This is a genomic window from Planococcus sp. RAB007_Raresut (genome assembly GCF_057369535.1).
Genome location: NZ_JBXYIF010000002.1, coordinates 1 through 115,343, shown reverse-complemented (window position 1 = coordinate 115,343; position 115,343 = coordinate 1). Strand labels below are relative to the sequence as shown.

Here is a 115,343-nt window from a genome sequence, read left to right as displayed (position 1 = left end):
TTCTTCCTGTGAACGATGGCGCATCATCAATGACATGGTAATGACCGGTGCAGGCACTTTCAAGTCGAGTGCCGTTTCAACCGTCCACTGGCCTTCGCCGGAAGAGTTCATGACGCCTTTGATGCCGTCGAGGTTGGCGTCTTTTGAAAACGCGTTTTGTGTGAGGCCCATCAAATAAGAGCTGATGATGGAACCGTTGTCCCAAACGCCGGCCACTTCTTCGTAATTGTAGTCGAACTGGCTTTTGCTGAGGATATCGAAACCTTCCGCAATCGCCTGCATCATGCCATATTCGATGCCGTTATGGATCATTTTCAGGAAATGGCCGCTTCCAGCTTTGCCTGTGTAAAGATAGCCGTTTTCAACTGAGACGTCCTTGAATAAGGGTTCGATATCCTTGAATTTCTTTTCGTCTCCGCCAATCATCGAACAGATGCCGTGGCGCGCGCCTTCTGTGCCGCCGCTCGTACCGCAATCGAAGAAATAAAGACCCTGCTCCTGCAGCATTGCCGCACGGCGCAACGTATCTTTGTAATTCGAGTTGCCGCCGTCGATCAAGGTATCGCCTTTTTGCAGCAAGGGCAGTAATTCGCCGATCACTGTTTCTGTGATTTCACCCGCTGGCACCATCAGCCAGATCGTGCGCGGTGCTTTTAAGCTGCTTACCATCTCTTCTATAGAAGAAACCCGCTTAAAGCTATCCTCTTCAAATGTTGCAAAATTATCGTATCCGACCACTTGATGTCCGTGATCCGCTAAATTCAAGGCCAGGTTCAAGCCCATTTTTCCTAATCCAATCAAACCAATTTCCATTTTAATTGCCCCTCGCAGAAAATTTTTCCGTAGTGGTTTTATTATATCAAATTTTTTTCCTTACACAAGGGAAGTGTAGTATAATGTCAGTATGAAACGTGTCAGAAATGAGGAATTGACTTATGAAAGAACAAAAATTTGCGCAGGCAGCCATCCGCGGCAATTATTCACAGTTCAGCGACAAAGAAAAGAAAATCGCTGATTTCGTATTGAATGATCCGCGCAATATCATCCATTTGACGATCAACCAAATAGCAGACGAATTAAACATCGCGGAGTCCACCATCTTCCGCTTCTGCCAGCGCCTCGGCTTTAAAGGTTTTCAAGCTTTTAAAATCTCCCTGGCTTCCGAAGTGGTGACGCCGCTGAAAGATATCCACGAACAGATCGAAGAAGGCGACGAAGTCAAAACGGTCGCCGAGAAAGTTTTCCGTTCCAATATCAAAACATTGGAAGCGACATTGCAGATCATGGACGGCGAAACAATCGAGCAGGCCGTCACGACGATCATGAACGCCCGTAAAGTTGAGTTTTTCGGAAACGGCGGATCGGCAAGCGTTGCGATGGACGGCTACCATAAATTCATCCGGCTCGGCTTGCCGGTGGCCATGAATCTCGACGCGCACGTCCAGGTGATGTCCGCATCCCAAATGAATGAACAGGATGCCGCCATTGTCATTTCCCACTCCGGCTCGACGACCGATATTTTGGATGTATTGCGTGTCCTGAAAAGTAAAGGGGTCACCATCATTTGCCTGACGAATTTCGCGAAGTCGCCGTTGACGAAGGAATCGGATATCTGCCTTTATACGGTTTCCGAAGAAACCGATTTCCGGTCGGAAGCGTTGTCTTCCCGTATCGCCCAGCTGAGTTTGATCGATGCGCTTTATACCAACCTGATGATTGCACGAAGTGATGCCGGCAAACAATCGCTGCAGGATATGCGCGAAGCGATGTCACATAAACGTTTATAAGAGAAGAGACCTGCCGTTGTGGCAGGTCTCTTTTTAATTTTGCGATCATACGGCGGTTTCACTCCGTGTTTTATTCGCAGCAAGCTGCTCTTTGCTGATACAGACGGATAGACCGATGCTGACACCGAGTATCATCAAAGAACCGGTGATAATTACCGGGCGGATGGCCAGCAGTTCGGCAGCCACGGCAAAGCAGAGCGTAAGGAGGATGACGAAAATCGCTTCAGCCATTCCGTAGATGCTGCCGATCCGGCCCATCATGGCGACGGGAATGTTGTCCTGATAAAAAGTCTGAAATCCGGTATTGGCAAATGCGAGCGCAAACGCCAGGACAAAGAAGCCGATTGCGGCGCCTGTGAAATCCCCTGAAAAAGCATAGATCAGATAGCCGGCGGATACGATTATCGCACCTCCTCCCATCAAAAATGGAACTGTCAGCCGGTTTCCGAGTCCAGCGGCGACGAGCGATCCGGCCGCGATTCCGGCACCGGCGACACTGACAAGAAAGCCGTATTGCTGTTCGCTCAACCCGAGCACCAGAATCGAAAAAGAAGCTTCAAGTGAATCGAGCGCTGTCGCCAGCACTGTCACCGCACTGAACGTCAGATAGATTACTGCAATATAACGGTTCCTGCGGCTGAAAGCGAGCACCGCGGCCAAATCGCTGCGAATCAATTTCAGATTCAATGGCTCTTCGGCGTTGCCGGTTTTATTGCCATCGAGATTTGGCAGAATGACGGTCAGCATAGCCGCAAAAAATAAAGCTGCGGCGTTGGTATAGAGAGCGAAATCGGCACTTGCGACAGCGAGCAAAGTGCCGGCTACAGCGGGACCCAGCAGAAAAGCGCCGGAACCGACAAGGCTCCGAAAAGCGTTAAAGCGCTGACGCTGCGAAGGTTTCAGCAGCAAAGTCACATAAGCCATCGACGTCGGCGCGAACATCGAGCTGGCAATGCCGAGCACAAAAACTGCGGCGTAGATGAAGGCCAATGAATCGAACAGCGGCAGCAGCAGAATGAGCGCTGCGCGTGCCAGGTCGAGCAGGATCAGCAGCTTGCGCTTATTCAGCCGGTCGATCAGGCTGCCGGCCCACATATTCGTGAAAACCGCGGCGAGCGGAACCGTCATATAGAGGCCGGCTACCGCCAAAGCCGAGTTATCCGCCAGCGCCAGCACTTTGAGATTCAGGGCGATCAGGTAAATCCATGCCCCGATATTCGAAATGCCGACTGCCGCCAATAAAATCAGCGGATCTTTCCAATCAGATAGTTTCGCCATAAAAAAACCGCCTCCAAGACAATTTGTCTTGGAGGCGGTTCGGGTTCGCGGTGCCACTCCAGTTCACCGGCATGTCGCCATGCCAGTCTCATTAAGTACGGCAGGACGCGCCTGCTTATACTTTTGCCCGGTAACAGGAGCTCCTGTCACGCCACCCCCATTCGCTGGTTCCGGCGCGCTGCTCAGAGTTTTGTTTCAGCCGTCCGCCCTTCCCCTTTTCCAGCTGCCAGGGGTCTCTTGTGAAAGGTTGGGATCTGCCTACTCTTCTCTTCTTCGCATTTGGTTTTCAATAGGATAACATTGGGCACTAATAGTGTATAGGGTAAATTTTTGATAAAAAAATACACACTTATCTACAGTTTTTGTTTTGAGTGAAGTTTCTATAGATATGGAGCAAAACAGCGGAAGTAAAGCGTGCTCCTGCATCGCTGCGCTGCTTCGTCGCAAAGACTTAGCCTTGCAAGCTTCGGCTAATGTCTTCGGAGCTGTTTTGTGGAATATCGTTTAGTAAAACCATCCTTTTGAGCAACGGCTTTGACAGCTGCCGACCCTTCATCTACTGTAATGGTTAATTCCAAGTAATTTTGTACGGATTAAACTATATTTCAATAATTTTTTTTGAAGGAGGCAGCATATGAAAGCCGTTTGGAGAAAATATACAGATACATCTTTAATAGTTAAAATCACCATCGCCCTGATCCTTGGAGTGATTGTCGGACTGCTGTTCGGCGAAGACGCTGCGGTGCTGGCGCCGCTCGGCGATCTGCTGCTGAATTTATTGACGTTCCTGATCATCCCGCTGATCTTGTTCACCTTGATGGTCGGCGTCAATCAGAGCCGTCTCGGTGACCTCGGCCGCATGGGCGGAAAGGTATTCCTCTATTATGTTTTAAGTTCGGCGTTCGCCATCATCGTCGGGTTGACCGTCGCAACCCTGTTCCAGCCCGGCACCGGCATGACGCTTCCAGCCGATGAAACTTTTGAAACTCCTGAAAATCCCGGTGTCATCAATGTACTGTTGAATATCGTGCCATCGAATATCTTTACTGCGTTCACTGAAATGAATCTGCTCGGCATCATCTTCACGGCATTCGCGTTCGGGTTGGCGATCGCCTATATGCGCAGCTCAGCGGAATTCGGGGAGCTCGGGGAGCATCTTTATAAAACCGTCAACGGTTTAAATGAGGCGACGATCGTCGTCCTGAAAGTGATTCTGCAATATGTGCCGATCGGCGTTTTCGCCATCATGGCGGAAGTGGTCGGCAGCCAGGGGCTTGATACGCTGCTGTCACTCGGTGAAATGGTGCTCGTGCTGTATGTCGCCATCGCCGTGCAGATTGTGCTCTATACCCTTCTGTTGATTTTGATGAAAATAAAACCGGGCATCTTCTTCCGCCATGCGCGGACGCCGATTCTGACGGCGTTCGTCACGCAAAGCAGCTCCGGCACTTTGCCGCTGACATTGGAAGCGGCACGGGGACTCGGCTTATCGAAAAGTTTGTACGGCTTCAGCCTGCCGCTCGGCGCTACCATCAACATGGATGGAGCCGCCATCCGAATCGCCGTATCCGCCGCTTTTGCCGCCAATTTGACGGGCAATCCCTTATCCTTGCCGGATATGCTGATGGTTGTGCTCGTCGGTACGCTCGCTTCTGTCGGTACAGCCGGTGTGCCAGGCGCTGGAATCGTCATGATCGCCACCGTCTTCGCGCAGCTCGGACTGCCGATGGAAGCTGTCGCATTGCTGACAGCGATTGACGCACTTGTCGGCATGGGCGCAACGATGCTGAACGTAACCGGTGACCTTGTCGGCACGACTGTCATCGATAAAACCGAAAAGAAACGGCAGGCTGCCAAAGCGTAACGCAGCTGCCGTTTTTTTATTGGAACAGCGGGTATATTAAAAGACAAGTTATTTACGATTGGGAGGTGTTGATCCGATGAAAAATCTGGCATCCGCCAGCACACTGCATAACGCTGTGGAAATGCCCTGGTTCGGCCTCGGCGTGTCCGGGCTGAAGGACGGCGACGAGACCGCTAATTGCGTTCGGACAGCAATTGTCAACGGTTACCGCAGCATAGATACTGCCGCAATGTATGGCAATGAAGCCGGTGTCGGCCGGGGAATTCGCGAAGCGCTTGAAGAAACGGGACTGTCCCGTGACGATGTCTTTGTCACATCTAAGGTGTGGAATTCAGATCTTGGCTACGATTCTGCGCTTGCGGCATACGAAGCGAGTTTGGAAAAGCTCGGGCTCGATTACCTCGATTTGTATTTGATCCATTGGCCGGTGGAAGGAAAATACAAAGACGCATGGCGCGCGCTTGAAAAATTGTATAAAGACGGGCGCGTCAGAGCGATCGGTGTCTGTAATTTCCAGATTCATCATTTAGAGAATGTTTTGAAAGACGTGGATATCGTGCCGATGGTCAATCAAGTCGAGTACCATCCGCTTTTGACGCAGGAAGAACTTCATAAATTCTGCAAAGCCCGCAATATCCAACTGGAAGCCTGGTCACCGCTGATGCAAGGCAAGCTGCTCGACCATCCTGTCCTCGAAGAAATTGCGATGAAAAACGAAAAAACGCCAGCTCAAGTCATCCTGCGCTGGGACCTTCAAAACGGCGTCATCACCATTCCGAAATCTTCAAAAGAACCGCGCATCATCCAGAACTCTCAAATATTCGATTTCGAATTGACCGACGAAGACATGGACCGCATTTCCGCGCTGAATGAAAACCAGCGTGTCGGCCCGGATCCGGATGATTTTGATTTTTGATTTTTGATGTTGCATACGAAAAGCCATCTTTCTTGCACCGTTTGCCGGTGAGAAAGATGGCTTTTTTGTGTTGGGGTGCGGCTTGACTCGGTTGGGGTGCGGGTTGGCTTGCTTGGGGTGCGGCTTGAACCGTTTAGGGTGCGGCTTGATCGATTTGGGGTGCGGGTCGCCCCTTTTGAGGTGCGGTTATCTTCATTTGAGGTGCGCTCGGCATTTTTTTAAGAATTATATATAATAAAACGAATAATAATCTGCAATATTTTCCAAAATTTTATTTTTAGCTGCGCGATTTCGCACTTTAGTTGCGGTTAAACTTGATTTAGTTGCGGTTGTCGCCAATTTAGTTGCGGTTAGAAAATATCCAAAGACATTTTCGTTTTTATTCCATCAATCACCCCAAATTATCAAACAGCAAATACAAACCCGTAAACAGCAGAATCGCATAAGTGACATAGCGGAAAGTGCGCTGGTCGATCCGGTGGAACAGCCGCTGCCCGAGATACAGGCCGAGCAGCACAATCGGGATGGCCATCGCGCTGGAGATCCAGACGGTTTTATCGGTGCCGGTAAAAATAATTTGGAGCACCAGGCTGACCGAATAAATGAACAGGTAAAACGCAAGTGTCGTTCCACGGAGCTTTTCCTTTAGCGTATCGGTTCCCGAAAAATACAGCAGCAGCGGTGGCCCCGGCATGCCGATGCTTGTCGTCAGGCTTCCCGATAAGCCGCCGAACAGGAAATCGCGGCCCGCCGTACGCCGAATGCGAAGGGATAATATCAGCAAAACCGTCAGCAGCAGAATGACCAAGCTGATGCCGAGTTTCAGCTTCTGCATATCGGCCATGACAAAAATAACGATGCCAATCGGCATGCCTACGACACTGCCGATGATCAGCCTTTTCAAAATATCAAAATCAATGTCGTTGCGGATTTTCGTGATCAGCGCTGACGAAATGATGAGCGACAGCACAAGATTTATTTGGATGGCGTCACTGACGCCAAAAAGAAGCAGCAAAAAAGGTGTCGCCAGAATCGAAAATCCGAAACCGGTGCTGGTCTGAAGCACGGACGCTGTCAGGATAATCGCAATGAACAAAAGGACTTCCACAAAAGCACCCGCCTTAGAAATAGATTGATAGCGATTTTACCACACGCCTACCGCGAATAAAATTCTTCCTTCAGCACCGCGTACATCGCCAGATCGACGAACTCTCCTTTTATGATCATGTGCTTGCGCAAAACACCCTCCCGGATCATGCCGAGTTTTTCAGCGACGCGCTGTGATTGTTTATTGTCCAGCATAATCGGCGCTTCGACTTTGATGAGATCCATTTCCTTGAACCCAAAATCAATCAGCGTCTCTGCCGCTTCAAGCATCAGCCCCTGCCCCCAATAATGATGGGATAGCGTATAGCCCACTTCCGCACGCTGCCGTTTCTGCAGCCAGCTGACGAAATCGATGGTGCCGATCATCTTATTTTCACTCTTCAATTCGATGGCCCAGGTCAGTTTTTTATTGTCTTCATAGCCTTTACGGATAAAATCGATAAACTCTCTCGTATCGTCAGTCGTTTGATGCGCCTGCCAGGGCATGAATCGAGATACCGCCGGCTCGGAGGCGTACTCGAACATATTCTCGGCATCCGTCAGCTCGAGTTTCCGCAATATCAAGCGTTCACTTTCGATGGTCGGCAATTGGCTGTAGATTGTTGGTGTTCCATTCATATGTATTCCTCCCTGTTCGATTTTGGTGCGTGCGTCAGTGTCAAAATTGGTTTATTCTATATAGTAGAAAGATCGTCAAAGGAGTTGGATCGGATGACCACAATCGGCATTGTGAGACATGGCATTACAGAATGGAATGAGCTCGGGATTGCGCAGGGCAACAGCAATATCCCGCTGAATAAAACCGGCCGGGAGCAGGCAATCGCCTTATCCGAACGGCTGGCAGCTGAAGAGGATTGGGACCTGATCATCGCCAGTGATTTGGAGCGCGCCAAGGAAACCGCTGAAATTATCGGTGCTAAACTCGCTCTCCCCATCAGCCATTTTGATACGCGCCTGCGCGAAATGAACGGCGGCGAAATCGAAGGCACCACGGAAGAGCAACGCGTGGCAAAATGGGGCGCTGACTGGCGCTCGCTCGACCTGGGGATGGAAACACGTGAAGCGGTGGCAGAGCGCGCAACCGCCGCCTTGCAGGATATCGTTAAAGATTATCCCGGCAAACGCGTCCTTGTCGTCAGCCACGGCGGCTTGATCGGGTTGACGCTTAGATCATTATTGCCCGAGCAATTCAAGAAGACCCTGCTCGACAATACCTCGATCACCATCCTGAAAAATCTTGAAGGCGCATGGCAATGTCCGCTTTATAATTGCACGCGCCATTTGGAAGGCAAAGTCTTCGCACAATAAAATCGTTCTCGGCCTGGGTATTTTTCGCCCAGGCTTTTTATATGGAATCCGTTTTTCCGGTAGAAACCGACTGCATCCACATCTGTTTCCGCAAAGATTTCCTGAATACCATGAAGCTTGATGACCTCTTCAATCATCCGCGATCCGGTCCCGTTGCCGCGAAGTTCGCCGGCAACTGCAATATGGCAGATCTCCCAGCGCGAAGCGTCTTTCATTTCGATGCCGATAAACGCTGCTTCTTCCACAAAATACAAATGGCGGTTCGGATTTTTGAGATACTGAGCATGTTCCGCTTCCACTCGCTCATTCGACATCGCAAAAGCCATCAATTCCTTGAGCTGCGGCGTCGGTTTTGCTGCCGACGCTTTACTCAGCATCCCAACTATCCTCTTTCGTAAAAGTTTGCTGATTGCTGGCGTAAAGCGGTTTTTCTGCAGCATCCACTGTCCAGGTGATGAGGGTGACACTATCCCTCACCCCTTGTTGCTGCACAGTTTCAAGCAGCGTCTGGATGCCAGCTTCTTCATTAATTCCATCAAATTGTCCGTAGATATTTACCGGCTCCGCATAAGGTTCGCCCGGGCATTCCGTCAGGCCGTCCGTTGCCAGGAGAATCCGGTTGCGCCCTTGCCGCAGTTCACGCAAGCCGCTGCTGAAACTCGGCACCGCTTGGGCAAAACTGTTATTGCGCCCGATCCATTCGTAAAAATGCCGCTGATTCAATTGGTATTGTCCCATTGCCGCAAGTTCAGTGTGAAACAGATAGAGCAGGCAATCGCCGACCGAAAACCAATACAGGTGCTTGCCTTTGCGAATGGCGATCAAACACGCGGTTTCACCTTGTATCTCGCGGCACGTTGCCAGGAAATCCTTTTGCCGAAAAATCCGCAGCAGCAACGCTTCAAGGCTCTGAAAAAATTCAAAGCTGACGTCCATGGACAAGAACGACCTGATCTCTTCCTGATGCGCGAGAAACTGTTCCATGACCACTTCCGCACTCTCCGCCGTGTCATGCGCATCCATGATCATCGCCAATTCCCAGTCCTCTTCCGGGTTCGCCCAAGCCAGACAAGCATCCTCGTTCTTCGTCTGCCCCGCCGCCGAATTGCCGCCGAACCGGCCGACTGTCATCTTCTGCATCTTCCAAATATCCGGCTGATCCACAAAATGCTCCTCGCTGCCTACCCAGTCAAACTCCTCCATCAACCCCACATCCTCTTTATAATATTCTTACAATTATAGAACATCTGTAAGCTACTGGAAAACTTTTTCGGGATTTATTTGAATAAAATCGGCGGGGATGGGACGGATTTGGGATTGGGGTGCGGGTTGGACCGTTTGGGGTGCGGCTTGATCGACTTGGGGTGCGGGTTGACCGATTTGGGGTGCGGTTTTCTCCATCTGAGGTGCGGTCGGCAATTATTATTTTAGTTGCGCGATTTCGCAATTTAGTTGCGCTTAAACCCATTTTAGTTGCGCTCACCAAAAATCCAACCCCCAATTTGAAAAAGCCGCCACTTTCGCGGCGGCTTCCTGAAAGAATGGAGTTTTTCGCACAGCGAAAAACATCCGCTCCACACTTTTGAACTCGGCTCCATCTGCATAGATAAAGAGACGACCCCACCGGCCGCCTCTCTTAGCTCATCATCTGTTTAACCAATTCTTTATTGCGCTTCTTGAAGATTTCATTGTGCGAAGAGACCATGGCGATTTTATTTGCATCGGGTTGGATGTAGCTTTTCGCTTGGTTGACGGCGTTGGCCGCGTCCTGGAAAGTGCCGGCGATCAGATTGAGTTTGCCGGGATGCTGGAGGATATCGCCGGCGGCAAAGAGGCCGTCGACCGATGATTCGCTTTTCGGCGTTCCCGCAATATAGTAATCGTCCGCAATCTCGATGTCCAAAGGACTGTTGCCGAGCAAACTGATATCGCGCTCGTAGCCGTGATTGATGATGACTTCATCTATAGGAAGCAATGTTTTCTCTCCATTAATCTGATTGGTCAATTCGACGAGTTCGATGGCATCCCGGTTATCAGAGGCAATCAGACGGCTGATGGATGTATTCAGATAACAGACAGCCGAACTCCCCAGCAATTGGCTGACCTGGGCTTCGTGTCCCGCAAGCGCATCTTTCCGGTAGCTGACGAACACTCTATCGGCAATGGGTTCGAGCTCATTGGCCCAGTCGATTGCTGAGTTGCCGCCTCCTGAAATGAGGACGGTCTTTCCTATGAAACGTTCGAGCGATTTAACAGTGTAATTCAGATTGGATACTTCAAAACGCTCGGCTCCTTCAATCTCCAGTTTTTGTGGATTGAGAATGCCCCCGCCGACTGCCACGATAACCGTCTTCGACAAATGGATCTGACCGGATGAACCTTCCAGTTTGAACAAGCCGTCTTCCTGCTTCTCAATACTTTCGACTTTCTCATTCAGCACCACTTCCGGATTGAATGTCAGTCCCTGCGCCACCAATTGGTCGATTAGCTTAGCGCCCGGCATCGGCGGCTGGCCTCCCACGTCCCAGATCATTTTCTCGGGATAGACATGAATTTTTCCGCCAAGGCGCGGCTGAAATTCGATTATTTTCGTTTTCATTTCCCGCAAACCGCTGTAAAAAGCCGAATACAGTCCCGCAGGACCTCCACCGATTATCGTTACGTCGAATATGTCGCTATGTGCCATTCAGCTCTCATCCTTTTCTTTTCAATTTTTAATTGACAATGATTCTCAACAACTTTATAGTATTGATTGTACTGAAAATGATAATCATTATCAATCTATTTCTCACACAGTTTCACAAGGAGGTTGAAAGTTATGGTTCGCCTGTTCGCTGAGCATCTGGATATCAGCTACGGAGACCGTGCGATTGTAAAAGATTTATCGCTGTCCATCCCCGACAAGAAGATAACGACCATCATCGGATCAAATGGCTGCGGCAAATCCACTTTACTGAAAGCCCTGACTCGCGTTATTCCCCATCAGTCAGGCAGCATCGTACTCGACGGCGCTGATATCGCCAAAGAAAATACAAAGAAGCTCGCCCGGAAAATCGCTATTCTTCCGCAGACTCCGGAAAATGCGCCAGGTTTAACCGTCGGCGAATTGGTGTCCTATGGCCGCTTCCCTTATCAAAAAGGGTTTGGACGCCTGTCCGCCGAGGACCATGACATCATCAACTGGGCACTCGATGTGACCGGCACACAGTTTTTCAAATATCATCCGGTGGACGCATTATCGGGTGGCCAGCGCCAGCGCGTCTGGATCGCCATGGCGCTCGCCCAGGAAACCGAAATGATTTTCCTCGATGAACCGACTACATATCTTGATATGGCACATCAGCTGGAAATTCTCGAACTGCTGCAGAAGCTGAATGAAGAGCAGGAGCGCACCATCGTCATGGTATTGCATGATTTAAATCAGGCCGCACGTTTTGCCGACCACCTGATTGCCATGAAAAATGGTGAAATCATCAAGGCGGGCGCCTGCCACGAAGTCATCACTGCAGATGTATTGAAAACCGTATTTCGGATTGACGCAGAGATTGGAATGGACCCAAGAACGCAGAAGCCGATTTGCATTACCTATAACTTAATCAAAGGAGCATGACCATAATGAAAAAATTAACATTCCTGCTGGTTTTATTGGCTGCTTTATTCCTTGCAGCGTGCAATTCAGAGTCAACGGAAGAAAAAGATGGAGCTTCGGCTGAATCGAAGCCAGAAACGATTACATATGAATCAGAAACAGGACCGATGGAAGTCCCTGCAGACCCGCAGCGTGTCATCGTATTGTCGACTTATGCTGGAAATGCCATGGCGCTTGATGTGCCACTGGTCGGCGTGGATTCCTGGTCGAAAATGAACCCTCGGTTTGAAGAAGAATTGGCGGACGTGGAAGAAGTCGCGGAAGATGACCTCGAAAAGATCATCGAGTTGGATCCGGACTTGATCATCGGTTCGTCCACCATGAAAAATATTGATAAGCTGAACGACATTGCACCGACAGTTACATTCACTTACAATAATGTGGATTACCTGACGCAGCATCTTGAAATCGGTAAAGCAGTAAATAAAGAAGAAGAAGCTCAAGCCTGGATTGACGACTTCAAAGAGCGCGCACAAACTGCGGGCGAAGAAATCCGTGCTGAAATCGGTGAAGACGCAACTGTGTCGGTCATCGAGAACTTCGATAAGCAAATTTACGTATTCGGCGACAGCTGGGGCCGCGGAACGGAAATCCTTTATCAGGAAATGAAATTGAAAATGCCTGAAAAAGTGAAAGAAATGGCATTGAAAGACGGTTACTACGCTTTGTCACAGGAAGTTTTGCCTGAATACATGGGCGACTACGTGATCTTCAGCAAAGACTCTGAACAGGACAATTCGTTCCAGGAAACAGATGTCTATAAAAATACAGAAGCTGTGAAAAGCGGCCATGTGTTTGAAGCCAACGCCAAGGAATTCTATTTCAACGATCCGCTTTCACTGGATCATCAATTGGAATTCTTTAAAGAAAATTTCTTGAAATAAAAAAGAAAAGGAATTCCTGAATCCTCGGGAATTCCTTTTTATCCTTAACAGAAATGATGATGCCTTATGCCGACAAAATTTAATTTCTTCGCCAAGCTGCTTGCGGCGGTTGCCGTTTTCGTGCTGACATTTACAGCAGCCATCGCTTTTGGTGCAGCGGATATCAGCTTGAACGATATCCGCCTTGCCCTTTTTTCAAACGTTTCGAATGATGCCATTTCAGTGATCCGTGAAATTCGTCTGCCTCGGGAACTGGCGGCTGTTCTGGTTGGCGCGGCGCTTGCAGTGTCCGGCGCCATTATGCAGGGGATGACGCGCAACCCACTGGCGGACCCGGGACTACTGGGATTGACTGCCGGTGCCAATGCAGCGCTTGCAGTAACGCTCGCCATGATTCCGGCCGCCAATTATTTCGGCATCATGGTCGCCTGTTTTATTGGCGCAGCTGTCGGCGGTGCTTTGGTATTCGGCCTTGGCTCAATGAAAAAAGGCGGCTTTTCGCCTTTTCGGATTGTTCTGGCAGGTGCAGCCATTTCCGCTTTCCTGACGGCCGTGGCAGAAGGCATCGGCTTATATTTTAAGATTTCAAAAGACATTTCCATGTGGACGGCCGGCGGATTGATCGGCACGTCATGGGGCCAGCTGCAGACGATCACCCCGTTCATCCTCCTTGCAATGGTGGTCGCGCTGCTGCTGTCGCGGCAATTATCGATCCTCAGTCTCAGTGAGGAAGCGGCAATCGGCCTTGGCCAAAACACCAACCGCACAAAAGTGTTTCTGTTTGTCGTCATCACTGCTTTAGCGGGCGCCGCTGTAGCGCTTGCCGGAAACATGGCGTTTGTCGGCTTGCTCGTCCCTCATATCGTGCGCGCCATTGTCGGCGTCGATTACCGGCACATCATCCCGATGTCCGCTGTAGCGGGCGCGATTTTTATGTTATTTGCCGATTTGCTCGGCCGAACGATCAACGCGCCTTTTGAAACGCCGGTGGCTGCAATCGTCGCCATGCTCGGCTTGCCGTTCTTCCTGATTATCGTCCGTAAAGGAGGCCGTGCGTTCACATGATCCAGTCAGCTTTGATTAAAAAACAGCGTGTCTTCTTTTTCACACTGCTCGGGTTGATTTTGGCGACAGCCATCATCAGCGTCGGCGCAGGTTATTCTTCCATGGGTTACGACCGTATTTTTGCCTCGCTCATCGGCCAGGGAACGTTCAAGGAGAATTTCGTCTTGTTCTCCATCCGTATGCCGCGCATCCTGATCACGGTGCTTGCTGGTATGGCGCTGGCCTTGTCCGGTGCGATTCTGCAAAGCATTACGCGCAATGACCTGGCAGACCCAGGCATCATCGGAATCAATTCGGGTGCCGGCGCCGCAATCGCTTTGTTCTTCCTGTTCGTGCCTGTTGAGGCCGGTTCGTTCGTTTACCTATTGCCATTGGTCGCTTTTGGCGGCGCTTTGCTGACGGCGATTTTGATCTACCTGTTCTCTTATCAAAGAGAGACAGGGCTTCAGCCGATCCGGCTGATTCTGACAGGCATCGGCTTTTCGATGGCGCTGTCCGGTGTCATGATTGTGCTGATTTCATCCGCTGAACGCGAAAAAGTGGATTTCATTGCCAATTGGCTGGCTGGCAATATCTGGGGCACCGACTGGCCATTCATCCTGGCATTGCTGCCATGGTTATTGGTGCTCATTCCCTTTGTCCTTTATAAAGCCAATCGCTTGAATATGCTTGGGCTCAGTGAACCAGTATCGGTCGGCTTGGGTGTCTCTGTCGAAAAAGAACGCATCACGCTGCTGCTGGCTGCGGTCGCTTTGGCTGCTTCCGCTGTTTCCGTTACGGGAGGCATCGCGTTCATCGGCCTGATGGCGCCGCATATTGCGAAAGCGCTGGTCGGTCCACGCCATCAATTATTCCTGCCGCTCGCCATTTTGATCGGCGGCTGGCTGTTATTGCTAGCGGACACCATCGGCCGCAATCTGCTGGAGCCATCCGGCATCCCGGCGGGCGTCATGGCAGCCTTGATCGGCGCGCCTTATTTTATTTATTTATTGATGAAGAAATAAAATATGCGAGGAACGCAGCCAGCTTGGTGAGCTGGCTGCGTTTTTGATTTGGGGTGCGGGTTGATTGGTTTGGGGTGCGGGTTGATTGGCTTGAGGTGCGGTCTTCTCGATCTGAGGTGCGGAAATTGGCTTGCGAGGTGCGGTTTTCTCCATCTGAGGTGCGGTCAGCAATTATTCAACGCTAGAATATAGAAAAGCGAACAAAATATGAAATATTTTCCACATTCTTTATTCTAGTTGCGCGATTTCGCAATTTAGTTGCGGTTAACTCTAATTTAGTTGCGCTTAAAGCCATTTTAGTTGCGCTCACCCAAAACCGAACCCCTCAATCTGAAAAAGCCGCCACTTTCGCGGCGACTTCCTTAAAGACTGGAGTTTTTCGCGCAGCGAAAAACATCCGCTCCCGCTTTTGAATTTTGCATAACCCGGCATAAAAAAGAAGAGACCAAGAAGAAAAGCAACGCTTGCCTTCTTGGCCTCCACGCACATAATTTCTAAGTTAATCCGGCCGCTTCAACGAAAACATCTCGCCCAATTTAGCGTAATTCGTTCCTGCCAGGCGGCTGACCGGTTTCAGAATTTGCGCATTGATGCGGCCGTTTTCATAAATCGCTTCGTCCACGTGAATCCGGACGATCCTGCCGATGAGCAGGTCTGTATTCGGCAAATCGACTGCCTGGTCAAGAACGCATTCAAAACGGACTTTCGACTGCGCGACAGCCGGCACACCGATTTCCTCGCTGTCGATTAACGTAAGTTTGGTCACATCGATTTCACTTTCATTGGGCGGCAGCGATGCCGCGGTTTCATTGACTTCGAAGACATTTTCTTCATCGACAATGTGAACGACGAATTCTTTGCCGGACAGCACATTGCGTGCGGTGTCTTTTTTGTCGTCGCCCTTGCGCTGAACGGAAACGGACAGCATCGGCGGATTCGACGACACGATATTGAAATAACTGAAAGGTGCAGCGTTCACAATTCCATCCTCGGATTTGCTTGTGACAAAAGCAATCGGCCTCGGGATGATCGTGCCCACAAGCAATTTATAGTTTTCGCGTTCTGTCTGTTGATAAGGATCAAAGCTCAGCACAGCCACCACTCCTTTTCGTTCAGTTTACCCGAAACGTTTTTCATTGCCGCAGGAAATGCTCATGTTAAGCTGGCACTGTCACGATTCCCTGAGGATCTTTTGCCGGCTTGCCGAAATAATAACCCTGGAACAGATGGTAGCCCTGCTGCTTCAGCCAGTCGAAATCCTCTTTCGTTTCGACGCCTTCCGCCAGCGGAACCGACCCGACTTCGAGTGCTTTCTCCAGGAAGCGCAAAGCTGTCTTCTGTTTGGCCGCATCTTCTGCCACACCCTGCACATACTGCATATCAAGTTTCATGTAATGCGGCTTCAAATCCGCCAGCAATTCGATGGTGCTATAGCCTTCACCCACGTCATCCAGCGCATATTGGAAACCTTTCTTCTTATAGAAAGCGAGAATTCCCCGCAAATGATCGATATCATCCACTTTTTCCGTCTCCACCACTTCAAACACCAACTGCCGTGGATCGACGCCAAGCTCATTGGCCAAATTCGTCGTTGACCGCAGGCAGAATTCAGGCGAATAAATCGATGTTGGGATGAAATTAATAAAAGCTTTCACGTCTTTTAAAACAGCGGCATGGCGTACAGCGGCCATCCGGCAAACCCGGTCGAGCGCGTAAAGTCTGCTGCGTGATTTGGCAGCCGGGAAGATTTCATTCGGGTAAATGACTGTACCGTCCTCATGGTGGAAACGCGCCAGCATTTCGTACGCGAAAATTTCTCCATCCGCCGTGACGATCGGCTGGTAATGGCAGACCAGCAATTCCTTGCGGATCACGCCATCAATCCATTCCGTATTGAAAACCTGCTCCATCTCTTCAATCCTGTTCCATTCGCCTTTATCGATCCGGAATACCACTTTTGCCGGTTCCATGTGATGCAAGCAGAAATCGAGGAATTCTTTCGCACCACGCTCGTTCATAAGCAATCTATTTTCTTTCCTTGTAGTTTCCATATCACGACGCGCAAGATGGCTGACGACCTTTTCCATCAGGGAGAGGTTCGTTTCGCCTTCGAGTTTGATATCAAATTTCAGTTCAGCGACTGAACAGTTATTGCATTCCATTGGTCACACTCCTTTTGTACTATCCTTTTCAGATTACCTTAAAATGGTAAATAAATCTTTATTAATTTTCAAATTTATAATGTCTTTTCAAATTAAATAAATTGGGAGGATAAATTATGAATTAGGGTCCAGTGGTATTTAGCTGCAAGTCGATAAAAGGTTCTATAAATTAGATTTGATCCTAACTTGATGGCCCTGTATACTGCATTCAGAAATTCCGTTATTTAGGAAATAGTATTCCATATGTTACGATAAGTTCATAATAAGGATGAAATAGTATTATGAATTTTCTATCGGAGGAGTTTTAAAAATGCCAACTTGCGGTAATTGCCACAATGAGTGGAGCTGGAAGCAGACGCTTAAAAAAACAACAACATTAGATCCGGCAATGAGTTGTCCTTATTGTGGGGAAAAACAATATCAAACACAGAAGTCCAAAACTAAAATCAGTTTTTTAACTCTTATTGTTTTATTGCCACTGCTTCTTCAAATTTTCTTTGATTTACCAAGAGCTATTTTATTTAGCTTGTTTCCCATCCTTTCTATTATTGTTATTGTTTTATTACCTTCTTTCATTGAAGTAAGCAGCAGAGAAGAGCAGAGAAACTTTTTTGAAGACAAAAAAAATAAATAAAAAGGACGTTCGCAAACGTGTGCACACACGTTACGAACGTCCTTTTTATTTCAGAAAAATTTACAAACATAAACAACTCATGTTTTCGAAAACTTATTCTTCGCATACACATACGTAACCGCGAGCGCCGCAACCAATACCGCCCCTTTGATGATATCGAACGCGTAATACGGCAGGTTCTGGATCGTCAGCCCGTTCAGCAGGATGCCGATGACCGCTGCACCGAAAAACGTGCCGAGCGCATTCGGCTTGCCGGCGCCGAGCACCGAATAGCCGACAAATACTGCCGCGACCGCTTCCATCAGGAGTGGTGCGCCGGCGTCGATTTGTCCTGAACCCACGCGTGCCGTAAACAGGATGCCCGCCATCGAAGCGAAGACGCCGGAAATGATGTACGCCGAAGTCTTCACTCGTTTCACGTTGACGCCTGACAGCGTCGCCGCTTCCGCATTGCCGCCAGTCATGTAAAGAATGCGGCCCCAGCGCGTATGGTTCAAAATTACATACGCCGCCAGCACCATGACGACCATGATCCACACCGGCACCGGAAGGCCAAGCATCTGGCCCTGGCCAATCCATAGGAATGCTTCGGACAACTGGCCGGGAGCCGTGCCGCCGGAAGTCAGCGGCATATTATTGTAGATCGAATACCCTTCCGTATACGTGCGGTGAAGGCCCGCCACGATATACATCATGCTGAGTGTCGCGAGGAGATCGGGGATACCGATGACCGTGATGAGGAAACTGTTGACGAGCCCGACCGCCACACCGATCAGCAGCGGCAATAACAGTACGAGCCACAGCGGCATGTCATACCACACCATCAGTGACGCCGTCACGACGGTCGACAGGGACATCGTCGAACCGACGGACAAGTCGAAGCCGTCGACGACAAGCGTAAATGTGACGCCGAGCGCCAATAGCGTGACGATTGAAATCGACCGGAGGATATCCGAGAAGTTGCCGTAGCTGAAGAATGCGTCGCTGATGCTGCTGAAATACACGATGATCGCAATCAATAGGATGATCGCGCCGTATTTAAACAGAAACTGGACTGCGTTCTCTTTCGCTGAGTTTTTCCGTTTGGTTAAGCTCTTCTTTTCCACCGCTTGCATAAAGTAATATCCTTTCCTGGGTCGCTTCTTGACGTGATAATTCTTTCACGATCTGACCATCGCACATTACCAGAATCCGATCGGAGATGCCGATCGCTTCATGGATTTCACTGGAGAAATAAAGGCAGCCTTTGCCGCTTCCGGCGAGTTCCCGGATCAATTTGAAGATATCCACTTTCGCGCCGATATCGACGCCTTTTGTCGGTTCATCGAATAAATACAGCAGCGAGTCGAGGCTCATCCATTTTCCTATAGCCACTTTCTGCTGGTTGCCGCCGCTCAGATGGATAAGCGGTGTCTCCGTATCGCCGGTTTTAATCTTCAATTTATCGATGATGTCTTCGGCAAATCTGTTTTCCGCTGTTTTATTCATGAATAATCTTGTCGAGAATTTCCGGAGATTCGGAAACGAGGCATTGGCCCGCAGCGTTTCGTGGACAAACAGCCCTTCTTTCCGGCGTTCCTCGGGAATCAATGCCATCCCTGCCCGGATCGCATCTTCCGGATGCTTGATACGGACCTGTTTTCCCGCGACTTCCACAGAGCCGCTGACTGAACTCGACGCCCCGAACAGCGCTTTGGCCAGCTCTGTCTTGCCTGCCCCAACGAGTCCGACAATCCCGACGATTTCACCGGCTTTCACGGATAATGAAATATCCTTCAGCTTGCCGCTGTCCGATAACCCCCGAACTTCCAGCAGATTCTCGCCAGTCGCATGCGTCTGGTACTCCAGTTCATGACTGAGCGTTTCACCCAGCATCGCTTCGATAATTTGCTCGGAATCAGACTCTGCCGTAACGAAAGTGTTTACCCATTTCCCTTCGCGCATCACAGTGATGCGGTCGCTGATTTCGAATACTTCCGGCAGCCGGTGGGAAATGAATACACAGCCGACGCCTTCGCTGCTCAATTTTCGGATGACTGAAAACAGTTTGTCCGATTCCGTCAATGATAAGGGCGCTGTCGGTTCATCGAAGATGATGAGCTTTGCCGAATGCACGAGCGCCCGGGCGATCAGCACCAGCTGTTTCTCCGCCAAAGTGAGCGTGCCCGCTTTTCGAGTTACGGCGATTTCCTCCGACTGCAATTGGGTCAGCGCTTCTTTCGCCTGCTTGTTGATCTTCTGTTTCGACAACAGGAAATTGCTGCCTGAAGCAAAACTGTCCATCAGGATATTTTCAGCGACCGTCAGATCCGCAACAATGGCCGTATCGACTTCCTGGTAAACGCAATAAATGCCGTGTTCTTTGGCCTGTTTCGGTGAACGCAGGGAAATGACTTCTCCGTCCAGCCTGATTTCGCCGCTGTCTTGGCCATAAACTCCTGAAAGTATTTTAATCATCGTGCTTTTTCCCGCTCCGTTTACACCGAGCAAAGCGTGAACTTCACCTTTTTCGAGTTCCAGCTGGCCGTTTTCCAGCGCCGTTACATGGCCAAATCGTTTGCCGATTGCCTGCATGTCCAGTAATTGTGCCACTTCTGCACCCTCCTTTCGCCGAAAGGAGCCGCCCAATTCCGAGGACGGCTCCAATCCTTTATTCCCCTTCCAATTCACGAAGATCGTCGGTATAGCCTTGCTCGCTCGCTCCCCATCCTTCGATGTGCTCGCTCAACGTTTCAGTTGTCACCGTTTCGTCCGGAAGCTCAGCGGCATCAATGAAGACCGGCTCCAGCACCACTTTCTCCTCCGGCTGTTCACCGTTGATCAATTGGTACGCGTAACGCACCTGGATGCGTCCGATATCTGTCGGGTCGACTGCGGCCGAAGCCACCCACGGGCTGCCGTCTTTTTGGATCATCTGCAAATCTTCATCGCTCATGTCGATGCTGTAGACTTTGATGTCTGTGCGCCCTGCCTGCTCGATGGCACGGACAGCGCCCTTCGCGAATTCATCCCAAGCCGCCCAAACAGCTGTGATGTCGCCTTCGTTCGGGTATTGCTTCAGGATTGCTTCCATCTGCGCTTGTGTATCAAGCGCTGTATTTTGAGTGGCAGCACCGAATGCCGCTACTTCTTTGATGCCTGGGTTGTCTTTCAAGAATTGCTCATAAGCGATTTGGCGGCGTTCCATCGGGGCAAATCCTGCTGTCCAGATTTTTACGATATTCGCTTCGCCATTGTGATCTTCAGCCAATTTCGTTAACGTCTGTTCTGCCATCAGCTGATCTCCCTGTTCAAGCGAAACCACGCCTTCCACATCAACTCCTGCGTCAAATGCTACAACCGGAATCCCTTTTTCCACCGCTTTTTCGACGCCTTGGTTCAACGCCTCTTTCGTTCCGTGGTCAATCAGGATCGCGTCTGCTCCCTGGTTGATGGCGGCATCCAGATTGGATGCCATCTTCGCCAGATCTCCTTCAGAGTTAAAAACTGTAACTTTACCGCCGAAGCTCTCAACCTGTTCTTCCACTCCGGCTATGTATTGCGCCGAAAACGTTCCGAGATTCTGCTGCAAAATCAATGCCACTTCTTTGCCCGACAGCGGATGTTCCGAGGCTTCCGATTTTTTGTCAGAATCCGTTTCCGCTTCCGTCACTGTTTCGCCTTTCGGCTGGCACGCCGCCAATAAAATACTGATGAACAATAAAGCCGCGATAATTAAAAATGATTGTTTTTTCATGAATTTTCCCCTTTTCCTGAAACTGCTGCAAACAATTCCGGTATATTTCTTTCATAATTCGGATGGATGATGCCATTTTCCGTGATGATCGCCGTAATGTACTGCGCCGGCGTCACGTCAAATGCCGGGTTGTAGACTTTTGTGCCGTTCGGTGAGATGGGTTGGCCTGCAATATGAGTGATTTCCTTCGCCGACCGTTCTTCGATTGGAATATTCTTGCCGTTGGGAATCTGCAGATCGAAAGTTGATGCCGGTGCTGCCACATAAAATGGGATTTTATAAGCAGCGGCCAGAATCGCCAAGTTGAAGGTGCCGATTTTATTGGCTGTATCGCCGTTTGCCGCAATGCGGTCAGCACCGACGATGATCGCTTCAACGCCTTTTGCACCGATCGTGTGCGCCGCCATGCTGTCGGTGATCAGCGTTACATCAACACCCGATTGCTGCAGCTCCCACACCGTCAGGCGCGAGCCTTGAAATACCGGACGCGTTTCGCAGGCAAAGACTTCGAACTCACGCCCCAATTCCTTCCCGAGATGAAACGGCGCGAGCGCGGTGCCGTATTTTGCTGTCGCAATGGAGCCCGCGTTGCAGATTGTCATGACTCTCGAACGGCCTTCCAATAATTCAAGTGCATAACCGCCAATTGTCCGGCACGCTTCCTCGTCTTCCTGATGGATGCGTTTCGCTTCTGCTAAAATTTCCGCTTTTGCCGCTGCAACCGTTTTTACCGATTGGACCGCTTGCTGAAGACGGCCGATCGCCCACGCCAGATTGACTGCCGTCGGGCGTGAAGACGCCAGGTAAACCGCGTCTTTTTTCAGGTAATGGTGAAAGACTTCCAGCGTTTCCGTGTCGTGCTTTTGAGCGGCCAATGCCAAACCGTAAGCCGCCGTTATGCCGATCGCCGGTGCGCCGCGGACTTTCATCGTAATAATCGCATCATAGACATCTTCAATTGTGTTCAGCGCAATATATTCCGTTTCATGCGGTAGTTTTTGTTGATCGAGAATGATCAATTGGTTGTTGATCCATTGGATCGATAATGGGATTGCCATTCTTTACAGCTCCTTCAAAAGCGCTGTCACATCCTGAATCGATGTGAGTTCGCTGCGTTTTAAGATCAATGTCTCCCCGATGTGGAGAGCCTGTTTTTTGGATTCGATGCGCTGTTCTGCATCCTCAATGCCGTCCAGGTCTTTGACATGCGCCAGACCAATTGTGCGGCGGATCAATTCACAGCCGGCAAAACCGAGTGTGTCGTTGAAAATCTTTTCGAGAACGGATTCGCGGTAACCCGGAACGCCTTTAAAATCTTCAATGCCTTCATTTTCCCAAAGCTCCGTGAAGCGCGTTTCGAACACCTGCCACGTATTCTCGATATTGCCGATGATTGTGCCGCGGCCTTCGCCGTCCCGCGTAATGCCTTGTGCAATCAGATTGGCAATAAACAAGCCAACATCAAAGCCGATCGGTCCATAAAAAGCGAACTCCGGATCGATGACCTTGGTTTCATTGTCATCAGCGAAAATGCTGCCGGTGTGCAGATCGCCATGAAGCAATGCCTCCGCTTCCGTCAAAAAGCTGCGTTTCAATTTTGCCGCTTCGAGCTTCAAACGGTCATTTTGCCAGATGGCTTCCACCGTCTGCCGCAGTTCCGGTTCGAAATCATTTGTCTCATAATCGAAAAACGGATCCGTGAAAATCAAGTCTTCCGTGATTTTGCAAAGTTCCGGGTTGGAAAATTCGGCAACCAACTTTTTCTTTTCAAACGGATGCAACGCGAAATCGGAAGTATGGAATAAAGTCTGTGCCAGATATTCACCGATATCGGTTGATAGTTTCGGATAGTTTTTCCCTTGGATTAAACCTTCACGGGCGATCGTCAAATGGGAAAGATCCTCCATGATCGTATACGCCAATTCTTCATCGGTGCCGTACACTTCCGGCACGAGGCCAGTCGCATATTCACCGTGCTTGCGTAACGCCGCAGCTTCGATCGCCGCACGCTTTAATGTCAGCGGCCAGCTTTCGCCAACCACTTTGGCATAAGGCAGCGCCTGCTTGATGATGACGCCTTTGCCGCTTGCCCGGTCGCTTACCCGGTACACGTAATTCAAATTGCCATCGCCGATTTCCCGGCATTCCAGATCTGTTCCTGCCGGAAAAAGTCCCGCCGCCAAAGCGATGGCTTCTGCTTCCGTCAATGCGTGATATGTTGATACTGCTGTAGTTGTCATGGTCATCTTCCTCCTAAATTACAATATAAAAGCGCCTCTTTCCCGAAAGAAAGAGGCGCAGAATTAAGAGGTTCCATGCCTCTTATCTTCCAGAAAGTAAATATCTGGTGGAATTAGCACCGTGCCTTGCGGGATGTTCATCCCGGCGCATAAAGCGCCCCTTCTCACGAAGGTATTACGGTCGGTTGCTGGGCGTCATAGGGCCAATTTCCCTCTGCCTGCTCTTGATAAGAGTACTAAGTTTTATATGCGGTTTTTGTTATGAGATGAATCCTATCACGGTTCAGAATAGACTGTCAACAGGAAGTTTTGAATTATTTTTCAATTTGCAAAATGGCTGCTCGTTCCGTTTTGCATGCTCTTATGAAAGAACTGCTATGTGGACGGACTGCTTTTGCACCTCCCCCTTTACTTCAAATAAAAACTAAGTCCCTTTTAGCGGAAGTTTTCCGCTCGGCGGAAACTTCCTGGGTTTGTGGGTTTGAAAGGAGCCTTCGCTGGCGGCGAAGGCTTTTCCATTTCTGATCTTTGGTTTTGGAGGCGGTTTTGATCTGGCTTGTTGAAGTGACAGCAAATTTCGGCAGTGATTTCGTCTGTTTTTTGGTGAAAATGGTCGTCGATTGAAGGTGTCGCTGTTTTATGCCGGTGGATTTGAGCCGAATCAGCTATTTCGGGTGAAATTTGCCTCGCTGGACTGCTGATTTTTCATTTCCAAACAAGTTGAATTTCCAAATTTAGGATTTACTGTCCATTACAACTGAAATACTGTCCATTATCGTCTAAATACTGTCCATTAGGAAGCGAATACTGTCCATTATCGACTTGTTACTGTCCAAACTTATTTCCCGATCTTTATTTCCAAATTAAGGCTTTACGGTCTGCATTCTCAAAATACTATCCGCAAAACGAAAATACTGTCCGGAGCCCTTTCCGCCTCCAAAACCCAATCCAAACCTCTAATCGCCTACAGTTTGCTGCGCAAACTGCTGGGTCCGTGAGCGTCGAGCCGCTCACTTCCATCTATGCAGTTTTACCACAGGCATCTCTCCCCAAAAACTTTCTCACAATTCCCTGTTGACAGAATTCTTCGCACATGGAATAATCAGAATTACTTTATTGCAACAACCAACCGAATATCCAATTCTTATTTAGAGCAGGTGGAGGGACAAGCCCTACGAAGCCCGGCAACCGGTCCAGCGATGGACACGGTGCTAATTCTTGCAGCCAGAACGTTTGGCTGAGAAATAAGAAGTCGTTAACGCCCTTAACCTCTTCTTATTTGAAGAGGTTTTTTATTTTTCAGGAAAAGAACTTAAGGAGTGTCACATATGAGCAGACTGACAGCGAGCTACCAGGTATACGGCAAAGCGGGGTCATTTGAGAAGAAAGCGGAAGGCATCGCGCTCGGACTCACAATCGGGTCGTGGACCGACTTGCCGCTCCTCGAGCAGGAGCAATTGAAAAAGCATAAAGGCCATGTGGTGTCGGTGGAGGAATTTCCACAAAGCCCTCACCCCCTCAAGCCCGATGCAATCAAAGCGCATATCAAAGTTTCCTACCCAAGCGCGAATTTCTCGGCGGATCTGCCGGCTATCCTGACCACCGTGTTCGGCAAATTGTCGCTCGACGGTGAAGTGAGATTATTGGACCTCGAGTTTGAAGAAGGTCTATTGAAACAATTTCCGGGACCGCGCTTCGGTATCGACGGCATCCGCGGGTTGCTCGACGTCCACGGCCGCCCGCTCGTCATGAGCATCTTCAAAGGCGTGATTGGCCGAGACATCAATTATTTAACGGCGCAGCTCAGACAGCAGGCGCTCGGCGGCGTCGATCTGGTCAAAGACGACGAAATCCTGTTCGACAATCAGCTGACTCCTTTTGAACAGCGCATCACCGCTGCAAAACAAGTTCTGCACGAAGTTTATGCCGAAACCGGCCACCGTACACTTTACGCGGTGAACCTCTCGGGCCGCACATCACAATTACGCGACAAGGCACGAAAAGCCCGTGAACTCGGTGCCGATGCATTGCTGTTCAATGTTCATGCCTACGGACTTGATGTGCTGCAGGAATTGGCGGAAGACGATGACATCGCTCTGCCGCTCATGGCGCATCCGGCATTCAGCGGTGCGTTCACTTCTTCTCCGTTCTACGGCGTCGCGGCACCGCTCGCGCTCGGCAAATTGACGCGCTACGCCGGCGCTGACTTTTCACTGTTTCCCTCTCCTTACGGCAGTGTTGCTATGGAGAAGACAGCGGCACTGGCGCTCGGCGAACAGTTAACAAATGACAGCCTGTTAAAGCCAACGTTCCCGGTTCCTTCCGCAGGCATTCATCCGGGACTCGTGCCGCTGCTCATCAACGATTTCGGAATCGACAGCATCATCAATGCAGGCGGCGGGGTCCATGGACATCCGGACGGCGCAGCAGGCGGCGGGAAAGCATTCCGCCAGGCGGTCGATGCCGTCCTGCAACAGCAAAGCTTGGAAAACGCCAGTGAACAGCAGCCAGAATTAAAAACAGCTTTGGAATTATGGGGGTAATTATGAAACAGCCAATCATCTTTTGTGATTTTGATGGCACAATCACAACCAACGATAATTTAATCGCCATCATGAAGCATTTCAATCCACCGGGCTGGGAACCGATCAAAGACGAGATTCTCGCTCAAACCATCTCGATACGTGAAGGTGTCAAAAAGATGTTTTCTTTATTGCCATCGTCCAAAAAGGACGAAGTCATCGCTTACGTGCTCGAGCAGGCGGAGATCCGCGAAGGCTTTGCGGATTTCGTCGCTTATACAAGAGAGCACAACATCCCGCTTTATATCGTCAGCGGCGGCATCGACTTTTTCGTCTACCCGCTGCTCGAACCGTTTGGACCATTCGAAGGCATTTATTGCAACGAAGCGGATTTCTCGGGCGACACGATCCGCATCGATTTCCCGCACGGCTGCGACGACGAGTGCGCGAGCCAAGGCTGCGGCTGCTGTAAGCCGTCAATCATTCGCAAATTACTTGCGGACGGCGGCACAAGCATCGTCATCGGCGATTCGATCACCGACCTGCAGGCGGCAAAATATGCCGACTTGGTCATCGCCCGCGATTTTCTCATTGAAAAATGTGAAGAACTGAACATCCCTTACGAGCCTTTTGAGAATTTCGGGGATGTTACAGAAATCATCGATGCGAAATTGGGTGTGCGGTCATGACGACAGAACAGACGTTGACAGAGTTACAGGAAAAATGGAATGAGCTGGCGGACGTCAAGGACGTGCTGGCCGGACGCGACTGGTTCATGGGCACTAGCGGCAATCTCGCCATCAAAGTAAGCGATACGCCGCTCCAGTTTCTGGTCACAGCAAGCGGCAAGGATAAATACAAACGGACCGATGAGGATTTCCTTCTCGTCGATGCGGCAGGCGAGCCGGTCGAAGCCACTCACCTCAAGCCTTCCGCCGAAACGTTGCTGCACAGCGCCATCTACAATAAAACCGGTGCCGGCTGCAGTCTCCATGTCCATACCGTTGCCAATAATGTCCTGTCCGAACATTATGGACGCGACGGCAAAATCGATTTCAAAGGCCAGGAACTCATCAAAGCATTCGGCTTATGGGATGAAGATGCCGTCTTATCCATTCCGATCATCGCCAATCACGCCCACATCCCGCGGCTGGCGGAAGATTTCGAAGAACACCTGACTGCCGATAAAGGCGCAGTCCTGATCCGCAACCACGGCATCACCGTGTGGGGCAAAGATGCTTTTGAAGCGAAGAAATTATTGGAGGCCAGCGAGTTTTTATTTCAATACCAATTAGCATTACTTCACATAAAATAAACCCAATCAGAGAGGAAGATTTATAATGGCAATCATCAAAATTCAAGGTACAGACGAAACGATCGAAGCGCAAAACGAAGTCGCAGCATTTTTGGAGCAGCAGGAAGTCGTTTATGAGCACTGGGATATCAATAAATTGCCGGAACCGCTCCGCGAAAAATTCGATTTGAGCGATGACGAGAAAGAACAGATCCTGCAAGCGTTCAAAGCGGAAATCGACGACATCTCCGAGCGCCGCGGCTACAAAGCGGCTGACGTCATTTCCCTTTCCGACTCGAATCCGAAACTGGACGAATTATTGAAGAACTTCCAGCGCAAACACATCCATACTGACGACGAAGTGCGCTATATCGTCAGCGGCCACGGCGTTTTCATCATCCAGGGCAAAGACGAGCGCTTTTTCGAAGTCCACTTGACGCCTGGCGATTTGATTTCGGTACCGGAAAACATTACGCATTATTTCACCCTTTCCGATGACCGTAAAGTGGTCGCTGTGCGCATCTTCGTTACGACTGAAGGATGGGTCCCGGTTTATCAGGAAGAAAGCGTACAGAGCTGAAAGCAGTCCAACTAAACGAAACAGAATCCCGGAGAAGAAGCGCATCGCTTCGGCTCGCCGGGATTTTTTTGCATAAAAAAAGTTTTTCATCACCGGCGTTTTGGGGGATAGTGTAACAAATGAACACGCCGCGCATCCGCTTTTCGGAACGCAGGCGTTCTGTTGATTCAAGGAGAGATTCTGATGGCATTATTAATGACCGATAACGAAATTACACTGGCGATTGTCCAGTCGCTGAAAGAAGGGCGGATCCTGGAGTTCCAGGAAGTCATGGATGAGCTGCAGCCTTATGATATGGCGCAGCATTACCTCCGCATACCGGACAAGCACCGCACTAAATTTCTACTATACTTAACGACGGAACAATTGACGGAATTGATGGATGAGCTCGACAGCGAAGAACAGCTGGAAATCCTTCAGAAATTGGGCATCGAAAAGTCCAAGGAAGTTCTCGACCGGATGGATAATGATGATCTCGCGTCGCTGCTTGCCGATATCGAGCCACATCGTGCCGAAGAATTATTGGCAAATATGAACACTGACGAATCGTCTATCGTCCAAAACCTGATGAATTATCCGCCGGAAACCGCCGGCCGGATCATGAATGACCGCTACGTCTGGATTCCGAGCCATTACACCATCCGTGAAGCTATCGACAAGATTAAGCATTTCGTCCATTACGCCGAATTTCTGAACTACCTGTACGTGGTCGATGAGGATAGACGCCTTGAAGGGGTTGTATCCTATAAGGACCTGCTTCTCGGTGAGCTGGATGAAGAAATCAAAAATGTCATGTACAGCCGGGTTGTAAAAGCGGATGTGCTGACGGACCAGGAAGAAGTCGCCAATCTCATCAGCCGCTACGATTTCGTCTCGCTGCCGATTGTGGAAGACGATAACCGGCTCGTCGGTGTTGTGACCGTCGATGATGTAATCGATGTCGTGATGCAGGAAGCCAATGAGGATATCGAGAAACTATCCGCTTCCGGTAAATCGATTGATTTCAAAACCAAGCCGATCGTCGCCGCTTACCGTCGCCTGCCGTGGCTCGTCCTTTTACTGTTTATCGGATTGCTGTCAGGCGGCATCATCAGCCGGTTCGAGGCGACGCTTGAAACGGTTGTCGCGCTGACTTTCTTCATGCCAATGATTGCTGGCATGACCGGCAACACCGGCACACAGTCGCTGGCAGTGGTCGTGCGCGGCCTCGTATCGCAAAAACCGAATTTCCGCCAAAGCATCAAATTGATTGTCCGGGAATTATGGGTCGGCATCATCATCGGCGTGATTTGCGCCGTGCTGATCACGGGCATCGCTTATTTTTGGCAAGACAGCCTCGTGCTCGGCTTTGTCGTCGGCAGTTCACTGCTCCTGACGCTGATTATCGGAACCATGGCCGGCACCATTATCCCTTTGATCTTATTCAAATTAAACATCGACCCCGCCATCGCATCGGGACCGCTGATCACGACAATAAACGATATTTTGTCGCTGCTGATTTATTTCGGCATCGCCACTGTTTTCATCTCCCAATTGATGTAGAAAGTTGCGCCAGTACTATTCCCTTTATTCCTATTAAGTTACTTGGTATAATATCCAAAAGAGTAAAGGGGCTGCATTATGACGATTCCAAAACCGCTTGTCCAAATAAATCAGAGTTTTATCGTATTGTCCGTTATCGCCGGACTGATCTTTTCACCAGCCATTCTCCTGCTGCCGTTTGCAGTGGGTGTCTATACATTGATCACGAAAAAGAATCCGGTCATCATGGCCGCCAGACCGCTTTTGAAGAAGCCGGCCAATGAATATATCCAGGAAGACCGCGACCAGCAATTGTTCAATCAATGGATTGCGACTGTCTGCCTCGGGTTATCGCTGGTATTCTTCTCCGCTGGAATCACGGCAGCCGCTTATTTCTTCAGCATCATGGTCATGGCGGCAGCCGGCATTGCGCTGATGGGCTATTGCATCGGCTGCACCGTCCGCTACCGATTGATGATGATGAAGCACAACCGCACACGGACGAATTAAAACTGGACGCCTCATTGAAAGTATTTCACTTTCAATGAGGCGTTCGCTTGTTGAGAAAGAAAGCTAGGAACCGATATTCCGCAAAACAGCTCCGCTTTCCTGGTGGCTCGCGCTGAGCTAACTCGAGCTCGTTCCACTTTGCTCGAGTGGATCTCAGCACTTCGCTTAGTCACCTGGGAGTCTTCGCTGTTTTGCTTCATATCTCTGTTTGCCTTCTCTAAATGGAGTTGCATAGTAAATTTATAATAAGTATTAATGAGGCGTTTTTTTATGCCTTTATTTCAATTTGCAGTTTCACAATTCCGAAATTTCGCTATACTGGAAATAATAGGGGGAGTTGCTGGTGAAATTAGTAAAAGGATCTGCTGAAGGTTATAAAGGTTACGGAGTCCCTTATCTGATGATTAGGCAGGAAGAAGCTTCGGACCGCCTTGCTGTAATGCTGCCGGGCGCCGGGTATACGAGCCAGGCACCGCTGTTCCATTACGCGACGGATATCTATCTGCAAAAAGGCTACGATGTTTTAAATGTGAATTACCGTTACAACGATGAATTTTACGATGACTTCAGTATGGAAGAATTGAGCGAAGCCGTTCGCTTTGATGTGGCAAAAATCATCGAAGGAGTGATGGCTGAATCCTCCTACGCAAAATTCTGCCTGATCGGCAAATCCTTCGGCACCATCGCGCTGGCTTCCGAATTGCAGCGTCCGCTGTTCCGGGACGCAGCCGCCATCTGGCTGACGCCGCTCATCAAACGGCCGGATGTTTTTGACGCGATGCAGACTCTCCCGAACCGGGCACTCGGTTTTATTGGCGATGAAGATCCGGGTTACGATGATGATCGCTGGAATCAAATAAAAACGAATCCGCAGATGATGCTGCGATTGGTGCCCGGCACCGAGCACAGTCTGGAGATTCCCGGAAAGACCCTAGCTTCCATCGACATTATGAAAGACATCATGAACGAAATCGAGAAATTCTAAAAGGAGGACAATATTAATGATTACAACCGCTGTGCAGAAAATCAGTCAAATCGGCGTGCCTGTGAAAGATATTGCACGGGCGATCGACTTTTATAAAGAACAACTGGGCCTGTCCCTCCTGTTCAACACAGATACGATGGCGTTCTTCGACTGCGACGGCTTGCGCCTGATGCTGAGCCTGCCGGAAAGGGAGCAATTCGCCCATGCCAGTTCGGTGCTCTATTTTGATGTGACAGATATTGACCTCAGCTACGCCGACTTTCAAGCGCGCGGTGTCGAGTTCAGCGGCCCTCCCCATTGTGTCGTCAAAAACGGTCCCGCTGAAACGTGGATGGCGTTCTTTGAAGACACCGAGGGAAATACGCATGCTTTGACGAGTGATAAGATTGCTTCATAGCGATGAAAAAAGTCCGGACAGCGACAGCCGTCCGGACTTTCTTATGGATTGGAAAAACATTCGCCAGGGCGAATGTTCCAGTGGATGGTTGCCGCTGTGCGGCGAAACCATCCGATGAATTCAATGTTTTTTTTTGAAGTATGCCAGATAAAAGCTTGAGAAATGATATTTCTACTTTCAAGGATATACTGTCTGTTATGAGTCGAATACTGTCCATTACATATTGAGAGCGGGATTTACCGTATCAAAGAATGAAAAATCAGCAATTCATTTTCCAATATTTGGACTTACTTTCCAAATCACCTTAAATACTTTCCAGTTTGACTCAAATACTTTCCAAAATGACTGGAATACTTTCCAATTCGTCACAAATACTTTCTAGTTCTTCATTTCAATTTAACAGAGATTTTATTGTATAATATTACCAGAAACGAATTTTCACTCTCCATAAAAACACCCCACAGAAGCACTCGCTCCAGTGAGGTGTCTCCCTACATCTCCACTTCCGCTTTGGAAGTTTCTTTCACATCCTCCGCTTTCCAGTTCTCCGGAAACGTTTTGCGCCACCCGACGACCACTGCCACAATCAGCAGTACCAAATAGACGTAAATGCCGTAGTCGATCGACCTCGCGATGAAATGGACGCCGAGGAATGCGCCGAGGATGAACGTCAACAAGATCATCCGGGCAGAGCCGGGATCTTGTGCGAATTCGAATGACCTGGTGTACGGAAAGTCTTCGTCTTTCATTATTCGATAGGTGATCAGTGAGTGCAGAATCGCACTCAGCAGCACCACGCCAAGGTCCGGCAGGATGCGTGCCGAGAAGATGAAGATATACGCAATGCCGACCACCAAAAATATTGGAAGATACAGTTTGGCGAGAAACGCTTTGATGGCCGCGCTGAAAGCTGCTGACTCACGCTCAATCGGCGCTGCCCTGAAAATCCAGCCGCCTTTGTAGCTGCCGGAGAATTTCAGCATGAAAATCGTCCCTGGAATCATGATATTGCAGAAATAGATGAACAAAAACATATTGCCTTCCGAAATATCGGCTAAGCTGCGGATCCGCAATTCATTGAATATGAATAAAAACGGGAAAATCACAGACATCGCAAGATTCGGAAAAGCTTTCAGCTTGAACTCTCTTTCTTTTTTCATCATCAACGCTGAAAAGCGGAAGAAAACACGTTCTTCCTTGCTGCGGCACAATAGCTTCGCCCAAAATTTGTCGAGTAAATGACTGCCAGGCTTGCGGCTTTTCGTATCGCTCAGCATTTTTTCGAGATTACGTTCAAATGAAGGCATCAATCGGCTGTATATCAAAATCGCAACAATCGGCACAAGAATCGCAAGTACCGTAAACGCAATCATATAGCCGGACGCATTGCCGTTCAGGACCATCTCAAACGGCGCACCGTACCAAATCGGCGGAATCAGGAAATGCCACCAGCTGAACGCATAAGTGATATTGAGATCAGAGAATTCGAATGCGTGGATGAGCACCTGGTAACCGACTATGAGACCCACGGAAAGCAGGATTTGGACGTAATTGATGATGTCTTTCAAGCGCTCCCCGTCGAAATAACGAAGCACGAACAGGTAAAGCAGCGACGTCAACACGACAACCAATAACATCGCCAATAGGATTTCTCCCAGGAAAATCAAAGAGAATAGAGGTCCGTGCCGGTATAAACCCACGAACAACGGCAAGGCTACAAATGCGCCGGTAACAAAGCTCATATAAATCAGAATATGAATCGTTTTGGCAACCGTAATCGTCTTTTTATCGACCGGTTTCGTCTGCAGCACGTTCTTATCGCGGACATCCAGCAGGACCGATGTGAAATCGGCGATCATTGAAGTCATCAGAATAAACAAGATCATGCCGAACATGATACTCATCTGGAAAATGTAATTCTCGCCGATAAACAGGAACGGCAGCAACAGTAGACTGTAGATGCCGTAGATCCACAATGACTTCAGGAATTGATTGCCTTCTTTTTTCTTGCCCATTTCATTGAACACCGTCGGCACCCGCCGCTCGTCCATTGTCAGTTTGATCCGCAAAATCAGCATCATGACTTCGTAATCGACGCCGAAACGACGGAACAGCCCCTTGAACAACGCGATGAATTTGAGTGATTTAAACTCCCGCATCGTCATGGTCTCCTCTTACGACGGAAACGAAATGCGCCGCTTTTTCACGATGCTCGGTAAAGCCCGTCAATTGGTTGAAGATTCCCGATAACGACCCTTCCTCGCTCTGTTCCTGCAATTCCTCGAAACTGCCATCCGCCACGACTTTGCCGTTCACCAGCAGGACAATGCGATTGCTGATCTTTTCGACCAGATCCATGATATGCGACGAATAAAAGATGGTCTTTCCTTCTTTCGCCAGCTGCGACAGGATTTCCTGGATGACCATCATGCTGTTGGCATCAAGACCGCTGAGCGGTTCATCCCAAAACAGCAGGTCCGGATTATGCAGGAGACTCGAAATGATCAGCACCTTCTGCTTCATTCCTTTTGAAAAAGAAGACAGGCGCGCATGGCGGACATCGATCAAATCAAACTGCTGCAGCAAGCTTTCCGCTTTCCCTTGTGCAAACGCCTGCTCCAAACCGTAAAGTTCTCCGATGAAGACGAGATACTCCATTGCTGTCAGGTTGTCGTAAGCTTCCGCATTTTCGGGCACATAACCGATTCGGCGTTTATAGGACGGGTCGCCTTTTGATATGTCCTGGCCGAAAATCACGACTTTCCCTTTATAATCCTCGATAAGGCCGAGCATGATTTTTACCGTCGTACTTTTGCCGGCGCCGTTCGGACCGATATAGCCGATAATCTGCCCTTTTTGCACTTCCAGGTTGATGCCGTTCAGCACCTGTTTTCCTCCGTAGCTCATTGTCAGATCCTGAATGGATAGAATTGATTCATTTGCTGAATCCATCTGAACACCTCATTAATTTTATGTAATACATTAATTTTAACATTCAAATGGTTGAAATTGGGAGTCGATTTAGGATAAATAAAAACAGCTGTCGAATAGGTTCCGACAGCTGCAAGGTTATATTTTCCATTTTTATTTATTTCGCATCAACTTTATGATCCAGACGTTTTACAAGGAATAAATAGGCAAGAAGTGCCAGCAGACACATGGTGAATATGATCAAACCTAATGGTACAGCGGTATCTTCTCCAGCCGCCCCTACTAAAGGCGCGGCGATTGCACCAAGAACGAATGGCAGAAGTCCGAGCAACGCAGAGGCACTGCCTGCCACGCGGCTTTGTTCTTCCATTGCCAGCGTGAAGGAAGCGGTGCCGACGACGCCGATTGCTGTGACAAAGAAGAAGATCGGAATGACGACAGCCCAAAGCGGTCCATCAACCAACACGACAGTAAGCAGGACAGCACCAGCAGCAGTTGCCGTATACAACGCGACTTCAAGGAATTTCTTCTCCGACCAGACATGGCTGAAACGGCCAACGGCATAACTGCCGAAAATCAGGCCGATGCCGTTCATTCCGAACAGGATGCTGAAGACCTGCGGCGAAACGCCGTAGATGTTCTGGTAGATGAACGGCGTTCCGGCCACGTAGGCAAAGACGCCGCCGATCAACAGTCCCTGTGCCAACGCATAACCGGTAAACTTCCGGTCTTTGATGATGATGCTGAAATTGCTGAACGTTTCCGTCAGATTGCCCGGCACCCTTCTTTCCGGCGGCAGGGTTTCTTCAAGGCGCCAAGCGCTCACGAATAAAAGAATGAGCCCCAGCAAACTGAGAATCAGGAATATCCCTTTCCAATCGGCAAACAAGAGGACCGTACTTCCTACTGATGGAGCAAGCAGCGGCACGAGGTTATTGACGACCATCAGCAACGCAAACAGGCGGGTCAATTCCGATCCGCTGCTGACATCCCGCACTATTGCCCGGGAAATAACGAGCCCGGCAGAAGCTGCAAAGCCTTGCACGAAGCGCAATCCGATGAATATGTATATGTTCGGAGCAAAGATACAAGCGACTGAAGCGATGGCATAAGCTATCAAAAAAATGATCAACGGCTTTTTACGGCCGAGTGAATCACTGAGCGGCCCCGTCACCAATTGCCCAAATGCGAGCCCCAGCAAACAGGCGGTCAAGCTGAGCTGCACTGCCGACGCATTGGTATGGTATACCTCTGCCAAAGTCGGAAACGCCGGAAGATACATATCGATGGTAAAAGGAATCATAGCTGTTAACGCGCCTAAAAGTATGATGAAACGTGATCGTTTCATCCCGGCTATATTTTTCATTCGGTTGGTACCTTCTTTCATTTATATTTCTTCTTAACAAGTTTTTGAAAAGAAAATAGCTGTTTTTTAGCCTAACACAGAACAAGACAGACTTCCCTTTTTTTAACTTCTTGAATTATTGAATCTCGTTCTCTTAAATAAAATAAGTAATTATTTCCAATTCACTCCGGTTTTTTGGCTGAACGCCGATATAATTTTTTTATCGCCCGCAAGTTATTTTTATCGCCCGTAAACTAATTTAATCGCCCGCAAATTCCGAAACGCAGGATAATTGAGCATCGAATAAAAAATCAAGCAATTATTCCCAGTAGATTTACCTCTTACAACCCCTGTAACCCAACCAAAAAAGCCTCTGCATACGCAAAGGCTTCATTTATTATCCTGTAGTCCATCAAAATACTCGCGTAAAAAGAATCTGCGCAATTAACAACACGGTGACCGCACGCAGCAGCGGCTTCACAAATTTCGGATTGAGCTTTTCGGCAATTCTCACGCCTGCCTGTGCCCCGGTAACCGATCCGGCCATCAGCGCAAGCGTCAACTGCCAGATGATATGGCCCGCCAGCGTATAGGTGACCGCAGCTCCGAGACAGCTGGAAAATGTAGCAAGCCGCACAAAGCCAACTGCGCGGATATAGGCGATATTGAGATAGCTGAACAGGAACAGCATCAGCGTTCCCTGCCCCGGACCGAAAAGGCCGTCATATATTCCGATACCGAATAACCCGCCCGCACTTTTCGGCTCCAATTTCAGCCGGCTTTCACCCGTAAATCCTTTTTTACCAATAAACGAAGTGAAAAATGCAGCGATTAAAAGAAAACTCACCAGTATATACATCTGTTCTTCCGGTATCGATGAAGCGATAAAGCCGCCTGCCACACCGCCCAATAAGCTGACCGGCACAATCCAATAAGACTCTTTCAACGATATCTTCTTTTTGCGGATTAAGTAATAAAAGCTGGAGAACGAGCTAACTGTATTCGAGACTTTATTGGCGCCGATTGCTGAATGGACGGGCAACCCGAGCAGCAGCATCGCTGGCAGGCTGATCAGCCCGCCGCCACCAGCCAAGGTCCCCAAAGTCGTGGCAACCACACCGAGAAAGAACATAAATATGAAATCCATCCCCGTCACCTCTTTTCACCCTAACTATAATCCTTCCATCCACTTAAATAAATTCAATAGTTATTATGAAAAACGATAAGTTTTACTTATGTAAAGAAAAGCGGAAACGGCCGCTCAGCTCCGACAAGCGTAAGACACGCTGGCGTAGTGGCATGTTTTCAGCCGCCTAGCCAGTGAGGCTTACGACTCGAGGAGTTGGCCGTTGGAGTCTAGACAGAAATTCGCTCTCTTTAAAGCCTCTTCACGTATCGAAAAGCATACTTTTTATCCTGCAAAAAAAGCCACCCACAAAAGCCGCTCAAACGACTTTCGGGATAGCTTTCCACTGCTCATTATTTCGTTTGTCCATTGCCTCTGATAATATATTTCGTTGATGTCAAAGCCGGCAAGCCCATTGGTCCGCGGGCATGAAGTTTTTGTGTGCTGATGCCGATTTCGGCGCCGAAGCCGAATTCGAAGCCATCCGTAAAGCGGGTCGAAGCATTGTGATAAACCGCAGCTGCATCGATTTCATTGAAGAATTGTTCAACGTTCGCCGCTTCCGCTGAAATGATGGATTCCGAATGCTTCGTGCCGTATTGATTGATGTGCTGAACGGCCGCATCGACCGTGTCAACGACTTTTATGGCCACTTCAAAGCCCAGATATTCCGTCGCCCAATCTTCGTCAGTTGCAGGCGCAACAGATGAAGATAGCTGCTGTACAGCTTCATCTCCGTGAATCTTCACGTTCTCTCCCTGTAAAGCATCCACAAGTTCAGCCAGATGGGCGTCTGCCCAATCTTTCTGCACAAGAATCGTTTCGCACGAATTGCAGACAGAAGGCCGCTGTGTTTTCGCGTTGATCGCAATATCAATTGCCATCTTCACGTCAGCTGTTTGGTCGATAAAGATGTGGCAGTTCCCCGCTCCTGTTTCCAAAACGGGTACTGTGGCATTTTGCACGACCGTTTGGATCAGCTTCGCTCCGCCGCGCGGAATCAAAACATCCAGATAATCGTTCAATTTGAACATTTGCGACGCCGTTTCCCGGCGCGTATCTTCCAGCAATTGAACCGATTCAACCGGCAAATTGGTTTTTTCCAGCGCACGGCGAATTACCTGGACAATCGCTTTATTGGAGTTGATAGCGGTTGAACTGCCGCGCAGTACAATCGCATTTCCTGTTTTCAGGCACAGGCTCGAGGCATCAACTGTTACGTTAGGGCGCGCTTCATAGATCATGCCGACAACCCCGATTGGAACACGGATTTTCGTCATTGCCAGTCCATTAGGCTGCTCCCATTTTTCGAGGGTTTCTCCGATGGGGTCGTTTAACTGGGTTAATTGGATGAGTGCATCAGCCATATCTTTCAAACGGGCTGCATCCAGTTTCAGGCGATCCACCAGTGAATCGTTCATCCCTGCCTGCTGCCCGGCCGTTATGTCTTTTGCATTTTCAGTTAAAATGAAGTCCTGTTCCTCCAGCAATTGCGCTGAAATAGATTGCAAAGCCTCATTTTTATCTGCTGTCGTCGCTTTCGCCAATTGGAAAGCGGCCTCTTTTGCTTTTTGTGCTTTTAGGATCAATTCAGTTTCTGTAACTTTTTCTTCTTGTAGAAGTTCAGTCATCCTTTGTCTCCTTTCGATTTATGCATTCACTAATACTTTAGGTTCCACCAGTGTGCCGATATAAGTTCCGTCGCCTTTTCCTTCAAAAATGTCGACCAGCTTTTCACTGCCTTCACCAGAGCCGATAAAGACCTGTACGTCTGAAGACAATGCTGTTTTAGCAGCTATCACTTTTGATTTCATTCCGCCGGTGCCAACGTTTGAAGAGCCTTCTGAAGAAGCGGCATTTTCCATTTCTTCATGGACTTCTGTAAGGAATGTATATTTTTCAGCTGTTGGGTCGGTATTCGGGTTGCCGCTGTAGATGCCGTTGATATCCGTCAAAATTATCAGGAAGTCCGCGTGCACCAATTTGCTGACTAACGCCGACAGCATATCATTGTCTCCGAACGTCAATTCTTTTACAGACACCGAATCATTTTCATTGATGATCGGCAATACGTCGCGCTCCAATAAATTCGAGATTGTATCGTTCGCGTTTTTATATAAGTCTTTGGTCAACAGCAACTGTGCGGCGACAATGCCGTGCTTCTTGCATTCATCTGCATATGCCTGCAGCAACAGTCCCTGTCCGACAGCCGCAGCTGATTGTTTATCGACAACTGCATCCGGGCGCGATAAATAGCCGATGCTCTTAAATCCTGCGGCTACCGCTCCTGATGAGATTAAAATCACTTCGTGGCCGTGGTCTTTCAAACGGGCCAATGCTTCCACGTGTTCACGCAGCTTGCTGATCGACAATTTACCGCTTGCGTCCGTCAATGAGCTGCTGCCTATTTTTACGACTATTCTTTTCTTCTCCACTTACTATCATCTCCTATTATAAATAAAACATTTTTCCTTCTTCTTAAAGACGGAAAAACCTCGGCTCCATGGCATGTTTTCCAATTGAAGATTGTGCTCAATCAAACGATTAGACTATACGCTGTTACGATGTTTTTATTTAACTTAATAGACCGAATTAACACTGTGAAAAAGAGTTTATGAATTTAAAATAAAATGATGAGCGTATAATCCTGCATAGATTCTAAAACCGCCAACTGGGTTTTCTCTCTGAATCTGCGCACCTTCTCACCAGCGCTCCGCTTCGTTCGGTATTGTTTAAATAATCGCTTGTGAAAATTTAAACAAAACAATTAAGTAGCAATGGTAACACACATTATTTTCATTTCCAAATTACCCCCAGTTTTTCGCCGGTGTGCCGTGGCGCTTGAAGCCTATGATGTGTAGGGGTCACGCCAATCTCAAAAAAAATTTAAAAAACCTTATCTCGCGGCCTTTTTCAGCTGTTAAAACACATGTCTCAACTTCTCGGAAAAAGTATAAAAAAAAGACCATTCAGCGAATGATCTCCATGAAATGCGTCAATATTTTAGCGGTCAGGCCCCATATTACTTTGTCTTCGTAGATATAGAAATATTCATCGACCTGGCGGGTGCGCCAATTATAATTTTCCCCTCCTGCGATGAGATCGTAGGGGAAACTTTCTTCCGGCTGGATATCAAAATTCACCCGGTAAACCTTTGGGTCTTTTTCGAGGAAAAACGACAAAGGCACCGTAAACAGACTGTCCACTTCCGGCGGATTCGGCCGAAATTCAACATCCGGATCGATGATTCCCGCGAAGCTGTATACAATCATGCCGAACGGCGAAACGATATAGTCCAACGGGAAAATATCGGAAATCTGCTTGCTTCCGATGCCCAGCTCTTCCATCGTTTCACGGACAGCCGCGTCCTTCTCGGACTCATCCTGTTTATCGATTCTTCCGCCTGGGAAGCAAATGTCGCCGGGCTGGTTTCTGAGCAGATGGGAACGGACTTCAAAGAGGATATGGATTTCGCCGTTTTTTTCGATCAACGGCAGTAAAATCGCAAATTTCGCAAACTCCTTATTGCCCAAAACTTCCGGAATGCGGTCTTTCACTCGGGCCACTAAACTTTTCGGATCCATATCTTCACCTCCGTTTCCTTTCCTTCTATTTTAGCAAACCCTCCGGTTAAATGCTTTCCTGGCAATGGAATAGATATGTTAACCGATATTCCGCAAAACAGCTTTGCTTTCCAAAACCCGTGCTCCTGCATCGCTGCGCTAGCTTCGTCGCAAAGCGCTCGAACCGGAGTTGGCAAGCCAACTCCGGTTCTACTCCCTTGGGAGTCTGCGCTGTTTTGCTCCATATCTTCAAAAATCCTTCTCAAAGTTGAAGAGATGCCAAAAATAAATTTTTTCTTCATAAATAACTACCCATCAAATCATCAACAATTCCCGAATATCGTCTTCCGTCATCGCCGCCAGTGGTTCCTGGCCGGATTGGATGACTTCGTCGATGAGATTCTTCTTTTTCTCCTGCAATTCGGTGATTTTTTCTTCTATTGTTCCTTTAGCGACCATCCGGATCACCTGCACGGTGTGCTGCTGCCCCATACGGTGCGCCCGGCTTGCTGCCTGCTGTTCGACTGCGGGATTCCACCACAGGTCGTAGAGGATGACTGTATCGGCTCCTGTCAGGTTCAGCCCGGTGCCGCCCGCTTTCAATGAAATAAGGAACAAGTCGCCTTCGCCCCCGTTAAAGCGGCTGCACATTTCAACGCGGTCCTGCGGCGGGGTCTTGCCATCGAGATAGAAATACTGCCGCCCTTCCCGCGTCAGCCGGTTGCCGATCAATTGCAGCATTTGCGTAAACTGGGAAAACACCAATACACGGCGTCCCGCCATCCGGCTGCTTTCGACGATTTCCATCAATTGATCGAATTTCGCTGAACCGCCTTCATAGCCTTCAACGAACAGCGACGGATGGCAGCATAACTGGCGAAGCCGCGTCAGCCCGGCCAGTATTTTAATGCGGTTTTTCTGCAGGCTGTCTTTATTGAGATGCTTGAGCGCTTCCTGTTTCAGTTCAGCGAGGTACGCCGCATAATATTTTTTCTGCGCCGGATACAGTTCGGAAAATTGCAGGGTTTCGACTTTGTCCGGCAATTCCTTCAGCACATCCTGTTTGACGCGCCGCAGGATGAACGGACGGACGCGTTTGGCGATGCTCGTGCGCCGCATTTCAGCAAAACGCATGCGGTTCGGCAGCAATTCCGGGAATACGACATGGAAAATCGACCATAATTCGTCCAGCGAATTTTCAATCGGCGTCCCGGTCAGGGCAAAACGGTAATCCGCTTCAATCGCTTTGACCGCTTTCGCCGTTTGGGTCACCGGATTTTTGAAAGCCTGTGCTTCATCCAAAAACAATGTATGGAACGTCTTGCCCTTGTACAAAGCGCCGTCCATGCGCAGCGACGGATAAGACGTTATGAGGACATCCGCTTCTGCATTGTCGGCAAACCGTTTCGTTCTCCGGGTTTTATTGCCATCAATGATTACGGCTTTGATATCCGGTGTGAACTTCGTGAATTCTTCAAGCCAATTATAAGTCAGCGAAGAAGGCGCGACGATCAGCACCGGAGCTTTTCGCCGGCGGATTTCCGGCAATTCCGACTGGATGAACGCGATGCTCTGCAAAGTCTTGCCAAGCCCCATGTCGTCCGCGAGAATACCGCCAAACCGGTATTTCGCCAAAGCCTTCAGCCAGTTGAATCCGGCTTTCTGGTAATCACGCAACACTTCTGACAGCGGTTCCGGGATGTCAAAACCGATTTCTTCGGGGTTGCTGAGATTCTGCAGCAGCTTCGCAAAATCCGCGCCCGGATCGAGCAATTCGCCTTCCTCAAGCGACGCCACCAGCTGCAGTCCCTGAATCAGCGGCAGCCGGATTTCGTCGCCGAACCACTGCTCTTCATTGCCAAGTTCAAGCATCAAATCATTCAGCGCAATAAATTCGGGCGTCTCCAAAGACAATAACGCACCGCTCGGGATGCGGTAATATTTTCGCTTCTCCTTCAACGCAGCGAGCACTAGCCGGATTTCCGCCTCTGGAATCTCACCCGGCTCCAGTTTGAACGCCAGCCAATCCGTGCGCTCTTTTACTTCCACTTTCACTTTCGGTCCCAGGTAATTTTTCTGCACGCGCATTTTCACTGCTGTCGTTGCGTAGACCTGCATCAATTCTTCCAGCTGCGGAATGGTGTGGAACAGAAAATCGTATTCCGCTTCTTCGTCCTGCATGTAAAAGCCGCCGTCCGTTTGGGTGAAGAGGCTGTTCTTCATAAGCTCCATGATCCGCTCTTCTTTGGCGCGCTGGCGGCGGATGCCTGGCAGATGGCGGATCTCATCTTCCGCTTCTTCACAAGGATTGATGACCAGTTGGCCGTAATGGAATTCAACTCCGGCAAGCAGCCGGTTGCGGATCCGGTCGAGAAATAATTTCGCCGACAGCGGTGTTTCTTCCAGCCGCCCGGTGACAGCGGCCGCCATATGTACTTCTCCGAGACGTTCCAGTCCCGGAATGACGCTTTCCATGAAATAGTCAGCCTGAGCCGGCGCAATCTCCAGCTCAGCCGAACCTTCCATCAGCTCTTTCAGTTCTTCCAACCGCCCGCAGTCGTCCTGCGGCAATTTCACGAATGCCCCGTCGCTGATGGCCAGTCCGTAAGATTTCATGACCGTGATCTGTTCGAGCCTTTCCACTTTCAGCAGATAACCCGCGTCGCCGGCCGCTTCAAAACGGAATATCAACGGTAAATCGGTATCAAAACGCAACCCTCTGTAAATCCGCCCTTTATGCCCGATATTGACTGACGGAATTTCCGCGATCAATTTCACAAACGTATCCCAGGCAGAGGCGGGAATAATGATGCGGCCCCGGCCAGTCACCGCACCATTGATCTTCATCAATTCACGCAGCAGCGCGTCCGTTTCCTCCGTAAAACTGAATGCCTCCCGTGAATAGGTTAAATCCGAAGAAACCGGATAGTTGGAGCCTTGATCGACAGCCTGCAGGAACGCCCCCGCATCGCGGATCGGCTTAACTGCATCCATCCCGGCGCTGAGTTTCGCTGAGAAGAAACGCTCGCCGTCTTCCGCTTCGACCGAATGGAGCAGAAAACTGATCTCCAATACCGGCCGGTCGTCAAAATGCAGCTGTTTCTTGCTTGGACGCATATTGTTGTCGCCGAACAACGCCATCAAACGCTGGGTTTTTTGCAGTTCCTGCTGCTGCACTTCATTGATTGCCAGAAGCGTTGCGGCAATATGCTGGCAATAGGTGCTGACGAATCCGACCGGCGGGCAGCTGCACGAAGCGAGAATCGTCCCATCCTGTTCCTCCTTGACCGATACCTCAAAAATACCGTTTGCCCGGACCTCCGCTTTGATGACGGCAGCCTGTTCACTGAGCGGCTCCAATGCCACTTTGCCCGCATCAAAATAAGCCTTGCCTTTTCGGTAAGCAGCCATGCCGCATAATTTTTTTATCCGATAGTCGTTCAATAATGTATTCATGGAATGACCCTTTCCCGCACATGCTTGCATTTACCTTCCATTATCGCTAATAAAACCGGTTTGGTACAATCGAACTGATGGCCCATTATAGAAAAGCGGAAACGGCCGTCCTGCTCCGACAAGCGTAAGACACGCTGTCGTAGCGGCGTTCTCTCAGCCGCCTAGCCAGTGGGGCTTACGACTCGAGGAGTTGGCCGTTGGAGTCTGGACACTAGAAAAGCGTCGGCACCCGTTAAGCTCTGAAAGGCCTAAGCCGGTCCCGACAAGAAAAACCGCTCCCGCCCAAAGGCGTAGCGGCAAGTAATCATCAGACAATATAGTTATAACTCCTGTTATGCTGAATTCGATTTTTACCATTCCGCTTCGCATCATACAGCAGTGCATCCGCCTTTTTGAAAAAATCGCTTTTTGACAGACCCGGATAGTAATTCTGCAAACCGGCGCTGATCGTGACGCTTCCTTCAGCGATTTCCGGATGTTTTAATTCGGCTATTGCTTTGCGCATCTCCTCCAGAAGTTCCAATGTGTCTTCGAAAGACTTTTCTGTAAAAATTACGGCAAATTCTTCTCCGCCGTAACGCGCAACGATATCGTGCGCACCCGCTTTTTCCGACAGGACTTCCGCTACATGCTTCAGCACCAAATCACCGCTGCTGTGGCCGAAGTTATCATTAATGCCTTTGAAATTGTCGATATCCAAAACCGCCAATTGCAGCTGCCTCCCTGACTCTTCCGCCTGCTGAACCAGCGTATCCAAATAGTTTTGAAATGTTTTATGATTAAAAAGCCCAGTCAACGCATCTGTCTTCGATAATCGATCCATGATGCGGTTCTGGATAAGCAGTTCTTCTTCTTTTTCCGCCGCATGCCGCAATGTTGTGAGCATTTCCGTCCCTCGTTCAATCACTGCCAGGTAAACGATGTAACCGGCCACGAGAATGAACAAATACGCAAAGTATTCATATGGCGTCATAACAGCCCGACTGTCTTCACTTATGAAATAAATGATGATCAGAGCGATAAAGTTAGTTAAAAAACTGATGGTCAGCTTTAATTTCTTCAAGTAGATTAAGGAAATCGCCATCGGCAACAGCAAAGTCATTTGAAGCCCCGGGAGCCCCGGATTGGCCAAAATCATGACAACGGCAAGTAACGTCCCCGAAAAAAAGAGGATATAGGGATTAAAGATCCTTAAGATCCGCACCATGACCCAGGATATAAAAATTATCATTATGATAAAACTTGTCGGCCAAATCATACGCATTGAAATATACTCTTCTATATCAGAAGCATAATAAATGAACGTGACAATCAGACCGACTAATTGGCCGCCAATGGCAACAATGGCCAGCAATCCATAAAAATAAAGAATTTTATTCGCCCAAAATTCATAATCCAAACCGCTTTGGTTCGACTTTTTCATGTGGTTCCCACTTCCGCATTTTTTTCTTACCTTTGTTCTCATTCTATCAGTAACTAACAGGAATAATATACTACTATTAAGATATTATTTTTAATGGTTTTCAGCTGTATTCAGTATTGTCCCTCCAGATATTTACTATCTGTCACAAAAAAAGAAGTCTTCTCGCAATTCCCCAACTTAACCCCTATACTTATGAAAACGATTAACTTTAAAAACTTCGGATATTTATGTTTCCGACGCAAGGAGGAATCACCATGGCTGTAGAAAAGACAGTGCAATCTACAATTGGCGGCTATATTTCGACACTGCTGAGAGATCATTTCGGCAAAGGACCCACATCCGTATATGTAACCATCCGAAAGCCCTTTATCATCATCCATTTCCGCGGATTCGTTGCTCCGATGGAAGCCGTTCTGCTTAAACAAAATCAATGGAAGCGGGTCTTAGAAACCCGGGACCTATTAATCAATGAATTAAAAGACGACATAAAGAAAAACCTGCGGCGCATAGCGAAGATGGATATCCATGAATTTCATGCAGACTGGAATCTGGAGCAGGAAACCGGTTTATTGATTGGTGTAGTCAATGAAAAAGTGCAGGAAAATGATTTTGAATGGCCCGAAGAGGTTGATAGACAAGCTTTCGAACAAAAGATTGAAACAGCCAGTGAAAGAGCTGAAAAAACACCAAGTTCCATCCAAAGCTATTGGCTCAATGAACGGACTATACTTGTTAAAAGAATCGACATTCTGGTGGGGATTGAAAACGCGTTAATCGCTGAAGGCTACACCGAAATCCTTAAACTCGCCAAAAGACCGCTGGAACGGCGGCTAATACTGGAATCGCATCCCGAAAAAGTATTGGGACGAAATATTACTGAAGTCTTTCTCGACTGGAACTTCCAAGACGACATCGGCTATATCGTTTTGCTTTTGGAACCCATGAAGAAAAGCATTAATTGATTCCACCCGCCTCACAAGGGGCGGGATTTTTATTGCCTCTTTTTTCTATACAATAAAATCCTCCTCTTATATAGTAGAGTCAGGTGATGATATGAAAACAAAACTATATGTCAATTCGGCAAATCTGACAGCCGGCCTCACGATGAAAGATGCTGACGAATTCGAACTTAATAATATGGCGCTCCATACCTGTGACGATCCTTTGCTGATTGTGGAAAATCGCCGGAAACTGGCGGACTTCCTCGGTCTCACTTTGACCGATTTCGTGTGCGCCAACCAGACGCACAGCGCTAATTTCCACCGCGTCGAAGCTGCAGACAAAGGACGCGGCTCCACTGACACCGGGCATGCAGTGGAAAATACCGATGCGCTTTACACTTACGAAACCGATGTTCTTCTATGCACGTTCGCAGCCGATTGCGTGCCGGTCCTTTTGTATAATGAAACCAAAGGTCTCATCGGCGCCGTACATTCCGGCTGGCAGGGCACCGTCAAAGAAGTCACCAGAAAGCTTGTTGAACATTTGAAGGAAGAGGAAGATTGCAGCCCGGAAGATTTCCATGTCCAGATCGGCGCTGCGTTGAGCCAGGAAAAATTCGAAGTGGACGAAGATGTTTATTTGAAATTCAAAGCACTCGGCTATGCGGATGATTTTATGTACCATAACGCGGAAACCGGCAAATACCATATCGATAACCAGCTGACCGTCAAAAAGCAATGTGAACTGGCGGGAATTCCTACGGGCCATATTTCAATCGACCAGACATGCACGTTTATGAATCCCGAAGGATTTTCCTATCGCGAAGACAGAAAAAGCGGTCGGCATATGGGCTTTATCGTCAGAAGAGCTTGAGCATAATATCGCTCAAGCTCTTTTTTTTGCACTATTATAGCAGACCTTGCTATTTTAAAAGGCCTCTATTTAAAGTCCTTCAATACAATAATTCCTTCGCTTTCGTTTTTTCCAATCTGTATACCAGCACTACCCCCAATATCGCGCCGCTGATACTCGATACAAGAAACGGCGGCATGAAGAATAGCGCAGCAGTTTCAGTGCCCATCAATAGTTTGGCATATGGCACTGCGATAAGTGATGCGATGATGCCGGTGCCGATGATTTCGCCCACTGCCGCCAATCCAATGCGGCCAGACATCTTATATAGTACACCCGCAAACAATGCTCCGATCATGCCGCCAGGAAACGCCAATAGCGATCCGGTGCCTGTCAGCACCCGCACGACCCCTGTCACAAAGGCTATCGTTACGGCAGGGATTGGTCCGAAAAGCACAGCCGCGATGACATTGATGGCGTGCTGAATCGGATAGGCGCGTGCGATTCCTGCCGGGAACGATACAAACGCCGAACCTGCGACTGCCAGTGCTACGAACATTGACATTACGACAAGCTTTTTTGTGTTCATATCAACACCCCTTTAGATGAATCTTTGAAATGCGCGATTTGCAAAGCGATATCGTCAGCCCCCGACAGTGCCGAAATGACGGCAACACCGCATGCGCCCGCCTGCCAAACTGCCGGCGCATTTTGCGGCGTGATGCCACCGATTCCAAAAACAGGCGTCAGCGGAAAATGCCTGGTGACTTCTTTGATGCCTGCAGTGCCTGCCGGCCGTTTCGCATCCGATTTCGACTGCGTGCCGTAAACCGGACCCATGCCGAGGTAATCCGCACCGGCATCGATAGCAATTTTTGCTTCTTCGAGTGAATGTACAGAAACACCGAGCATCTTTTCCTTCCCGATCAACGCCCGCGCCTGTCCACAATCCATATCTTCCTGTCCGATATGAATTCCGTCAGCACCGACTGCTAACGCCAATTCAACGTCATCATTGATTAAAAAAGGAACTTGGTAAATGACGCATAAATCCCGGCACTTTTCCGCGAACTCCAGCAAATCCTGCCCCTGCAAAGCTCCCATTCCTTTTTCACGAAGCTGGAAATGGGTGATGCCTCCCTTTAAAGCTCCTTCCAACACTTTTAAAGGGTCTTTTCCTGAAGCATTCTGCGTGCCCATGATGAAATAAACAGAGGGTTTATTGAACAAATTGCACATCCCCTTCCGTTGCAAATTGGCGGAAAGCGGCGTGGTTTGTCGGACCGTGCCCCGCACCGATATGCAATTGATGTGTAAGAGCCGACTGGATAAACCGTTTCGCCGTCACCAAAGCTTCCGGCAAAGTTTGCCCTTTAGCCAGTTCAGCTGTTAAAGCGGCTGAGAATGTACAGCCCGTGCCGTGTGTCTGCTGCGTATGGATGCGCGCAGAGCGCAATACAAATGATTCACCGGTTTGATCGAGACAATAATCTTCCGCAATCAACGGATTATCAGCATGTCCCCCTTTGATGACGACTGCTTTCGCGCCAAAAGCGAGAATCTGTTCAGCCGCTCTTTTCCGGTCTGCTGCACCATGGATTTCCATGCCGCTCAGCATTTCCGCTTCCGGGATATTCGGTGTGATGACCGCTGCCAATGGCAATAATAATGTCCGCATCGCCTCGAGCGCTTCTCCCTGCAGCAACGTTGCCCCGCCTTTTGCGATCATCACCGGATCCACGACGAGGTTATGCCAGCCGTGCCGTTCGATTCCCGCCGCCGTTTCAGCGATGATTTCAGCGTCGAAGAGCATCCCCGTTTTCACGGCCGCAATGGCAAAATCCGCTCCGATTGCATCAAGCTGTGCTTTTACTGCGCCAGCAGGCATGGGATAGACCCCATACACGCCGCATGTATTCTGCGCCGTTACCGCTGTAATAGCCGATGTCCCGAAAACACCGAGTTCCTGAAATGTCTTGATATCCGCCTGGATACCCGCTCCACCGCCGGAATCCGAACCTGCAATCGTCAATACCTGCTTGATCGCTGCCACAGCACATCCACTCCTTCCTCTTTTTCAAAGCCGAAGCTGTTTTCTTCAATTTCCATGCCGAATAAAACATCCAGGAATGTGTCGCGGAAACTGCCGGGTCCTTCCGAAGTGGCTGCTGCCTTTTCACCGGCCGCACCGTAAAACTTGAGAGCTTCAATCGCAGCAGCTGTTGGATCATCAGATGACACTGCCGTGAAAGCGGCAGTGACAGCACTGAGCAGGCACCCCATGCCGGTTACAGAACTCATCATCCGGTCGCCGCCTGCAATTTTTTCCACCCGCGAACCGTTGGCCACGATATCGGTCTCGCCTGTCACTGCCACAACCAAACTATATTCTTTAGCTACTCGGGTCGCCAGTTCCTCCAGATCGATATTGCCCGAACCGGCATCGACGCCTTTAGACGACCATTCCACACCGCCGATTGCAGCCAGTTCACCCGCATTGCAGCGCAGCACCTGGACATCGATTTCCGTTAAAATCTTCTGGACGGCTTCTCTCCGAAAAGTGGTCGCTCCTGCTCCCACCGGATCTAGAATAACCGGGATTTTTTCCTTATTCGCTCTTTTCCCGGCAAGCATCATGCTTTCCAGTGTGTCTTTATTCAAGGTTCCAATATTCAATGACAATGCGCGGGAAATGGCGACCAGTTCCTCCACTTCTTCTTGTGCTTCGCCCATGATCGGCGAAGCGCCGATTGCCAGCAGCCCGTTCGCCTGGAAATTCGATACGACGTGATTCGTGATGCAATGGATGATCGGATTTTCGCTGCGGATTTTATTGATCATATCCTACACCTTCCTTTACTTGCGCCGGCAATTCCCACGTCTCCATCGTCCAGGCCTGCTGCCAGAAATTCCATTCGTAATAGCTGCTGCGACGGAAGCGGTCCTTCAGTTCCTGCCGCCGCTCGGCCGACAGCCCTTCCGCCAAACGGTCCATGCGCTCAATCTGCTCCTGCACCAATTCCCCGAACCACTCCGAACCATAAGTCTCGATCCACCGGTCGTAAATCGGATGATCAGGCTCGGCATTTTTCAAGCGCTCCCCGATTTCATAATAAAGCCAGTAGCAAGGCAGAATCGTCGAGACCACATCCGCCAGATCCCCTTCCATCGCGCGGTACATATGCGACACATAAGCATAGGCACTCGGAGACGGTTCAAATTTTTTCCAATCTTCCTCTGTTACCCCGAGCATGCCCATGAATGATTCATGAAGCGCCATTTCCGCCGCGCACGTCTGCTCTGAATGATGCGCAAAGCTTTTCGTCGTGGCGAGGTCCGGCGCTTTGAGTGCACCGACCGCCTGCATCTTCGCAAAATTCGTCAGATAATAAGCGTCCTGCATAACGTAATAGCGGAATATCTCCACCGGCAAACTGCCGTCCGCAATCCCTCTCACAAACGGATGATCAAAACTCGCCTGCCATAACCCCTCGCACTCTTGCCGCACTTCCTGTGTAAATTTCATCTTCTCCAGCCCCTTTCAGGCAAAATAAAATACCGCTTTCCAGTAAAGGAAAGCGGCAATCATATACGCAAAGGAATAGAGAAATCCGGCATACGCTCGCCCACTTCCCTCCGCTGGTATGATCCAGATCAGGTTCAAAGGGTCCGAGCATTGCTCGTCTCAGCCGGTAACCGGCTCCCCCAGTGGTGCATGTATTCAGTTGTTCTTCAGTTGTTCTTCAGTTGTTCCCTCAAAGATTATCACATAGTCAGAAAAATCACAAATATATTTTTGAATGGAATAAAAATGATAAATTAACGAAACTGATTAATTTCCAAATCGTAAATAATAGAAAAAGAATATTTATTCTCTTATCAATATGTGAAAGGAAGTGAATAAAATGTATTTTCCTTCGAAAAAAGATGTGTGGATGTCGATTATACTTTGGGTGGGTTCAATACTCTTTATTGTTCCTCCAGTTTTTTTCCCGGACTTTGGAGTTTGGATGACTCCAGATTTTCTGGATAAGCAATGGATTAAAATTATTATTTTATTTCCAATTGGTTTTTGTCTCATGTGGATATGGTTTAGGACGGGATATACAATTCAAGATAAATTTCTTAAAATTCAATACGGTCCTTTTAAGCGGGAAATCGAAATAGATGGTCTCCATAGTGTAAGAGAGACTAAAAACCCCTTTACAGATCCTGCTTTGTCTATGGATAAAATAGAAATTAATTATGGAAGATTTAACACCATAGGGGTTTCACCCAAAAATAAAATTGAATTTATATCACAATTAAGAAAGCAAAATCCGAATATAAAAATTGATAGCAATTTTAAAGGTAGTAAGAAGAAATAATTTAACTTATTATAAATTAATTTAAAAATCCTTTAACAAGCCTGCTAATCGACTGTTCGAAAGAATGCACTTTCTATTTGTGCGGTTTCCGATACCGTATTGATATGTAAACTGATTCAATGAAGAATAGTAAGTCCTTTGTTTCTATTTGTAAAATTTGGCTACGTTAAAGTTTATTGTTGTTATAAAATAAAAAATTTGAACTTCCATTTAGCAATAATGTTTTATTCCGCTAAAACACTCGAAGCAAAATATGGCTTATAGCATATCCATAAAAGATAATACATGTTCTTTTACTTTTTCTTTCTCTTCCTTCGTCATATCATATAATTTAAATTTTTCCATACTTTCATTGGGAATTAGGATTGTTGATGGTTCCTTAATTTCTTCCTTACGTTCTTCACTGTCTTCGGCTTTGGTAATATGAGATTTATCAAATCTTGAATGGATGATTTCCGTTCGTATATAATTTCCTTCTGTATCATAAAAGTCTTCAATCGCTTTAATATCTGTTTCCACATGATTTTCACTTGCTTCTGTATTGGTAATTGCATTTACTTTCTTGTAACCCGTCATTTCGGAAAAACCTTCAGCGTTTTCTTCCAATATTTCAATAACGTATACCTCAATATGTTGAGCTTTCTCCACATTACCGCACGCACCTAAGATAAAAACGGATGCCAGCGATAAACCAAATACTAAAATAATCCTCTTCAATTTTGCGCCCCCTTTATTATGAAACTTTACCGCAAAGATGAATATCCTTATTAAAGATTTCCGCCACGTTAGTTGAATAAGCCACAGATAGATTCTTAACTCCTAATTTAAATATACTTAAAATTAGAATTAATAGAAAGACAATTCTGGAAATAAAACCGTTCGCAAAAGTACACGTTTACGAACGCTTCTAAAACAACGAAAAAATAGAAAAAGAACGTTCGTAAACATATCAAATAACTTTACGAACGTTCACTGATTTGCAGACACTTTTAAGAAAGTGTTAAGGGAAAAACCCCAACATTTTCGCCCATGAAAAAACACCCCGCCAAAAGGCAGGGTGCATCGATATTTGCGGCGTCCAAGCCACGCTCCACAACGTGTTCCTCTAGGGAATGCTTGTCCGTCTTACGCAAATGAGCTCATCGCGTCTCTAACAATAAGCCCTAAACAGTAATAAGTCAATGCATTTCGCTCATAGCGAGGCGTATTGGGCAGCCGTGATCCGATACAGCACATGTCTTTTCAACGGGCTGTCTTCTTCCAGTTTCGGGTGGTCGAATTCGCCCGCTTTTTTCATGCCAATCCGCTGCATGACCGTTTCGGATGGATGGTTGAGGGTCGCTGTAAATGATACAATTTCGTTCAAGCCCAAAACACCAAATGCGTAATTCAGACAGGCTTTCGCCCCTTCTGACGCATAGCCCTGTTTCCAGAATTTATTGTCCAGCCGCCAGCCGATTTCAACGGCACCTTGGAAGCCGGCGTCAAAGCCGACTTCAAGCAATCCGATAAAGCCGATGAACGCACCGTCTTCCTTGCGTTCGACTGCCCAGATTCCAAAGCCTTTTTCCTCGGTATGCTGCTCGAAGCGCTCGATCAGACCATCGGATTCAGCTTGCGTCAGCATGTTCGGAAAATACTCCATCACCTGCGGATCCGCATTCATGTGGGCAAACGCTCCCCTATCGTCATCCTTCCATCTCCGGAAACCGAGCCGTTCTGATTCGAAAATATATCGGCCGTCCATCATGTCGCCGCAGCCGCAGCCGCTTCATCCGCCTTCACACAATCGATTGCCACGACAAGCGCAATAAGCAGATGCTCCATCTCTTCGTCCAGCACCTTGACCTCATAAGTATCGCCCCAGGTGAGCCATTGCTTGCTGACTGAGCCGACGACTTTGCCGTGCTGCAATACCTCAAAATTCATATCCCACCAATTGCCGCGCACTTCGACGCCTTCAGCATCAATCGTGTATTTCGCTTTGAAAAAAGTGAATTCCTTTTTGATCGTCAATACATCACGGCCGTCCACTTCTACGAAAAACTTCGGCAGCAGACTGAATGTTTTTTTAGTGATCAACGCTATTTCCTTACGCGCAGGATCCATGATTGTAAACGTCTTCGGAATTTGCAGGAAGCTGCCCTCAACGTAATAGACATCCTGCTGTTCCTTGTCCTTCACCGTGAATTTGCCGCTTAGACTAAACACTTTCTGTTTCATATAAAGCTGTCTCACTGCCATTCCCCCTTATTCTTTTTCAATCGGCTTATCAATAGGAAATCGTGTGAAGAAAATCGTGCCTTCAGGACCGGTTTCAATTTCAATCGTAGCTTTGTGCCGCGCTGCCACTGCGTAACAGATGCCGAGGCCGAGACCCGTTCCTTCATCTTTTGTCGTATAGAAAGGCGTGCCGATTTTCTCGATGATTTCAGAATCTATGCCACAGCCGTGGTCCTGAACCGCCAGTACGACACAATTATCATTTTCCACATAGGTCCCGATTGTCAGCGTCCGTCCTTCTTCCATCGCTTCCAGGCCGTTTCGGTATAGATTAATGATCAATTGACGGATTTCGTTATGGTTCAACAATAAATCCGGGATTTCCCGTGTGTAGATCTCAAGATGTTTATTTTGATTGAACGTATCGACTTTTATCAATGGCGAGATGTCATTGATGATAGTGTTCAGATTCATCATCTTCATGTCCGAAGTGCGCGTGTTGCCGACCGACAGGAACTCGGTGATGATGGCATTGGCCCGGTCCAGTTCATCGATCATCAGATTGAAATGCCCAGCGTGCGGCGCCAATAATTCATCCGTTTTCAATAATTGCAGGAAACCTCTCACTGTCGTCATAGGATTGCGGATTTCATGGCTGATTCCCGCTGCCATCTGGCCGATCAAATCGAGATTCGCCAACCTCTTCAGCTCTTTTTCGTACTTTCTCTTTTCCTTGACGTTTTTGAGCATGCAGCAAATACCGTCATCAAAAGGGTAAGCCGTAACTTCATACCAATAATCTTCCTCGTCGGATTGCGTCTCAAAACGCACGGTCACCCGTTCGTTCATCGCGCGATGGAATTCAGTATAAATCATCGTATTTACGGTTTCCGGGAAAACTTCCCAGATGCTTTTGCCCATCACATCTTCCGCTTTTTTTCCTCCAGGCAAAAAATGATGCTGATTCATGAAGACATATTCCCAATTTTTATTCAACGCGAAAAATCCGTCGGTAATACTCTCGACGACACTGTTGACCCGCTTGTTTGCCGCGTACAGCGCACTCGTCCGTTCTTCGACCATCACTTCCAATTGGTCCATATAGAGTAAATTCGAGAACACCGGTGCCGTGGCGTCTACTATCGACTGAGCCAGCAGAATCTGCGGATCTTCAATATAATTCTTCCGTTCGAGCGAGCTTATCGCTGATATGACCCCCTGCACTTTCCCCATCGAAATCAACGGGAACAACAGTAAATCCTTATCGCCTTTCAATACTAAACGCATTCGCTTCCGCAATAAAACCGCGTCATTCAGCAATTCCGTGTAGCTGGCCAGCGAACCGAGCTGTTTCAGGTTTTCATTCCATTCTGTTTCCGTCTTTTCGCCTGCCTTATAGAATTCCAACTGCTTGTCTTCTTTGGCCAAAGAAGGTTTCATAATATGCGCGGCAAGGTCACAGCCGGGAGCCGTTTTATCCAGATAAGCAAAACAGGTTTTCAAGCTTTCCCGTATCGTCGAACAAAGCGACAGCTCCTGTGCAAGATCCAGCAGCAATTGCTTTTCTTCGAGCAGTTTTTCTTTCTGGGAAATGGATTTCGCGTTTTGAATCGCGACGGCCGCCATATTGACGTAAGCTTCGACGCTTTCAATCTCCGACTGCGTTAAGTTCATCGGCGTGCCCGAATCGAACAGGAAGACAAGCCCGAACAATTCCCCATTGAAGGATATCGGCAGCGCCAGAAGCGATTTGATCTGGAAAGCTTCAACCGATCTCGGGTCTGGCCGGCTGTCAGTCGCCGTGTCCCGTATATAAATGGTTTGCCGGGTTTCGATCACTTCCGCTGCGAGAGGGTCCATTGCCGGATCAATCACCTGCGATTGCAGAGTCATTCCGCCCATCAGCTCCGGTTTCCCTGCAAACCCGCGATAAGTGCCGTCTTTTTGGGGCAGATAGATTCCAACCGAATTGCACCGGACGATTTCCTCTGAAATGGCCGTGGTCACTTGCTGCAGCACTTCCTGCAATTCCAGTTTCGTATTGATGATTTGTGTGATATTGGCAAGCCTCGAATATCGCGACTGTTCGTTCTCCATACAAGTATTCTCCAATCTATACCGTGCAAATTAAAATGATGCATCCCCCAAATCAATTCCACATTGACATTGATTCGATTGCTCCCTACATTTTACCAAAAAGAACTCGCAGATACGCGAGTCAAGCTGTTTTATTAAACTGACCCCTAAGAATTTGTCGGAATTGGCACTTTTAACTGGGTCAACCCTTTGCTATTCTTAGCAGGAAAGTAAGACGATTAAAAGAGCCGAAGAAAGAAGGTATTATTTATGCAAAAAGCAACTGCCCCAACAACTGTTTCCAACAAAAAAACATTCGACCTGATCTTGACGTCGATGGCTATTGCGTTGGTATTCGTAGCTACACTTCTGCTGAACATCCGTTTGCCTATTGCCGCAAACGGCGGACTCGTCCACCTCGGAACAGCCATGCTGTTCATCATCGCAATGTTGTTCGGCCCTAAAAAAGCGGCGCTTGCCGGCGCTTTCGGAATGGGATTATTCGATTTGGTATCCGGCTGGACACTCTGGGCGCCGATTTCATTTGTCGCGCGTGGCCTGCAGGGCTACATCGTCGGCCAGATCGCCTGGTCCGCAAGCCGCATGGGCGGCAGCAAAACATTCAACATCATCGGAGCCATTGCATCGGTGCCGGTCATGCTGGCTGTCTATTACATCGGTGAAGCCATCATTTACAGCAATTTGATCATTCCGGCCGCCTCAATCCCGGGCAACCTCGTACAAAACGCTGTCGGCATCATCGTCGCCATTCCGGTGGTTATCGCATTGAAGAAAGTGCCGTTCTTCAAGAGAGGTTTCTAAGAATAAATCAATAAAGGAGAGAGCTTCCGTGACGGCAGCTTTCTCCTTTTTATGTACAGAAAAATTCTTACTCATTCTATCCTATGTAATGGCGAATGATCTGGTAGAATGCAATGCCAAGCCCTAGGATACAGGCTTTCATCTTAGCTGTATGATACCTTTCACTGCGGAATAAATAAAAGAAGGCGACGGCAAACCCTGCGGGAAACCAAAGCTGGAACTCACCGTCTTGTTCGGAATAGCGGGAGTAGATCGGCATGATGTAAGCACTGATCAAGAAATAAAAATAAACCGTAAACTGGCGTGTCTCCAGTTCCTTGCTCCACTTTACCAATAGATAAATAATAATTGCTGCCATAATCATGACATGCAAAGAAGGCAGCATAAGCGTCCCGCTCCCAAGTTTGAACTCCATTCAGTCTCGCTCCCTTATATGATCTGCTCTTTAATGGCTGTTAATTGCTTGTACCGAAATAATGAATATCAACCTAAAGCCTCGCTTGCATAGTAAGTTTTAACTCCTTTTTCCCGTTAACAAATAAAATATAAAGGCACTAACAACAAATAGAATTGTCCCACCTAATACCTTTATGAAAGAGACACCTATCTGCACGGAATCTGCAGTTGTCTGTTTTACTTCATTGACTGACCACCAATGCACTATTGAAGATTCATATATTGCTAAGTACAGCCATATCAAGTAAAAGACAAAAACAATCAAAGCAATGCCCATTTTTCTATTCATAACATTCTCCTTTAACAAAATCCTGATCTGAGATATTTATTCCTATTATGCTGATTTGTTTCGCTAGTTGAATAATGAAATAGCCAACCACTTAGATTACCATTTTATAGTAATTCTACGTATTTTACGTGAATCCCTTTATTGGTGAATTAAAAGCTTTAAAATGAAAAGCTTTCGCGTTCGCGAAAGCTCCCTTTAAGACATTGGAGTTTTTCGCGTGGCGAAAAACATCCGCTCCAGGCTTTTGACCTTTGGTGTGGGGATTTGAAAGCTCGACTACCCTTTACAGACTGCGTAAATTTACTAAACCCAACACATAATTGTTACTGCGCACATAAATCTCATTCTCCGCACATAAATCTCACCCACCGCACATAAATCCCGCTCACCGCACACAAACCAAAAAAAGAAGAAAGCCCCATCCGGGACTTTCTCCTTCATTCGTCTATTTACGCTTTTTCTTTAACAGACTTCGCTCCTGCTCCGACTGTTTCGTTCGTATCAACTTCAGTGTTGTTTAAACCAAGCGCTTTGTCGGTCATTTCATGGATTTCCTTGAACAATTCAGGGTTGTCCACTAATGAAACGCCGTAAGACGGCACCATTTCACGGATTTTCGGCTCCCATGCTTCTTTTTGTTCCGGGAAGCATTTATTGAAGATCTCGAGCATTGCATGCACAGCTGTAGAAGCACCCGGAGATGCGCCAAGGAGTGCGGCAATCGAACCGTCTTCAGCTGTTACGATTTCCGTACCGAACTGAAGTGTTCCTTTACCTTTTTCGTCTGTGTCTTTGATGACCTGGACGCGCTGGCCGGCTACGACTACGTCCCAGTCCTCAAGTTTTGCGTTCGGGATGAATTCGCGCAATTCTTCGACGCGTTTTTCATCTGACAGCATAACCTGCTGAACGAGGTATTTCGTCAAGCCCATTTCTTTTGCTCCAGCTGCAAGCATCGTCAAGACGTTGTTCGGTTTAACCGATCCGATCAAGTCCATGTTCGAGCCTGTTTTCAGGAACTTCGGTGAGAAGCCTGCAAATGGTCCGAACAGCAATGATTTTTTATTGTCGATATAGCGCGTGTCCAAATGCGGCACGGACATCGGCGGTGCGCCGACTTTCGCTTTACCGTAGACTTTACCGTGGTGCTGGTTGACAAGCTCCGGTTTGTTGCAGACAAGGAACAAGCCGCTTACCGGGAATCCGCCGATTTGCTTGGATTCTGGAATGCCTGTTTTCTGCAATAAAGGCAAGCTTCCGCCGCCGCCGCCGATAAAGACGAATTTTGATGTATGGTATTCGATTTTGTCGTTTTTCACATCGTGGACTTTGACTTCCCACGTGCCGTCGCTCAAACGTTTGATGTTTTTGACGGTATGCTCGTAATTCACTTCGACGTTTTCCTGCTCCAGATATTCGAACAGCATTTCAGTCAATGCGCCGAAGTTAACATCTGTTCCAGTGTCGATTTTTGTTGCCGCGATCGGCTCTGGTGTCGTACGGCCTTCCATGATTAACGGGAACCATTCTTTCAATTTTTCAGGAGAATCCGTGAATTCCATACCGTTGAACAATGGAACCTGCGTCAACGCTTCAAAACGATTTTTCAGGAATCGCACATTGTTTTCACCTTGCACCATACTCATATGAGGAATCGGCATGATGAAGTCCTGTGGATTGCTGATGCGTTTGTTATTTACAAGGAACGACCAGAACTGTCTGGAAAGGTGGAACTGTTCATTGATTTTGATCGCTTTATCGATCTCGATCGAGCCGTCCGCTTTCTCAGGCGTGTAGTTCAATTCGCATAACGCCGCATGTCCTGTACCTGCATTATTCCACTCATTGGAGCTTTCCGCTCCGGCTTTTTCGAGCTTCTCAAATACTTTGATTTCCCAGTCCGGTGACAGCTCTTTCAACATTGAGCCCAATGTCGCGCTCATCACGCCGGCTCCGATTAAGATAACGTCTGTTTTCTTTGGTACACTGCTCATTATACCCTTCCTTATCCCATATATTTGCAAAAAAATGCCGGCCATCCTGCCTCATTCGTGCTCAAGCCAGTACTTCCGGAAGTCATCTCTTTGCCTCAGTTTTTCGTAAAATCTATCGCAACTTGCCATAAAGTAAATAGTTCTACTTCTAAATGATAATTATATACCATTTCCAGGCTGCAATAAAGAAAAGCTACCTATTTTATAGGGTTTGGAGGTGAAATTTCCAAGCTGCGCCAATAAAACCCGCAATTCCAATTTCATCCCGCGGGAATTTACCGGTGTACGAATTCATTCGATTCCATGCTGTTTTCTGCAGTGATGCGGTTGCGTCCTGAACGCTTTGATTTAAATAGCAGGTTGTCCGCGTAAATATATCCTTTTTCTATCGACGGATGGTCATTGAATTTTTTATAATATAATCCAAACGAAGCCGTGTAGGAGATCTTTACTTCTTCTTCATTGAAATCTGTCACGACATAGCTGTCATTCAAATCGATTCTTAGGCGTTCCAACCTTTCACAAATTTCTTCGAAAGTGCTTTGCCGTAAAAATAATGTGAATTCTTCTCCGCCGCTTCGGAACAATAAATCGTCTTCCCGCAAATGGCTCTTCAGAAATGCCGTAAAATGTCTCAGCACTTCATCGCCCACCGCATGGTTGTAAGTATCATTCACTGTTTTGAAGCGATCGATATCAGCAACAACAATCCCGAAGGTTTCCCCTTTATTGCTGAGTTCCTCCATTTTCAAATCCATGAACGCGCGATTATTTGCACCCGTCAAAGCGTCCCGATATGCCAATTCCATATATTTATCCCTGTCGCCCTTGTCCTTTAAATTCTGTATTATAGGGAAAATGGATTGGCTCACAAAATAATTCAAGGCAAAAATCCCAATCAGCAATTCCCACTGGCCTTCCACCAGAAATATAAACAAAAAGCCGTTGATCAAGCCTGTCTTCCCCAGGTCGAGGACATTCCAATTATCATAGAAATGAATAGCTTCTTTCAAATTGCTGATTTTTTGGGTGAAAATAAAATGAGTGAGAATAAAGGTATCTGTCAGGAAGTTCGTGATAAATACCAGGACGGCAAATAGCAGCCAAAAGCCGAAAGGGATATTTGAAAAATAAGGCTCAAATAATCCATATAAATAATAACAAGTAATATTCGCGAAGCTGTAGATGGAGATATTATAAAAAATATACAGGAAGGGTTTCCTGTAATCCGGATATCTCCATTTTTTAATGGAATGGACCAGTACCTGGTATGAAACTTCGTAAATGACGACTCCCAACGGCCCAGCAAACAAGGCGATCGCCATTCCGTAGTTGATTGCATAATCCAGTTCTGTTCCGCTATATTGTATTTTGATTCTTTGCTGGGAATAAACAACCGAAAAGAATACGAATATGCCAATTGCCAATAAAAAATGGGACGTGGACGCATCCAGCATTTGTGAGAAGACAGCAATGTATATGCTGATAAAAAAAAGAAAGAATATATGTAAATTCTGTTTGTTCATCGCGCAACTTCTTTCTGCATTTGGAATCGCTTTTTGTATACCTGAAATTATTTTGCTGCTCTTGATTTTATTCCTTTACTATTTTATCGGCAGAAGAAGAATATATTGAAGCCCGCAACCTGAAAATTTCAAGTTGCGGGCTTAGCCAAGCTTTCAGGAAACTCAATCGTTATTCATAAAGTTCTGCTTCTCCAAATAGATCAGCACTTTCTGCGAAAAGGCCGTATGCGATTCTTTCGTGTACTTCGCCATCGTGTACACCTGGGCCAGGTTTTTCACACCCAGCTCTTCCACCATTTCTTTCAGGCGCGGAATGGCCATATACCGGTTCCACCCGTTTTCATTCCGTTCCTCGTAGATCTTCAAAATGTCGGCATCTGAATAATCCTGGTACTGCTCATAATGGACGATCCCCTCCAGCGGCAAGCGGTCCCGCGGCGCCGGACCTTCTGCCGGATAGCCAAGCGAAAAGCCGACAATCGGCACGACGTTTTCCGGCAGATTCAATAATTCCCCGACCTGGTCACAGTTCGCCAGCGTCGATCCCATATAACAGATCCCGAGCCCCCGGTTTTCCGCCGCCAGCGCGCAATTCTGCGACGCCAAAGTGGCATCGATGGCACCGATCATAAGGCTCATGAAATTATCGAAATGGACCGGTGCGTCATTGAGCACCAGCCATTTCCGCATCCTATTGAAATCCGCGCAAAACGTCACCAATACCGGTGCATCCACTACCATCGACTGCTCCATATGCGCTTCGTACAATTTCTGGCGCAATGCTTTATCTTTTGTCACCACAATAGAATAAGTCTGCATATTGCCGCTCGAAGAAGCCCGTATGCCGGCCTCCAGTATCTCATCCAGCAATTCCTGGCTGATTTCACGGTCTTTGTACTCGCGTATCGATTTATGGTTATGTATAACATCCTTCAATTCCAAATTCACCACTCCCTATGATAAATAATAGCATTAATAGGAATGTTCAGATATTGGTTTCGTCGAATAAAAAACCTTACCGCCCTGGTAAGGTTTGTAGAAGGCATTAAAGTTCACTTCCTACGAATCTTTTTAGCAGGTGAATCTTGAAATCAGTCCTTCTGGACCTGCAGAGCCATTCGTAAAAATTCCATAAACAGTGCCGACTGGCTGCCTAATTGGACAGCTTGTGCCGGCAGTATTGCGTCACCGAGAGCAAGTCCATCAATGAATGTGATAATTGAGCGGGCAATCAAATCGTGGTCAAAGCGATCGCTGAATTCACCGGCTTCCTGGCCTGCTTTGATGACATCCGCATATAGGCGATGGCCTGTTTCATATCTTTTTCTGCCGTATTCCCGTCTTTGTTCATCATTTCGTCCAGTGATGAAATATTCCAATTTGCTGGATGCCAGCGGATCCATTTCGGTTTCGGGATTTCCGCCTTCTCCAAATAACAGCTGCATCAACAGCTCCCAATAGGAATCCGTATCTTTCAGCATGTTCTTCGTGCCATTGGCTTCATCAGTTAATGCTTCATCAAGAATCGCCTTGAACAAACCCTCCTTATTGGAGAAATATTGATAGAGCCCGCCCCGGCTGACACCGGCTGCTTCCATCACGTGCTTCATCGACGTGTTTTCATAACCCTGTTCGATAAAAACAGTGGTTGCAGCCTGCAGAATTTCAGCCCGCCGCTGCTTCAGATGGTCTTCGCTCACTCGTGGAGCCATGTAATTTCCCCCGTTCCGCTTTCCTTCTTGCAATATATCCTGCCAGCGCCAGGAGCACCAGCAATCCCGATGTAATTATGAAAGTCGGAATAATGCCGAGCACCGTCGCTAACAAACCGCCCGCCAACGGTCCGAGAATCGTAGCCGTGGTCATGACACTGTTGATGACCCCAAAAATCCTGCCTGTCATATGGACAGGTGTATCGATTTGAACAGTTGCATGAAATGGCACAAAAATCAGGCTGGCAGAAAATCCGGCGGTAAAGCCGAGAATCGGCAGCCATATTGCCGAATAACCCAAATCGGCGTCAGTTAATATCCCCATCATACCAAAACTCAATCCAATTCCAAAAACACCTGCCAGCATAACCGGATACGGACGGTAGCCCGTTTTTTTGGCAAGCAATAAACCCGCCAAAAACATGCCAAAACCAGAACCTGTAATCAGATATCCAAATAAATCAGGCGATGCCTCTGTCAATTCCCGGATCAAAACAATGAGCTGGGAGTCCGCCAATTGCAGAACCAGAAGGCTCATCCCCACCAGCGTTAAACCGACCACCATAAAGCGGCTTGATTTTAAGAGAGCAAATCCTTCGGCCAGTTCTTTTTTGAAAGAAGCCTGTGCCTTTTCTTCTTCTGTGGACTCTTGTTTTATTGTATTAGGCAATAATAACAGCAACCCGGCCGACACAATGAACGTGGCGGAGTCGACCAGAAATACCTGTTGTGTCCCCATTGCCACCACGAGCAGTCCGCTGAGGAGCGGTCCAAGGATTTTGGTTGATGAATCAATCATCGAAGTGATAGCCATGGCTGCCTTCATGTCCTCTTCTCCGACGATTTCTTTCAGCTTCCCATTTTTCGCCGGAATGAATACTGCTGAAAAAACGCCGATTGTAAACAGGATCGCATATACCATCAGAATTGAACTTGCGGCCGCCAGCAGCAAAATCAAGGCAGCCCTGGCAATATCGGATACGATCATAATCGTTTTTCGATTAAAGCGATCCGCGACAATTCCTGCGACTGGCCCGAGTAAAGCCATCGGCACTGCCAGGCAGAGAATAAGCAGCCCGATTTCCATTGGCGAGGCATTCCATTTAAATCCCACTACCGTAAAAATCGCGACTATGCTCAGCCAGTCACCGATGCTTGAAATTGCCTGTGCAGCCATCAACGCCATATAGCTTTTATTTTGAAGTAAATTTTTCAATTAGCAACCCTTCTTTCAAAAAGACACTAGTGTCGTTATTAATAATTTAACTATATCGACAATCGTGTCGTTTTACAAGCTTCTTTTTATAGATAGCTGTAGATTGGCCAAATCTGAAACGATAACATGGGCGTTTGCACAAGCAGGAAGAAAAATATGCATAAAAAAACCGCAAGCACTCAGTGTGCTTGCGGCAAAGAGATCCTGTTCAGGATCCGTATTTATTTTTTCAGATCAAAACGGTCAGCGTTCATCACTTTGTTCCAAGCTTTGATGAAGTCGCGAACGAATCTTTCCTTGTTGTCATCTTGTGCATATACTTCAGCAATGGCACGAAGAATCGAGTTAGAGCCGAATACAAGGTCAAAACGTGTCGCAGTCAGGCCTGTTTCACCTGTTTTGCGGTTTTTGCCTTCGTATTTGTTGAACTCGGACGGCGTCCAATCGATGTTCATATCCAGTAACTTGACGAAGAAATCATTTGTCAACACACCGACGTTGTCAGTGAAGATGCCTTCTGCAGCGCCTGCATGGTTTGCACCAAGGGCACGCATACCGCCGACAAGCACAGTCATTTCCGGTGCAGTCAAGCCGAGTAATTGCGCTTTATCAAGCAGCATCTCTTCAGGGCTTGTCGAATATTCTTTCTTCTGGTAGTTTCTGAAACCATCCGAAACCGGCTCCAGCACGTCGAAGCTTTCTGCATCCGTATGTTCTTCAAGCGCATCTCCGCGGCCTTGGGCAAATGGTACGTCAATATCGAAACCTGCCGCTTTTACAGCCTGTTCGATTGCAGCATTTCCTCCAAGGACGATCAAGTCAGCGATGCTGATTTTATTGTCCATGCTTGCTTGCAGTTTTTCATAGAAAGAAAGCACTTTTTCCAATTCTTCCGGCTCGTTCGCTGCCCAGCTGCGTTGTGGAGCGAAACGGATGTGAGCTCCGTTTGCACCGCCGCGTTTGTCTGAATCGCGGTATGTGCTGGCAGATGCCCAAGCAGTTTTGATCAATTGCTGCGGGTTTAATCCGCTTTCCATGATCTTCACTTTCAGCTCTTCCAATTCAGCTGCAGTCAGAACGCCTGGTGCTGCTGGAACTGGATCTTGCCAGATCAATACTTCTGTCGGTACTTCCGGTCCCCAATAACGCTCGATTGGTCCCATGTCGCGGTGAAGAAGTTTGAACCATGCACGGGCGAACGCGTCCTGGAACTCTTCCATGTTTTCATAGTAACGGCGTGAAATCTTTTCATAAGCCGGATCCATGCGAAGTGCCATGTCAGCTGTTGTCATCATTGTCTTCACTTTGATGGAAGAATCTTCAGCATCAGGTGCCATGTGATCTTCCGGTAAATCTTTAGCAGTCCATTGGTATGCGCCGGCAGGAGATTTCGTCAATTCCCACTCGTAGCCGAATAATTGCTCGAAAAAGCCGTTGTCCCATTGCGTCGGGTTGGCAGTCCAAGCACCTTCGATACCACTTGAAATCGTATCGCGGCCTTTTCCTGAACCGTAAGTGCTCTTCCAGCCGATTCCCTGGTTTTCCATTACTGCTGCTTCCGGGTCGTCACTTACATTGGAAGGATCTCCAGCACCGTGGGCTTTACCGAATGTATGGCCGCCTGCGATCAACGCAACAGTCTCTTCATCGTTCATACCCATACGTCCGAAAGTTTCACGGATATCGACAGCACTTGCAAGCGGATCCGGTTTGCCGTTAGGCCCTTCCGGATTCACATAGATCAAGCCCATCTGAACGGCTGCGAGCGGGTTTTCCAACTCGCGGTCGCCGGAATAACGGTTGTCTTCCATCCACTCTTTTTCATTGCCCCAATATACGTCTTCTTCCGGTGACCAGATATCTTCACGGCCTGCGCCGAATCCGAAAGTTTTGAAGCCCATCGACTCAAGTGCCACGTTACCCGTCAACACAAGCAAGTCAGCCCATGAAATTTTGTTTCCGTATTTCTGCTTGATCGGCCAAAGCAAACGGCGCGCTTTGTCCAAGTTTACGTTATCCGGCCAGCTGTTAAGCGGTGCAAAACGCTGGTTTCCGGTAGAACCGCCTCCGCGGCCATCTGTAGTACGGTATGTGCCTGCAGCATGCCAAGACATACGGATGAACAGACCGCCGTAATGTCCGTAATCAGCCGGCCACCAGTCCTGGCTGTCAGTCATCAAGTCACGAAGATCCTGTTTCAGTGCATCGTAATCCAATTTCTCGAATTCCGCTTTATAATCAAACTCATCCCCCAGAGGATTTGTTTTTGTATCGTGCTGATGCAGAATATTCACATTCAGCATATTCGGCCACCAGTCTTTGTTTTGCGTTTTGCCTGGTTTGGTGGATGTTGTTATTGCACTGTCAGCGTGTCCGCCTGTTTGGCTGCTTGGCTGTCCGCCGCCTGCACCCGTAAACGGACATTGTGCATCCGAAGCTGCAGTGTGGTTTTTTTGCTCGTTAGTTCCTTGTTCATTGTTTCCCATTCTCTAAACCCTCCTAATTGATAATGAAAAAACTGCATCTCTCTTTAAATCTGCGATTTTTATGCATTACTGCCGGCAGATAATAATTCTTACATTAGAATTACACTAAACTAGAGACTCCGTGAACAGCAATAAGGTATCAATTTGGAGTTTTACTCGTATTCCGTTCAAGGATGCAATGAAAATGCGGAAATTTTCACTTGAGAAGATTTATCGAAATTCTCATTTGCAGGTCATTTCGTGCAGTCATTGAGGTGCAGGAAGCTGGCTGTCTTTCAATTATTATTCCAGCTCTTCTTCCGCAATCAGCTTAAATCCTTCGATGATCGTATCTTCTTCCACTTCAATCAGCAAACAGCGCTTGCCGTTGTAATTGACTTCTTTGACGTAACGTAAGTCTTGCGGGCTGATCTTGATATCCGCGACTTTCGTGCTGATTTTAATCGATTTCGAAGCATAGCTTGGCACAATGTGGCTGGCTTTCATCTCGTAATTGCGGTCTTCCACGACCTGCTGGAATGCCCGCTCCACTTTTTCCGTGCTCAAATCCTTCACGCCGCTCGCCTTCAGCACCCGCTCCATTTCTTTTGCGTCCAGTATAGGCGTCTCTTCGTCTTCGTCGTCGTACTCTTCATCGACCACCAGCATGGCGTTGATTTCGTCGTAGACGTTGGCCAGCGTTTTTGAATTCACTTCGTCGCCGATGACGGCTTTAACGATTTCCTCGAACACCGCTTTGTCTTCCTCAGCCGTGACGATTTCATCTCCGTTCAGCACGTTCTCGATAAACTGGAAATCCGGTTTATTCGCCTTGCTCGCCGCGTAAAGCACGTGATGGATGTCTGCCGCATTATCCGTAAAGCTCGGGAACAGGAATCCGCCGATCGGCGAAGTCAATTTGATGACCGGATCCGTCACCAGGTTCGACTTGAATTCCTTCTCGACGAAATCAAACACCAGCGAACTTTTCGGCAGCTCGGTCGTGTTCATGCTGCACAGGATGAACGGCGTCGTGAACACTTCATCGCGCATATCGATTTCCGTTTCATTCGCCTCGCGCTTCGTCGTCTTAAAATAAGTCCCGCGGATGAACGTGACCACCATGTCCTTTTCATACTGCTTGTCCAGCACCATCTTCAATGCAAGCTGCTGCATATTCTCTTGCCACTCGGCCGTATCGTCCGCCTCAAGCCCTTCGTAGAGAAGATGCTGCGTGTGGTCCGTCTGCCCTTCTTCCTGCGGCTGGAACTTCACTTCAAACAGCTTCTGGTCCAGCTTCCCGCCCAACACCTTTTTAAAGTTGGCAAGAAACAGCTCCTGCTGCTCCCGGTCCAATAAAGAAAAGGAACGGCTTTCTTCGTGGAAGATTTCACTGCTTTCCTTTTGGATATATACATTATAAATTTCAGCGATTTTGAGTAAATCCGTATCCAGCTTAAACCGTTTGCGGATATCGGCTATGTCTTTTTTGTTCATCTTTTATTCCAACTCCCTGGCTAGTAAAATCCGTGTTGCGTACAAAAAAAGAGCATCCAAAGCTGATTCAGCTTTTGGTGCTCTTACATTATAACAACTATTGGGGTGGATGACGGTTGGGAATATAGTTAGATTAATATTCTTAGTAATCGATATTCCGCAAAACAGCTCCGAAGACATTAGCCGACGCAGTGCGAGGCTATGTCTTTGCGACGAAGCAGCGCAGCGATGCAGGAGCACGGCTTTCACCACAGTCCTCCAGGAGTCTTCGCTGTTTTGCTCCATATCTTTAGGGTCGTTTTCATACTAAAGGATTAAGCGGCACACGGGTTCATTGTTTACCGTTTCGTCTCATGCAATCGCCGATGGAGCTGGTGAACCATTTCCGCGAGTTCCGGAACAGGGCCGTCGACTACCGGATCTTTTATTACATCTCCAATGGCCAGATTTCGGACTGGTGACGGTGGAGCACCCAAATCGCTCAACCAGCCGCCCAATTGTTCCGATGAACTTGCGTAGACAATCCTGCCCAAGCCCACCCAGCCATGAGCCGCCGCACACATCGGGCAATGTTCGCCCGACGTATAAACCGTCGCCTTGCTGCGTTCTTCAGGCGCCAAATTATTGGCCGCCCACCTGGCAATCGCAAATTCGGGGTGCTGCGTATGGTCGCCTCCCGCCACATGGTTATGGTCTTCAAAAAGTACTTCACCCTCAGCTGAAACCAGCACGGATCCGAACGGCTCGTCGCCTTTCTCCAAAGCCGTTTCCGCTAATATCACACAACGGTGCAAATGTTTTAAATCGGTTTCGGTAATCATTTTGGCTCCTCCTTTTCGGTTCAGAGTTAAGTGGCAAGTCCGATTGAGCTGTTTTCATATTGCGGGTCATTTAATGCTTTCACAATAAAATGGGCAACATCCGCACGTGGAATCGACATCGATTTTTCAGGGACGCCTTCAGCCGCTTCTCGATACTCTCCTGTAAAGGCACCATTTGTTAAGCCCATTGGCCGCACAATTGTATAGATAAGTCCTTGCGATTGAATCAATTCAACAGCAGCGCCATGGTCGGCCAGCGCATTTTTGAGCATCAGCATCATCATTTTTCCGCTTACGCCTGTCAATTCCTTATGAATTCCAGCCGATGCGGTGTAGACAATCCGTTTTACATCATGCGCTTTCATGCCGGCGACGATATTTTTCACCATATCCTGAAGTTCCGTTGATTTTTTCATCCCCTGGCTTGAACCGAGACATGACACGACAGTATCATGGCCGGCTATCGCAGCTGCAACTTCTGCACCGTTAAAGGCATCACCCTGAACAATATTTAAATTTTCATGAGAAACTGCCAGCTTTGCCGGTGTCCGCACAAATGCCGTAACCTCAAAACCATTTTCCACAGACTGCTTCACGACTTCCTGGCCGACTCCTCCGGTTGCGCCGAAAACAATAATTTTCATGGTTTTGTCCTCCTTTTATGGTTGTCTATCTTCACTCAATCTTTTCCTGTTCAATATATTCCTTCAATCTCAGCAAATGATTCTCATCTTCTTTTTTTAAGATCTTTTCGAAAAAAGGCCTGATAAAAGCATTCTTCAATCCTTTTGATTTTATTGAGCCAGTGAAATCAACGGTCGTTCCAGCCTTATTAGCCAAGAACTGATACTGATAAATCACCGTCATTCCGCCACTTTCGCTTTTCACCGTGTATGTTTGATTTGGAATAAATTCAATGACATGAAGGACAGTAATAATTTCATTGGCCCTTACATTTCTGGTTTCCTGAACTTGCGTCCCAACCTGCAGAGGTCCTTCTGTCAGCTTTTCCGCTTTTATTACATTATCCATTATCTTTGGAGCATGTTCAAAATCCGTTGTGATGGCAAATACGGTTTCAACAGGTGCATCAATATGAACGCTTTCTCTAAAAGCCATGCGGTTCACTCCTTCTCGGGCTGTAAAAAAGAGCATCCAAAGCTATTTTTCAGCTCCTGGTGCTCCTTTTAGTATAGCAATCTTTGCTATCGATTATTTACTTAACGTGCAAGCTGAAAATCAGTTCCCCGTTCTCCTCATCAACCTGAGCAAATCCCAATTTCTCCAGCAACTGAATAGAAGCAATATTCTCCGGTGCAGCCCCGGCCATAATCTTGAACTCGCCTTGCTGCTGGATCCACTGAATCATTGCCCGAGTTATTTCATAGGCATAACCTTGTCTTTTAAAGGACGGGCTGACAGTATAGCCAATCCAGAAAGTATCGAACTCCTTCTTAATGAAGACATCGCCAATGAGAGTTTGGTCGGCTTTCCTGATGATCGCAAATTGCCCCCCGCTTTCCACGGACTGTCCCTTCAATAAAATCTCTTCGTATTCTTCCCGCGACAGCCCTTTGAAATATTGATATTTCATCCATTCCGGGTTGTTGCGGTAGGTTATGAAATCATCGAGATCGGTTTCGGCGAAAGGCCTTGTGTAGCATCGTTTGGATTCGAAGATTGGTTGTGGGTTGTTGTTCATTTTGGGCACTTCCGCCATTAAAGATCTCTCCTTGCGAAGTTTGAATGCCAGGATTATCTTGAAGATACTAGTATTTGACTAGCTATAAGTTATTTAAGTTTTAAAGAAGGCCGATTGTAAAATTATGCTTTCTAGTAAACTCTATCAATGAAAAAAATCCACCTCAGACTTCTATGTAAGAAGAAAAAGGCAGGTGTTTTCTAAAATCTAATTGTAATATAGGTTCTCAGTTGGATATACCGGATCATTGGTGATGTCGATTCCAAGCTTCTTAAAAGTCTGTTCGTTTTCTCTATTCAATATAACCGTAGAATGAGCCTGGGTGTCTTTTAAATTTGGCAATTGCTTATAAGCCAGCTCAGAAGTAGGATTGGTGACCGCACTGATTGCCAGTGCAATGAGCACTTCATTGGCGCTTAATGTCGGGACGCGGCTATTCAAGTCATCGGTTTTCAAACGTTGAATCGTTTGTAAAATCATCGGCGACAACAAATCAATTTCATCGGAAATATTGGTCAATTTCTTCAACCCATTCAGAATCGCGGCTGCCGAAGCATCCATCAAAGAGGTCGTTCGACCGGTGATCATCTCGCCATTCGGCAGTTCTATCGCAATGACAGCTTGTAAATTCGTGCTGTCAATTTGCGCTTGGATTGCTTTCGCATAATTACGGGCCGGCAATACAGGTGCCCGATCCTCTTTCTTTAAACCGGTCTCTTCCAGAATCACTTGCATGTGGCGTACACTGTCTTCATCGGCAAGCCCTTTTTTATAATCGTTCTCTACGACGAAACTGCGCCGAATGATTTCCTGCTTGGCAGCTTCCTGGACAACGCTATCATCCGTGATGCCCGATTTCAGACGATTAACCCCCATGTCAGTCGGTGAGTTGTAAACAGACGCTTTGCCGGTAATCCTTTCGATGATCCGTTTGATGACAGGAAACGTCTCAATATCACGATTGTAATTGACCGCTACTTTCCCGTATGCTTCATAGTGATAATTATCCATCATATTTACGTCTTTTAAATCGACGGTAGCCGCTTCATAAGCGATGTTTACCGGGTGCTTTAACGGCAGGTTCCAAACTGGAAAAGTCTCAAACTTGGCATAGCCGACTTCATTTCCCAGTTTATTCTCATGGTACATTTGGGTAAGGCAGGTGGCAAGCTTTCCGCTGCCCGGGCCAGGGGCCGTTACTACCACGATTGGCTTTGTCGTTTTAATATAAGGATTCGTCGCAAATCCTTCTTCCCCAAGGACCGCGTCCACGTTTGTCGGATAACCTTCGATTTCGCGGTGAATACAGACGCTAATTCCGCTTCTCTCAAGCTTTGTCATAAATACTTTGACTGTTGGTTGCCCTCGATAACGCGTAATCAACACACTGTTGACAGAAATGCCATATGCCCGGTATTCATCAATTAAGCGCAAGACATCTTGGTCATAAGTGATGCCATAATCTTCACGGACTTTGTTTCGTTCGATGTCTCCAGCGTACACACAAATGATGATTTCCGCATTTTCTTTCAGCGTATGCAATAGTTTGATTTTGGCATCTTCATCAAATCCAGGCAATACACGCTTGGCATGTTTGTCGCCTATCAATTTTCCGCCAAATTCCAAGTAAAGTTTATCGTACTGCTGCACCCGTTCCAGGATGTAGGCTGATTGTTCCTGCAAATATTTCTCTGAATCAAATCCGATTTTTCCCATTACTTTCAGTCCTGCTTTCTTTGCTTAAAGCTTTCTCTTAACTCAAAAGATATAACGCCTTAAGAGAAAATCCCAGCTAAAATTCATCTTTTATCATTACATAGCTTTTTAGAAAACCGTCCCAGCCAGTTCGATTATTGAGTGATTCTAATAAGCTTAATAATAATCTTATCATCAATGCATTCAAAAAAATAACGAAAATTAGAGCTGTGTTCAGCAAATCCAAACGCCAAAACTTTAATTCTTTTGATATTTTTCAATAACTGTATCGCTTTTAGCGTTTGAATAAAACATTGATAAGTTAGCGTTTGTTCAATGATAAAAACCGTACTCACTTATGATACGGTTCACCCTTCATTATCCTAAACGCCCGATACACCTGCTCCACCAATATCAGCTTCATCAATTGATGCGGGAACGTCATCTTGGAGAACGACAGCTTCTCATCCGCCCGCTTCAATACCTCATCATGCAAGCCGAGCGATCCACCGATCACGAAGACGATTTTGCTGCGTCCGTAAGTCATCAGGGATTCCAGGTCTTTCGCCAGCCCTTCCGACGTTTTCATCTTGCCGTCGATTGACAATGCGATGACATAGGCGTCGGCCGGGATTTTTGCGAGGATGCGGTCGCCTTCCTTCTTTTTGACGATTTCCATGTCCGCATCGCTCAATTGCTCCGGCGCTTTTTCGTCCGCAACTTCGATTTCGCTTATTTTGCTGTAGCTCCCCAGCCGCTTCGTATATTCCTCAATCCCAGATTTCAGGTATTTCTCTTTCAGTTTTCCTACAGTGACAATTGAGATATTCACAAGATATCCCCCTTTACAGTAAATTTACAAACAAGTTATCCACCATTGTTATACACATATCCACAGGCATTTCTATATGTTGTGGCGAATTAAGAACTGGCCACAAGATACAAAGCGGGCTCTTCGCAGTACTCGCATTTTGTGGATAACTTTTCGTCTTCTGATAATTCTGTTAGGATAGGATAACTTTCTGTCTTTGCGACAAACACATCCAAGCCATGTTCCACGTGGGTTTTGCAGCATTTAATCTCCATAATTTTCATTCCTTTCGATTTCCGAATATTCCACACAGTTATGCACAATTCATTCACTTTTATCCACAAGTCATTGTAACAGAAGAAAGCGTTTACGTATAATCATGTTTTCTTCCTTCTGTGGATAGTTGCTGTTTCTCATTTCGCATGAAAGTTATCCACATGTCATTTTTCTGCTTTTCCGAACGATACAACTGTATTCTATGATTTTTCTTAACAAATTTTACAATAATGTTACAAAGTAAAAGCTGGCTTAGAAAAAATTAAAGTAAAAAACCGCAGAGCTCAAATAGCTCCGCGGTATAATTTACACGATTGGAGGTTCAGCACCCATCGCAGCCCATTCTTCTTTAGCCGGTCCATACAGTCCAGGCACATTCAATCCAGCCTGGCGCATCAATACCGTCATCTGGGCACGGTGATGCACTTGATGGAGAAGCAGCACTTTTAACAGTGTGGCAACGGTCCATGTTTCACCGTAAAGATCGTGTTCTTCATCCAGCGTTTCGTCCGTCCAGTTTTCTTTCATGGCCGTGATCATCGATCGGTTGGTGAATCTATAGGCTTCTGCAATCTCTTCAGCCGTATCGGGCACGGGCTTGCTGAAATCCGCTCCTGAAAATTGAAGACCCGTAAGCGAAACCATTTCCTCCAGCGTTGTTGCCAGATGCCAGCCGAGACGCCCCAGACTGCGGTAGCCTTCTGTATATTCCTGATGAAGCGATTCATCCGTCAACGACTCGAGGACCTGCTGCGTCCCTTTGGCTTCATCTTTCCAGACTTCATAAAAGTCATCCATCGATCTGAACATTTCCATCCTCCGTTCTTCTATTTCTGCTCTCTATTAATTTCGCCCGAAACTTCGTTTTTCCTGCATAGAAAAAGCCGGAGATTTCTCTCCGGCTCATTCTTTTAAGAAAAGAAAGTATTCACTTCTATAACTTGATAATGCTTTAAAGAGCGATATACCTTGTCCAGACTCCAGCGCCCAGATTCTAGTGTCATAAGCCACTCTGGCTATGCGGCAAAAACACGCCGCTTCGCCAGATCGTCTTATGCCCGTCGAATCTACACGGTCGCTTACGCTTTTCTTTATTATTGCAATGAAGAATTGTCCACCAGCTCGAATTCGAACTCCAATAGTTCACCGTCACGATACGCTTTCACCTGCAGCGTTTCGCCGATTTCTTTTTCTTCGTAAAGATGTTTGCGAAGCGCGATGCTGCCATCAATCGGTTCGCCGTCCATTTCGACGATGACGTCAAACTCCTGCAGACCCGCTTCAGCAGCTCCGGAATCCGGAATCACCGAATTGACCACGACACCGGCAGTAACGTCAGCCGGCAAATTCAGCGTATCTTCGCGGTACATCTGCGGCACTTCGTTCAGATCCATCAACGTGATGCTCATCGCCGGACGGACCATTTGTCCTTCCGACTCCAGCGTTTCGATAATCGGAATGGCTGTGTTGATCGGAATCGCAAAGCCAATGCCTTCCGCGGTCGCCGCATTAATCTTCATCGAATTGATGCCGATCAGCTGGCCGCTGATATTGATCAATGCGCCCCCGCTATTTCCGGGATTAATGGCTGCATCCGTTTGAAGCACATCGACCTGCCAGTCAATCACGTTATCTCCATCGATGTCGACAGGCACTGCCCGGTCCGTACCGGACACGACGCCTGTTGTTACCGACCCATAAAAATCAAGTCCGAGTGGATTCCCGATGGCAATGACCGTTTCCCCTTGCTTCAGAACATCCGAATCACCGAATTCGGCGATATCTTCGATTCCTTCACCATCCATGCTGAGGACAGCCAAATCCGTCCACACATCACTGCCGACAAGTGTCGCCTCTTTTTTCGCGCCATCCGGCATTGTTACTTCAATATCTGTGGCTCCCGTCACGACGTGATGATTGGTCACGACAAACGCGGTGCCGTTTTCATTTTTATAAATTACTCCCGAGCCTGTGCCTACTTCCTGGCTTGGAGATTCGGAGAAGAAATCCGATCCCGCCTGCAGATTCGTAATGCCGACAACCGTATCGTCGGCAATTTCCACAGCCTCGGTGACATCATTCGTTACTTCCACTGAACGCTGCTCCGTCTGCCCCTCTTGGCTGGTTTCAACTGTTTCAGTCTGATTTTGTGACGTTTGCGCATTGTTCCCAGGCATTAAATCCGGACGCGAATAAAACAGCAGCCAGATCAGCAATGCGCCAACCAGCACACCGCTTAATCCCGCAAAAAATGTGCGCCCCCGGTTCGAGCGCCGTCTTCCATTAGGTGTCTGATCGTAATACCCCATCTGCTCCATCCTCTCAGAAAACTTCTTTATCTAATTCTATGAATAGAATTCTGACAATGCAAGCTTGAGCACTCTGTAGAAGAGTATCTAAAGCGCGTATGAGGCTTGTGCTCATTTCTATTACAGTTTAAAACTGCGTTGTTTCTTTTCTTACTTAAAGCAAGCTTATAAGGATATTTATTATTGAAAGCACTCTAAGATATGAAGCAAAACAGCGAAGACTCCCAAGGGAGTAGAACCGGAGTTGGCTTGCCAACTCCGGTTCGAGCGAAGTGCTGAGATCCACTCGGGCGAAGGGGACCGAGCACGAGTTAGCTCAGTGCAAGCCCCTAGGAAAGCAAAGCTGCTTTGCGCAATATCGATTTTCATTTTCTAAAAAAAAAGAAGGCTCCGCAAGTGCGAAGCCCTTTTCTTTATACCAATACCAATTTCGTCGGCACATTCGCATCCGTATCCAGCAGATCGACATACTCGCCGACAATGATGCCTTTCGTCTGCAAGGTCTGCTCCACGCTCATGCGCGCCAAATCCTTCATGTTATTATCTTTGCTCAAATGCGACAGATAAATCTTCGTCGGCTTTTCAGCCATCACTTCGCTCATCGCCACTGCCGCGTCTTCATTGGAAACGTGGCCGACATCGCTCAAAATGCGGCGTTTGACCGACCATGGATAACGGCCCATTTGCAGCATGCCTACATCGTGATTGCTTTCAAACACGTATGCGTCGGATGCCTGGATGATGCCTTTCATCTTGTCGCTGACGTATCCCGTGTCCGTGATCAGCGCCAGCTTGCGTCCGTTTTCATGGAACACATAAAACATCGGATCGGCGGCGTCATGGGATACCGCAAATGACTGGATATCCAATGAACCAAAAGTTTTCACACTATCCATATCAAAATGGAAACGCTGTTCAACCGGAATGGCGCCCACCAGATTCTCCATCGCCAGCCAGGTTTTGGCGTTGGCGTAAATCGGCACTTTATGTTTGCGGGCTACTATTCCCAGCCCTTTAATATGATCACTGTGCTCATGAGTGACCAGGATGCCGTCCAGATCACTCATTTTTTTGCCGATGGAAGCGAATAACTCTTCCATTTTCCGGCCGCTTAAGCCCGCATCCACCAGAAAAGAATGCTGGTCATTTTCTATATAGATGGCATTGCCGCTCGAGCCGCTTGCCAATACACTAAAACGCATAGTAAAAACTCCTTATTGAGAACCTTCTTCTTCCGGCTTGTTGAATTCAATGACTCCATCCTTGATGGCATTCACAAAGTAATCCGTCGTTGAACCGTCTTCAAGTTCCACGGTCACCCGCCATGTCGGCAGGAACATCCGTGTATCATCGGATACGGCTACATATACAGAGTAGCCAAGAGTCACTGATGTGATTTCGGAATTCTGCTGCAGCATCCCTTTTCCATACAGTGTTTCAATCGCTCTTTTTGGAGGAATGACATCTTTGCTCTGGGCATTTTCAACAAGGTCCGTAAAGATGGTTTGTTCGTAGCGCACTGCTTCTCCTTCATCATTCCAGAGAAGCGTCACTTTTCCGCTATCACTATGATACAACGTTTTCCCTTTGATTTCCTGATAAAAGATCGCCTTGTTTTCTTCTTCTATGACATCCCATAATACATATTCTTCGCCTTTATAGATGTTCGCGGCAAGAAAAGCTTCAAGGCTCTCCTTGTTTTGCTCGTCTCCGATGCGAATGGGTTCATTGAATGCGACATTCAACAAGTAATTTTCTTCTACCGCTGCCCGGGTGTCTTCAACCGGCACATCATCTTTGGTGAACACTTTCCGGGTGCCGCTGATATACGATTCCTCACCTGGCTCTGTTTCCAAATCGTCAGGGTACGTAATTTGATCGCCAGCCAGCCGGTCGTCCACCGCTGATTCTGTCAGGACTGAAAAGTTTTCGGCTTCTGTGTAACTTTCCAAATACAGGGTGTACAAAAAGATATTCAAAATGGAAAAGACGATGATAAAAATCGACTTTGTTCTACTCCAGTCCAAATGGTCCTCCCCCTAACACTTCATTCGTTAACTTCAGCCATGTGTCGTTTATTTTGAAATACCAGTTCGGTTCGACCATCATCAGACGATCGGAATCGTTCGAGTTTCGGGTCAGTTCATAGCCTGGCATAATTTCTTTTACTTGCGCTCTTTCTTCCTCATTCAAACGCGACAAGGCAGCGAGAACCGCTGTACCGGATGCTTGCTCTTTTGTTACCGTTCTGCCGGTGGGTTCCAATATATAGATTGGCCGGTCGTAGCGGAAAACCTGCTCTTCGCCGTCAGCCGTCCCCCATTGCAACTCAATGACAGGCGATACGGTTGAACCGAATACCGGAAGATTGTTGATGAACAATCGATAGTCAATCAACTGGTTGATCGGCTCCATGCCGAAATAATAATAGTCGTTGGTCCAACCGCCATGGTCGTTTATGAACTTTGTCGTGTTGAAAACAAGTTCCGATGGAATTGCAGGATCGGTTGTTTCCGCCTTGGATTGAACAAATTCCAACCCTTTCGTGGTTTCATTTCTTTCCAGGAACGCCCCAGTATTATCTGTAAAGCTTCCGTTAGGAAGATTGTTAGCCGGTCCGTCGAAGAGCCGGCTCGCATATGTGTCCAACGCCGTTTCTTCATATAGATAAACATAACTCGAAGTATCAACAGGCTCTTCCGGTATATAGATCGGCAGCGTGCCTATCGAGTTATCGGTTATATAAAGAGGATATTGTTCAGAAGGAGCGATAATGCTCTGTTCAAAGCTCGAAAAATCACCCAATTGAACCGACCCTTCATAGATGCGTCCAGAATCCGAATTCACGAAATAAATTTCAAGGGCTCCGTTCGATGAGCTTTCCCAGTTTACGACCATCCGGTTGAAGGTCGCTTCCGGCACATTGGTATCAGTGATATTCATCATCGCATCGAACACCGGAAATGGCACAGCACCCGGATAATAGAGAACCGCGCGTGCCGGATCATGCATAATATCTGTCATTTCATTTACTGTCGCTTCATCCGACAGCAAGGTCAAATCACCGATTTCCCATTGGTTCATTGATTTTAACAATAAATCTATCTCATCCTTATTCACTGTTCCGTTGACGCTTTCTTCCCCGTGGTAAAGTATTTTCACCGGTCTGACTACCTGCTCGATTTTTTTCGTTTCCACAATCGCCGATTCGAGTGAAGGTGCCGGGTCATCGATCGGAGCCAGGGTTTTCGGCGTGAAATTCCAGATTGTAAACGTCAAAGCAAGACTGAGAAACACAAGCAGGAACAGGACGATCGACTTTATTTGTTCGATATATTTCATTCCCACTCACCTCCGTCATCTGTTTCAAATGGAAGCGTGAAGAATATCGTTGTCCCTTTGCCATAATCGCTTTCCGCCCAAATGGTGCCGCCGTGGACATTGATAACTTCCTTGGAAATCGCCAGCCCCAGTCCGGTGCCGCCCATTTCCCTTGAACGCGCCCGGTCGACACGATAGAAACGATCGAATATCTTATCCAGATTTTCTTTCGGGATACCCATCCCCTGATCGCTGATTTTCGTTTGCAGCAGGCCATCCACTTCTTTTACCTGGAATGAAACCTTGCCGCCGTCAGGTGAATACTTCAACGCATTGGAAATGATATTATCGAAAACCTGCGTCATCTTATCGGTATCGATTTCCACAAAATAAGGCGTTTTTGGCATATCACGCTCAAAAATGACATTCTGGGATTTCGACATTTCAAAACGGTCGATGATGCGGTTGAAGAACACTTTGAAATCGACCATTTCCTTATTGAGTTCGGTTTCGCCTGAATCCATTTTCGACAGTTTCAGCAAGTCATTTACCAAGCGGATCATTCGCTCTGTCTCCGTTTGTGTCACATTAAGGAAACGCGGAGCCAGCTCATTGTCCTGCCAAGCACCTTCAGCAAGCGCTTCAAGATAACTGCGCATCGTTGTCAGCGGTGTACGCAGTTCATGCGATACATTCGCAACGAATTCGCGGCGTTCCATATCGATTTTTTCCTGTTCTGTATTATCATGCAATACTGCAATCAACCCGTTAACAAAGCCGGTCTCCTTCTGGATTACCGAGAAATTTGTCCGCAGCAAAGCACTCTGTTCATAAGTGCCAAAATCGAGTGTGATGGCATCTTTCATATGGATCAGATCTTCAAATGTATATTCACTTTCAAGCCCAAGAACTGTTGTAATCGGACGGTTCATCACCGTTTCACGTGAAACATTCAATAGGCGCAGCGCCGGATCGTTGATCAGGATGATTCTTCCCCTGCGGTCCGTCGATAGGACGCCATCCGTCATATTCGCCAGAATGGAAGCCAGTTTTCGGCGTTCACTTTCTGTTGATTGCTGGGATTCCTGCAACCGGTTCGTCAAATGGTTGAATGCTTTCGCCAATTGCCCAATTTCATCGTCGCCGTAAACACGGACCTTGCGGGAGAAATTACCTTTTGCCATGGCCTGAGCGTGTTTCCGCATATCTGAAATCGGTTTGGAAATGGTTTGGGCAACCAGAATACCCAGAATTGCCGTTATCACCAAGGACAATGCCGTCCCTCCGGCCAAAATCGAATTGATTTCGTCCATTTGGTCATAGACATTTTCCACTTTCGCTTCTATATAGAGGGTTCCGAGCAGCTCGCCTCCAACCGTCATGATCGGCTGCGTGGCGACCCATACCCGTCGTTCGGTCTCTTTGTTTATTTTAATCTGCTGTTTGGCTTCACCACTGAGGATTGTTTCCCTTACCAATCCATCCGCAGAACGCTGGCCGATCAACGGCTGTTTTTCGATGGCCGAAGAGCCGATGATGCGGTACTGGGAATTGACCACGCGGATTTCAGAAATATCATCGGATCTAAAGCCGTTCAATACTGAACGCAGGCTTTGTTCCACGGTCAAGTCGTCATCCGTCCGGTTCCGGATTATCTCTTCCCGCACACTGAATTCGATGATTTCAACCCGGTCGTTAAGGGACTCTTCAAAACTGTTGATCAACGATTCTTCCAATTGCTGTACAAAATAAAGGCCGATAATCTGCATCGCCAAAAGGATCAGCAAGATATAAATCAGCACAATTTTCACATGAATTGATTTAAAAAAGGTTACTTTCTGCATTCAGTCTACTCCTGTTCAGGATTTCGCAAATAATACCCTACTCCGCGGCGTGTAACAATCCATGCCGGATGGCTCGGGTTATCTTCAATTTTTTCACGCAGGCGGCGGATCGTTACGTCCACTGTGCGGACATCCCCGAAATAATCATAGCCCCATACGGTCTGCAGCAAATGTTCACGCGTCATGACCTGGCCGATGTGCTTGCCGAGGTAATGCAGCAGCTCAAACTCACGGTGGGTCAATTCGATCGTTTCTTCACGTTTAAGAACCAGGTAGGCATCCGGCTGGATTGTTAAAGCACCTACTTGGATATCGTTCGAATTCGGTCCCGCTTCTTCAGAAGGGACAATATTTTGGCGGCGAAGATTGGCTTTCACGCGCGCCACTAATTCTCTCGTGGAGAAAGGTTTCGTCACATAATCATCCGCGCCCAATTCCAAACCGAGCACTTTGTCGATTTCCGAGTCTTTCGCTGTCAGCATGATAATCGGGAAATCATATTTTTTGCGAACTTCGCGGCATACTTCCATGCCGTCGCGGTTCGGAAGCATGATATCCAAAAGCATCAAATCGGGCTTAACTTCTTCCGCCAATTTGATCGCTTCATCTCCGTCGTAGGCACAAACGACATTGAATCCTTCTTTCTTTAAATTAAACTGCAGAATGTCTGCAATCGGCTTTTCATCATCCACTACCAAAATCGTCTTATTCATCAATGATCTCCCCTTTTTTGAATAGAAATTCCCATCCTGATCGTAAACTTTTCTACCTTAACTTTATCACTGTTCAGGCGGTTTAGCATCTCTCATTCATCGTGTGATATTTCCCGGGAAATATTTCATCGTTTTTTGGCGGAATAGCCTCTTTATTCTATTTTCGAATTTACCTTTTCAAGCAGTAATATGAATGCCAGCGAAACGGAAATCACATTTCCCGCTCGCTGGCATTCAAATCATATTATTGTTTTATATAATCCAATGGGTTCTGAGTTGCTCCATTTTTCGAAATCTCAAAATGCAGGTGGATTCCTGTTGAGCGTCCGGTAGTTCCCATCACACCGATTTTCGTTCCCTGCGGCACTTTAGCCCCGACTTTGACGTCGATCGTTTTAAGGTGCGCATAAATCGTTTCGTAGCCGTTGCCATGATCAATGATGACGCGATTGCCGAAAGTGCCGTCTGCACCTGCCGCTTTCACAACGCCGTGATCCGCAGCCAGAATATCAAAGCCGTCCGGCTGGGCAATATCGATGCCTTTATGCTCTCTGCCCCAGCGCGGCCCTTTTTTGCTTGAGATATATCCGCCCTGTGCCGGCCATACAAATTTACCGGTTCCGACTGACGGCAATTTCTTCACGCCATTCAAAACCACTTTCTCAACCGGCTCAGCCGTCACTTCTTGCTCTATTGCTTCACGTCCCGACTGCTCACCGCCAGTCTCCGTGATCGAATAGACGACTTCCTTTTCGCCTTCTTTGCCTTTTTGCTCAACTTTCGACTTGCCGATGAACAATTCTTCGTCTTCTTTCTCGACTGTCTCAAATTTGAGCCCTTCTTTTACTTTCTCCTGCTTCTCAACAGTTACTGTAATATCTTTTTCTTCCAATAAAAGCGCTGCCGCTTCTTCCGGTGTACTGATGTCTGCCGGTGCAGCCTGGTCAGACATGCCTGAAAGATTATCTTCTATATCGATTAACGTAATGCGGGTTTCCCCCGCTTTCAATTCAGGTAAAGCTACCGAAGTGCGCTTGTTGGCTTCCCATTCATCCAATTCTTCCGGACTTGCGTAAGCCAGCAGCACTTGACGAAGCGCTTCATCGTAAGCTGAACGGTCTTTCAGCTGGGCAATGACTTTCCCATCCAATGTCAAAGCGAAAGTGGATGCTTTTACATCCAGCTCTTCGTCCAACGCTGCAAGGACCTCTTCCTCATTTTTAACTGCCGGTTCGAAAACCTGTTCAGCAATCATATTGAAGCTTTCGTCAGGTTCCAGATTCAATTCCTGGAATTCCTGCTCTGTTTCAGCAATTTTCGCATCCACCAATTCTTCCACTTTCTCTTCTTCACTTACGGCGCCGACGTAATTGCCGTCGTTATATATATGATAAACAGTTTTAAAACCATCATGGCCAATATTTTCTGCTGCTGCCGGATTCGTATTCAAGCCCATCACCAGAAAAACCGAAGCCGCTATTTTAATAAGGTTTGAGCCGCTAATGCTGAAGCTCTTGTCATTTAAGTTTCCCATATAGTACTCATAATCCCCCTTCATTAACTCTCTCTAAAAATCTTCTGTTCAATTAAACCTTCATCACTTTATCACAAACTTATATCAAAATAGCATAAAACTGCTCAATGTAAATAAAACGTATTGTTTAACCCATTAAATTACAGTTACTGGTTATTTTTAGGTTTATGTCTTTAGAAAATGGCTATAATTTCTTCTTCTGATTAATAAAAAAGCCTATTTAAGGTAAAAATCCGTCATATATGTCATAAATCTGTAGCATTCAGAATATTAACATGTGGATGTTTTATTAACATAACGAAATTTAAGGACAAAATATGTACGACTTTAATAATCATTCTACAAAAAGAAGCCGGACGCGTTGTCCGGCTTCTTTTAGGCTAGCGATAGAACTTCTACTTCTTTGATCATTGCGCTTTCGGCGGGTAGCTGCCTCTCGCTTCATTTCAGCTATTTACAAGTTTGATCTATCCACCTTCTCAATTGCCATAAACTGAAACTTGTCTTTTTTATAGAAAGCACTCTAAGATATGAAGCAAAACAGCGAAGACTCCCAAGGGAGTAGAACCTGAGTTGGCCATCCAACTCAGGTTCGAGCGAAGTGCTGAGATCCACTCGGGCGAAGGGGACCGAGCACGAGTTAGCTCAGTGCAAGCCCCTAGGAAAGCGAAGCTGTTTTGCGGAATATCGTTTTTAAAATCTTTCTATTTCTCTAAATCAAAAAGAAGCCGGACGCAATGTCCGGCTTCTTGCTATATATGAATCATTTCAGTGTGTCTAGTCTCCGGCGACCCAGCTCTTCGGGTCATAAGCCAGCCCAGCTGCGCGGCGGAACGCCGCTTCGCTGGTCCGTCTTATGCCTTTCAGAGCTAAGCGGGTGCCGTCGCTTTTCTTTGTCTAGACTCCAACGGCCAACTCCTCGAGTCGTAAGTCTCTCTGGCTAGGCGGCAAACAATGCCATTAGTGTGAGCTTTTTATGACCGCTGCTCCTGCATCGCTACGCTGCTTCGTCGCAAAGAGTCGGCCGAACTACCTTCGCCCAACTCTTAGCTGAACGGCCGTTTCCGCTTTTCTATGCTATCTCCACACACTAGTAACAATATTCGTTTGATTGCGGTCAGGTCCCACAGAGAAGATGGAAATTTGGACGCCTGTCAATTGCGCGATGCGCTCCAAATAATGGCGCGCATTTTCCGGCAATTCGCCAAGCGATTTGCAGTTCGTTACATCTTCCGTCCAGCCTGGAAGTTCCTCGTAAACCGGCTCACAATCAGCCAGCATGCGAAGGTTCGCTGGATATTCCGTGATCAATTCACCTTTATAACGGTATGCTGTACAGATTTTCACTGTTTCAAGACCCGTCAAAACGTCGATCGAGTTGACCGTCAAATCCGTCAATCCGCTGACACGGCGCGCATGGCGTACGACAACACTGTCGAACCAGCCGATGCGGCGCGGACGGCCTGTCGTTGTGCCGTATTCCTTGCCGACTTCGCGGATCTGCTGGCCCACTTCATCGAATAGTTCCGTCGGGAATGGCCCGTCGCCAACGCGTGAAGTATAGGCTTTGCAGACACCGATGACATGGGAAATCGTCGTTGGTCCAACACCCGCTCCGATTGTCACACCGCCGGCAACCGGGTTGGATGACGTAACGAATGGGTATGTTCCTTGGTCGATATCAAGCATGACACCTTGTGCACCTTCAAATAGGACACGGCGGCCTTCGTCGAATGCGTCATTCAATACTTTCGACGTATCCGTTACGTATTTGGCGATTTCCTGGCCGTATTGATAATATTCTTCCATAATTTCCTCGACAGTAAATCCTTCTGTTTCGTAGAATTTCTCGAACAGACGATTTTTCTCTTTCAAGTTCATGCGAAGTTTTTCTTCAAATACGACATGATCCAATAGGTCGGCCATACGGATTCCGACACGCGCAGCTTTGTCCATATAAGCCGGCCCGATGCCTTTTCCTGTTGTACCGATTTTATTGGCGCCGCGGCGCGCTTCTTCGACTTCATCCTGTTTGATGTGGTAAGGCAGGAGCACGTGCGCGCGGTTAGAAATGCGCAGGTTTTCAGTGGTCACTCCACGGTCATGAAGGCCCTTCAACTCTTTTACCAATGCTTTCGGGTCCACGACCATGCCATTGCCGATTACTGAAATCTTGTCTTTATAAAAAATCCCCGATGGAATCAAATGCAGTTTATATGTTTCTCCGCCAAAAATGATTGTGTGCCCAGCGTTATTTCCGCCCTGATAGCGTGCAATCACTTCTGCGTGCTCGGATAGAAAATCCGTGATTTTCCCTTTTCCTTCGTCTCCCCATTGCGTTCCTACTACTACGACTGATGTCATTGTCCGCACCTCCGTCAGGCTTGCGCCCTTGTTTCAAACAGAGTTAATTGTACCAATGAAAACCGCTTTAGTCAATCAAAAACCAAAGAAAACACGAACGTAAATGTGTTTCCACATTTAAACGTTCGTGTTTAGAAGTCTCCGCCGGATTCGTGCTGACTCCAGTCGATGGTGACGAATTTATTGTATTCCTTCACAAATGCCAGCTTCACCGTACCGGTCGGACCGTTACGCTGTTTGGCGATGATGATTTCAATCATGTTCTGGTCTTCTGTTTCTTTATCGTAATAATCCTCACGGTACAGGAACGATACAATATCGGCATCCTGCTCAATACTTCCCGATTCACGAAGATCCGACATCATCGGGCGTTTGTCCTGGCGCTGCTCCACTCCACGGGACAGCTGGGACAATGCGATGACCGGAACTTCAAGTTCACGGGCAAGGCCTTTCAAAGAACGGGAAATATCCGATACTTCCTGCTGGCGGTTTTCACCGGATTTACCCGGTCCCTGGATCAACTGAAGATAATCGATCATGATCATGCCAAGGCCGTATTCCTGTTTCAGGCGGCGGCATTTCGCACGGATATCATTGACCCGGATACCTGGCGTATCATCGATGAAAATTCCGGCATTCGACAAACTGCCCATCGCCATCGTCAGCTTGCGCCAGTCTTCATTCTGCAAGGCACCGGTACGCAGCACCTGCGCATCGATATTGCCTTCCGCACAGAGCATACGCATGACGAGCTGCTCCGCCCCCATCTCCAGCGAGAAGATGGCGACGTTCTCGTCCGTTTTGGTCGCGACGTTCTGCGCCACATTAAGTGCAAAAGCCGTCTTACCGACAGAAGGCCGTGCAGCCACGATAATCAGGTCGTTCCGCTGAAACCCTGCCGTTACCTTATCAAGGTCCCGGAAGCCTGTAGGGATCCCTGTGACGTCTCCTTTGCGCGTATGCAGCAATTCAATATTGTCATACGTTTTAACCAATACATCCTTGATGTGAATAAAATCTCCAGCGTTCTTGCGGCTGGATACTTCCATCATTTTCTTTTCCGCTTCAGCAAGCAATGCCTCTACTTCGTCCTCGCGTGTAAAGCCGTCTTCCACAATGGAAGTGGCCACACGGATCAGACGGCGCAGCAATGCTTTTTCTTCCACGATATGAGCGTAATGGCCGACGTTCGCCGCGGTCGGAACCGCGTTGGCGATTTCTGTCAGATACGACAGCCCACCGACATCTTCCAATTCCTTTTTGGCGGAAAGCTCTTCAGTGACCGTAACTACATCAATCGCTTTTCCGCGATCCGATAAATTGATCATTGTCTGGAAGATTTTCTGGTGCGCAATGCGGTAGAAATCTTCCGGCATGACAATTTCCGCGACCGAAATCAGGGATTGCGGTTCCAAGAATATGGCGCCAAGAACCGATTGCTCGGCTTCCTGGTTATGCGGGGGGACACGATCCATAATATCGTTCATCGGTCCATCCCCTTACGCTTCTTCTGTTACGTGAACTTTGAGCGTCGCTGTTACGTCATGATGCAATTTTACCGGCACATTCGTGTATCCTAGCGCACGGATGGCGTCATCCAATTCCATTTTGCGTTTATCGATTTTGATGCCATGAGTTTTTTCAAGTTCCTTGGCAATCTGTTTCGTTGTAATCGAACCGAATAGACGACCGCCTTCACCAGATTTTGTTTGCAGTTCAATTGTCAGGCTTTCAAGCTCTTCTTTCAGTTTCTGTGCTTCTGCCAGTTCATGCGCTGATTCTTTTTCCTCTTTTTTCTTCTGTCCCGCCAATTGGCTGATGGCTGCCTGATCGGCTTCTTTCGCCAGGTTGTTCTTCAATAGGTAGTTATGCGCGTAGCCATCCGCCACGTTTTTGATGTCGCCTTTTTTGCCTTTGCCTTTTACATCTTTCAAGAATATAACTTTCATTCGGTTTGCTCCCCCTCATATGTTTCTGAAATGGTTTCTTTTAATAATGCGATCGCTTCTTCGATTGTCGCTTCCGGCATTTGTGTCGCCGCGTTCGTCAAGTGGCCTCCACCGCCGAGATTTTCCATGATCACCTGGACATTCACTTCTCCAAGCGACCGGGCGGAGATGCCGATGCCGCCTTCACTGCGTTCCGCTATAACAAACGATGCGTTGACATCTTTCATCGTCAGCAGAATATCAGCGGTCTGCGCGATCAATACCGGGCTGTAGATGCGGTCCGGCTGGCCATGGGCAATCACGATGCCGCCCCCGACAAATTCCACGGTTTCCACGATTCTCGCGCGCTCAAGATACGTATCCATATCTTCTTTCAATAAACGCTGCACAAGCACCGTATCCGCGCCATTGGCACGAAGATAGGACGCCGCCTCGAACGTACGTGCGCCTGTGCGCAATGTGAAACTTTTCGTATCCACGATAATTCCGGCAAGCATGGCTGTCGCTTCAAGCATCGACAGCTTTTCATGCTTCGGTTGATATTCGATCAATTCCGTCACCAATTCGGCTGTGGAAGATGCATAAGGTTCCATATAAACAAGCATTGTGTTGGTAATGAATTCTTCGCCCCTGCGGTGGTGGTCGATCAAAACGACACGTTCCATCCGCTGAAGCAGCCGCTCTTCAATAACCATTGACGGTTTATGGGTATCCACTACGACAAGCAGTGAATTATCCGTCATATCGGCAAGCGCCTCTTCCGGCGTGATAAACTGCTCGAAAAGATCGGCGTCCTTTTCAATTTCCTCCATCAGCCGGCTGACACTGCGGTCGTATTCATCAAAATCGAGCACGATGCTCGCTTTGACTTTATTCATCGCCGCCATTTTGGCGACTCCGACAGCCGCGCCGATGGAATCCATATCCGGCATCTTGTGGCCCATGATAAAGACCTGGTCGCTGTCCTGGATCAAATCACGCAATGCGTGGGAAATGACCCGGGCGCGAACCCGCGTACGCTTCTCGACCGGATTGGTTTTCCCGCCGTAAAACTTCACTTTTCCGCTCGGATGTTTGATCGCCACCTGGTCGCCTCCGCGTCCAAGCACCAGATCAAGTCCCGATTGCGCCATACTGCCAAGTTCGACAAGCGAGGCAGAACCCGCGCCCACACCAATACTTAATGTAAGAGCCAGATTGTCCTTGGCCGTCACTTCCCGGATATCATCCAGGATGGCAAATTTCGAAACTTCGAGTTGTTTCAGAATAGATTCGTTGAATACTGCCATGAAACGGTCGGATGAAATCCGTTTGACGAAGATGCCATGAGTCGCTCCCCAGTCATTGACCAGCGAAGTGACCAGGCTGTTCAGATTGCTGCGTGTCTGGTCATCCATGCCCTGTGCCAATTCGTCGTAATTATCGATGAAAAGGATGCCGATGACCGTGCGGTCCGCGTAATACAGCGATTCGATTTCCACCTGCTCTGTGATGTCGAACAAATAGAACAAACGGTCATCCGATTTGTAATAGACGCGGTATTTGCGGTCGCCGAGTGTGACCGTCAAATCCCGGATTTCTTCCGATTTCACCAATGTGTGGAAATCATCCGACAGGCTGTAGATCGATTCACCGATCAACGTGTCGTATTCCAGAACTGAGCTGATATAGGGATTCGCCCATTCAATCTTGAATTCTTCATCTGCCAGTAAAATACCGATCGGCATCTCAAGCAAAGCCTCTTCCCCGACTTTTTTCATCCGGTAAGAAAGAGTTTCTATATGTTTTTCGGTTGCTTCGTATGTCCTTTTTTCAATCAACCACGTAAATGCAAAAGCGGCAGCGAAAAGAAAAAAGAATATGCCCGCAATCAGTTCCGATACAAATGCGATCAGAATTGAAGCGGCCAGCCCCAGTATCAGCAATGCCAATAACGGGTACCTCAACTTCCTTTTCCTAAAAAAAGCCGACATTCATTTCAGCTCCTTATTTTCCTTTAAAATCATGTGCCTTTTTGACCCAGCCCCGGATATCGAATCCAAGGTCCACGATTCCAACGATTATTGTAAATGCCTGCAGCGGGAACGCAAAAACAGTGACGACCACTTTAACCCAAGTCGGCCAGCCTTCCTGCTGGACATAGAAATGGTAGAAAGCGATCCCTTGCAGGAATAAAAGCATCTGTAAAAGAACCATAGCGTTTGCAAAAGCCAAAAAGACAATAGTCCCCGGTTCAAAATCTGATAGCAGCGAAATAAGTAGTACGATTAAATAATACCATAATACAGATTTCGGCAATTTCATATCAGCAAATGGCGGGAATTTTGGAACCGCTGTGCCAAGCCGTTTCAAAATCGGCAGATTGATCAAGAGGTGAATCCAGACAATCACGAAAACCGATAGAATAATCAGAGCGGGTAATGTCGTCTCAAAGGTTGTCAGCATGGTGCCAACGGTTTCATTGTATTCTTCGATTTGCTCTTCCGTGCCGCCCAGGCGTTCCATCCAGTTGCTGCCAGTCTTCAAAGTGGCTTTGGATGCGGTGATGTACTCTTCAATGACATTAATGCCAAACAGCCAGATCATGGCCACATACTGAATCATCACGGAAATCAGCCAGACAATGGAAGAACCCATGAACATAAACAATTTGCTCTTCCCGTAATGGATCGACAAGCCAATCATCAAACCGAAAGGAATGTACAGAAGCGCCACTGGCACCGCGAAAATTCCGCCGATGATCAGACTCAGTAAGAATGTTGCCAATGAAAACAGCGCCGACGGTTTCCATGGATATTTTGCGCTGTACCAGGCTACCGGCAAAGCGAGGAAAAACAATGTGGCTACACTAATAACAGGAACGTATACCGTTATGGCCATTAATACCGTAAAAACGGCTGCCATCAACGCACCGTTCGTAATTTGCCTTGTTCGTTGATTTTGCATGAAGCTGTATTTCCCCTTCTTTCGGGTTTATTTCATCCTTATAATTGTAACACGATTGAAAGTGGGGAACAAAAAACGGAGATGGCGGCTCAATGAACGTTTTCGCCGTGAAAATCGCATCTTTTTTCTCTACAACAGCTTGCCGGTTTTCCATATATCGCTTTGCCGACCGCGATTTCCATTTTATCCGCGGCTAGGCACCATTTATCCGCGGCAAAACCCCATTTATCCGCGCAGCCCTTTTAATCTTCCAGGCAAAATAAAAAAAGACCGGTTTCCCGGTCTTTTTGAAATCGTTATTATCTTTCTTCCGCAACAAACGGTAGAAGTGCCATGATACGTGAGCGTTTGATAGCGATTGTCAACTTACGTTGCCATTTAGCGCTAGTGCCTGTAACACGACGTGGCAAGATTTTTCCTCTTTCAGAAATGAATTTCTTCAATAGGTCAGTATCTTTATAGTCGATGTGCGTGATGTTGTTTGACGTAAAATAACAAACCTTTTTACGCTTTTTGCCTCCGCGACGTGGTGCCATATCGAATTACCTCCTTTTTGTTAAGATTTTAAGCCCTCTGGCCAGTCGTTCTTAGAACGGCAAATCGTCATCCGATACTTCGATCGGGCCGCTGCCGCTTGAGAATGGATCCTGGTCTACACGGGTATGGTTATTATTGTTATTGCTTTGCTGACTTGTCGGTTGGTTCTGCTGATAGGATGAAGGCTGTTGCCCTTGTGAACGGTCTGAACCGGCTCCGGCATTCCGCGGTTCAAGGAATTGAACGCTGTCCGCCACCACTTCAGTCGTATATACACGTTTTCCATCCTGTCCCTCGTAGCTGCCTGTCTGGATGCGGCCTTCAACACCTGCCAAACTTCCTTTTTTAAGGAAATTCGCTGTGTTTTCAGCTTGTTTGCGCCAAACAGTACAGTTGATAAAATCCGCTTCCTTTTCACCTTGCGCATTGGAGAAAGTACGGTTTACAGCCAGTGTAAAACGTGCCACCGCCGCACCGCTTGGTGTGTAGCGAAGATCTGGATCTTTTGTAAGCCTTCCGACTAATACAACTCGGTTAATCATCAGAATTCAACCTCCTTTAAGTCAAAGTTATTTACAGTTCCATATGCTGCTTACGCGTCTTTGCGTACAGCGATATGGCGAATAATGTCTTCGTTAATGTTCGCAAGACGTGTAAATTCGTTGATAGCTTCAGATCCAGCGTTAGCTTTTACGATCTGGTAGAAACCTTCACGCAAATCGTTGATCTCGTAAGCTAAACGACGTTTACCCCACTCTTTCGACTCGATGATTTCAGCACCGTTAGAAGTAAGGACTTCGTTAAAACGCTCAACTAGCGCTTTTTTCGCTTCCTCTTCAATTGAAGGCTGAATAATGTACATTAGTTCATACTCTCTCATCGTGTTGTCACCTCCTTATGGACTTGGGCCCTGCTGATTCCAGCGGGCAAGGAGCAAGCAATTAAAAATATTACTCACATCACTGTATTGTATCACAAATCGATCTTCCCCGCAAGCACCTTTTCTATCTGAAAATCGGCTATACTTTTCTTAGAAGCTGTCTTTTATTCGCATTAAACTTTTGCAACCGACTTTCACATCTAAAGGGAGTGAATCGATGAAACCGTCCTCCGTAATTAACTTGAAACTTGAAGAAGTCGCGACGAAAATGCTTTGGATCAATATTTTGCTGCTGGCCGCATTCGCTGCTGCCTATCATTTATTAATCGAACCATTGGCATTCGGATTTTCGCTCTGGGGCATTGTCTATTTCATAATCGGCTATATTGTGCTGATCATTTTGCATGAATTATTCCACTTGATCGGATTCGTCATTTTCGGAAGAGTGCCGCTGTCATCCCTGACCTACGGTTTGGAACTTTCGAAAGGCTATGCTTACGCCACAACCAGCTCACCGCTGCAAAATAAAAAAATGCGCCAGGTGCTGCTGCTTCCCTTCTGGACAACAGCCGTGATTCCCACCATCATCGGTTTCTGGATTCAGGACCAGGTTCTGGTGCTGCTCGGAGCAATGCTCGCTGCCGGTGCTGCCGGAGATTTTTTCATGTACCGTGAATTGCGCAAAGAAAAAGACGAAGCCTGGATCCTTGATGATCCGTCCGAGCCCCGTCTTTATATATATGATGAATATCCAAATCCCGACGAATAGCTGCGTCTTAGACGTGCTGGTTCTTTGGGATTTTTGTTTTTCTATTGCCGTTTTTCTAGTGTCCAGACTCCGGCGACCCAGCTCCTCGGGTCATAAGCCAGCCCAGTGTCTAGTCTCCAGTGCCTAGCTCTTCGGGATATAAGTCGCCCCAGTTACGTGGCAAAGGACGCCACTACACTGGTTCGCCTTATACCTGTCAGAGCTGAACAGGCACTTCCGCTTTTCGAGACTATGCGGCAAAGAACGCCGCTCCGCTGCTCCACCTTATGCCTTTCAGAGCTTAACGGGCACTGTCGCTTTTCTTACACGTAAGCAATATCCCAATTACCACTCGAAATCTTCGTTTTCAAGAGGCTCTTATCTTTTGCCAGATAAACTGTCGCTTCCATCACTTCGCCGTTTACTTTAACTGGAATAAGCGATTTTTCGTAAAGATCGGTTGCTTCGTCCCCTGTGCAATCCTCCAGAAAATCGAGTGCCGGCCACAGCACTTCCGGAATTTCGTAAACTTCGCCGTGGATTTGATCTGTTCCTTCCAAACTCATCGCCGGATAGCCAAGACCTGTATCGTAAAGTGATCCTGCAGCAACGGCCTGCTCAGCTTTCAATGATGCTTCTTCCAGATAGAAATGGTATTTTCCACCTGTTTTTAACGTTCCGTATACAAATAACAACATGTTTTTTCCCTCCCAAATTAAAAACCGGATGCAAATAGGCATCCGGTTTGGTTTATTATTCCTGACTCGGTATGTCGCCTAGTTATTCTTGAATTGTATCCATGGCAACATCCAGCGTCCTACACATTAAATCTGAACAACATAACGTCGCCGTCTTTGACAAGATACTCCTTGCCTTCCTGGCGAACCTTCCCTGCTTCTTTTGCGGCAGCCATTGAACCGGCTTCCACTAGATCTTCATACGCCACTGTTTCTGCACGAATAAAACCGCGCTCGAAATCGGAGTGGATAATACCGGCACATTGCGGTGCTTTCATCCCTTTTTTGAATGTCCAGGCACGAACTTCCTGCACGCCGGCAGTAAAGTATGTAGCCAGTCCAAGCAAACTGTACGATGCTTTGACCAGTTGATCCAAGCCCGATTCTTTAATGCCCAGTTCTTCAAGGAACATTTCTTTTTCCTCGTCTTCAAGCTCGGCCATCTCTTCCTCGATTTTCGCACAGACAACGATGACATCCGAGTTATCTTCCGCTGCATACTCACGCACTTTTTGTACATAAGGATTGCTGTCAGCTTCGGCAATTTCATCTTCAGACACGTTGGCAACATAAAGCATAGGCTTTAACGTCAATAAATTCAAGTTTTTTGCAATGCGCATTTCATCTTCCGTGAAATCGATTGAACGGGCAAGCTTTCCAGCTTCGAATGCTTCACGCAATTTGAAAAGAACCGGCTCTTCAGCAACAGCCTCTTTGTCTTTTTGCTTCACAAGTTTCGCTGCGCGCGCAATTCTCTTTTCAATGCTTTCCATATCAGCCAGGATCAATTCAAGGTTGATGACTTCAATATCAGAAACCGGATCTACATTTCCCGATACGTGCGTAATATTGTCATCTGCAAAACAGCGTACTACCTGACAGATGGCATCCACTTCGCGGATATGGGAAAGGAATTTATTTCCAAGACCTTCTCCTTTGCTGGCTCCTTTAACGATGCCGGCAATATCCGTAAATTCAAATGCAGTAGGTATGGTTTTCTTCGGTACGACTAATTCAGTCAGTTTGTCCAAGCGCTCATCCGGCACTTCTACAATTCCGACGTTTGGATCTATTGTACAGAACGGGTAGTTTGCTGCTTCCGCGCCTGCTTTTGTTATGGCGTTAAATAATGTGGATTTCCCTACGTTTGGTAATCCTACAATCCCTGCAGTTAATGCCAAAGGATTCACGACCTTTCTTCTTTGAAAAACGATTTATTTTTATACAGCCATTCTATTATAGGAACAGAATACTGAAATGTCCATTAATCATTCCGCTTCTGTTTCTGCTTTCACAACGACTTTTTTCATTTTTTTATTGAATTCCACTCGTGGAATCATGACACTGTGCTGGCATCCTTCACATTTGATGCGGATATCGGCGCCCATCCGGATAATTTTCCATGCATTTGCGCCGCAAGGATGCCCTTTCTTCATTTCGACGACATCATTCAAACCGAATTCCTTCATTTCCATCGCCCATTCTCCTTCCAAATCAAGTGACACTAAAATCCGCTCTATTCAATCTTCACTTCTTGGCAATAGCCGCCGAATTCGAAGCTTCCGGCGAACGCTGCATCATCACCATGCGAGGATACGGAATTTCCACACCGCGCTTATCCAGGAATTCCTTTAAATCGCGGCGCATGCTTCTGGCAATTGCAAAATGCTGCATCGGCAGCGTTTCCGCTGTGATCCGCATAACCACTTCAGTCGTCGTCAAATTCTGCACACCGAGCAGTTCAGCCGGTTTGATGATCTGTTCGTAGCGGTCCTGCAAAGTTTCAAGAAATTCTACAATTAGATTCTCCACTTTCGCAATATCCGATTCGTACGAAATATTAACATCAACTACAGCAATCGAATTATGGATGGAGAAGTTGACGACATCCGTGATATTACCGTTCGGGAAAATAAACAACTCCCCTGTCCACGCCTTCACTTTGGTTGTACGCAAGCCGATTTCTTCTACTGTTCCTTCGGCTAGTCCGATCCGCACATAATCCCCGACCGAGAACTGGTCTTCAAAAATGATGAAGAATCCGGTGATAATATCCCGCACCAGGTTCTGTGCACCGAAACCGATGGCGAGACCCAATACACCGGCACCGGCGATCAATCCGGTGATGTCTATTGTAAATGCCGACAAGACCGCTATAATAGCGACAAAATATACAACATAAGCTACGATATTTTCAAGTAATTTCGATAATGTCTGCTGGCGCCGTTCGTTGTACTTCAACGGACCGCGGATCCTCACAGAGAAGGTCTTTCTAATAACGGCTCTCGCTACAATAACGACAATGTATGCGGCCAATAAGATGAAAATCACTTTCAGGAATACAACCCCGATATCAATCCACATTTTTTCATCGGTCAGCATATCAACGGCTGCCTGATAAAGGCTTTCTATAGTCAATCCTGCATCGTTAGCTAAACCTAAACTCATTTCGTTCACTTCCTTAAGGCATTAAATTGAATTGATAAATCACCGTGACTGCCAATGCAACGACTAAAATACCCGGCAATAAATTCGCCACTCTTATTTTCGTAATGCCCATCAAGTTCAAACCGATCGCAACAATCATCACACCACCGGTAGCTGACATTTCAGCGATAAACAGATCCAGCGCCGCTTCCGGAATGATTAAACTAATCTGCGTCGCAAAAAGCGCAATCAATCCCTGGTAGACGAAAACCGGAGCTGCGGATAACAAGACCCCGATGCCCAGCGTCGACGCTAAAATAATCGATGTAAATCCATCAATGATCCCCTTGGAAATCAAGACTCCATGTTCATTGCTCAGTCCGCTTTCCAAAGCTCCGATAACGCCCATCGCTCCGATGACAAATATCAAAGTAGCGGTAACAAACCCCTGCGCGATGCTCCCTTTACTTTCTTTCGCGCCAAGCTTCACTTCAATCCAGTGGCCAAACCGGTTCAGTTTCTGATCAAGATCAGCCCACTCACCGATGACTGTACCCAATACAAGACTGATAATGACAATCACAAAATTCTGGCTTTCGAATCCCATTTGCAAACCCAGCACAACGACAGCAAGGCCGATGGCATACATTACCGTCTCTTTCATCTTTTCAGGAATGTTGCGAAGAGCTCTGCCGATAAGGGTTCCCGCAATTATTAATGCCGCATTTATCAATGTTCCCAAGAGAACCATTTATCCAGCTCCTTCCCCACACTCTATTGCTCCAGCACATAAACAGAACCTATTCCCCATTGATGGAGAATAGGCACAGGCTCGTTAATTCAAAAGTTCCAAAATACGTTCCAGATCTTCTTCAGAGAAAAACTCAATTTCGATTTTCCCTTTGTTCTTGTTCTTCTTGATCTGCACATTCGTTCCGAACCGGTCACGAAGCTCAGATTGTTTTTCTTCTATAAAGATATCTTTTTTCTTTTCGATTGTTTCACGTGGAACATCCTCATTCATCCGCTGGACGAGGTTCTCAAGCTGACGGACATTCAGGTTGTCTTTGACTACCTTTTCCGCTACTTCAGGAATGCTCTTTTTTGCACGCAATCCGAGCAGCGTCCGGCCATGTCCCATCGACAATTTCTTATCTGAAATCAATTGGCGGACTTCTTTCGGCAAAGCCAGTAAACGCACATGGTTCGCAATATGCGGCCGGCTCTTCCCTAAACGGAATGCGAGCTGTTCCTGGGTCAGATTTAATGCCTCCATTAATTTCTGATAGGCTTCCGCTTCTTCAATCGGTGTTAAATCTTCCCGCTGAAGGTTTTCTAATATAGCAAGTTCCATCATCTGCTGGTCGGTTAACTCTTTGACGATTGCTGGAATTTCATCCAGTTTTGAAAGTTTCGCGGCTCGGAAACGACGTTCCCCAACCACCAATTCGAATTTTTTTCCTGCTTTCCTTACTACAACCGGTTGCAGGATGCCGTGCTCTTTGATCGATTCCGCCAATTCATTCAAGGCAGCGTCATCGAAAATTTTACGCGGCTGATAAGGGTTCGCTTTTATATCAGAAACACTGATCTGACTGACTGTTTCATTTTTCGTTAAGTTCTCGCCTGGAAACAAGGCGTTGATGCCTTTGCCTAATCCTTTAGCCATTACGAATCACTTCCCTCGCCAATTCTAAATACATTTCCGCTCCTCTGGATTTTGCATCGTAGATGATAATCGGTTCACCATGGCTTGGGGCTTCGCTCAAGCGCACATTCCGGGGAATGATCGTCCGGTAAACTTTGTCCTGAAAATATTTCTTCACTTCTTCGATGACCTGGATCCCCAGATTTGTACGGGCATCAAGCATAGTCAATAACACACCGTCAATCTGCAAGTCGTGGTTCAAATGCTTTTGGACCAGACGGATTGTGCTCAATAATTGGCTTAGTCCTTCAAGTGCGTAATATTCACATTGCACTGGGATGATAATGGCATCGGAAGCTGTCAGGGAATTGATTGTCAATAAACCCAGTGAAGGCGGACAGTCGATGATGATGTAATCGTACATTTCTTTGACTTCTTCAAGCGCGTTTTTCAACCGGACTTCTCTCGACATGGTGGAAACCAATTCGATTTCGGCGCCTGCCAGGGAAATAGTGGCCGGCACGACATGAAGATTTTCAACTTTTGTTTCCATGATTGTATCTTTAATGTCGACGTCATCGATCATGACTTCATAGATGCACTGGTCGACATCTCCTTTATTGACGCCTACTCCGCTGGTTGCGTTCCCTTGCGGATCAATATCTATTAAAAGAACTTTCTGGCCTAAATATGCAAGGCAGGCACTCAAGTTCACTGAAGATGTTGTTTTACCTACGCCGCCTTTCTGATTGGCGATCGCAATTGTTCTACCCACACCTGCACCAACTTTCTTTATGCTCTTCTCATTTTTACGGGAAACAGAGCTTGCGCATTTGTTTCCTCCCCCGTCCCCCTATTGTATCAAAATATTTCTACAGTAGGATTACAAAGCTATTAAAAAAAGCCTTTCCCTCGCAGGAAAGAGCTTTTATGATTTTTTCTTCGGTATTTTCACGGTTATTTGGTAATAATCGTCATGCTCTTCCTCTTCAGAAGAAACATCAATACCGCTTTTTGTCACCATCGTCAGCGATTGCTTGATTGTATTCATGGCAATCCGCACATCCCGGCTGAACGCTTTGCGTTTCGGTTTCGCTTTTTTCGGTTCAGTCGACAGATGGTTTTTCACTTTTAATTCCAGTTGTTTAACGTTCAGGTTCTGCTCAACTGTCTCATTAAAGAATTTCAGCTGGACAGCAGGATCTTTCAATTGCAGCAGCACTCTCGCATGGCGTTCCGTGATTACCCGGTCCAATAAAGCCTGTTGGAGTTCTTCAGGCAATTTCAGCAATCTTAATTTATTCGACACGGTAGATTGCCCTTTGCCCAACCGCTGGGCTAAAGCTTCCTGTGTAATATCATGGATTTCCAAGAGATTTTGGTACGCATTGGCTTCCTCAATAGCGGTAAGCTCTTCGCGTTGAAGATTCTCTATTAAAGCAATGGACGCTGTTTCTTTGTCGCTCAATTGACGGACGATGGCCGGAACTTCTTCCCAGCCCAAAGATTTCATTGCCCGGTAACGCCGTTCCCCTGCAATGATTTCATAATTATCATCTTCATCCACACGGACAACAATCGGTTGAATGACCCCGTGCATATGAATGGTCCGAGCCAATTCTTCGATCTTTTCTTCATCAAAGATCGTTCTTGGCTGGAACTTATTCGCAATTACTTTATCAATCGGCAGTTTAACAACTTCTTCAGAAGCTTCACTTACCGGTTTTTCAACAACTTCTGTCTCTTCTTTATCTCCGCCCCCGAAGAAACGTGAAAAAGGACTTTTCATCCTCAAGCACCACCTTTTTAAAGCTCACTTGTACACAATTCGCTGTTTCTGATCCAATACCTGCTTTTATCAATGTTTCACGTGAAACATTCATTTTCGCCTTTTCAGGAAATAGGCGATTTGTTTGGTACACCCGGTTTTCTCGGGTATTTTTTCGGTGTTTCCTTGAATTTGCGGAACACTTGCAGATAACGTTCACTTTCTTCAATCGGCAAAGTGAAAGCATGCACGTTTTCCAGTTTCACTCCGAGTTTCTCAAGTGCCGGTTTGGCGTCTTTTAACTCATCCGGCGCGGAAGCTGCTTTCATTGCTGCGAATATCCCGCCATTCTTCACAAGCGGCACACATAACTCCGCCAGTACAGACAATCTTGCTACAGCTCTGGCTGTCACGAGGTCATATCTTGCGCGGTGCAGGGATTGGCCAAAATCTTCTGCGCGGGCATGGACAAATTCGACATTATCCAATTGCAGTTTCTCGCTTAGATGATTGAGGAAATTAATGCGTTTATTCAATGAATCTACTATCGTCACCTGGATATGAGGAAAACAGATCTTCAGCGGAATGCTTGGAAATCCGGCTCCTGCTCCCACGTCACAAACTTTCAGCGGCTTCGTAAAATCCAAGTAAAAAGCGGCTGTTATGGAGTCGTAAAAATGTTTGAGATAAACAGATGGCTGATCTGTGATGGCAGTCAGATTCATCTTTTCGTTCCATTCAACCAATTCTTGATAATAGGTGCTGAACTGACTAAGCTGCCGGTCGTTCAGCTCAATTCCTTTTTCACTGAGGGCGTCTTTAAATTGCTGTTCATTCAATTCGCTTCTTCCTCCCTCTTTTTGTTCAACTTTCGCATACTCGTATCATATGTAAAAAGGGCTGGTGTATCCCAGCCCTTTTAATCGGCTTTTGTTTAATTATTAGTCAAAGGTCCAAAAGCTATTATTTTCCCTAACTGGATTATACCGAAACTTTAGCAATTCTTCCTTGTTCAATATACACCAAAAGAATCGAAATGTCAGCAGGATTTACGCCTGAAATTCGGGAAGCCTGTGCAATGGAAAGAGGTCTGACTTCTGACAGTTTACCTCTGGCTTCTGTCGCAATACCGGAAATCGCGTGGTAATCGATATCTTCCGGAATCTTTTTGTTTTCCATTTTTTTGAGCTTATCCACTTGCTGCAAGGATTTTTCGATGTAACCTTCATACTTCACTTGAATTTCAACTTGCTCTTTGATTTCATCGCTGAGTTCAACTTCAGATTCTGTGAGTTTAGCAATCATGTTGTACGTCATTTCCGGGCGTTTCAATAAGTCTGCACCGCGGATGCCGTCTTTCAGCTCACTGCCGCCTGCATCACGGATGGCTGCCTGCGTTTCTTCGTTCGGTTTGATCATGACTTTTCGCAAACGGGCGATTTCATCTTCGATCAGCTGCTTTTTCTCTATAAAGCGTTCATAGCGTGCGTCGTCGATCATACCGATTTTATGGCCCAGTTCAGTCAAACGCATATCTGCATTATCATGGCGGAGCAATAGACGGTATTCAGCGCGCGATGTCAAAAGACGGTAAGGCTCGCTCGTCCCTTTAGTCACCAGGTCATCGATGAGGACACCGATATAGGCGTCGGAACGGCTGAGAATCACTTCTTCTTTGCCGAGCACTTTCGCTGCTGCATTGATGCCCGCCATCAATCCTTGGCCTGCTGCCTCTTCATAGCCGGAAGTTCCGTTGATCTGGCCAGCTGTATAGAGATTCACAATTTGTTTTGATTCGAGTGTCGGCCATAATTGCGTCGGCACGATCGCATCGTATTCGATGGCATAGCCGGCGCGCATCATATCCGCTTTCTCAAGTCCTGGAATGGATTCCAAAAGCTTGCGCTGAACGTGTTCAGGCAGACTTGTAGATAGCCCCTGTACATAGACTTCGCTGGTATTGCGGCCTTCCGGCTCCAGGAAAATCTGGTGTCTCGGCTTATCGGCGAAACGGACGATTTTGTCTTCGATCGATGGGCAATAACGCGGCCCTGTGCCTTTTGCCATACCCGAATACATCGGCGACAAGTGAAGGTTTTCATCGATGATCTGATGCGTTTCAGCAGTCGTATACGTCAGCCAGCAAGGCAATTGATCCAAAATAAATTCTTTTGTTTCGAAACTGAAAGCGCGCGGCTCGTCATCGCCGGGCTGGATTTCCGTTTTCGAATAATCGATGCTTTTGCTGTTGACGCGCGGAGGTGTACCGGTTTTGAAACGCACTGTTTCAAAGCCAAGCTCCTCCAGATGTTCAGCCAATTTGATCGATGGCTGCTGGTTGTTCGGTCCGCTTGAATAGCGGAGGTCACCGATGATGATTTCACCGCGCAGGAAGGTTCCAGTCGTGATGACCACTGAATTGGCGCGGTAAATGCCGCCAGCCTGCGTAATCAACCCTTTGACTGTGCCGTCTTCAACAATCAGCTTTTCAACCACTCCCTGGTGGAGGGCAAGATTTTCTTCGTCTTCCATCAGGCGTTTCATTTCCTGCTGGTAAAGCACTTTATCGGCTTGTGCGCGCAATGCGCGTACAGCCGGCCCTTTAGCCGTATTCAACATTCTCATCTGAATGTGTGTTTTATCGATAACGCGTCCCATGGCTCCGCCAAGTGCGTCAATTTCGCGTACTACGATCCCTTTCGCCGGTCCACCGATGGACGGGTTGCAAGGCATAAACGCGATCATATCCAAATTCATCGTCAAGGCGAGCGTTTTTGCTCCCATGCGGGCAGATGCGAGTGCTGCTTCAGCACCTGCGTGTCCCGCTCCTACAACGATTACATCGAACGTGCCTGCTTCAAATTGTGGCATGTCCGTTCATTCCCTTCAAAGTTTATTTCCCTAGGCAGAACTGCGAGAATAATTGGTTCAGAAGGCCATCATCCGCTGTATCGCCGATGATTTCCCCTAGTATTTCCCAAGTGCGTGTAACATCTATTTGGATCATATCGACCGGCACGTCCATTTCCGCGGCTGCGATAGCATCCGTGATGGTTTGGTGCGCCTGGTGAAGCAATGAAATATGGCGTGCGTTCGAAACGTATGTCATATCCCCTGCTTCGATTTCCCCTTCAAAAAACAGGTCAGCAATTGCCTGTTCAAGCTGATCGATTCCTTCTTCTTCTATTAAAGAAGTCGTCACCATCAATTTATCGCCCGCAAGTCTCTGCAATTGCTCCATATCGATTTTGCGGGGCAAATCGGTTTTATTGACGACGACGATGTAATTCATTCCTTTGACCGCTTCAAACAATAACTCATCTTCTTCGGTCAATTCTTCAGCATAATTCAGCACATAAAGGATCAGATCCGCTTCCTTCAGCACTTTGCGTGAACGTTCTACACCGATGCGCTCGACAATGTCCTCGGTTTCCCGGATTCCTGCCGTATCGACCAGGCGGAGCGGTACGCCGCGCACATTCACATATTCTTCTATTATATCACGGGTCGTCCCCGCAATTTCAGTAACGATGGCTTTATTTTCCTGGACCAGGCTGTTCAGCAGCGAAGATTTCCCGACATTCGGCCGCCCCACGATCACCGTGGAAAGCCCTTCCCGAAGAATCTTGCCTTGTGACGAAGTCTGGAGCAGCTTATCGATCTCCGCCTGCACCCATTTCGCCTTTTCAAGCATCATCGGACGCGTCATTTCTTCCACATCGTCGTATTCCGGATAGTCGATATTGACTTCCATCTGAGCAATCGACTCAAGGAGCGCCTGGCGCAGCGTGCCGATGAGTTTCGACAGCCGCCCTTCCATTTGCCCGAGCGCCACATCCATGGCCCGATCCGTTTTCGCCCGGATCAAATCCATGACCGCTTCCGCCTGCGACAAATCGATTCGTCCATTCAGGAATGCGCGTTTCGTAAATTCACCCGGCTCCGCAAGGCGTGCACCAGCACGCAGCACTAGCTGCAGCACACGGTTTACCGAAACGATTCCACCGTGGCAATTAATTTCAATAACGTCTTCCCGTGTAAAAGTTTTCGGCCCTTTCATGAAAGACACCATCACTTCTTCCACTGTTTCCTCCGTCCACGGATTTTCAAGATGTCCATAATGGATGGTATGTGTTGCTTGTGCAGCCAAATTTTTGCCGCTTGGTGCGCGGAACAGCCGGTCAGCTATCGAAATCGCTTCCGGTCCGCTCAAACGGACAATGGCGATGGCTCCTTCGCCGCTGGGTGTCGATATCGCAGCAATCGTATCGAACTCCATGATAGATCCTCCTCTATGTGCAGAAAAATCAAATGCCGGGCCAGAAAAATTATCCACACCCGCCATTTCATCTTTTCATCTATAAAAATTATTGTTTGCTCTTTAAAAAAGTTGTCCACATGTGGACAACCCGGAAAAGTACATGACTTTCTAACATATTACAATAGCATAAATTGCCTTGAACCGAAAGACAGAGAACTCGGTTTCGCCGAATTATTCCCCTTACTGTTGGGATCATTTCTCCATGCATTTTTATGTATGTTTAATCATTTCATCGATTCGGCACAATTATTGTCCTCTTCTCCCTCTTTTTCCTCCTTAAACGCTTGAAATTTTGGCAATAAAAAAAGCAGCCCGCTTCTGAAAGTGGACTGCTCTTGTTTACCGCAACGGTTCAATGACCAGATAACGGTTCGGATCTTTTCCTTCTGAATAAGTGTCGATATCAAGCCGTCTCGACAAAGCCTGGTGAATCACTTTGCGTTCGTAGGATGGCATCGGTTCGAACTGGACGCGGCTTCCGGTGCGAATCGCTTTGTCAGCCATCCGGTCCGCCAGCTGTTCCAGTGTTTCCTGGCGGCGTTCCCGGTAATTTTCTGCGTCCAACTCGACCATTATAAATCCTTTGGCGTGTTTATTGGCCACTAATTGCGCCAATTGCTGAAGCGAATTCAAGGTATGTCCTCTTTTTCCGATCAGCATCGCCACTTTTTCGCTTTCCAGATAAAAACTGGCTTGCTTGCCTTTTACAGTATGGCTGATCGATAAATCATCGATGCCCATTTCTTTCGCCACAGACTGCAAGTATTTCTTGGTTTCTTCAATCGCTTGGTCATTCGAAGGACGGGATTTTTCCTGCGTGTCGGCAGTTTCTTCCTCTTCTCCCTCTTTTTCAACCGTTTTTTCGCCAAGATTTTCACTTACTGTAGGAATTTCGGGTTCAACTTCGCTTTTCGGCATTTCGGGCTCCGGTTTGTTCACCGTCACTTCGACTTCCGCCTGTTTCGCGCCAAATCCCAAAAATCCTTTTTTCTCTTCCTGTATTACATAGATGTTCACTTCTTCGCGTGTAACTTGGAGTTTTTCTAATGCTGCAGATATCGCGTTTTCAACAGTTGTACCCGTCTGCGTAATCTGTTTCACTTTTTAGCCCCTCCTGCTTTCGTTTTAACAGGTTGTTGCACTTCTTTCTTTTCCCATGGACGGTAAATGAACATATTTTGAATAATTGAAATGATATTTCCGATTACCCAATAAAGCGTTAAAGCTGACGGTAAAATAATACCGAATCCGATGATCATGAACGGCATGAAATACATCATTACCTTCATTTGCGGATTGTCCATCGCAGGACCCGTACGCAATACAACAAATTGCATCAAACCGGCAATAACCGCCAAAATAATGCTTGGTTCCGCAAGCGGGAAGATAAAGAAAGCTCCCAGATTAATCTCTGGTGTGCTGTTCATCCGGCTGATTGCGTGGTAAAAACCGATAAGGACCGGCATTTGGACCAGCACCGGCAGACAGCCCGCCATCGGGTTGACGCCACGTTCCTGGAACATCGCCATCATTTCTTTTTGGTACTTCTGCTGTGTTACAGCATCTTTTGATTTGTATTTCTCTTTAAGCTTTGCAAGTTCCGGCTGGATTTCCTGCATGCGTTTCGAACTTTTCGTCTGTTTGATCATCAACGGCAGCATCACCAATCGAATGATGATTGTTACTGCAATGATCCCGAAAGCATAAGTTCCCAACAGATCTGCAAAATAGGTAATGGCTGATACTAATGGCCAAACTATAAATTCGTTCCAGAATCCTTCGCTGTCACCGCTGATCGGCTGGTCAAATTCTGTACAGCCGGACAACAGCAAGGCAACGCCTATCAGCGCGATAATCAATAAATTACGCTTATTCAAGCTTCTTCCCCCAAACTAATTCTATATTACTTCTATAGTAACATTCCCTTTAGTGCGCTTTCTACTTCTTTGGCAAAGCGCGGGCAATTTTTAAGACATGCTGCAAACTTTTCTTGCTTTCATGAAAATCCATTTTGGCCGCCTGTTGCCGGGCGATGATAACATAATCCGCATTTGGCGCCAGCTCATCCTTCATTTCCAGGAAAGCCTGCCTGATATAACGTTTGATGCGGTTCCTTGCCACTGCGTTGCCGACCTTCTTGCTGACCGATAGGCCAATCCTGAATTCAGGCTGGTCGCTTTTCAGTACGTAGACAATGAATTGGCGATTCGCAAATGACTTCCCTTGCTTGAATACCCTCTGGAATTCTTTGTCCTTCTTGATCCGTTGATGCTTGTTCATGTTTTCACCTGCTTATTGAGCTGTATATAAGGAAGTTCGGTTTTGGAGCTGGTGCCGTCGCTTTTTTGGATCCAGACTCCAACGGCCAACTCCTCGAGTCGTAAGCCACTCTGGCTATGCGGCTGAAAACACGCCGCTTCGCCAGATCGTCTTACGCTTGTCGGAGCTAAACGGCCGTTTCCGCTTTTCTCCAAAAAAAAGACCACTGATGCGGTCAGTGGACTTAAGCTGATAATACTTTTCTTCCTTTACGACGGCGTGCTGCGATAACGCGACGTCCGTTCTTTGTGCTCATACGTGCTCTGAAGCCGTGTACTTTGCTGTGTTTACGTTTATTTGGTTGATATGTGCGCAATGTCATATTAGGACACCTCCTGAAATGAGAGTTAACTATTTATCTTTATTTATCTTAAAGACAGTCTCGACTATTATAATGGCTGAGCCTATCAAATGTCAATATCTTATTCTAGGTCCCGTTATTCTTTAATAATAATGTTATCCACATTCCTAAAATATTTTTCCGGATTTGCTGTGCAGTATTTTTTTTCGGTAAAATAATTATCCACACCCCTTATCTACAAGTTCCGCACATAAGAACCGGCTGTGGACAGCTCCGTTGTGCATTATTTGATTTATGTGGATAAGTGTAAGAACTTCTTGTATTGTCTATTCTTTTTTGGTAACATTAACTTGTTTTCACTTGTTGATAATTTTTATACCAAAATACTTATCCACAAACTGTGGGTAAGATGTGGATAGTTATTCACCACCCTGTTTACAAATGTTATCCACAGCCTGTGGCTTTGTGTATGATATACTTAAAAAATATTTTACATATAAAGGAGAAACGCTATTGGAACACTTAGACGAAATTTGGTCGAGTGTCTTAGCCCAAGTTGAAACAAAAATCTCCAAACCCAGTTTTGAAACATGGTTAAAATCAACAAAACTACTATCTTATCAGAGTGACACCGTCACAATATCCGCTCCTAATTCATTTGCACGCGACTGGTTGGAAAACCATTACGTTCATTTGATTACAGGAATCCTTTCGGATCTGACGGGTGACGATCTGCTGATAAAATTTGTTGTGCCCAAAGATCAGGACATGGATGATTTTCAGCTTCCAGCGCCCCGCATTAAGCCGGGCCAGAATGATCAGCAGGAGTTTTTGCCGGGAATGCTGAACCCCAAATACACTTTCGATACTTTCGTAATTGGATCAGGCAACCGTTTCGCGCATGCTGCATCTCTAGCAGTGGCCGAAGCTCCCGCAAAAGCATATAATCCGCTGTTTATCTACGGGGGCGTAGGACTTGGCAAGACCCACCTCATGCACGCAATCGGACATTATGTCCTTGAACACAACCCCAATGCCAAAGTAGTTTATTTGTCATCGGAAAAATTCACCAACGAATTCATCAACTCCATTCGTGATAACCAGACCGTCGATTTCCGCAATAAATACCGGAGTGTCGATATTCTTTTGATTGATGATATTCAGTTTTTGGCTGGAAAAGAACAGACGCAGGAAGAGTTTTTCCATACTTTTAACACGCTGCACGAAGAATCCAAGCAGATCATCATCTCCAGTGACAGGCCGCCGAAAGAGATTCCTACACTTGAAGACCGCTTGCGGTCGCGTTTCGAATGGGGATTAATCACGGATATTACACCGCCTGACCTGGAAACACGGATCGCCATCCTCCGCAAAAAAGCGAAAGCGGATGGCCTCGATATTCCGAATGATGTCATGACGTATATCGCCAATTCCATCGATTCGAATATCCGGGAACTGGAGGGTGCTTTGATTCGCGTTGTGGCTTATTCTTCATTGATCAACCGCGATATGAGCGCTGATCTTGCCGCGGAAGCGCTGAAGGATATCATGCCGAACGCGAAACCGAAAGTCATCACGATTTTGGATATCCAGCATGCCGTCGGCGACCAATTCAATATCAAAATTGAAGATTTCAAGACGAAACGCCGCACGAAAGACATCGCTTATCCAAGACAGGTGGCCATGTATCTCTCCCGCGAGCTGACTGATTTTTCATTGCCTAAAATCGGTGAGGAATTCGGAGGACGCGACCATACGACGGTCATCCATGCCCACGAAAAGATCTCAACGATGCTGAAAGACAACCAGCAGCTCCAGCAAGATGTAAAAGATATCAAAAAAGCGCTCACCAACTAAAAATGAGCTGTGGATAAGCACTCAAATAATGCAGAGGCTTGCGCACAGCTTATCTACATGTGGATAACCCGCCGCGATTCAGTAAAAAGGGGTTATCCACATATTCACAGGCCCTACTACTATTATTACTTTAAAAGCTTTAAACAAAATATATATATAAGCGAGGTTCGAGAATGAAATTCGAGATAATGCGTGAACGATTAGTCGAAGGTTTAAACGATGTAATGAAAGCAGTCAGTTCAAAAACGACAATCCCGATTTTAACGGGGATCAAAATGGACGTTTCTTCAGAAGGAATGAGATTGACGGGCAGTGATTCGGATATCACCATCCAGACTTTCATCCCTGTTGAAGAAGACGGCGAACAGATCATTCGGGTCGCACAGGGAGGAAGCATTGTTCTCCAGGCAAAAGTTTTTGGGGAAATTATCCGTAAATTGCCGACAAGTGACGTGGAAATCGAAATCACAGGCAACTTCCAGACCCACATTCGTTCAGGTAAATCCGAGTTCCATCTAATAGGACTGGATGCAATGGATTATCCACAATTACCGGAAATTCAGGACGATCGCCTGTTTACAATACCGGCAGATCTATTGAAGACCATCAACCGTGAAACTGTTTTTGCCGTATCGAGTTCTGAAACTCGTCCGGTTCTGACTGGCGTACACTGGGAAGTAAAAGACGGGGAATTGGTTTGTGTCGCTACTGACAGCCACCGTCTTGCCCGCCGCAAAACGAAATTGGAAACTCTTCCGGAAGGCGAGTACAGTGTCGTCATTCCAGGTAAGAGCTTAAATGAGCTGAACAAGATCCTTGATGACAATTCTGAACCGGTTGAAATCGTCATGACAAACCAACAGGTATTGTTCAAATCGAAGCATATCCTTTTCTTCTCCAGATTATTGGAAGGAAATTACCCGGATACGTCGCGTCTGATTCCAGCTGAATACAAGACAAACGTCACAGTAAATGGCCGTTCATTGCTTCAGGCAATTGACCGCGCTTCTTTATTGGCACGCGAAGAACGCAATAATGTCGTGCGCTTCTCAGCATCAGAAGGCAGCGATGTCGAAGTTTCTTCAAATTCACCGGAAGTCGGTAAAGTCGAAGAGCAGCTTCAGGCACAATCTATAGAAGGGGAAGATCTGAAAATCTCCTTCAGCGCAAAATTCATGATGGATGCACTAAAAGCGATTGATGGCCAGGATGTGGTCATTCAATTCACAGGTGCGATGCGCCCATTCGTTTTGAAATCGGCACTGGATGATTCAATTCTTCAGCTTATTCTTCCTGTCCGGACATATTAAACACCCAGTAACACCTCAGGATAGCCCATACAGGCTATCCTTTTTTACTTCTGGGGGTATTTAGGGTAAAATAAAGGGATAGACTACGAATTGAAGGATGAGTGCATTTTGAGAGAAATCGGTATTGAGACAGAATTTATTACATTGGGTCAATTATTGAAAATGACAGACACGATCAGTTCCGGTGGAATGGCGAAATGGTTCTTGAGTGAGCATGAAGTTTTCGTCAACGGTGTAGCGGAAAATCGCAGAGGCAAAAAGCTGCGTCCGGAAGATACGGTATCCATTCCAGAAGTGGGAGAATTCCGTATCGTGATCGCCGAAGGCATGAGCTTCGATGCGGATTGACCGTCTCGAACTTCTGAATTACCGCAACTATGAAAAGCTGGAGCTGGAGTTTTCTCCCGAAATCAACGTTTTTATAGGAGAAAACGCGCAAGGCAAAACGAATATCATGGAAGCACTCTATGTTCTGTCGATGGCCAAATCCCATCGTTCTTCAAACGATAAGGAATTAATACGCTGGGACGCGGAATATGGTAAAATAAAGGCTGATGTTTACCGCAAATACGGCAAATTGCCGCTTGAAATCACCTTATCCAAAAAAGGCAAAACAGCGAAAGTCAATCATCTGGAGCAGCGGAGGCTGAGCGATTATATCGGCCAATTGAATGTGGTGATGTTCGCACCGGAGGATCTGCATCTTGTCAAAGGCAGCCCCCAGGTACGCCGCCGCTTCATCGATATGGAAATCGGCCAGATCTCTCCTGTTTATTTGCATGATCTTTTGACTTACCAGAAATTATTGAAGCAACGGAATCATATATTGAAACAGCATTACGGCAAACAATCGATCAACGACGTCATGTTCGACGTCTATACGGATCAATTTATAGAAGCAGCGGTAAAAATCATCCGGAAAAGATTTCATTTCATGGAATTGCTTCAGAAATGGGCAGCTCCGATCCACCAGGGAATTTCAAGGGGACTCGAGCAATTGGAGATCCGCTATCAGCCGATCAGCGGTTTGGATCCTGACTGGACGCCGGAAGAAATGGCTTCTTTTATACAGAAAAAGCTGGTGGAAGTGAGAAAAAGGGAAATCGACCGCGGCGTGACACTTGTCGGACCGCACCGGGATGAACTTCAATTCATCGTCAATGGCTATGACGTCCAGACTTACGGCTCGCAGGGCCAACAGCGGACAACCGCCCTGTCGTTGAAATTGGCTGAAATCGAGCTGATCAAACAGGAAGTGGGAGAGCCTCCGGTTTTATTGCTGGACGATGTATTATCGGAATTGGATGATTACCGCCAATCCCATTTGCTGAATACGATACGCGGTTCGGTCCAAACCTTTGTGACTACGACCAGTGTAGACGGCATCCAGCATGAAACGATTCAAAGCGCTCGCCTCTTTGAAGTAACAAAAGGCATTGTTAAAGAGTAGACAGGCAGTTAGATTAAATCCGATAACTGAACGTCGGGCCGTCATCAGGCATCTAATGTAAATGGCGGCGTTTTTGTGCGGGCAGCGATGTTAAACGGAAAGCAGAGAATGATAGTTATGGTTTGCCACGGGAAATAGAAATGTTGTAGGAAGAGCAGGTGAATGGAATGGCTATGGAAGAAAATGAACTTCAGCAATCATATGGCGCCAATCAAATCCAGGTGTTGGAAGGATTGGAAGCTGTCCGTAAAAGACCAGGTATGTATATCGGTTCGACAGGCTCACGAGGCCTTCACCATTTAGTGTGGGAAATCGTCGATAACAGTATCGATGAAGCACTTGCCGGTCATTGCGATCAGATCAAAGTAACAATTGAAAAAGATGATTGGATCCGCGTCGAAGATAACGGCCGCGGGATTCCGGTCGATATGCAGGAAAAAATGGGGCGCCCGGCTGTCGAAGTCATCATGACCGTGCTTCATGCCGGCGGTAAATTCGGCGGCGGCGGATATAAAGTATCCGGAGGCCTGCATGGAGTTGGGGCTTCAGTTGTAAACGCTTTGTCGGAAGTTACAGAGGTTTTTGTAAATCGTGATTCCAAGCGCCATTATATTAAATTCGAGCGCGGAGCGGTGACGGAAGAATTGAATGTCATCGGCGAATCCGATCATACAGGGACAACTATCCGCTTCAAAGCAGACGGCGACATCTTCAAGGAAACGACTGTTTATGAATTCGATATCCTCGATCATCGCCTGCGTGAGCTTGCTTATCTGAACCGTGGTTTGAAAATCGTGGTTGCCGATGAGCGCGAAGGCGAAGAAAAAGAGAAAGTTTATCATTTCGAGGGCGGGATCAAGTCCTACGTCGAACATTTAAATAAAACAAAAGATCCGATCCACGAAGAAGCGATTTTTGTGGAAGCTGAAAAAGAAGGCATCACTGTAGAAGTCGCTATGCAATACAATGCGGGTTATGCAGCCAATATTTTCTCTTTTGCCAATAATATCAATACCCATGAAGGCGGCACGCACGAATCCGGCTTTAAAACGGCCTTAACACGGGTCATCAATGATTATGGCCGCAAAAACGGCATGCTCAAAGACGCCGATCCGAATTTAACAGGCGATGATGTCCGTGAAGGTTTGACGGCAATCATTTCGATTAAACACCCGGATCCTCAATTCGAGGGGCAAACAAAAACGAAATTGGGCAATACGGAAGTCAGCACTATCGTCAATAACCTGTTTTCCGGTGGATTTGAACGATTCATGCTTGAAAATCCTGCAACGGCGCGCAAAATCGTCGAAAAAGGAATCATGGCTTCCCACGCCCGCATGGCTGCTAAAAAAGCGCGTGAATTTACACGCCGTAAATCCGTTCTTGAAGTTTCAAGTTTACCGGGTAAACTGGCGGATTGTTCTTCACGTGATCCAAAAATCAGTGAAATTTATATTGTTGAGGGTGACTCAGCTGGAGGATCTGCTAAATCAGGCCGTGACCGCCATTTCCAGGCGATTCTGCCATTGCGCGGTAAAATCCTTAACGTTGAAAAGGCCCGTCTTGACAAAATATTGTCAAATGCAGAGATTCGTAACATCATCACTGCTCTAGGAACAGGGATTGGAGAAGAATTCAATCTTCAAAAAGCCCGTTATCATAAAGTGGTCATCATGACGGATGCCGATGTTGATGGTGCACATATCCGTACTTTGCTGCTGACGTTCTTCTTCCGTTATATGCGTCCGTTGATCGAAGCCGGCTATATTTATATCGCACAGCCGCCTTTATTCCAGATCAAACAAGGCAAGCATGTTGAATATGTTTATACGGATGCTCAATTGAAAGAGGCATTATCAAATCTTTCCAGTAATCCCAAACCGAATATCCAACGCTATAAAGGACTTGGCGAGATGAATGCCACACAGCTTTGGGATACGACAATGGATCCGGATGTCCGTACTTTGCTGCAGGTGACATTAAATGATGCCATGACGGCAGACGAGACATTCCATATCCTTATGGGTGATGATGTTGAACCGCGCCGGAACTTTATAGAAGAAAACGCTCGTTACGTTAAGAACTTGGATGTTTAAGGTGATACAGGTGAGAGGAGGCTGCGGAAATGGCGGAAAGGCCTAGCAGTGGAGTAGAAGAAATAAATATAAGCACGGAGATGCGCACATCGTTTTTGGATTATGCGATGAGCGTTATCGTATCCCGTGCCTTGCCGGATGTTCGTGATGGATTGAAACCGGTCCATCGTCGAATCCTATATGCAATGCATGATCTCGGAATCACTTCCGATAAAGCCTATAAAAAATCTGCACGTATCGTAGGGGACGTTATTGGTAAGTACCACCCTCACGGTGACAGTGCAGTCTACGAAACAATGGTTCGTATGGCGCAGGATTTCAGTTACCGCTATATGCTGGTGGACGGACACGGAAACTTCGGTTCTGTCGATGGCGATGCAGCAGCTGCCATGCGTTATACCGAGTCTAGAATGTCCAAAATCGCAATGGAATTATTGCGTGATTTGAACAAGAATACAATTGATTACAGAGAAAACTATGATGGCCAGGAAAAAGAGCCAATCGTTCTGCCGAGCCGTTTCCCAAACTTATTAGTTAACGGAACTTCCGGTATTGCTGTTGGTATGGCTACAAATATTCCACCGCATAACCTGGGTGAAACCATCGACGCTGTTTTGGCGTTGGCGGAAAACCCGGCTATCACTACAGAAGAACTGCTTGAATATATTCCTGGCCCCGATTTTCCGACTGGCGGGATTATCCTGGGACGGAGCGGGATCCGCCGTGCTTATGAAACAGGAAAAGGCTCTGTTCTTATTCGTTCAGTTGTAGAAATTGAGACGAAACCGAATGGCCGCGAGACAATTCTAATCCATGAATTGCCTTTCCAAGTCAATAAAGCACGTCTGATTGAAAAAATCGCAGAATTGGTGCGCGACAAGAAAATCGACGGCATCACAGATCTTCGTGACGAATCCGACCGTAACGGTATGCGTGTTGTCATTGAAGTCCGCCGTGACGCAAGCGCCAATGTTCTATTGAATAATTTGTATAAACAGACAGCAATGCAAACGAGCTTCGGCATCAATATGCTGGCTTTAGTAGATGGCCATCCGAAAGTTCTTAGTCTGAGAGATGTATTATTCCATTACTTAGAGCACCAGAAAGTCGTCATCCGCCGACGCACTCAATTTGATCTGCAAAAAGCGGAAGACCGCGCGCACATTCTGGAAGGATTGCGTATAGCATTGGATCACATTGATGCAATCATTGCATTGATCCGTGGATCGCAGACAACAGAAGAAGCACGTAACGGCTTAATGAATGACTTTAATCTTTCTGAGCGTCAATCTCAGGCTATTCTCGATATGCGCCTCCAGCGCCTGACAGGTCTGGAACGCGATAAAATCGAAGATGAGTATCTTGGATTGGTGAAAACTATCGAGGAGCTGCGCGAAATTCTGGCGAACGAGTACCGGATCATTGAAATTATCCGCGAAGAAATGACAGAAATCAAAGAGCGCTTCGGTGATGAAAGAAGAACGGAAATCACTACAGGCGGCACTGAGATGTTCGAGGACGAAGACTTGATTCCACGTGAAGATTCAGTTCTGACACTGACTCATAACGGTTATATCAAACGTTTGCCTGCAAACACATACCGCAGCCAAAAACGTGGAGGTCGTGGCGTTCAGGGAATGGGTACAAACGAGGACGATTTTGTAGAACACCTTCTATATACGTCTACCCATGATACAATCCTGTTCTTTACGAGCAAAGGGAAAGTCTATCGCAAAAAAGGCTATCAGATTCCTGAATACGGCCGTACTGCAAAAGGCTTGCCACTTGTGAATCTTCTCGAAATCGGCAAAGACGAAAAAGTCACCGCTGTAATCCGTGTAGAAGAATTCAAGGAAGATGCCTTCTTCTTCTTTACAACACGTGACGGAATCAGCAAGCGGACTCCAGTAACTAGCTATGCCAATATCCGTCAAAATGGTTTGATTGCCATCGGTCTTCGCGAAGAAGATGAACTGATTTCAGTCAAACTTACTGATGGAACAAAAGAAATGGTTATCGGAACACGCAACGGAGCATTAATCCGTTTCCCGGAAACCGATATCCGCAGCATGGGCCGTACGGCAAGCGGAGTCCGTGGCATCCGTCTCCGTGAAGGCGATAAAGTTGTCGGTATGGAAATTCTGGATCCTGAAGATAACGTTCTGGTCATTACAGAAAATGGCTACGGCAAACAAACGAAGGAATCCGAATACCGCGTTCAGTCCCGTGGAGGAATGGGAATCAAAACGTGTCAAATCACCGATAAGAACGGACCGCTTGTGGCAGTCCGAACTGTTAACGGTACAGAAGATATCATGCTGATTACAATCAACGGCGTGCTGATCCGAATGGACGTTAATGATATTTCTACAACTGGCAGAAGCACACAAGGTGTTCGCTTGATCCGTTTAAGCGAAGATGAAATTGTGGCGACAGTTGCTAAAGTGAAGAAAGATATCGATTTGCCGGAAACAAGTGAAGACGGCACCGATGAACTTCTTATAGAAGAAAGTGCTGGAGCAGACGTTTACGCGGAAGATGAAATCGTAGCGGACGATGCAGAAGACAGCGTTGAAGAAGTACCGGAAGAAGACGAAGAATAAATTTTAGAACCTGCAGAAAAATTCTGCGGGTTCTTTTTTTGTCGTTTTCTATTGACGCAATTATTTTGCAATTCAGCTGAAAAATAATCTCTGAAAACAAATCATCTGAATCAGAAGTTTTTTTAGGTTTTGTGTTGACGCAGCTTGGCTGGCATGGTATATTAATCAAGTCGCCAATGAGCGCGACGTTAACATTTGAACCTTGAAAACTGAACAGCAAAACGTCAACAAACAATCTACTGATCAGCACTTGTGCAGATCAAAGCGAATCGCGCTGTCTTCGGACAGGCGATGCGCCAGCAAGTATTTGAGCAATCAACTACTCTATAATG

The 115,343-nt window shown here is 47.2% G+C and carries 107 protein-coding genes and 3 riboswitches (1 of these 110 running past the window's edge); of the genes, 28 read left to right on the top strand and 79 right to left on the bottom strand.

What is annotated here, in order from left to right; genetic code table 11:
- A protein-coding gene (gene gnd / locus AC2Q9J_RS04405; RefSeq protein ID WP_499037542.1) for a phosphogluconate dehydrogenase (NAD(+)-dependent, decarboxylating) crosses the window boundary here: on the bottom strand, positions 1 to 813 show its 5' portion. The gene continues 72 nt to the left of window position 1, outside the view; 813 of the gene's 885 nt are visible here — the first part of the coding sequence; the start codon lies at positions 811 to 813; its stop codon lies off the left edge, out of view.
- A gap of 122 nt (positions 814 to 935) precedes the next feature.
- Here gnd and AC2Q9J_RS04400 point away from each other — a divergent pair, with 122 nt between their 5' ends.
- Positions 936 to 1,787 carry a MurR/RpiR family transcriptional regulator gene (locus AC2Q9J_RS04400; protein ID WP_499037540.1) on the top strand — a complete coding sequence of 284 codons (852 nt, stop codon included), beginning with the start codon at positions 936 to 938 and terminating at the stop codon, positions 1,785 to 1,787.
- Positions 1,788 to 1,832: 45 nt separating this feature from the next.
- Here the strand turns inward: AC2Q9J_RS04400 and AC2Q9J_RS04395 are convergent, their stop codons facing one another.
- Positions 1,833 to 3,065, bottom strand: coding sequence for an MFS transporter (locus AC2Q9J_RS04395; protein ID WP_499037538.1), 1,233 nt, complete (start codon positions 3,063 to 3,065; stop codon positions 1,833 to 1,835).
- A gap of 634 nt (positions 3,066 to 3,699) precedes the next feature.
- On the opposite strand from AC2Q9J_RS04395, the gene AC2Q9J_RS04390 reads away from it, so the two are divergent.
- Together AC2Q9J_RS04390 and AC2Q9J_RS04385 are read left to right on the top strand one after the other, a co-directional pair.
- Positions 3,700 to 4,929: a dicarboxylate/amino acid:cation symporter gene (locus AC2Q9J_RS04390; protein ID WP_341201022.1), complete on the top strand. Its 1,230-nt coding sequence runs from the start codon at positions 3,700 to 3,702 to the stop codon at positions 4,927 to 4,929.
- A 76-nt stretch (positions 4,930 to 5,005) separates the two neighbouring features.
- Positions 5,006 to 5,845, top strand: a complete 840-nt coding sequence (locus AC2Q9J_RS04385; protein WP_499037536.1) for an aldo/keto reductase — start codon at positions 5,006 to 5,008, stop codon at positions 5,843 to 5,845.
- Between the two features lie 391 nt (positions 5,846 to 6,236).
- On the opposite strand, the gene AC2Q9J_RS04380 is transcribed toward AC2Q9J_RS04385, so the two are convergent.
- The gene (locus tag AC2Q9J_RS04380; protein WP_499037534.1) at positions 6,237 to 6,953 is read right to left on the bottom strand and encodes a sulfite exporter TauE/SafE family protein; all 717 of its coding nucleotides are present in this window, start codon (positions 6,951 to 6,953) and stop codon (positions 6,237 to 6,239) included.
- A gap of 47 nt (positions 6,954 to 7,000) precedes the next feature.
- Positions 7,001 to 7,570, bottom strand: coding sequence for a GNAT family N-acetyltransferase (locus AC2Q9J_RS04375; RefSeq protein ID WP_499037532.1), 570 nt, complete (start codon positions 7,568 to 7,570; stop codon positions 7,001 to 7,003).
- A 93-nt stretch (positions 7,571 to 7,663) separates the two neighbouring features.
- Here AC2Q9J_RS04375 and AC2Q9J_RS04370 point away from each other — a divergent pair, with 93 nt between their 5' ends.
- Positions 7,664 to 8,260: a histidine phosphatase family protein gene (locus AC2Q9J_RS04370; protein ID WP_499037530.1), complete on the top strand. Its 597-nt coding sequence runs from the start codon at positions 7,664 to 7,666 to the stop codon at positions 8,258 to 8,260.
- Here AC2Q9J_RS04370 and AC2Q9J_RS04365 read toward each other — a convergent pair.
- The 3 genes from AC2Q9J_RS04365 to AC2Q9J_RS04355 form a co-directional block, all read right to left on the bottom strand.
- Positions 8,215 to 8,637 carry a GNAT family N-acetyltransferase gene (locus AC2Q9J_RS04365; protein WP_499037529.1) on the bottom strand — a complete coding sequence of 141 codons (423 nt, stop codon included), beginning with the start codon at positions 8,635 to 8,637 and terminating at the stop codon, positions 8,215 to 8,217. The two genes, AC2Q9J_RS04370 and AC2Q9J_RS04365, sit on opposite strands and share 46 nt — an antisense overlap.
- Positions 8,627 to 9,463 (bottom strand): PP2C family serine/threonine-protein phosphatase, encoded by an 837-nt coding sequence (locus AC2Q9J_RS04360; protein WP_499037527.1) that lies wholly within the window; start codon positions 9,461 to 9,463, stop codon positions 8,627 to 8,629. The genes AC2Q9J_RS04365 and AC2Q9J_RS04360 overlap by 11 nt, the downstream gene beginning before the upstream one ends.
- 433 nt (positions 9,464 to 9,896) lie before the next feature.
- On the bottom strand, positions 9,897 to 10,946 hold the full coding sequence (locus tag AC2Q9J_RS04355; protein ID WP_499037525.1) for an NAD(P)/FAD-dependent oxidoreductase: 1,050 nt from the start codon (positions 10,944 to 10,946) through the stop codon (positions 9,897 to 9,899).
- 132 nt (positions 10,947 to 11,078) lie between these two features.
- On the opposite strand from AC2Q9J_RS04355, the gene AC2Q9J_RS04350 reads away from it, so the two are divergent.
- The 4 genes from AC2Q9J_RS04350 (at position 11,079) to AC2Q9J_RS04335 (ending at position 14,862) form a co-directional block, all read left to right on the top strand.
- On the top strand, positions 11,079 to 11,870 hold the full coding sequence (locus AC2Q9J_RS04350) for an ABC transporter ATP-binding protein (protein WP_117313032.1): 792 nt from the start codon (positions 11,079 to 11,081) through the stop codon (positions 11,868 to 11,870).
- A gap of 5 nt (positions 11,871 to 11,875) precedes the next feature.
- The gene (locus AC2Q9J_RS04345) at positions 11,876 to 12,793 is read left to right on the top strand and encodes an iron-hydroxamate ABC transporter substrate-binding protein (RefSeq protein WP_499037523.1); all 918 of its coding nucleotides are present in this window, start codon (positions 11,876 to 11,878) and stop codon (positions 12,791 to 12,793) included.
- A gap of 66 nt (positions 12,794 to 12,859) precedes the next feature.
- Positions 12,860 to 13,858: a FecCD family ABC transporter permease gene (locus AC2Q9J_RS04340; protein WP_499037522.1), complete on the top strand. Its 999-nt coding sequence runs from the start codon at positions 12,860 to 12,862 to the stop codon at positions 13,856 to 13,858.
- Positions 13,855 to 14,862: a FecCD family ABC transporter permease gene (locus AC2Q9J_RS04335; RefSeq protein WP_499037520.1), complete on the top strand. Its 1,008-nt coding sequence runs from the start codon at positions 13,855 to 13,857 to the stop codon at positions 14,860 to 14,862. Before AC2Q9J_RS04340 ends, AC2Q9J_RS04335 begins: the two co-directional genes overlap by 4 nt.
- 499 nt (positions 14,863 to 15,361) lie before the next feature.
- Here the strand turns inward: AC2Q9J_RS04335 and AC2Q9J_RS04330 are convergent, their stop codons facing one another.
- Together AC2Q9J_RS04330 and AC2Q9J_RS04325 are read right to left on the bottom strand one after the other, a co-directional pair.
- Positions 15,362 to 15,955, bottom strand: a complete 594-nt coding sequence (locus AC2Q9J_RS04330; protein WP_499037519.1) for a flavin reductase family protein — start codon at positions 15,953 to 15,955, stop codon at positions 15,362 to 15,364.
- Positions 15,956 to 16,019: 64 nt separating this feature from the next.
- On the bottom strand, positions 16,020 to 17,024 hold the full coding sequence (locus tag AC2Q9J_RS04325) for an EAL domain-containing protein (protein WP_499037518.1): 1,005 nt from the start codon (positions 17,022 to 17,024) through the stop codon (positions 16,020 to 16,022).
- A gap of 310 nt (positions 17,025 to 17,334) precedes the next feature.
- Here AC2Q9J_RS04325 and AC2Q9J_RS04320 point away from each other — a divergent pair, with 310 nt between their 5' ends.
- Entirely contained in the window at positions 17,335 to 17,658 is a 324-nt protein-coding gene (locus AC2Q9J_RS04320) for a TIGR04104 family putative zinc finger protein (RefSeq protein WP_499037516.1), read from the top strand.
- A gap of 77 nt (positions 17,659 to 17,735) precedes the next feature.
- Here the strand turns inward: AC2Q9J_RS04320 and AC2Q9J_RS04315 are convergent, their stop codons facing one another.
- From AC2Q9J_RS04315 to mtnK, 5 genes are all read right to left on the bottom strand, one after another.
- Entirely contained in the window at positions 17,736 to 18,773 is a 1,038-nt protein-coding gene (locus AC2Q9J_RS04315; protein ID WP_499037515.1) for an ABC transporter permease, read from the bottom strand.
- Positions 18,697 to 20,232, bottom strand: a complete 1,536-nt coding sequence (locus tag AC2Q9J_RS04310) for a sugar ABC transporter ATP-binding protein (RefSeq protein ID WP_499038256.1) — start codon at positions 20,230 to 20,232, stop codon at positions 18,697 to 18,699. Before AC2Q9J_RS04310 ends, AC2Q9J_RS04315 begins: the two co-directional genes overlap by 77 nt.
- A 76-nt stretch (positions 20,233 to 20,308) precedes the next feature.
- Positions 20,309 to 21,394 carry a sugar ABC transporter substrate-binding protein gene (locus tag AC2Q9J_RS04305; protein WP_499037513.1) on the bottom strand — a complete coding sequence of 362 codons (1,086 nt, stop codon included), beginning with the start codon at positions 21,392 to 21,394 and terminating at the stop codon, positions 20,309 to 20,311.
- Complete coding sequence (mtnA, locus tag AC2Q9J_RS04300) at positions 21,391 to 22,452, bottom strand: S-methyl-5-thioribose-1-phosphate isomerase (RefSeq protein WP_499037510.1); 1,062 nt, start codon at positions 22,450 to 22,452, stop codon at positions 21,391 to 21,393. The genes AC2Q9J_RS04305 and mtnA overlap by 4 nt, the downstream gene beginning before the upstream one ends.
- A gap of 3 nt (positions 22,453 to 22,455) precedes the next feature.
- Positions 22,456 to 23,634 (bottom strand): S-methyl-5-thioribose kinase, encoded by a 1,179-nt coding sequence (mtnK, locus tag AC2Q9J_RS04295; RefSeq protein WP_499037509.1) that lies wholly within the window; start codon positions 23,632 to 23,634, stop codon positions 22,456 to 22,458.
- A 79-nt stretch (positions 23,635 to 23,713) separates the two neighbouring features.
- A riboswitch (SAM riboswitch) is annotated at positions 23,714 to 23,868 on the bottom strand.
- Positions 23,869 to 24,775: 907 nt separating this feature from the next.
- A riboswitch (SAM riboswitch) is annotated at positions 24,776 to 24,885 on the top strand.
- Positions 24,886 to 24,962: 77 nt separating this feature from the next.
- Here mtnK and mtnW point away from each other — a divergent pair.
- From mtnW to AC2Q9J_RS04255, 8 genes are all read left to right on the top strand, one after another.
- Entirely contained in the window at positions 24,963 to 26,177 is a 1,215-nt protein-coding gene (gene mtnW / locus AC2Q9J_RS04290) for a 2,3-diketo-5-methylthiopentyl-1-phosphate enolase (RefSeq protein ID WP_499037507.1), read from the top strand.
- 2 nt (positions 26,178 to 26,179) lie between these two features.
- Entirely contained in the window at positions 26,180 to 26,845 is a 666-nt protein-coding gene (locus AC2Q9J_RS04285) for a 2-hydroxy-3-keto-5-methylthiopentenyl-1-phosphate phosphatase (RefSeq protein WP_499037506.1), read from the top strand.
- Positions 26,842 to 27,471, top strand: a complete 630-nt coding sequence (locus AC2Q9J_RS04280) for a methylthioribulose 1-phosphate dehydratase (protein ID WP_499037504.1) — start codon at positions 26,842 to 26,844, stop codon at positions 27,469 to 27,471. The genes AC2Q9J_RS04285 and AC2Q9J_RS04280 overlap by 4 nt, the downstream gene beginning before the upstream one ends.
- Before the next feature lie 25 nt (positions 27,472 to 27,496).
- Positions 27,497 to 28,030 carry a 1,2-dihydroxy-3-keto-5-methylthiopentene dioxygenase gene (locus AC2Q9J_RS04275; RefSeq protein WP_084243507.1) on the top strand — a complete coding sequence of 178 codons (534 nt, stop codon included), beginning with the start codon at positions 27,497 to 27,499 and terminating at the stop codon, positions 28,028 to 28,030.
- 183 nt (positions 28,031 to 28,213) lie between these two features.
- A complete protein-coding gene (mgtE, locus tag AC2Q9J_RS04270; RefSeq protein WP_499037502.1) occupies positions 28,214 to 29,572 on the top strand; it encodes a magnesium transporter in 1,359 nt (452 codons plus the stop codon).
- A gap of 78 nt (positions 29,573 to 29,650) precedes the next feature.
- A complete protein-coding gene (locus AC2Q9J_RS04265) occupies positions 29,651 to 30,061 on the top strand; it encodes a DUF4395 domain-containing protein (RefSeq protein WP_499037500.1) in 411 nt (136 codons plus the stop codon).
- Positions 30,062 to 30,404: 343 nt separating this feature from the next.
- Positions 30,405 to 31,046, top strand: coding sequence for an alpha/beta hydrolase (locus tag AC2Q9J_RS04260; protein ID WP_499037499.1), 642 nt, complete (start codon positions 30,405 to 30,407; stop codon positions 31,044 to 31,046).
- Between the two features lie 16 nt (positions 31,047 to 31,062).
- A complete protein-coding gene (locus tag AC2Q9J_RS04255) occupies positions 31,063 to 31,443 on the top strand; it encodes a VOC family protein (RefSeq protein WP_499037498.1) in 381 nt (126 codons plus the stop codon).
- 491 nt (positions 31,444 to 31,934) lie between these two features.
- Here AC2Q9J_RS04255 and AC2Q9J_RS04250 read toward each other — a convergent pair whose 3' ends face one another.
- From AC2Q9J_RS04250 to AC2Q9J_RS04205, 10 genes are all read right to left on the bottom strand, one after another.
- The gene (locus AC2Q9J_RS04250) at positions 31,935 to 33,602 is read right to left on the bottom strand and encodes a hypothetical protein (RefSeq protein ID WP_499037497.1); all 1,668 of its coding nucleotides are present in this window, start codon (positions 33,600 to 33,602) and stop codon (positions 31,935 to 31,937) included.
- Positions 33,589 to 34,395, bottom strand: a complete 807-nt coding sequence (locus AC2Q9J_RS04245) for an ABC transporter ATP-binding protein (RefSeq protein WP_499037495.1) — start codon at positions 34,393 to 34,395, stop codon at positions 33,589 to 33,591. The genes AC2Q9J_RS04250 and AC2Q9J_RS04245 overlap by 14 nt, the downstream gene beginning before the upstream one ends.
- A 136-nt stretch (positions 34,396 to 34,531) precedes the next feature.
- A complete protein-coding gene (locus tag AC2Q9J_RS04240; protein ID WP_499037492.1) occupies positions 34,532 to 35,761 on the bottom strand; it encodes a multidrug effflux MFS transporter in 1,230 nt (409 codons plus the stop codon).
- 370 nt (positions 35,762 to 36,131) lie between these two features.
- The gene (locus tag AC2Q9J_RS04235) at positions 36,132 to 36,866 is read right to left on the bottom strand and encodes a sulfite exporter TauE/SafE family protein (protein ID WP_499037490.1); all 735 of its coding nucleotides are present in this window, start codon (positions 36,864 to 36,866) and stop codon (positions 36,132 to 36,134) included.
- Between the two features lie 332 nt (positions 36,867 to 37,198).
- Positions 37,199 to 38,476: a glutamate-5-semialdehyde dehydrogenase gene (locus AC2Q9J_RS04230; RefSeq protein ID WP_499037489.1), complete on the bottom strand. Its 1,278-nt coding sequence runs from the start codon at positions 38,474 to 38,476 to the stop codon at positions 37,199 to 37,201.
- Positions 38,477 to 38,494: 18 nt separating this feature from the next.
- Complete coding sequence (gene proB / locus AC2Q9J_RS04225) at positions 38,495 to 39,280, bottom strand: glutamate 5-kinase (protein WP_499037486.1); 786 nt, start codon at positions 39,278 to 39,280, stop codon at positions 38,495 to 38,497.
- Positions 39,281 to 39,814: 534 nt separating this feature from the next.
- Entirely contained in the window at positions 39,815 to 40,429 is a 615-nt protein-coding gene (locus AC2Q9J_RS04220) for an NUDIX hydrolase (protein WP_499037484.1), read from the bottom strand.
- A complete protein-coding gene (locus tag AC2Q9J_RS04215; protein ID WP_499037482.1) occupies positions 40,411 to 40,710 on the bottom strand; it encodes a hypothetical protein in 300 nt (99 codons plus the stop codon). The genes AC2Q9J_RS04220 and AC2Q9J_RS04215 overlap by 19 nt, the downstream gene beginning before the upstream one ends.
- Before the next feature lie 13 nt (positions 40,711 to 40,723).
- Complete coding sequence (locus tag AC2Q9J_RS04210; RefSeq protein WP_499037480.1) at positions 40,724 to 43,864, bottom strand: DEAD/DEAH box helicase; 3,141 nt, start codon at positions 43,862 to 43,864, stop codon at positions 40,724 to 40,726.
- A 307-nt stretch (positions 43,865 to 44,171) separates the two neighbouring features.
- Positions 44,172 to 45,287 (bottom strand): GGDEF domain-containing protein, encoded by a 1,116-nt coding sequence (locus AC2Q9J_RS04205; RefSeq protein ID WP_499037478.1) that lies wholly within the window; start codon positions 45,285 to 45,287, stop codon positions 44,172 to 44,174.
- Between the two features lie 254 nt (positions 45,288 to 45,541).
- Here AC2Q9J_RS04205 and AC2Q9J_RS04200 point away from each other — a divergent pair, with 254 nt between their 5' ends.
- Together AC2Q9J_RS04200 and pgeF are read left to right on the top strand one after the other, a co-directional pair.
- Positions 45,542 to 46,249 (top strand): Na-translocating system protein MpsC family protein, encoded by a 708-nt coding sequence (locus tag AC2Q9J_RS04200; protein WP_499037475.1) that lies wholly within the window; start codon positions 45,542 to 45,544, stop codon positions 46,247 to 46,249.
- Positions 46,250 to 46,340: 91 nt separating this feature from the next.
- Positions 46,341 to 47,102, top strand: a complete 762-nt coding sequence (gene pgeF, locus AC2Q9J_RS04195; RefSeq protein WP_499037470.1) for a peptidoglycan editing factor PgeF — start codon at positions 46,341 to 46,343, stop codon at positions 47,100 to 47,102.
- 79 nt (positions 47,103 to 47,181) lie between these two features.
- Here the strand turns inward: pgeF and thiW are convergent, their stop codons facing one another.
- Genes thiW through tenA form a run of 5 tightly spaced genes read right to left on the bottom strand, consistent with a single transcriptional unit; the run spans position 47,182 to position 50,607 of the window.
- The gene (gene thiW / locus AC2Q9J_RS04190; RefSeq protein WP_499037467.1) at positions 47,182 to 47,670 is read right to left on the bottom strand and encodes an energy coupling factor transporter S component ThiW; all 489 of its coding nucleotides are present in this window, start codon (positions 47,668 to 47,670) and stop codon (positions 47,182 to 47,184) included.
- The gene (gene thiE, locus AC2Q9J_RS04185; RefSeq protein WP_499037465.1) at positions 47,667 to 48,311 is read right to left on the bottom strand and encodes a thiamine phosphate synthase; all 645 of its coding nucleotides are present in this window, start codon (positions 48,309 to 48,311) and stop codon (positions 47,667 to 47,669) included. Before thiE ends, thiW begins: the two co-directional genes overlap by 4 nt.
- A complete protein-coding gene (thiD, locus tag AC2Q9J_RS04180) occupies positions 48,301 to 49,134 on the bottom strand; it encodes a bifunctional hydroxymethylpyrimidine kinase/phosphomethylpyrimidine kinase (RefSeq protein WP_499037463.1) in 834 nt (277 codons plus the stop codon). The genes thiE and thiD overlap by 11 nt, the downstream gene beginning before the upstream one ends.
- Entirely contained in the window at positions 49,110 to 49,922 is an 813-nt protein-coding gene (gene thiM / locus AC2Q9J_RS04175) for a hydroxyethylthiazole kinase (RefSeq protein WP_499037461.1), read from the bottom strand. Before thiM ends, thiD begins: the two co-directional genes overlap by 25 nt.
- Positions 49,912 to 50,607 carry a thiaminase II gene (gene tenA, locus AC2Q9J_RS04170; RefSeq protein ID WP_499037459.1) on the bottom strand — a complete coding sequence of 232 codons (696 nt, stop codon included), beginning with the start codon at positions 50,605 to 50,607 and terminating at the stop codon, positions 49,912 to 49,914. The genes thiM and tenA overlap by 11 nt, the downstream gene beginning before the upstream one ends.
- An 88-nt stretch (positions 50,608 to 50,695) precedes the next feature.
- Positions 50,696 to 50,798, bottom strand: a riboswitch (TPP riboswitch).
- Positions 50,799 to 50,986: 188 nt separating this feature from the next.
- Between tenA and AC2Q9J_RS04165 the strand changes: the two genes are divergently transcribed.
- The gene (locus AC2Q9J_RS04165; RefSeq protein WP_499037456.1) at positions 50,987 to 51,448 is read left to right on the top strand and encodes a PH domain-containing protein; all 462 of its coding nucleotides are present in this window, start codon (positions 50,987 to 50,989) and stop codon (positions 51,446 to 51,448) included.
- Positions 51,449 to 51,706: 258 nt separating this feature from the next.
- On the opposite strand, the gene AC2Q9J_RS04160 is transcribed toward AC2Q9J_RS04165, so the two are convergent.
- The 4 genes from AC2Q9J_RS04160 to AC2Q9J_RS04145 all read right to left on the bottom strand — a co-directional run bounded on the left by AC2Q9J_RS04160 (position 51,707) and on the right by AC2Q9J_RS04145 (position 55,768).
- On the bottom strand, positions 51,707 to 52,165 hold the full coding sequence (locus tag AC2Q9J_RS04160) for a hypothetical protein (protein WP_499037454.1): 459 nt from the start codon (positions 52,163 to 52,165) through the stop codon (positions 51,707 to 51,709).
- Between the two features lie 475 nt (positions 52,166 to 52,640).
- Entirely contained in the window at positions 52,641 to 53,198 is a 558-nt protein-coding gene (locus tag AC2Q9J_RS04155; RefSeq protein WP_499037452.1) for a GNAT family N-acetyltransferase, read from the bottom strand.
- On the bottom strand, positions 53,195 to 53,686 hold the full coding sequence (locus tag AC2Q9J_RS04150; RefSeq protein WP_499037449.1) for an LURP-one-related/scramblase family protein: 492 nt from the start codon (positions 53,684 to 53,686) through the stop codon (positions 53,195 to 53,197). The genes AC2Q9J_RS04155 and AC2Q9J_RS04150 overlap by 4 nt, the downstream gene beginning before the upstream one ends.
- Positions 53,687 to 53,698: 12 nt before the next feature.
- The gene (locus AC2Q9J_RS04145; protein WP_499037447.1) at positions 53,699 to 55,768 is read right to left on the bottom strand and encodes a GAF domain-containing sensor histidine kinase; all 2,070 of its coding nucleotides are present in this window, start codon (positions 55,766 to 55,768) and stop codon (positions 53,699 to 53,701) included.
- Between the two features lie 249 nt (positions 55,769 to 56,017).
- Here AC2Q9J_RS04145 and AC2Q9J_RS04140 point away from each other — a divergent pair, with 249 nt between their 5' ends.
- The gene (locus tag AC2Q9J_RS04140) at positions 56,018 to 56,569 is read left to right on the top strand and encodes an ECF transporter S component (RefSeq protein ID WP_499037445.1); all 552 of its coding nucleotides are present in this window, start codon (positions 56,018 to 56,020) and stop codon (positions 56,567 to 56,569) included.
- Between the two features lie 76 nt (positions 56,570 to 56,645).
- On the opposite strand, the gene AC2Q9J_RS04135 is transcribed toward AC2Q9J_RS04140, so the two are convergent.
- The 31 genes from AC2Q9J_RS04135 to rpsF form a co-directional block, all read right to left on the bottom strand.
- Entirely contained in the window at positions 56,646 to 56,984 is a 339-nt protein-coding gene (locus AC2Q9J_RS04135; RefSeq protein ID WP_499037443.1) for a hypothetical protein, read from the bottom strand.
- 779 nt (positions 56,985 to 57,763) lie between these two features.
- Entirely contained in the window at positions 57,764 to 59,308 is a 1,545-nt protein-coding gene (locus AC2Q9J_RS04130) for a malate:quinone oxidoreductase (RefSeq protein WP_499037441.1), read from the bottom strand.
- 275 nt (positions 59,309 to 59,583) lie between these two features.
- Positions 59,584 to 60,834 carry a GGDEF domain-containing protein gene (locus AC2Q9J_RS04125; protein ID WP_499037439.1) on the bottom strand — a complete coding sequence of 417 codons (1,251 nt, stop codon included), beginning with the start codon at positions 60,832 to 60,834 and terminating at the stop codon, positions 59,584 to 59,586.
- Positions 60,835 to 60,996: 162 nt separating this feature from the next.
- On the bottom strand, positions 60,997 to 61,782 hold the full coding sequence (locus AC2Q9J_RS04120) for a nitroreductase family protein (RefSeq protein ID WP_499037436.1): 786 nt from the start codon (positions 61,780 to 61,782) through the stop codon (positions 60,997 to 60,999).
- A gap of 143 nt (positions 61,783 to 61,925) precedes the next feature.
- A complete protein-coding gene (locus AC2Q9J_RS04115; protein ID WP_499037433.1) occupies positions 61,926 to 62,546 on the bottom strand; it encodes a TetR/AcrR family transcriptional regulator in 621 nt (206 codons plus the stop codon).
- A complete protein-coding gene (locus AC2Q9J_RS04110; protein ID WP_499037429.1) occupies positions 62,500 to 63,762 on the bottom strand; it encodes an MFS transporter in 1,263 nt (420 codons plus the stop codon). The genes AC2Q9J_RS04115 and AC2Q9J_RS04110 overlap by 47 nt, the downstream gene beginning before the upstream one ends.
- Positions 63,763 to 63,983: 221 nt before the next feature.
- Entirely contained in the window at positions 63,984 to 66,248 is a 2,265-nt protein-coding gene (gene katG, locus AC2Q9J_RS04105) for a catalase/peroxidase HPI (protein WP_499037425.1), read from the bottom strand.
- A 282-nt stretch (positions 66,249 to 66,530) separates the two neighbouring features.
- Positions 66,531 to 67,724 carry a DUF4317 domain-containing protein gene (locus AC2Q9J_RS04100; protein WP_499037422.1) on the bottom strand — a complete coding sequence of 398 codons (1,194 nt, stop codon included), beginning with the start codon at positions 67,722 to 67,724 and terminating at the stop codon, positions 66,531 to 66,533.
- A gap of 338 nt (positions 67,725 to 68,062) precedes the next feature.
- Positions 68,063 to 68,545, bottom strand: coding sequence for a nucleoside deaminase (locus AC2Q9J_RS04095; protein ID WP_499037420.1), 483 nt, complete (start codon positions 68,543 to 68,545; stop codon positions 68,063 to 68,065).
- Positions 68,546 to 68,571: 26 nt separating this feature from the next.
- Positions 68,572 to 69,189, bottom strand: coding sequence for an NAD(P)-dependent oxidoreductase (locus AC2Q9J_RS04090; RefSeq protein WP_499037417.1), 618 nt, complete (start codon positions 69,187 to 69,189; stop codon positions 68,572 to 68,574).
- Positions 69,190 to 69,220: 31 nt separating this feature from the next.
- Positions 69,221 to 69,664 (bottom strand): SRPBCC family protein, encoded by a 444-nt coding sequence (locus tag AC2Q9J_RS04085; RefSeq protein WP_499037415.1) that lies wholly within the window; start codon positions 69,662 to 69,664, stop codon positions 69,221 to 69,223.
- 97 nt (positions 69,665 to 69,761) lie between these two features.
- Complete coding sequence (locus AC2Q9J_RS04080) at positions 69,762 to 70,265, bottom strand: GNAT family N-acetyltransferase (protein WP_499037413.1); 504 nt, start codon at positions 70,263 to 70,265, stop codon at positions 69,762 to 69,764.
- Positions 70,266 to 70,454: 189 nt separating this feature from the next.
- Complete coding sequence (locus tag AC2Q9J_RS04075) at positions 70,455 to 71,963, bottom strand: DUF1846 domain-containing protein (protein WP_499037411.1); 1,509 nt, start codon at positions 71,961 to 71,963, stop codon at positions 70,455 to 70,457.
- A gap of 331 nt (positions 71,964 to 72,294) precedes the next feature.
- On the bottom strand, positions 72,295 to 72,774 hold the full coding sequence (gene rlmH / locus AC2Q9J_RS04070; RefSeq protein ID WP_499037409.1) for a 23S rRNA (pseudouridine(1915)-N(3))-methyltransferase RlmH: 480 nt from the start codon (positions 72,772 to 72,774) through the stop codon (positions 72,295 to 72,297).
- Positions 72,775 to 72,863: 89 nt separating this feature from the next.
- Complete coding sequence (locus AC2Q9J_RS04065) at positions 72,864 to 73,028, bottom strand: CxxH/CxxC protein (protein ID WP_112222178.1); 165 nt, start codon at positions 73,026 to 73,028, stop codon at positions 72,864 to 72,866.
- A gap of 307 nt (positions 73,029 to 73,335) precedes the next feature.
- Entirely contained in the window at positions 73,336 to 73,839 is a 504-nt protein-coding gene (locus AC2Q9J_RS04060; protein ID WP_499037406.1) for a DinB family protein, read from the bottom strand.
- Between the two features lie 284 nt (positions 73,840 to 74,123).
- Positions 74,124 to 75,338, bottom strand: coding sequence for a S1C family serine protease (locus AC2Q9J_RS04055; RefSeq protein ID WP_499037404.1), 1,215 nt, complete (start codon positions 75,336 to 75,338; stop codon positions 74,124 to 74,126).
- A 413-nt stretch (positions 75,339 to 75,751) separates the two neighbouring features.
- Positions 75,752 to 76,540 carry an MBL fold metallo-hydrolase gene (locus AC2Q9J_RS04050; protein WP_084243455.1) on the bottom strand — a complete coding sequence of 263 codons (789 nt, stop codon included), beginning with the start codon at positions 76,538 to 76,540 and terminating at the stop codon, positions 75,752 to 75,754.
- A gap of 12 nt (positions 76,541 to 76,552) precedes the next feature.
- Positions 76,553 to 77,365 (bottom strand): two-component system regulatory protein YycI, encoded by an 813-nt coding sequence (locus AC2Q9J_RS04045; RefSeq protein ID WP_499037402.1) that lies wholly within the window; start codon positions 77,363 to 77,365, stop codon positions 76,553 to 76,555.
- Positions 77,352 to 78,680, bottom strand: coding sequence for a YycH family regulatory protein (locus AC2Q9J_RS04040; RefSeq protein ID WP_499037400.1), 1,329 nt, complete (start codon positions 78,678 to 78,680; stop codon positions 77,352 to 77,354). Before AC2Q9J_RS04040 ends, AC2Q9J_RS04045 begins: the two co-directional genes overlap by 14 nt.
- Positions 78,677 to 80,503, bottom strand: coding sequence for a cell wall metabolism sensor histidine kinase WalK (gene walK / locus AC2Q9J_RS04035; RefSeq protein ID WP_499037398.1), 1,827 nt, complete (start codon positions 80,501 to 80,503; stop codon positions 78,677 to 78,679). Before walK ends, AC2Q9J_RS04040 begins: the two co-directional genes overlap by 4 nt.
- 5 nt (positions 80,504 to 80,508) lie before the next feature.
- Positions 80,509 to 81,216, bottom strand: a complete 708-nt coding sequence (yycF, locus tag AC2Q9J_RS04030; RefSeq protein ID WP_499037397.1) for a response regulator YycF — start codon at positions 81,214 to 81,216, stop codon at positions 80,509 to 80,511.
- A 244-nt stretch (positions 81,217 to 81,460) separates the two neighbouring features.
- Positions 81,461 to 82,750 (bottom strand): peptidoglycan DD-metalloendopeptidase family protein, encoded by a 1,290-nt coding sequence (locus AC2Q9J_RS04025; protein ID WP_499037396.1) that lies wholly within the window; start codon positions 82,748 to 82,750, stop codon positions 81,461 to 81,463.
- A gap of 1,077 nt (positions 82,751 to 83,827) precedes the next feature.
- Complete coding sequence (locus AC2Q9J_RS04020; protein ID WP_121635719.1) at positions 83,828 to 85,114, bottom strand: adenylosuccinate synthase; 1,287 nt, start codon at positions 85,112 to 85,114, stop codon at positions 83,828 to 83,830.
- Between the two features lie 131 nt (positions 85,115 to 85,245).
- Positions 85,246 to 86,601, bottom strand: coding sequence for a replicative DNA helicase (gene dnaB / locus AC2Q9J_RS04015; RefSeq protein WP_101800997.1), 1,356 nt, complete (start codon positions 86,599 to 86,601; stop codon positions 85,246 to 85,248).
- Positions 86,602 to 86,613: 12 nt separating this feature from the next.
- On the bottom strand, positions 86,614 to 87,063 hold the full coding sequence (gene rplI / locus AC2Q9J_RS04010; RefSeq protein WP_084243446.1) for a 50S ribosomal protein L9: 450 nt from the start codon (positions 87,061 to 87,063) through the stop codon (positions 86,614 to 86,616).
- Positions 87,060 to 89,036 (bottom strand): DHH family phosphoesterase, encoded by a 1,977-nt coding sequence (locus AC2Q9J_RS04005; protein ID WP_499037392.1) that lies wholly within the window; start codon positions 89,034 to 89,036, stop codon positions 87,060 to 87,062. The genes rplI and AC2Q9J_RS04005 overlap by 4 nt, the downstream gene beginning before the upstream one ends.
- Positions 89,037 to 89,049: 13 nt before the next feature.
- Positions 89,050 to 90,009 carry a YybS family protein gene (locus AC2Q9J_RS04000; protein ID WP_499037390.1) on the bottom strand — a complete coding sequence of 320 codons (960 nt, stop codon included), beginning with the start codon at positions 90,007 to 90,009 and terminating at the stop codon, positions 89,050 to 89,052.
- Between the two features lie 299 nt (positions 90,010 to 90,308).
- Positions 90,309 to 90,545: a 30S ribosomal protein S18 gene (gene rpsR / locus AC2Q9J_RS03995; protein WP_006830564.1), complete on the bottom strand. Its 237-nt coding sequence runs from the start codon at positions 90,543 to 90,545 to the stop codon at positions 90,309 to 90,311.
- Between the two features lie 51 nt (positions 90,546 to 90,596).
- The gene (gene ssb, locus AC2Q9J_RS03990; protein ID WP_499037387.1) at positions 90,597 to 91,088 is read right to left on the bottom strand and encodes a single-stranded DNA-binding protein; all 492 of its coding nucleotides are present in this window, start codon (positions 91,086 to 91,088) and stop codon (positions 90,597 to 90,599) included.
- Positions 91,089 to 91,138: 50 nt separating this feature from the next.
- On the bottom strand, positions 91,139 to 91,426 hold the full coding sequence (gene rpsF, locus AC2Q9J_RS03985) for a 30S ribosomal protein S6 (RefSeq protein WP_084243440.1): 288 nt from the start codon (positions 91,424 to 91,426) through the stop codon (positions 91,139 to 91,141).
- Positions 91,427 to 91,643: 217 nt separating this feature from the next.
- On the opposite strand from rpsF, the gene AC2Q9J_RS03980 reads away from it, so the two are divergent.
- Positions 91,644 to 92,195, top strand: coding sequence for a DUF3267 domain-containing protein (locus tag AC2Q9J_RS03980; RefSeq protein ID WP_499037384.1), 552 nt, complete (start codon positions 91,644 to 91,646; stop codon positions 92,193 to 92,195).
- A gap of 302 nt (positions 92,196 to 92,497) precedes the next feature.
- Here the strand turns inward: AC2Q9J_RS03980 and AC2Q9J_RS03975 are convergent, their stop codons facing one another.
- The 15 genes from AC2Q9J_RS03975 to rpmH form a co-directional block, all read right to left on the bottom strand.
- Entirely contained in the window at positions 92,498 to 92,872 is a 375-nt protein-coding gene (locus AC2Q9J_RS03975) for a gamma-glutamylcyclotransferase family protein (RefSeq protein ID WP_499037381.1), read from the bottom strand.
- Positions 92,873 to 92,991: 119 nt separating this feature from the next.
- The gene (gene ychF / locus AC2Q9J_RS03970; protein WP_499038254.1) at positions 92,992 to 94,092 is read right to left on the bottom strand and encodes a redox-regulated ATPase YchF; all 1,101 of its coding nucleotides are present in this window, start codon (positions 94,090 to 94,092) and stop codon (positions 92,992 to 92,994) included.
- 87 nt (positions 94,093 to 94,179) lie between these two features.
- The gene (locus AC2Q9J_RS03965) at positions 94,180 to 94,386 is read right to left on the bottom strand and encodes a DUF951 domain-containing protein (RefSeq protein ID WP_499037379.1); all 207 of its coding nucleotides are present in this window, start codon (positions 94,384 to 94,386) and stop codon (positions 94,180 to 94,182) included.
- Between the two features lie 52 nt (positions 94,387 to 94,438).
- The gene (locus tag AC2Q9J_RS03960) at positions 94,439 to 95,359 is read right to left on the bottom strand and encodes a mechanosensitive ion channel family protein (RefSeq protein ID WP_499037377.1); all 921 of its coding nucleotides are present in this window, start codon (positions 95,357 to 95,359) and stop codon (positions 94,439 to 94,441) included.
- Positions 95,360 to 95,372: 13 nt separating this feature from the next.
- Positions 95,373 to 96,089 carry a DUF554 domain-containing protein gene (locus tag AC2Q9J_RS03955; RefSeq protein WP_499037375.1) on the bottom strand — a complete coding sequence of 239 codons (717 nt, stop codon included), beginning with the start codon at positions 96,087 to 96,089 and terminating at the stop codon, positions 95,373 to 95,375.
- 84 nt (positions 96,090 to 96,173) lie between these two features.
- Entirely contained in the window at positions 96,174 to 97,007 is an 834-nt protein-coding gene (locus tag AC2Q9J_RS03950; protein ID WP_499037372.1) for a ParB/RepB/Spo0J family partition protein, read from the bottom strand.
- Entirely contained in the window at positions 97,000 to 97,761 is a 762-nt protein-coding gene (locus AC2Q9J_RS03945; RefSeq protein WP_499037370.1) for a ParA family protein, read from the bottom strand. Before AC2Q9J_RS03945 ends, AC2Q9J_RS03950 begins: the two co-directional genes overlap by 8 nt.
- 153 nt (positions 97,762 to 97,914) lie before the next feature.
- The gene (gene noc, locus AC2Q9J_RS03940; RefSeq protein ID WP_499037368.1) at positions 97,915 to 98,775 is read right to left on the bottom strand and encodes a nucleoid occlusion protein; all 861 of its coding nucleotides are present in this window, start codon (positions 98,773 to 98,775) and stop codon (positions 97,915 to 97,917) included.
- A gap of 104 nt (positions 98,776 to 98,879) precedes the next feature.
- Positions 98,880 to 99,593, bottom strand: coding sequence for a 16S rRNA (guanine(527)-N(7))-methyltransferase RsmG (gene rsmG, locus AC2Q9J_RS03935; protein ID WP_499037366.1), 714 nt, complete (start codon positions 99,591 to 99,593; stop codon positions 98,880 to 98,882).
- A 142-nt stretch (positions 99,594 to 99,735) separates the two neighbouring features.
- Positions 99,736 to 101,625, bottom strand: a complete 1,890-nt coding sequence (gene mnmG, locus AC2Q9J_RS03930; protein WP_499037364.1) for a tRNA uridine-5-carboxymethylaminomethyl(34) synthesis enzyme MnmG — start codon at positions 101,623 to 101,625, stop codon at positions 99,736 to 99,738.
- Positions 101,626 to 101,647: 22 nt separating this feature from the next.
- Complete coding sequence (mnmE, locus tag AC2Q9J_RS03925; RefSeq protein ID WP_499037362.1) at positions 101,648 to 103,033, bottom strand: tRNA uridine-5-carboxymethylaminomethyl(34) synthesis GTPase MnmE; 1,386 nt, start codon at positions 103,031 to 103,033, stop codon at positions 101,648 to 101,650.
- 381 nt (positions 103,034 to 103,414) lie between these two features.
- Positions 103,415 to 104,176 (bottom strand): RNA-binding cell elongation regulator Jag/EloR, encoded by a 762-nt coding sequence (gene jag / locus AC2Q9J_RS03920; protein ID WP_499037361.1) that lies wholly within the window; start codon positions 104,174 to 104,176, stop codon positions 103,415 to 103,417.
- On the bottom strand, positions 104,173 to 104,952 hold the full coding sequence (yidC, locus tag AC2Q9J_RS03915) for a membrane protein insertase YidC (RefSeq protein ID WP_499037359.1): 780 nt from the start codon (positions 104,950 to 104,952) through the stop codon (positions 104,173 to 104,175). Before yidC ends, jag begins: the two co-directional genes overlap by 4 nt.
- 61 nt (positions 104,953 to 105,013) lie before the next feature.
- Positions 105,014 to 105,355, bottom strand: a complete 342-nt coding sequence (rnpA, locus tag AC2Q9J_RS03910; protein WP_499037357.1) for a ribonuclease P protein component — start codon at positions 105,353 to 105,355, stop codon at positions 105,014 to 105,016.
- Between the two features lie 223 nt (positions 105,356 to 105,578).
- The gene (gene rpmH / locus AC2Q9J_RS03905; RefSeq protein ID WP_033544046.1) at positions 105,579 to 105,716 is read right to left on the bottom strand and encodes a 50S ribosomal protein L34; all 138 of its coding nucleotides are present in this window, start codon (positions 105,714 to 105,716) and stop codon (positions 105,579 to 105,581) included.
- 492 nt (positions 105,717 to 106,208) lie between these two features.
- On the opposite strand from rpmH, the gene dnaA reads away from it, so the two are divergent.
- From dnaA to gyrA, 6 genes are all read left to right on the top strand, one after another.
- Positions 106,209 to 107,552 (top strand): chromosomal replication initiator protein DnaA, encoded by a 1,344-nt coding sequence (gene dnaA, locus AC2Q9J_RS03900; RefSeq protein ID WP_084243426.1) that lies wholly within the window; start codon positions 106,209 to 106,211, stop codon positions 107,550 to 107,552.
- Between the two features lie 173 nt (positions 107,553 to 107,725).
- A complete protein-coding gene (gene dnaN, locus AC2Q9J_RS03895) occupies positions 107,726 to 108,862 on the top strand; it encodes a DNA polymerase III subunit beta (protein WP_499037354.1) in 1,137 nt (378 codons plus the stop codon).
- A 108-nt stretch (positions 108,863 to 108,970) separates the two neighbouring features.
- Complete coding sequence (yaaA, locus tag AC2Q9J_RS03890; protein WP_499037352.1) at positions 108,971 to 109,210, top strand: S4 domain-containing protein YaaA; 240 nt, start codon at positions 108,971 to 108,973, stop codon at positions 109,208 to 109,210.
- On the top strand, positions 109,200 to 110,312 hold the full coding sequence (gene recF / locus AC2Q9J_RS03885; RefSeq protein ID WP_499037350.1) for a DNA replication/repair protein RecF: 1,113 nt from the start codon (positions 109,200 to 109,202) through the stop codon (positions 110,310 to 110,312). The genes yaaA and recF overlap by 11 nt, the downstream gene beginning before the upstream one ends.
- A 167-nt stretch (positions 110,313 to 110,479) precedes the next feature.
- Complete coding sequence (gyrB, locus tag AC2Q9J_RS03880) at positions 110,480 to 112,408, top strand: DNA topoisomerase (ATP-hydrolyzing) subunit B (RefSeq protein ID WP_499037349.1); 1,929 nt, start codon at positions 110,480 to 110,482, stop codon at positions 112,406 to 112,408.
- Positions 112,409 to 112,437: 29 nt separating this feature from the next.
- Positions 112,438 to 115,011, top strand: a complete 2,574-nt coding sequence (gene gyrA / locus AC2Q9J_RS03875) for a DNA gyrase subunit A (protein ID WP_499037347.1) — start codon at positions 112,438 to 112,440, stop codon at positions 115,009 to 115,011.
- The last annotated feature ends 332 nt before the right edge of the window (positions 115,012 to 115,343 follow it).

Coding starts and splice junctions, on each gene's coding strand:
- AC2Q9J_RS04095 (WP_499037420.1), bottom strand. CDS start 68,545: ATGATTACCGAAACCGATTTAAAACATTTGCACCGTTGTGTGATATTA.
- AC2Q9J_RS03980 (WP_499037384.1), top strand. CDS start 91,644: ATGAAACCGTCCTCCGTAATTAACTTGAAACTTGAAGAAGTCGCGACG.
- AC2Q9J_RS03960 (WP_499037377.1), bottom strand. CDS start 95,359: ATGAGTTTAGGTTTAGCTAACGATGCAGGATTGACTATAGAAAGCCTT.
- tenA (WP_499037459.1), bottom strand. CDS start 50,607: ATGAAATTTACACAGGAAGTGCGGCAAGAGTGCGAGGGGTTATGGCAG.
- AC2Q9J_RS04240 (WP_499037492.1), bottom strand. CDS start 35,761: ATGAAAGAAGGTACCAACCGAATGAAAAATATAGCCGGGATGAAACGA.
- AC2Q9J_RS04060 (WP_499037406.1), bottom strand. CDS start 73,839: ATGTTCAGATCGATGGATGACTTTTATGAAGTCTGGAAAGATGAAGCC.
- mnmE (WP_499037362.1), bottom strand. CDS start 103,033: ATGGAGTTCGATACGATTGCTGCGATATCGACACCCAGCGGCGAAGGA.
- AC2Q9J_RS04100 (WP_499037422.1), bottom strand. CDS start 67,724: ATGAACAAAAAAGACATAGCCGATATCCGCAAACGGTTTAAGCTGGAT.
- AC2Q9J_RS04155 (WP_499037452.1), bottom strand. CDS start 53,198: ATGATGGACGGCCGATATATTTTCGAATCAGAACGGCTCGGTTTCCGG.
- AC2Q9J_RS04375 (WP_499037532.1), bottom strand. CDS start 7,570: ATGAATGGAACACCAACAATCTACAGCCAATTGCCGACCATCGAAAGT.
- AC2Q9J_RS04050 (WP_084243455.1), bottom strand. CDS start 76,540: ATGCGTTTTAGTGTATTGGCAAGCGGCTCGAGCGGCAATGCCATCTAT.
- AC2Q9J_RS04340 (WP_499037522.1), top strand. CDS start 12,860: ATGCCGACAAAATTTAATTTCTTCGCCAAGCTGCTTGCGGCGGTTGCC.
- rpsF (WP_084243440.1), bottom strand. CDS start 91,426: ATGAGAGAGTATGAACTAATGTACATTATTCAGCCTTCAATTGAAGAG.
- AC2Q9J_RS04215 (WP_499037482.1), bottom strand. CDS start 40,710: ATGAAGAAAAAATTTATTTTTGGCATCTCTTCAACTTTGAGAAGGATT.
- AC2Q9J_RS04255 (WP_499037498.1), top strand. CDS start 31,063: ATGATTACAACCGCTGTGCAGAAAATCAGTCAAATCGGCGTGCCTGTG.
- AC2Q9J_RS04285 (WP_499037506.1), top strand. CDS start 26,180: ATGAAACAGCCAATCATCTTTTGTGATTTTGATGGCACAATCACAACC.
- rnpA (WP_499037357.1), bottom strand. CDS start 105,355: ATGAACAAGCATCAACGGATCAAGAAGGACAAAGAATTCCAGAGGGTA.
- recF (WP_499037350.1), top strand. CDS start 109,200: ATGCGGATTGACCGTCTCGAACTTCTGAATTACCGCAACTATGAAAAG.
- noc (WP_499037368.1), bottom strand. CDS start 98,775: ATGAAAAGTCCTTTTTCACGTTTCTTCGGGGGCGGAGATAAAGAAGAG.
- AC2Q9J_RS04390 (WP_341201022.1), top strand. CDS start 3,700: ATGAAAGCCGTTTGGAGAAAATATACAGATACATCTTTAATAGTTAAA.
- AC2Q9J_RS04210 (WP_499037480.1), bottom strand. CDS start 43,864: ATGAATACATTATTGAACGACTATCGGATAAAAAAATTATGCGGCATG.
- AC2Q9J_RS04040 (WP_499037400.1), bottom strand. CDS start 78,680: ATGAAATATATCGAACAAATAAAGTCGATCGTCCTGTTCCTGCTTGTG.
- mtnA (WP_499037510.1), bottom strand. CDS start 22,452: ATGGCAATCCCATTATCGATCCAATGGATCAACAACCAATTGATCATT.
- mtnK (WP_499037509.1), bottom strand. CDS start 23,634: ATGACAACTACAGCAGTATCAACATATCACGCATTGACGGAAGCAGAA.
- thiM (WP_499037461.1), bottom strand. CDS start 49,922: ATGATCAATAAAATCCGCAGCGAAAATCCGATCATCCATTGCATCACG.
- AC2Q9J_RS03950 (WP_499037372.1), bottom strand. CDS start 97,007: ATGGCTAAAGGATTAGGCAAAGGCATCAACGCCTTGTTTCCAGGCGAG.
- AC2Q9J_RS04250 (WP_499037497.1), bottom strand. CDS start 33,602: ATGCGGGAGTTTAAATCACTCAAATTCATCGCGTTGTTCAAGGGGCTG.
- AC2Q9J_RS04200 (WP_499037475.1), top strand. CDS start 45,542: ATGGCTGTAGAAAAGACAGTGCAATCTACAATTGGCGGCTATATTTCG.
- AC2Q9J_RS04335 (WP_499037520.1), top strand. CDS start 13,855: ATGATCCAGTCAGCTTTGATTAAAAAACAGCGTGTCTTCTTTTTCACA.
- katG (WP_499037425.1), bottom strand. CDS start 66,248: ATGGGAAACAATGAACAAGGAACTAACGAGCAAAAAAACCACACTGCA.
- mnmG (WP_499037364.1), bottom strand. CDS start 101,625: ATGCCACAATTTGAAGCAGGCACGTTCGATGTAATCGTTGTAGGAGCG.
- AC2Q9J_RS04020 (WP_121635719.1), bottom strand. CDS start 85,114: ATGACATCAGTCGTAGTAGTAGGAACGCAATGGGGAGACGAAGGAAAA.
- ssb (WP_499037387.1), bottom strand. CDS start 91,088: ATGATTAACCGAGTTGTATTAGTCGGAAGGCTTACAAAAGATCCAGAT.
- AC2Q9J_RS04140 (WP_499037445.1), top strand. CDS start 56,018: ATGCAAAAAGCAACTGCCCCAACAACTGTTTCCAACAAAAAAACATTC.
- AC2Q9J_RS04115 (WP_499037433.1), bottom strand. CDS start 62,546: ATGGCTCCACGAGTGAGCGAAGACCATCTGAAGCAGCGGCGGGCTGAA.
- rpmH (WP_033544046.1), bottom strand. CDS start 105,716: ATGACATTGCGCACATATCAACCAAATAAACGTAAACACAGCAAAGTA.
- AC2Q9J_RS03955 (WP_499037375.1), bottom strand. CDS start 96,089: ATGGTTCTCTTGGGAACATTGATAAATGCGGCATTAATAATTGCGGGA.
- AC2Q9J_RS04360 (WP_499037527.1), bottom strand. CDS start 9,463: ATGGAGGAGTTTGACTGGGTAGGCAGCGAGGAGCATTTTGTGGATCAG.
- AC2Q9J_RS04310 (WP_499038256.1), bottom strand. CDS start 20,232: ATGCAGGCAATCGGCAAACGATTTGGCCATGTAACGGCGCTGGAAAAC.
- AC2Q9J_RS04055 (WP_499037404.1), bottom strand. CDS start 75,338: ATGGGGTATTACGATCAGACACCTAATGGAAGACGGCGCTCGAACCGG.
- AC2Q9J_RS04080 (WP_499037413.1), bottom strand. CDS start 70,265: ATGGCGGAAGTGCCCAAAATGAACAACAACCCACAACCAATCTTCGAA.
- AC2Q9J_RS04025 (WP_499037396.1), bottom strand. CDS start 82,750: ATGGGAAACTTAAATGACAAGAGCTTCAGCATTAGCGGCTCAAACCTT.
- AC2Q9J_RS04000 (WP_499037390.1), bottom strand. CDS start 90,009: ATGCAAAATCAACGAACAAGGCAAATTACGAACGGTGCGTTGATGGCA.
- gyrA (WP_499037347.1), top strand. CDS start 112,438: ATGGCGGAAAGGCCTAGCAGTGGAGTAGAAGAAATAAATATAAGCACG.
- rpsR (WP_006830564.1), bottom strand. CDS start 90,545: ATGGCACCACGTCGCGGAGGCAAAAAGCGTAAAAAGGTTTGTTATTTT.
- thiW (WP_499037467.1), bottom strand. CDS start 47,670: ATGAACACAAAAAAGCTTGTCGTAATGTCAATGTTCGTAGCACTGGCA.
- AC2Q9J_RS04350 (WP_117313032.1), top strand. CDS start 11,079: ATGGTTCGCCTGTTCGCTGAGCATCTGGATATCAGCTACGGAGACCGT.
- AC2Q9J_RS04130 (WP_499037441.1), bottom strand. CDS start 59,308: ATGAGCAGTGTACCAAAGAAAACAGACGTTATCTTAATCGGAGCCGGC.
- AC2Q9J_RS04365 (WP_499037529.1), bottom strand. CDS start 8,637: ATGCTGAGTAAAGCGTCGGCAGCAAAACCGACGCCGCAGCTCAAGGAA.
- AC2Q9J_RS04065 (WP_112222178.1), bottom strand. CDS start 73,028: ATGGAGATTAAATGCTGCAAAACCCACGTGGAACATGGCTTGGATGTG.
- AC2Q9J_RS04205 (WP_499037478.1), bottom strand. CDS start 45,287: ATGAAAAAGTCGAACCAAAGCGGTTTGGATTATGAATTTTGGGCGAAT.
- mgtE (WP_499037502.1), top strand. CDS start 28,214: ATGGCATTATTAATGACCGATAACGAAATTACACTGGCGATTGTCCAG.
- AC2Q9J_RS04265 (WP_499037500.1), top strand. CDS start 29,651: ATGACGATTCCAAAACCGCTTGTCCAAATAAATCAGAGTTTTATCGTA.
- AC2Q9J_RS04345 (WP_499037523.1), top strand. CDS start 11,876: ATGAAAAAATTAACATTCCTGCTGGTTTTATTGGCTGCTTTATTCCTT.
- AC2Q9J_RS03965 (WP_499037379.1), bottom strand. CDS start 94,386: ATGGAAATGAAGGAATTCGGTTTGAATGATGTCGTCGAAATGAAGAAA.
- AC2Q9J_RS04305 (WP_499037513.1), bottom strand. CDS start 21,394: ATGAAAAAACAATCATTTTTAATTATCGCGGCTTTATTGTTCATCAGT.
- dnaB (WP_101800997.1), bottom strand. CDS start 86,601: ATGAACGATATTATGGATCGTGTCCCCCCGCATAACCAGGAAGCCGAG.
- AC2Q9J_RS04275 (WP_084243507.1), top strand. CDS start 27,497: ATGGCAATCATCAAAATTCAAGGTACAGACGAAACGATCGAAGCGCAA.
- yycF (WP_499037397.1), bottom strand. CDS start 81,216: ATGAATAAGACGATTTTGGTAGTGGATGATGAAAAGCCGATTGCAGAC.
- mtnW (WP_499037507.1), top strand. CDS start 24,963: ATGAGCAGACTGACAGCGAGCTACCAGGTATACGGCAAAGCGGGGTCA.
- AC2Q9J_RS04145 (WP_499037447.1), bottom strand. CDS start 55,768: ATGGAGAACGAACAGTCGCGATATTCGAGGCTTGCCAATATCACACAA.
- AC2Q9J_RS04315 (WP_499037515.1), bottom strand. CDS start 18,773: ATGCAAGCGGTGGAAAAGAAGAGCTTAACCAAACGGAAAAACTCAGCG.
- AC2Q9J_RS04280 (WP_499037504.1), top strand. CDS start 26,842: ATGACGACAGAACAGACGTTGACAGAGTTACAGGAAAAATGGAATGAG.
- AC2Q9J_RS04005 (WP_499037392.1), bottom strand. CDS start 89,036: ATGTCGGCTTTTTTTAGGAAAAGGAAGTTGAGGTACCCGTTATTGGCA.
- walK (WP_499037398.1), bottom strand. CDS start 80,503: ATGCAGAAAGTAACCTTTTTTAAATCAATTCATGTGAAAATTGTGCTG.
- AC2Q9J_RS04395 (WP_499037538.1), bottom strand. CDS start 3,065: ATGGCGAAACTATCTGATTGGAAAGATCCGCTGATTTTATTGGCGGCA.
- AC2Q9J_RS04245 (WP_499037495.1), bottom strand. CDS start 34,395: ATGGATTCAGCAAATGAATCAATTCTATCCATTCAGGATCTGACAATG.
- AC2Q9J_RS04220 (WP_499037484.1), bottom strand. CDS start 40,429: ATGGATCCGAAAAGTTTAGTGGCCCGAGTGAAAGACCGCATTCCGGAA.
- AC2Q9J_RS04135 (WP_499037443.1), bottom strand. CDS start 56,984: ATGGAGTTCAAACTTGGGAGCGGGACGCTTATGCTGCCTTCTTTGCAT.
- rplI (WP_084243446.1), bottom strand. CDS start 87,063: ATGAAAGTTATATTCTTGAAAGATGTAAAAGGCAAAGGCAAAAAAGGC.
- dnaN (WP_499037354.1), top strand. CDS start 107,726: ATGAAATTCGAGATAATGCGTGAACGATTAGTCGAAGGTTTAAACGAT.
- AC2Q9J_RS04125 (WP_499037439.1), bottom strand. CDS start 60,834: ATGAACAAACAGAATTTACATATATTCTTTCTTTTTTTTATCAGCATA.
- AC2Q9J_RS04235 (WP_499037490.1), bottom strand. CDS start 36,866: ATGGATTTCATATTTATGTTCTTTCTCGGTGTGGTTGCCACGACTTTG.
- AC2Q9J_RS04325 (WP_499037518.1), bottom strand. CDS start 17,024: ATGGAATGCAATAACTGTTCAGTCGCTGAACTGAAATTTGATATCAAA.
- AC2Q9J_RS03975 (WP_499037381.1), bottom strand. CDS start 92,872: ATGTTGTTATTTGTATACGGAACGTTAAAAACAGGTGGAAAATACCAT.
- AC2Q9J_RS04320 (WP_499037516.1), top strand. CDS start 17,335: ATGCCAACTTGCGGTAATTGCCACAATGAGTGGAGCTGGAAGCAGACG.
- AC2Q9J_RS04230 (WP_499037489.1), bottom strand. CDS start 38,476: ATGACTGAACTTCTACAAGAAGAAAAAGTTACAGAAACTGAATTGATC.
- AC2Q9J_RS04090 (WP_499037417.1), bottom strand. CDS start 69,189: ATGAAAATTATTGTTTTCGGCGCAACCGGAGGAGTCGGCCAGGAAGTC.
- gyrB (WP_499037349.1), top strand. CDS start 110,480: ATGGCTATGGAAGAAAATGAACTTCAGCAATCATATGGCGCCAATCAA.
- pgeF (WP_499037470.1), top strand. CDS start 46,341: ATGAAAACAAAACTATATGTCAATTCGGCAAATCTGACAGCCGGCCTC.
- AC2Q9J_RS04075 (WP_499037411.1), bottom strand. CDS start 71,963: ATGGGAAAAATCGGATTTGATTCAGAGAAATATTTGCAGGAACAATCA.
- AC2Q9J_RS04165 (WP_499037456.1), top strand. CDS start 50,987: ATGTATTTTCCTTCGAAAAAAGATGTGTGGATGTCGATTATACTTTGG.
- AC2Q9J_RS04085 (WP_499037415.1), bottom strand. CDS start 69,664: ATGGCTTTTAGAGAAAGCGTTCATATTGATGCACCTGTTGAAACCGTA.
- AC2Q9J_RS04400 (WP_499037540.1), top strand. CDS start 936: ATGAAAGAACAAAAATTTGCGCAGGCAGCCATCCGCGGCAATTATTCA.
- AC2Q9J_RS04370 (WP_499037530.1), top strand. CDS start 7,664: ATGACCACAATCGGCATTGTGAGACATGGCATTACAGAATGGAATGAG.
- AC2Q9J_RS04385 (WP_499037536.1), top strand. CDS start 5,006: ATGAAAAATCTGGCATCCGCCAGCACACTGCATAACGCTGTGGAAATG.
- AC2Q9J_RS04355 (WP_499037525.1), bottom strand. CDS start 10,946: ATGGCACATAGCGACATATTCGACGTAACGATAATCGGTGGAGGTCCT.